Annotated in this window: 96 protein-coding genes, 13 tRNA genes and 1 other RNA gene (1 of these 110 running past the window's edge); 50 read left to right on the top strand and 60 right to left on the bottom strand. The window is 72.2% G+C overall.

The annotated features are described in order from the left end of the window. On the top strand, nt 1–27 hold the final stretch of the coding sequence (locus ACZ60B_RS03125) for an SGM_3592 family protein (protein ID WP_469383712.1). Its footprint begins 222 nt before the window's first position; the window shows 27 of its 249 coding nt (coding positions 223–249); its start codon lies beyond the left edge, outside the window; it ends in the stop codon at nt 25–27. A 262-nt stretch (nt 28–289) separates the two neighbouring features. Next, a tRNA-Ser gene (locus ACZ60B_RS03120) sits at nt 290–374 on the top strand. A gap of 83 nt (nt 375–457) precedes the next feature. On the opposite strand, the gene ACZ60B_RS03115 is transcribed toward ACZ60B_RS03120, so the two are convergent. The 9 genes from ACZ60B_RS03115 to ACZ60B_RS03075 all read right to left on the bottom strand — a co-directional run bounded on the left by ACZ60B_RS03115 (nt 458) and on the right by ACZ60B_RS03075 (nt 10,487). Then, nucleotides 458–1,267, bottom strand: a complete 810-nt coding sequence (locus tag ACZ60B_RS03115) for an HAD family hydrolase (protein WP_469383711.1) — start codon at nt 1,265–1,267, stop codon at nt 458–460. Further along, complete coding sequence (serS, locus tag ACZ60B_RS03110) at nt 1,264–2,541, bottom strand: serine--tRNA ligase (RefSeq protein WP_469383709.1); 1,278 nt, start codon at nt 2,539–2,541, stop codon at nt 1,264–1,266. The genes ACZ60B_RS03115 and serS overlap by 4 nt, the downstream gene beginning before the upstream one ends. Nucleotides 2,542–3,073: 532 nt before the next feature. Beyond that, entirely contained in the window at nt 3,074–4,006 is a 933-nt protein-coding gene (pheA, locus tag ACZ60B_RS03105; RefSeq protein ID WP_469383708.1) for a prephenate dehydratase, read from the bottom strand. A 61-nt stretch (nt 4,007–4,067) separates the two neighbouring features. Next, nucleotides 4,068–5,375 (bottom strand): iron uptake transporter deferrochelatase/peroxidase subunit, encoded by a 1,308-nt coding sequence (efeB, locus tag ACZ60B_RS03100; protein WP_469383707.1) that lies wholly within the window; start codon nt 5,373–5,375, stop codon nt 4,068–4,070. A gap of 8 nt (nt 5,376–5,383) precedes the next feature. Beyond that, nucleotides 5,384–7,450: a copper resistance CopC/CopD family protein gene (locus ACZ60B_RS03095; protein ID WP_469383706.1), complete on the bottom strand. Its 2,067-nt coding sequence runs from the start codon at nt 7,448–7,450 to the stop codon at nt 5,384–5,386. 13 nt (nt 7,451–7,463) lie between these two features. Next, nucleotides 7,464–7,931, bottom strand: a complete 468-nt coding sequence (locus ACZ60B_RS03090) for a copper chaperone PCu(A)C (protein WP_469383705.1) — start codon at nt 7,929–7,931, stop codon at nt 7,464–7,466. Continuing rightward, nucleotides 7,928–8,578: an SCO family protein gene (locus ACZ60B_RS03085; protein WP_469383703.1), complete on the bottom strand. Its 651-nt coding sequence runs from the start codon at nt 8,576–8,578 to the stop codon at nt 7,928–7,930. Before ACZ60B_RS03085 ends, ACZ60B_RS03090 begins: the two co-directional genes overlap by 4 nt. Before the next feature lie 74 nt (nt 8,579–8,652). Beyond that, on the bottom strand, nt 8,653–9,417 hold the full coding sequence (locus tag ACZ60B_RS03080; RefSeq protein ID WP_469383701.1) for a YcnI family copper-binding membrane protein: 765 nt from the start codon (nt 9,415–9,417) through the stop codon (nt 8,653–8,655). Between the two features lie 173 nt (nt 9,418–9,590). Continuing rightward, complete coding sequence (locus ACZ60B_RS03075; RefSeq protein ID WP_469383699.1) at nt 9,591–10,487, bottom strand: hypothetical protein; 897 nt, start codon at nt 10,485–10,487, stop codon at nt 9,591–9,593. A 240-nt stretch (nt 10,488–10,727) separates the two neighbouring features. Here ACZ60B_RS03075 and ACZ60B_RS03070 point away from each other — a divergent pair, with 240 nt between their 5' ends. Further along, nucleotides 10,728–11,258 carry an ATP-binding protein gene (locus tag ACZ60B_RS03070; RefSeq protein WP_469383698.1) on the top strand — a complete coding sequence of 177 codons (531 nt, stop codon included), beginning with the start codon at nt 10,728–10,730 and terminating at the stop codon, nt 11,256–11,258. Between the two features lie 106 nt (nt 11,259–11,364). Further along, complete coding sequence (locus ACZ60B_RS03065) at nt 11,365–12,219, top strand: triphosphoribosyl-dephospho-CoA synthase (protein WP_469383697.1); 855 nt, start codon at nt 11,365–11,367, stop codon at nt 12,217–12,219. A 127-nt stretch (nt 12,220–12,346) separates the two neighbouring features. Here ACZ60B_RS03065 and ACZ60B_RS03060 read toward each other — a convergent pair whose 3' ends face one another. After that, nucleotides 12,347–13,813, bottom strand: coding sequence for an aminopeptidase P family protein (locus ACZ60B_RS03060; protein WP_469383695.1), 1,467 nt, complete (start codon nt 13,811–13,813; stop codon nt 12,347–12,349). 159 nt (nt 13,814–13,972) lie between these two features. After that, nucleotides 13,973–15,505, bottom strand: coding sequence for a PP2C family protein-serine/threonine phosphatase (locus ACZ60B_RS03055; protein WP_469383694.1), 1,533 nt, complete (start codon nt 15,503–15,505; stop codon nt 13,973–13,975). A gap of 515 nt (nt 15,506–16,020) precedes the next feature. Here ACZ60B_RS03055 and ACZ60B_RS03050 point away from each other — a divergent pair. Beyond that, a complete protein-coding gene (locus tag ACZ60B_RS03050) occupies nt 16,021–16,686 on the top strand; it encodes a bifunctional DNA primase/polymerase (RefSeq protein WP_469383692.1) in 666 nt (221 codons plus the stop codon). Nucleotides 16,687–16,742: 56 nt separating this feature from the next. Further along, complete coding sequence (locus ACZ60B_RS03045) at nt 16,743–17,417, top strand: hypothetical protein (RefSeq protein ID WP_469383690.1); 675 nt, start codon at nt 16,743–16,745, stop codon at nt 17,415–17,417. 320 nt (nt 17,418–17,737) lie between these two features. Here the strand turns inward: ACZ60B_RS03045 and ACZ60B_RS03040 are convergent, their stop codons facing one another. The 3 genes from ACZ60B_RS03040 to ACZ60B_RS03030 form a co-directional block, all read right to left on the bottom strand. Beyond that, nucleotides 17,738–18,703: a DUF5926 family protein gene (locus tag ACZ60B_RS03040; protein ID WP_469383688.1), complete on the bottom strand. Its 966-nt coding sequence runs from the start codon at nt 18,701–18,703 to the stop codon at nt 17,738–17,740. Nucleotides 18,704–18,859: 156 nt separating this feature from the next. After that, entirely contained in the window at nt 18,860–19,498 is a 639-nt protein-coding gene (locus ACZ60B_RS03035) for an ATP-binding protein (protein ID WP_469383687.1), read from the bottom strand. A 136-nt stretch (nt 19,499–19,634) separates the two neighbouring features. After that, nucleotides 19,635–20,462 (bottom strand): glycerophosphodiester phosphodiesterase family protein, encoded by an 828-nt coding sequence (locus tag ACZ60B_RS03030; protein WP_469383685.1) that lies wholly within the window; start codon nt 20,460–20,462, stop codon nt 19,635–19,637. Nucleotides 20,463–20,722: 260 nt separating this feature from the next. Between ACZ60B_RS03030 and ACZ60B_RS03025 the strand changes: the two genes are divergently transcribed. The 3 genes from ACZ60B_RS03025 (at nt 20,723) to ACZ60B_RS03015 (ending at nt 22,646) form a co-directional block, all read left to right on the top strand. Beyond that, nucleotides 20,723–22,192: a S1C family serine protease gene (locus tag ACZ60B_RS03025; RefSeq protein WP_469383684.1), complete on the top strand. Its 1,470-nt coding sequence runs from the start codon at nt 20,723–20,725 to the stop codon at nt 22,190–22,192. A 75-nt stretch (nt 22,193–22,267) separates the two neighbouring features. Beyond that, nucleotides 22,268–22,354, top strand: a tRNA-Ser gene (locus ACZ60B_RS03020). 151 nt (nt 22,355–22,505) lie between these two features. Continuing rightward, on the top strand, nt 22,506–22,646 hold the full coding sequence (locus ACZ60B_RS03015) for a hypothetical protein (protein WP_469383683.1): 141 nt from the start codon (nt 22,506–22,508) through the stop codon (nt 22,644–22,646). Between the two features lie 30 nt (nt 22,647–22,676). On the opposite strand, the gene ACZ60B_RS03010 is transcribed toward ACZ60B_RS03015, so the two are convergent. Both ACZ60B_RS03010 and ACZ60B_RS03005 read right to left on the bottom strand, forming a co-directional pair. Continuing rightward, nucleotides 22,677–24,797: a SpoIIE family protein phosphatase gene (locus tag ACZ60B_RS03010; protein WP_469383681.1), complete on the bottom strand. Its 2,121-nt coding sequence runs from the start codon at nt 24,795–24,797 to the stop codon at nt 22,677–22,679. A 121-nt stretch (nt 24,798–24,918) separates the two neighbouring features. Beyond that, nucleotides 24,919–27,015 carry a SpoIIE family protein phosphatase gene (locus ACZ60B_RS03005; protein WP_469383679.1) on the bottom strand — a complete coding sequence of 699 codons (2,097 nt, stop codon included), beginning with the start codon at nt 27,013–27,015 and terminating at the stop codon, nt 24,919–24,921. Between the two features lie 399 nt (nt 27,016–27,414). Between ACZ60B_RS03005 and ACZ60B_RS03000 the strand changes: the two genes are divergently transcribed. Further along, nucleotides 27,415–28,476 carry a hypothetical protein gene (locus ACZ60B_RS03000; protein WP_469383678.1) on the top strand — a complete coding sequence of 354 codons (1,062 nt, stop codon included), beginning with the start codon at nt 27,415–27,417 and terminating at the stop codon, nt 28,474–28,476. 87 nt (nt 28,477–28,563) lie between these two features. Here the strand turns inward: ACZ60B_RS03000 and ACZ60B_RS02995 are convergent, their stop codons facing one another. Beyond that, a complete protein-coding gene (locus tag ACZ60B_RS02995) occupies nt 28,564–29,439 on the bottom strand; it encodes a bifunctional DNA primase/polymerase (RefSeq protein ID WP_469383677.1) in 876 nt (291 codons plus the stop codon). A 370-nt stretch (nt 29,440–29,809) separates the two neighbouring features. On the opposite strand from ACZ60B_RS02995, the gene ACZ60B_RS02990 reads away from it, so the two are divergent. From ACZ60B_RS02990 to ACZ60B_RS02965, 6 genes are all read left to right on the top strand, one after another. Next, nucleotides 29,810–30,124, top strand: coding sequence for a hypothetical protein (locus tag ACZ60B_RS02990; protein ID WP_469383675.1), 315 nt, complete (start codon nt 29,810–29,812; stop codon nt 30,122–30,124). Between the two features lie 282 nt (nt 30,125–30,406). Beyond that, the gene (locus ACZ60B_RS02985) at nt 30,407–31,384 is read left to right on the top strand and encodes a bifunctional MaoC family dehydratase N-terminal/OB-fold nucleic acid binding domain-containing protein (RefSeq protein WP_469383674.1); all 978 of its coding nucleotides are present in this window, start codon (nt 30,407–30,409) and stop codon (nt 31,382–31,384) included. A gap of 29 nt (nt 31,385–31,413) precedes the next feature. Beyond that, nucleotides 31,414–31,851 (top strand): MaoC/PaaZ C-terminal domain-containing protein, encoded by a 438-nt coding sequence (locus tag ACZ60B_RS02980; protein ID WP_469384080.1) that lies wholly within the window; start codon nt 31,414–31,416, stop codon nt 31,849–31,851. After that, nucleotides 31,848–33,014, top strand: a complete 1,167-nt coding sequence (locus ACZ60B_RS02975; protein ID WP_469383672.1) for a lipid-transfer protein — start codon at nt 31,848–31,850, stop codon at nt 33,012–33,014. The genes ACZ60B_RS02980 and ACZ60B_RS02975 overlap by 4 nt, the downstream gene beginning before the upstream one ends. Nucleotides 33,015–33,161: 147 nt before the next feature. Next, nucleotides 33,162–33,758, top strand: coding sequence for a SigE family RNA polymerase sigma factor (locus ACZ60B_RS02970; protein WP_469383671.1), 597 nt, complete (start codon nt 33,162–33,164; stop codon nt 33,756–33,758). A gap of 191 nt (nt 33,759–33,949) precedes the next feature. Further along, complete coding sequence (locus tag ACZ60B_RS02965) at nt 33,950–35,608, top strand: long-chain fatty acid--CoA ligase (protein WP_469383669.1); 1,659 nt, start codon at nt 33,950–33,952, stop codon at nt 35,606–35,608. A 373-nt stretch (nt 35,609–35,981) separates the two neighbouring features. Here the strand turns inward: ACZ60B_RS02965 and ACZ60B_RS02960 are convergent, their stop codons facing one another. Next, nucleotides 35,982–40,139: a PAS domain-containing protein gene (locus ACZ60B_RS02960; RefSeq protein WP_469383668.1), complete on the bottom strand. Its 4,158-nt coding sequence runs from the start codon at nt 40,137–40,139 to the stop codon at nt 35,982–35,984. Between the two features lie 266 nt (nt 40,140–40,405). Then, nucleotides 40,406–40,918, bottom strand: coding sequence for an SSI family serine proteinase inhibitor (locus tag ACZ60B_RS02955; protein ID WP_469383667.1), 513 nt, complete (start codon nt 40,916–40,918; stop codon nt 40,406–40,408). A 169-nt stretch (nt 40,919–41,087) separates the two neighbouring features. Between ACZ60B_RS02955 and ACZ60B_RS02950 the strand changes: the two genes are divergently transcribed. Together ACZ60B_RS02950 and ACZ60B_RS02945 are read left to right on the top strand one after the other, a co-directional pair. Then, nucleotides 41,088–41,178: transfer RNA gene (locus ACZ60B_RS02950), tRNA-Ser, on the top strand. Between the two features lie 205 nt (nt 41,179–41,383). Further along, a tRNA-Arg gene (locus ACZ60B_RS02945) sits at nt 41,384–41,456 on the top strand. Between the two features lie 375 nt (nt 41,457–41,831). On the opposite strand, the gene ACZ60B_RS02940 is transcribed toward ACZ60B_RS02945, so the two are convergent. Further along, on the bottom strand, nt 41,832–43,127 hold the full coding sequence (locus ACZ60B_RS02940) for a hypothetical protein (RefSeq protein WP_469383666.1): 1,296 nt from the start codon (nt 43,125–43,127) through the stop codon (nt 41,832–41,834). Nucleotides 43,128–43,777: 650 nt separating this feature from the next. Here ACZ60B_RS02940 and ACZ60B_RS02935 point away from each other — a divergent pair. The 10 genes from ACZ60B_RS02935 to ACZ60B_RS02890 all read left to right on the top strand — a co-directional run bounded on the left by ACZ60B_RS02935 (nt 43,778) and on the right by ACZ60B_RS02890 (nt 55,470). Next, nucleotides 43,778–44,467: a TNT domain-containing protein gene (locus tag ACZ60B_RS02935; protein ID WP_469384079.1), complete on the top strand. Its 690-nt coding sequence runs from the start codon at nt 43,778–43,780 to the stop codon at nt 44,465–44,467. 70 nt (nt 44,468–44,537) lie between these two features. Then, on the top strand, nt 44,538–44,891 hold the full coding sequence (locus tag ACZ60B_RS02930; RefSeq protein WP_469383664.1) for a hypothetical protein: 354 nt from the start codon (nt 44,538–44,540) through the stop codon (nt 44,889–44,891). Between the two features lie 52 nt (nt 44,892–44,943). Next, nucleotides 44,944–45,831 (top strand): DUF2797 domain-containing protein, encoded by an 888-nt coding sequence (locus ACZ60B_RS02925; protein WP_469383663.1) that lies wholly within the window; start codon nt 44,944–44,946, stop codon nt 45,829–45,831. 108 nt (nt 45,832–45,939) lie between these two features. Continuing rightward, nucleotides 45,940–46,380, top strand: coding sequence for an antibiotic biosynthesis monooxygenase family protein (locus ACZ60B_RS02920; RefSeq protein ID WP_469383661.1), 441 nt, complete (start codon nt 45,940–45,942; stop codon nt 46,378–46,380). Nucleotides 46,381–46,546: 166 nt separating this feature from the next. Further along, a complete protein-coding gene (locus ACZ60B_RS02915; RefSeq protein ID WP_351603491.1) occupies nt 46,547–47,284 on the top strand; it encodes a response regulator transcription factor in 738 nt (245 codons plus the stop codon). A gap of 143 nt (nt 47,285–47,427) precedes the next feature. Next, a complete protein-coding gene (locus ACZ60B_RS02910; RefSeq protein ID WP_469383659.1) occupies nt 47,428–49,059 on the top strand; it encodes an ATP-binding protein in 1,632 nt (543 codons plus the stop codon). 14 nt (nt 49,060–49,073) lie between these two features. Beyond that, a complete protein-coding gene (locus ACZ60B_RS02905; RefSeq protein WP_469383657.1) occupies nt 49,074–50,588 on the top strand; it encodes a bifunctional glycosyltransferase family 2/GtrA family protein in 1,515 nt (504 codons plus the stop codon). Next, nucleotides 50,585–52,903, top strand: a complete 2,319-nt coding sequence (locus tag ACZ60B_RS02900) for a glycosyltransferase family 39 protein (protein ID WP_469383655.1) — start codon at nt 50,585–50,587, stop codon at nt 52,901–52,903. Before ACZ60B_RS02905 ends, ACZ60B_RS02900 begins: the two co-directional genes overlap by 4 nt. Nucleotides 52,904–53,010: 107 nt before the next feature. Continuing rightward, nucleotides 53,011–54,486, top strand: coding sequence for an MFS transporter (locus tag ACZ60B_RS02895; RefSeq protein ID WP_469383654.1), 1,476 nt, complete (start codon nt 53,011–53,013; stop codon nt 54,484–54,486). A gap of 255 nt (nt 54,487–54,741) precedes the next feature. After that, the gene (locus ACZ60B_RS02890; RefSeq protein ID WP_469384078.1) at nt 54,742–55,470 is read left to right on the top strand and encodes a TetR/AcrR family transcriptional regulator; all 729 of its coding nucleotides are present in this window, start codon (nt 54,742–54,744) and stop codon (nt 55,468–55,470) included. A 44-nt stretch (nt 55,471–55,514) separates the two neighbouring features. Here ACZ60B_RS02890 and ACZ60B_RS02885 read toward each other — a convergent pair whose 3' ends face one another. Both ACZ60B_RS02885 and ACZ60B_RS02880 read right to left on the bottom strand, forming a co-directional pair. Next, nucleotides 55,515–55,985, bottom strand: a complete 471-nt coding sequence (locus ACZ60B_RS02885; RefSeq protein WP_469383652.1) for a PPOX class F420-dependent oxidoreductase — start codon at nt 55,983–55,985, stop codon at nt 55,515–55,517. A gap of 22 nt (nt 55,986–56,007) precedes the next feature. Then, a complete protein-coding gene (locus ACZ60B_RS02880; protein WP_469383650.1) occupies nt 56,008–56,361 on the bottom strand; it encodes an STAS domain-containing protein in 354 nt (117 codons plus the stop codon). Nucleotides 56,362–56,585: 224 nt separating this feature from the next. Between ACZ60B_RS02880 and ACZ60B_RS02875 the strand changes: the two genes are divergently transcribed. After that, nucleotides 56,586–57,320, top strand: a complete 735-nt coding sequence (locus ACZ60B_RS02875) for a GAF and ANTAR domain-containing protein (protein WP_469383649.1) — start codon at nt 56,586–56,588, stop codon at nt 57,318–57,320. 34 nt (nt 57,321–57,354) lie between these two features. Here the strand turns inward: ACZ60B_RS02875 and ACZ60B_RS02870 are convergent, their stop codons facing one another. From ACZ60B_RS02870 to ACZ60B_RS02860, 3 genes are all read right to left on the bottom strand, one after another. Next, the gene (locus tag ACZ60B_RS02870; RefSeq protein WP_469383647.1) at nt 57,355–58,176 is read right to left on the bottom strand and encodes a YceI family protein; all 822 of its coding nucleotides are present in this window, start codon (nt 58,174–58,176) and stop codon (nt 57,355–57,357) included. A gap of 106 nt (nt 58,177–58,282) precedes the next feature. Next, nucleotides 58,283–60,721, bottom strand: coding sequence for an MFS transporter (locus ACZ60B_RS02865; RefSeq protein WP_469384076.1), 2,439 nt, complete (start codon nt 60,719–60,721; stop codon nt 58,283–58,285). An 82-nt stretch (nt 60,722–60,803) separates the two neighbouring features. Continuing rightward, complete coding sequence (locus tag ACZ60B_RS02860) at nt 60,804–61,295, bottom strand: MarR family winged helix-turn-helix transcriptional regulator (RefSeq protein ID WP_469383646.1); 492 nt, start codon at nt 61,293–61,295, stop codon at nt 60,804–60,806. A gap of 205 nt (nt 61,296–61,500) precedes the next feature. Here ACZ60B_RS02860 and ACZ60B_RS02855 point away from each other — a divergent pair, with 205 nt between their 5' ends. Further along, on the top strand, nt 61,501–61,701 hold the full coding sequence (locus tag ACZ60B_RS02855) for a hypothetical protein (RefSeq protein WP_469383645.1): 201 nt from the start codon (nt 61,501–61,503) through the stop codon (nt 61,699–61,701). A 69-nt stretch (nt 61,702–61,770) separates the two neighbouring features. Here the strand turns inward: ACZ60B_RS02855 and ACZ60B_RS02850 are convergent, their stop codons facing one another. The 9 genes from ACZ60B_RS02850 to ACZ60B_RS02810 form a co-directional block, all read right to left on the bottom strand. Next, complete coding sequence (locus ACZ60B_RS02850) at nt 61,771–62,352, bottom strand: hypothetical protein (RefSeq protein WP_469383643.1); 582 nt, start codon at nt 62,350–62,352, stop codon at nt 61,771–61,773. A 298-nt stretch (nt 62,353–62,650) separates the two neighbouring features. After that, complete coding sequence (locus tag ACZ60B_RS02845; protein ID WP_469383642.1) at nt 62,651–63,544, bottom strand: RNA polymerase sigma factor SigF; 894 nt, start codon at nt 63,542–63,544, stop codon at nt 62,651–62,653. 267 nt (nt 63,545–63,811) lie between these two features. Continuing rightward, entirely contained in the window at nt 63,812–64,651 is an 840-nt protein-coding gene (locus tag ACZ60B_RS02840) for an RNA polymerase sigma factor SigF (RefSeq protein ID WP_469384075.1), read from the bottom strand. Nucleotides 64,652–64,987: 336 nt separating this feature from the next. After that, a complete protein-coding gene (locus tag ACZ60B_RS02835; RefSeq protein ID WP_469383640.1) occupies nt 64,988–65,281 on the bottom strand; it encodes a Dabb family protein in 294 nt (97 codons plus the stop codon). Between the two features lie 95 nt (nt 65,282–65,376). Further along, nucleotides 65,377–65,556, bottom strand: a complete 180-nt coding sequence (locus ACZ60B_RS02830; protein ID WP_385775389.1) for a hypothetical protein — start codon at nt 65,554–65,556, stop codon at nt 65,377–65,379. Between the two features lie 162 nt (nt 65,557–65,718). Further along, a tRNA-Ser gene (locus ACZ60B_RS02825) sits at nt 65,719–65,803 on the bottom strand. Between the two features lie 81 nt (nt 65,804–65,884). Next, nucleotides 65,885–66,316, bottom strand: coding sequence for a tRNA adenosine(34) deaminase TadA (tadA, locus tag ACZ60B_RS02820; RefSeq protein ID WP_469383638.1), 432 nt, complete (start codon nt 66,314–66,316; stop codon nt 65,885–65,887). 74 nt (nt 66,317–66,390) lie between these two features. Further along, nucleotides 66,391–66,936, bottom strand: coding sequence for a tRNA adenosine deaminase-associated protein (locus ACZ60B_RS02815; RefSeq protein WP_469384074.1), 546 nt, complete (start codon nt 66,934–66,936; stop codon nt 66,391–66,393). A gap of 300 nt (nt 66,937–67,236) precedes the next feature. Further along, nucleotides 67,237–67,431 (bottom strand): hypothetical protein, encoded by a 195-nt coding sequence (locus ACZ60B_RS02810; protein WP_469383637.1) that lies wholly within the window; start codon nt 67,429–67,431, stop codon nt 67,237–67,239. 138 nt (nt 67,432–67,569) lie between these two features. On the opposite strand from ACZ60B_RS02810, the gene upp reads away from it, so the two are divergent. Then, a complete protein-coding gene (gene upp, locus ACZ60B_RS02805) occupies nt 67,570–68,205 on the top strand; it encodes a uracil phosphoribosyltransferase (protein WP_469383636.1) in 636 nt (211 codons plus the stop codon). Between the two features lie 328 nt (nt 68,206–68,533). On the opposite strand, the gene ACZ60B_RS02800 is transcribed toward upp, so the two are convergent. From ACZ60B_RS02800 to ACZ60B_RS02780, 5 genes are all read right to left on the bottom strand, one after another. Continuing rightward, nucleotides 68,534–69,181 (bottom strand): LytR C-terminal domain-containing protein, encoded by a 648-nt coding sequence (locus ACZ60B_RS02800; RefSeq protein WP_469383634.1) that lies wholly within the window; start codon nt 69,179–69,181, stop codon nt 68,534–68,536. Nucleotides 69,182–69,279: 98 nt separating this feature from the next. Next, entirely contained in the window at nt 69,280–69,576 is a 297-nt protein-coding gene (locus ACZ60B_RS02795; protein WP_004943146.1) for a type II toxin-antitoxin system VapB family antitoxin, read from the bottom strand. Between the two features lie 596 nt (nt 69,577–70,172). Then, complete coding sequence (locus ACZ60B_RS02790; RefSeq protein ID WP_469383633.1) at nt 70,173–70,328, bottom strand: hypothetical protein; 156 nt, start codon at nt 70,326–70,328, stop codon at nt 70,173–70,175. Between the two features lie 58 nt (nt 70,329–70,386). After that, on the bottom strand, nt 70,387–70,728 hold the full coding sequence (locus tag ACZ60B_RS02785) for a hypothetical protein (protein ID WP_469383631.1): 342 nt from the start codon (nt 70,726–70,728) through the stop codon (nt 70,387–70,389). 90 nt (nt 70,729–70,818) lie between these two features. Continuing rightward, nucleotides 70,819–71,490, bottom strand: a complete 672-nt coding sequence (locus ACZ60B_RS02780) for an HdeD family acid-resistance protein (RefSeq protein ID WP_469383630.1) — start codon at nt 71,488–71,490, stop codon at nt 70,819–70,821. A gap of 342 nt (nt 71,491–71,832) precedes the next feature. Between ACZ60B_RS02780 and ACZ60B_RS02775 the strand changes: the two genes are divergently transcribed. The 4 genes from ACZ60B_RS02775 (at nt 71,833) to ACZ60B_RS02760 (ending at nt 77,994) form a co-directional block, all read left to right on the top strand. Continuing rightward, nucleotides 71,833–73,932 carry a penicillin acylase family protein gene (locus ACZ60B_RS02775; protein ID WP_469383628.1) on the top strand — a complete coding sequence of 700 codons (2,100 nt, stop codon included), beginning with the start codon at nt 71,833–71,835 and terminating at the stop codon, nt 73,930–73,932. After that, nucleotides 73,925–74,539, top strand: a complete 615-nt coding sequence (locus ACZ60B_RS02770; RefSeq protein ID WP_469383627.1) for a GNAT family N-acetyltransferase — start codon at nt 73,925–73,927, stop codon at nt 74,537–74,539. Before ACZ60B_RS02775 ends, ACZ60B_RS02770 begins: the two co-directional genes overlap by 8 nt. A 288-nt stretch (nt 74,540–74,827) precedes the next feature. Further along, nucleotides 74,828–76,669, top strand: coding sequence for a copper resistance CopC/CopD family protein (locus ACZ60B_RS02765; protein ID WP_469384073.1), 1,842 nt, complete (start codon nt 74,828–74,830; stop codon nt 76,667–76,669). Between the two features lie 377 nt (nt 76,670–77,046). Beyond that, nucleotides 77,047–77,994: a lamin tail domain-containing protein gene (locus ACZ60B_RS02760; protein WP_469383626.1), complete on the top strand. Its 948-nt coding sequence runs from the start codon at nt 77,047–77,049 to the stop codon at nt 77,992–77,994. Between the two features lie 118 nt (nt 77,995–78,112). Here ACZ60B_RS02760 and ACZ60B_RS02755 read toward each other — a convergent pair. Further along, nucleotides 78,113–78,200, bottom strand: a tRNA-Ser gene (locus tag ACZ60B_RS02755). 72 nt (nt 78,201–78,272) lie between these two features. On the opposite strand from ACZ60B_RS02755, the gene ffs reads away from it, so the two are divergent. From ffs to ACZ60B_RS02725, 6 genes are all read left to right on the top strand, one after another. Next, nucleotides 78,273–78,371: signal recognition particle sRNA small type (gene ffs / locus ACZ60B_RS02750), an RNA gene on the top strand. A 45-nt stretch (nt 78,372–78,416) separates the two neighbouring features. Then, entirely contained in the window at nt 78,417–80,696 is a 2,280-nt protein-coding gene (locus ACZ60B_RS02745; protein ID WP_469383625.1) for a DNA polymerase III subunit gamma and tau, read from the top strand. A 128-nt stretch (nt 80,697–80,824) separates the two neighbouring features. Continuing rightward, nucleotides 80,825–82,078, top strand: a complete 1,254-nt coding sequence (gene purD, locus ACZ60B_RS02740) for a phosphoribosylamine--glycine ligase (protein ID WP_469383624.1) — start codon at nt 80,825–80,827, stop codon at nt 82,076–82,078. A 289-nt stretch (nt 82,079–82,367) separates the two neighbouring features. Beyond that, nucleotides 82,368–84,152: a M48 family metalloprotease gene (locus ACZ60B_RS02735; protein ID WP_469384072.1), complete on the top strand. Its 1,785-nt coding sequence runs from the start codon at nt 82,368–82,370 to the stop codon at nt 84,150–84,152. 300 nt (nt 84,153–84,452) lie between these two features. Then, complete coding sequence (locus ACZ60B_RS02730) at nt 84,453–85,955, top strand: N,N-dimethylformamidase beta subunit family domain-containing protein (RefSeq protein ID WP_469383623.1); 1,503 nt, start codon at nt 84,453–84,455, stop codon at nt 85,953–85,955. 68 nt (nt 85,956–86,023) lie between these two features. Continuing rightward, on the top strand, nt 86,024–86,920 hold the full coding sequence (locus ACZ60B_RS02725) for a phosphoribosylaminoimidazolesuccinocarboxamide synthase (protein ID WP_469383622.1): 897 nt from the start codon (nt 86,024–86,026) through the stop codon (nt 86,918–86,920). A 53-nt stretch (nt 86,921–86,973) separates the two neighbouring features. Here ACZ60B_RS02725 and ACZ60B_RS02720 read toward each other — a convergent pair. From ACZ60B_RS02720 to ACZ60B_RS02685, 8 genes are all read right to left on the bottom strand, one after another. Next, nucleotides 86,974–87,049, bottom strand: a tRNA-Gly gene (locus tag ACZ60B_RS02720). A 23-nt stretch (nt 87,050–87,072) separates the two neighbouring features. Next, nucleotides 87,073–87,687 (bottom strand): response regulator, encoded by a 615-nt coding sequence (locus ACZ60B_RS02715; RefSeq protein ID WP_469383620.1) that lies wholly within the window; start codon nt 87,685–87,687, stop codon nt 87,073–87,075. Next, nucleotides 87,684–88,931 carry a sensor histidine kinase gene (locus tag ACZ60B_RS02710; RefSeq protein WP_469383619.1) on the bottom strand — a complete coding sequence of 416 codons (1,248 nt, stop codon included), beginning with the start codon at nt 88,929–88,931 and terminating at the stop codon, nt 87,684–87,686. The genes ACZ60B_RS02715 and ACZ60B_RS02710 overlap by 4 nt, the downstream gene beginning before the upstream one ends. 16 nt (nt 88,932–88,947) lie before the next feature. Continuing rightward, nucleotides 88,948–89,745: an ABC transporter permease gene (locus ACZ60B_RS02705; protein ID WP_469383617.1), complete on the bottom strand. Its 798-nt coding sequence runs from the start codon at nt 89,743–89,745 to the stop codon at nt 88,948–88,950. After that, entirely contained in the window at nt 89,742–90,692 is a 951-nt protein-coding gene (locus tag ACZ60B_RS02700; protein ID WP_469383616.1) for an ABC transporter ATP-binding protein, read from the bottom strand. Before ACZ60B_RS02700 ends, ACZ60B_RS02705 begins: the two co-directional genes overlap by 4 nt. A 145-nt stretch (nt 90,693–90,837) precedes the next feature. After that, a tRNA-Gly gene (locus tag ACZ60B_RS02695) sits at nt 90,838–90,913 on the bottom strand. Nucleotides 90,914–90,998: 85 nt separating this feature from the next. Next, nucleotides 90,999–91,070, bottom strand: a tRNA-Gly gene (locus ACZ60B_RS02690). A 125-nt stretch (nt 91,071–91,195) separates the two neighbouring features. Next, nucleotides 91,196–91,513, bottom strand: a complete 318-nt coding sequence (locus tag ACZ60B_RS02685) for an Lsr2 dimerization domain-containing protein (RefSeq protein ID WP_162469301.1) — start codon at nt 91,511–91,513, stop codon at nt 91,196–91,198. Nucleotides 91,514–91,852: 339 nt separating this feature from the next. Between ACZ60B_RS02685 and purS the strand changes: the two genes are divergently transcribed. The 6 genes from purS (at nt 91,853) to purM (ending at nt 98,963) form a co-directional block, all read left to right on the top strand. Continuing rightward, nucleotides 91,853–92,116 carry a phosphoribosylformylglycinamidine synthase subunit PurS gene (purS, locus tag ACZ60B_RS02680; RefSeq protein WP_015659417.1) on the top strand — a complete coding sequence of 88 codons (264 nt, stop codon included), beginning with the start codon at nt 91,853–91,855 and terminating at the stop codon, nt 92,114–92,116. After that, nucleotides 92,113–92,817, top strand: coding sequence for a phosphoribosylformylglycinamidine synthase subunit PurQ (gene purQ, locus ACZ60B_RS02675; protein WP_469383614.1), 705 nt, complete (start codon nt 92,113–92,115; stop codon nt 92,815–92,817). Before purS ends, purQ begins: the two co-directional genes overlap by 4 nt. Next, nucleotides 92,814–95,072: a phosphoribosylformylglycinamidine synthase subunit PurL gene (gene purL, locus ACZ60B_RS02670; RefSeq protein WP_469383613.1), complete on the top strand. Its 2,259-nt coding sequence runs from the start codon at nt 92,814–92,816 to the stop codon at nt 95,070–95,072. Before purQ ends, purL begins: the two co-directional genes overlap by 4 nt. Nucleotides 95,073–95,254: 182 nt before the next feature. Next, nucleotides 95,255–96,052, top strand: coding sequence for a maleylpyruvate isomerase family mycothiol-dependent enzyme (locus ACZ60B_RS02665; protein WP_469383612.1), 798 nt, complete (start codon nt 95,255–95,257; stop codon nt 96,050–96,052). Between the two features lie 270 nt (nt 96,053–96,322). Next, on the top strand, nt 96,323–97,852 hold the full coding sequence (gene purF, locus ACZ60B_RS02660; RefSeq protein WP_469383611.1) for an amidophosphoribosyltransferase: 1,530 nt from the start codon (nt 96,323–96,325) through the stop codon (nt 97,850–97,852). A 43-nt stretch (nt 97,853–97,895) separates the two neighbouring features. Beyond that, entirely contained in the window at nt 97,896–98,963 is a 1,068-nt protein-coding gene (purM, locus tag ACZ60B_RS02655) for a phosphoribosylformylglycinamidine cyclo-ligase (RefSeq protein ID WP_469383609.1), read from the top strand. Nucleotides 98,964–99,075: 112 nt separating this feature from the next. Here purM and ACZ60B_RS02650 read toward each other — a convergent pair whose 3' ends face one another. Both ACZ60B_RS02650 and ACZ60B_RS02645 read right to left on the bottom strand, forming a co-directional pair. Continuing rightward, nucleotides 99,076–99,333 (bottom strand): DUF3073 domain-containing protein, encoded by a 258-nt coding sequence (locus ACZ60B_RS02650; protein ID WP_152893018.1) that lies wholly within the window; start codon nt 99,331–99,333, stop codon nt 99,076–99,078. Nucleotides 99,334–99,642: 309 nt separating this feature from the next. After that, a complete protein-coding gene (locus ACZ60B_RS02645; protein ID WP_469383608.1) occupies nt 99,643–100,740 on the bottom strand; it encodes a Leu/Phe/Val dehydrogenase in 1,098 nt (365 codons plus the stop codon). A 247-nt stretch (nt 100,741–100,987) separates the two neighbouring features. On the opposite strand from ACZ60B_RS02645, the gene ACZ60B_RS02640 reads away from it, so the two are divergent. Together ACZ60B_RS02640 and bldC are read left to right on the top strand one after the other, a co-directional pair. Beyond that, nucleotides 100,988–101,836 (top strand): DUF8083 family protein, encoded by an 849-nt coding sequence (locus ACZ60B_RS02640; RefSeq protein ID WP_469383607.1) that lies wholly within the window; start codon nt 100,988–100,990, stop codon nt 101,834–101,836. A 541-nt stretch (nt 101,837–102,377) separates the two neighbouring features. Beyond that, complete coding sequence (gene bldC / locus ACZ60B_RS02635) at nt 102,378–102,584, top strand: developmental transcriptional regulator BldC (protein WP_003949541.1); 207 nt, start codon at nt 102,378–102,380, stop codon at nt 102,582–102,584. Between the two features lie 523 nt (nt 102,585–103,107). Here bldC and ACZ60B_RS02630 read toward each other — a convergent pair. The 10 genes from ACZ60B_RS02630 to ACZ60B_RS02585 all read right to left on the bottom strand — a co-directional run bounded on the left by ACZ60B_RS02630 (nt 103,108) and on the right by ACZ60B_RS02585 (nt 111,700). Then, nucleotides 103,108–103,299: a DUF6274 family protein gene (locus ACZ60B_RS02630; protein WP_469383606.1), complete on the bottom strand. Its 192-nt coding sequence runs from the start codon at nt 103,297–103,299 to the stop codon at nt 103,108–103,110. Between the two features lie 430 nt (nt 103,300–103,729). Beyond that, nucleotides 103,730–103,804, bottom strand: a tRNA-Asp gene (locus ACZ60B_RS02625). A gap of 92 nt (nt 103,805–103,896) precedes the next feature. Next, nucleotides 103,897–107,865 carry an ATP-dependent RNA helicase HrpA gene (gene hrpA / locus ACZ60B_RS02620; protein WP_469383604.1) on the bottom strand — a complete coding sequence of 1,323 codons (3,969 nt, stop codon included), beginning with the start codon at nt 107,863–107,865 and terminating at the stop codon, nt 103,897–103,899. Nucleotides 107,866–107,932: 67 nt separating this feature from the next. Further along, nucleotides 107,933–108,382, bottom strand: coding sequence for a hypothetical protein (locus ACZ60B_RS02615; protein ID WP_469383602.1), 450 nt, complete (start codon nt 108,380–108,382; stop codon nt 107,933–107,935). Between the two features lie 135 nt (nt 108,383–108,517). After that, nucleotides 108,518–108,591: transfer RNA gene (locus ACZ60B_RS02610), tRNA-Phe, on the bottom strand. A 24-nt stretch (nt 108,592–108,615) separates the two neighbouring features. Further along, a tRNA-Asp gene (locus ACZ60B_RS02605) sits at nt 108,616–108,690 on the bottom strand. Between the two features lie 50 nt (nt 108,691–108,740). After that, a tRNA-Glu gene (locus tag ACZ60B_RS02600) sits at nt 108,741–108,813 on the bottom strand. 80 nt (nt 108,814–108,893) lie between these two features. Continuing rightward, entirely contained in the window at nt 108,894–110,606 is a 1,713-nt protein-coding gene (locus tag ACZ60B_RS02595) for a metallophosphoesterase family protein (RefSeq protein ID WP_469383601.1), read from the bottom strand. Nucleotides 110,607–110,658: 52 nt separating this feature from the next. Beyond that, on the bottom strand, nt 110,659–111,009 hold the full coding sequence (locus tag ACZ60B_RS02590) for a metallopeptidase family protein (protein ID WP_469383599.1): 351 nt from the start codon (nt 111,007–111,009) through the stop codon (nt 110,659–110,661). Nucleotides 111,010–111,337: 328 nt separating this feature from the next. After that, a complete protein-coding gene (locus tag ACZ60B_RS02585; RefSeq protein WP_469383598.1) occupies nt 111,338–111,700 on the bottom strand; it encodes a hypothetical protein in 363 nt (120 codons plus the stop codon). Nucleotides 111,701–111,937: 237 nt separating this feature from the next. On the opposite strand from ACZ60B_RS02585, the gene ACZ60B_RS02580 reads away from it, so the two are divergent. Next, nucleotides 111,938–114,005: DEAD/DEAH box helicase (locus ACZ60B_RS02580; RefSeq protein ID WP_469383596.1), on the top strand; the 2,068-nt coding region annotated here is incomplete at its 3' end.

Genomic DNA, 114,005 nt, shown 5'->3' with positions numbered 1-114,005 from the left:
CGGCGTCGCAGATGGCGGCGCCGGTAGCGGCCGCACCGCCCCCGATATTCGGTGGCGTCCGGTTCGGGGGCCGGGCACAGTGGTGGTGTTCACGCGGCCGGCCGGAGCCGGCGCCACGATCTGGGAGAGGAGCGGGACGATGTCCGAGTACGACAGTACGTCCAGCTCCCGACAGGGCAGCGTGCGGCGGTAACCGGAGTAGTCACCTCCGTCGATCCCGCCCTGCTGGTGAGCTGCCCGGGGCGGCCGCTTCGAGCACGCGAATCGCACTCGCGTGGGCCGCCCACCCGGAGGATTGGCCGAGAGGCAAGGCACCGGCTTGCTAAGCCGAGGTCGGGGTCTTCCCCGCGCACGTTCGATCCGTGCATCCTCCGCAGGACCCGAACACCGGATCCCCGAACCCGAACCGCAGTGCTGCCGCCCGGCGGGCCGTCCGCCCGGCCGCGAGGCCGGGGGCTCAGCCCAGCAACCGCTCCAGCACCACCGCGATCCCGTCCTCCTCGCTGGAGGCCGTCACCTCGTCGGCGACCGCCTTCAGCTCCACGTGGGCGTTGGCCATCGCCACGCCCCGCGAGGACCAGGCGAACATCGGGATGTCGTTGGGCATGTCGCCGAAGGCGATCGTGTCCGCGGCCTTCAGACCGAGCCGACGGGCCGCCAGCGACAGACCGGTCGCCTTGGACAGCCCCAGCGGGAGCAGTTCGACAATGCCCTGCCCCGCCATCGCCACCGACACGAAACCGCCCGCGGCCTGGCGCGACGCCTCGGCGAGCTCGTCGTCCGTGAGCGTCGGATGCTGTATGTAGATCTTGTTCAGCGGGGCGCTCCAGAGGTCGGAGACGTCCGTGAACGGGGTGGCCGGCAGCCTGCCCGTGACCGCGTAACCGGGGCCCACCAGCACCTCGCCGTCCAGGCCGTCGCGGCTCGCCGCCAGGAACAGCGGGCCCACCTCGGCCTCGATCTTGGCCAGGGCCAGTGCCGCGAGCTGCCGGTCCAGGGTCACCGACGTCAGCAGCCGGTGCGCGCCGGCGTCGTACACCTGAGCGCCCTGGGCGCAGACCGCGAGGCCGCGGTAGCCGAGGTCGTCGAGGATGTGCCGGGTCCAGGGGGCCGCCCGCCCCGTCACCACGATGTGCGCGGCGCCCGCCGCGGTGGCCGCGGTGAGCGCGTCACGGGTGCGCCGCGACACCGACTCGTCGGAACGCAGGAGCGTTCCGTCGAGGTCGGTCGCGATCAGCCGGTACGGGAAGTCCGGGGCGGTGCTCACTTGGCGACCGGCTCCAGGACCTCACGGCCGCCCAGGTAGGGCCGCAGCACCTCGGGCACGCGCACCGAGCCGTCGGCCAGCTGGTGGTTCTCCAGGATCGCCACGATCGTGCGCGGTACGGCGCACAGCGTGCCGTTGAGCGTCGCGAGCGGCTGGACCTTCTTGCCGTCGCGCATACGGACGGAGAGGCGGCGGGCCTGGAAGCCGTCGCAGTTGGACGCCGACGTCAGCTCGCGGTACTTGCCCTGGGTCGGGATCCACGCCTCGCAGTCGAACTTGCGGGACGCGGAGGAACCGAGGTCGCCGGAGGCCACGTCGATGACCTGGAAGGGCAGTTCGAGGCCGGTCAGCCACTGCTTCTCCCACTCCAGGAGCCGCCGGTGCTCGTTCTCGGCGTCCTCGGGGGCCACGTACGAGAACATCTCGACCTTGTCGAACTGGTGCACGCGGAAGATGCCGCGGGTGTCCTTGCCGTAGGTGCCGGCCTCCCGGCGGAAGCACGGCGAGAAGCCGGCGTACCGCAGCGGGAGCTTGTCGGCGTCGAGGATCTCGTCCATGTGGTAGGCGGCGAGGGGGACCTCGGAGGTGCCGACCAGGTAGTAGTCGTCCTTCTCCAGGTGGTACACGTTCTCCGCGGCCTGGCCGAGGAAGCCGGTGCCCTCCATGGCGCGCGGGCGGACCAGCGCCGGGGTCAGCATCGGGATGAAGCCGGCCTCGGTGGCCTGCGCGATCGCCGCGTTGACGAGGGCGAGCTCCAGGAGCGCGCCGACGCCGGTCAGGTAGTAGAAGCGCGAGCCGGACACCTTGGCGCCGCGCTCGACGTCGATGGCGCCGAGCGCCTCGCCGAGCTCCAGGTGGTCCTTGGGCTCGAAGCCCTCGGCGCCGAAGTCGCGGATCGTGCCGTGCGTCTCCAGGACGACGAAGTCCTCCTCGCCGCCGACCGGGACGTCCGGGTGCACGAGGTTGCCGAGCTGGAGCAGGAGGCTCTTGGTCTGCTCGTCCGCCTCGTTCTGCTCGGCGTCCGCCGCCTTGACGTCGGCGGCCAGCCGGCCCGCCTTGGCCAGCAGCTCGGCCTTCTCGTCGCCGGAGGCCCTGGGGATCAGCTTGCCGAGCACCTTCTGCTCGGAGCGGAGCTCGTCGAAGCGGACGCCAGACGACCTGCGCCGCTCGTCGGCAGACAGGAGAGCGTCGACGAGCGCGACGTCCTCTCCACGGGCACGCTGGGAAGCGCGCACACGGTCGGGGTCCTCACGGAGCAGGCGAAGGTCAATCACGTGCTCAAGGCTACCGGTGCGCGGTTGCCGGATACGACTCACATTCCCACAGCTGCGATTCGCCGCTCACCTTCACATATGGGCGAAATGCCTTACGTGTCAATAAAAAGTGACCCGCTGCCGGGGCGGTTCAGGTCCCGGGCGCGCGGTTGACCGGATTCCCTTGCCGAGGGCGGGACTTGGATCGCGACTGTCCACAGGTATCCACACCCTCGAAGGGTTATCCACAGGCTGTGAGGATGATCTGTGGATGCTGGAATTGATCACTCCGGCTCGCCCGGCGGGACTCCGGTTTCCCGGCGGAAACCCCCTTTGCCCACACTTTCGAGTGGAAAGAGTTCGCCCTAAAGGGTTGATCGAAGGAAAAGAGGGGACGAAGGGTGGTCCATCGGAGTGAGGGCGCACTCGGGCCCTGTGGACCGATTTGTCGACTGAATGGTGCTTCACTGTCGACTTGTCCCCAGGTCGAGATGGGAACCTGTGGATAACGCCTGTGGATAACCAAAATGCGACGGAGAACGAACCGGCCTGACTAGAAACGGCCGTCCTGGCAGCGCGCCACCCAGTCCGCCGCCTCCACGAACTCCGCGTCCGAGGTCCCCCGGGGCAGCGCTCGTACGTCCTCGACACCGATGTCCGCGCGCGGGTAGGAACCGAGGAACCGCACTTCCAGGCAGATCCGCTTCAGCCCCATCAGCGCCTCCGCCACCCGCCGGTCGGAGATGTGTCCCTCGGCGTCGACGCAGAAGCAGTAGTTGCCGATGCCGGCGCCGGTCGGACGGGACTGGAGCAGCATGAGGTTGATGCCGCGCGTGGCGAACTCGCCCAGCAGGTCGCGCAGTCCACCGGGGTGGTCGTCGCGCTGCCGGAGCACGACGGAGGTCTTGTCCGCGCCGGTGGGCGCCGCGGGCCGGGCGGGCCGGCCGACCAGCACGAACCGGGTCTGGGCGTTCTCGGCGTCGTGGATGCCGGTCTCCAGCGGTTCCAGGCCGTAGCGGGCGGCCGCGAACTCGCCCGCGAAAGCCGCGTCGTAGCGGCCCTCCTGGACCAGGCGGGCACCGTCCGCGTTCGAGGCGGCCGACTCCCAGACCGCGTTCGGGAGGTTGGCCCTCAGCCAGTTGCGCACCTGCGGCTGGGCGGCCGGGTGGGCGGTCACCGTCTTGATGTCGGACAACTGGGTGCCGGGCTTGACCAGCAGCGCGAAGGTGATGGACAGCAGCACCTCGCGGTAGATCATCAACGGCGCGCCCGCGACCAGCTCGTCCAGGGTGGTGGTGATGCCGCCCTCGACGGAGTTCTCGATCGGCACGAACGCGGCTTCGGCCTCGCCGGTGCGCACCGCGTCGAGCGCGGACTGCACGGACACGTACGGGATCAGCTCCCGGGTCGCCGCTTCCGGGAGGGTCCGCAGGGCCACTTCGGTGAAGGTGCCTTCGGGGCCGAGATACGCATAGCTGGCTGGCATGGCCTCACCCTAGTGGGCCGTGCGGGCAACCGGCGCGGCCGTCTCGACCGGCGGCCCGGGCTCAGCCCTCCAGCAGCCGCTGCCCCACGTACTCCCCCTCGGCCGCGCCGCCCGGCACCGCGAACAGTCCGCTGGCCTCGTGGCGGATGTACGTCGACAGCGCGTCGCCCCGGTCGAGCTTGCGCTGCACCGGTACGAAGCCGCGCAGCGGGTCGGCCTGCCAGCAGACGAAGAGCAGCCCCGCGTCCGGGGTGCCGTCCGGGTCGATGCCGTCGTGGTACGAGAAGGGGCGCCGGAGCATGGCCGCGCCGCCGTTGGCGTCGGGCCGGGTGATCCGGGCGTGCGCGTCGAGGGGGACGACCAGATCGCCCGCGGAGTCCCGCTTCTCCAGGTCCATCGCGGTCGTCTCGCCGCCCCCGGACAGCGGCGCGCCGCTGTCCTTGCGCCGCCCGATCACCTGCTCCTGGGCCGCGACCGAGAGCCGCTCCCAGTCGTCGAGGAGCATGCGGATACGGCGTACGACGGCGTAGGAGCCGCCGGACATCCAGGCCGGGTCCTTCGAGCCGGACGCGGGCACGAAGATCCGCCGGTCGAAGTCGGACTCGGCGGGCTTGGGGTTGCGGGTGCCGTCCAGCTGGCCCATGAGGTTGCGGGCGGTCATGGGGTGGGCGGTGGCGCCGGGCGAGCGGTTGAAGCCGTTCATCTGCCAGCGGACCCGGGCCGCGCTGCCCGCGTCCTTCTGGACGGCGCGCAGGGCGTGGAAGGCGACCAGGGCGTCGTCGGCACCGATCTGCACCCACAGGTCGCCGTCGCTGCGGGACTTGTCGAGGTGGTCGGAGGAGAAGTCGGGCAGCGGGTCGAGGGAGACCGGGCGCTGCTTCTCCAGCCCGGTCCGGGTGAAGAAGCTGTGGCCGAATCCGAAGGTCAGCGTCAGCGAGGACGGACCGGCGTCCCGGGCCACGCCGGTGTCGTCGTGCGCGGCGGTCGCGCCGGACATCAGCCGCTCGGCGGTGACCGACCAGCGGCGCAGCAGCGCGGCCGCCTCCTTGCGGCCCGCGCCGGCCGTCAGGTCGAAGGCGACGAGATGGCCGCGGGCCTGGAGGCCCTCGGTGATGCCGGGCTGGTGTTTCCCGTGAAACATCGCCCGGCCGCTGCCGAGCGCGGTGAGCGGGGTGGCCTGGGCGGGCACGGCGGCGTGGCCCGCGGCCGCGCCCGCCGCGCCGAGGACGAGTCCGGTGGCGCCGGCGGTGCCGAGCAGCTTGCGCCGGGTGAGCCCCTCGGCGGGGGTCCGCGCGGAGCCGTCCGCTTCGGGGACGGCCTCGCGGACGGCCTCGGGGGTACGGGTCTGCGGGAGGGACGGGTCAGCCATGGTGCGGTTCAGCCGATCTGCGCGTTCTTGGAGACGGTCACCTGGTCGACGTCGGAGGTCCGCACGGTCACGGCGATCTTCCAGTCGCCGGCCATGGGGAGCTGTACCCCGCTCGCCGCCCAGTGCCCGGTGGTGATGTGGTCGGGGACGACGGGCAGCGGGCCGATGCTCTTGGCGGCGAGGGTGAAGGCGACCTTCACCTCGGGGACGTCGAAGCCGCGGCCGTTGGGCCGTTCCACGTAGACGTGCATCTCGTTGGCGCCGACCCGCGCGGGGTCGAGGTCGACGCTCACCACGCCCTTGCCGTCCTTGCCGCCGGTGTCGAAGGACATGTCGAGGGTCACCGCACCCGAGGCGGACGGGTTGGAGGAGGCCGACGACGAGGAGCCGGTGGCGGCCTTGGCGTCCTGCTCGGTACGGCCGGGTTCGGTCTGGGTCAGCACGGTGGTGACGGCCAGCAGGACGACGGCGACGCCCGCTTCGGCGAGCACCGACCGGCGCAGCCCGTGGCGTTCGGGGTCGGCGTCGCGCAGCCGCTTCTGCCGGGCGGCCTCGACCGCGGCACGCTGCCGGACGAGCTGGGCGGCGCGTTCGGGGGCGCCCGCCGCCGACGGCTCCGCGCCGCCGGCCGTCCCGGCGGACGCGGCGGTGGCCGTGTCGGTGGTCCCGGCGGACGGGGCAGCGGTCGTCCCGGCGGTACCGGTGGACGCGACGGCGGTCGTGTCGGTGGTCCCGGCCGACGCGGCGGTGGCCGTGGACCCGGAACTCTTCCGCGCCCCCGCGGGCTCCTTGGCCTTCTCGACCTTCTCGGCCTTCTCGGCCCGGATCCCGGCCTCGGCCGCGACCCCGTCGGACAGCCGTGCCGTCCACCGGCGCGAGAGCCAGGCGATGCCGACGAGCAGCGCCACCAGACCGATCTTGACGAGGAGCAGCCGGCCGTAGGCGGTGTCGGTGAAGGCCGACCAGGAGCCGAGCTGACGCCACGACTGGTAGACGCCGGTCGCCACGAGGGCGAGGACGCTGCCGAAGGCGACCGCCGAGAAGCGGCGTACGGCTCGGCTGTCGACGGGCGTGTGCGCGGGGGCCCGGTAGAGCGCGACGAGCAGGGTCGCCAGCCCGCCGAGCCAGGTGGCGACGGCCAGCAGGTGGACGACGTCGACCGGCATGGCGATGCCCGGCTGGAGTCCGGTCGAGGCGTGCTCGGCCATCGCCCAGCTCGCGGCGAGCCCGGCGGCCACGACGGTTCCGCCGAGCGCGAGCCCGAAGGTCAGGTCCCGCTTCTCGTCGTCCCGGCGCTTGTCGTAGGCCCCGAACAGCACGGCGATGAACAGCGCGGCCGCGGCGAGCAGCAGCAGCCGGGAGACCAGCGCGGCGCCGGTCTTGGTCTGGAGGACGGTGCCGAGCAGGTTCAGGTCGAAGACGTCCCCGACCTTGCCGGAGCCGGTGTAGGAGCCGCGCAGGAGCAGCAGGGCGAGGGTGGCCGCGGTGAGCGTGACCCAGCCGGAGACGACGAGCCGCTGCACGGCCCGCACCCCGGCGCCGCGCTGCCAGCAGGCGAGCACGAAGGCGGCGCCGCCGGTCAGCACGATGAAACCGGCGTACGACAGATACCGCCCGAAGCCGTACAGCCAGCCGACCACCCCGCCGCCGACGGTCGGCCCGTCCGCGGAGACGGCGGTCCGCGAGGGCGCGCCGACGGAGAACGTGTAGGCGCCGGCGACGGGGTGGCTGTCCGCCGACACGACCTGGTAGGTGACGGTGTAGGTGCCGTCGGGCAGTCCGCCGTGCAGACCCACGGCGTACGTGGTGCCGCTGGTGTTGGCCGGCTTGCCGGTGTCGACGCGCTTGCCCTTGGGGTCGAGTACGCGCAGCGCGTCGTCGGACAGGGCGACCTGCTCGGAGAAGGTGAGCGAGATCTGCGTCGGCGCCTTGTCGACCACCACCCCCTGCGCGGGGTCGCTGCCGGTCAGTGCGGCGTGCGCGGAGGCCGGACCGGCGGCGAGGAGGCTCGCGCCGATGACGGCCAGGAACAGCAGCACCAGGGTGCGCACACGTGGGGCGATGGTCTGTGACAAGGGGGTTCCTCCCTCAGTGCCCGGTCTTGGGGTTGTACGTAGCCGACTCCACCGGTATCTCGACCGTGACGGGGCCGGATTCGGCGAAGTGCAGCACGACGGCCACCTTCTGGCCCTGCGTGGGCCTGTGCTTCAGCTTCTCGAACATCAGGTGGTTCCCGCCGCTCTCGAAGACGAGTCGGCCGTGCGCGGGTACGTCCAGGGAGGTCACCTCCTGCATCGAGGTGCCGACGGTCTCGTGGACGGTGACGCTGCCCGCGATGTCGCTGGTGACGGAGGTCAGTTCGTCCTTCGCCGCGCCCGTGTTGGCGATGGTCAGGAAGCCCGCCGCCATCGAGGCGGAGACCGGCTGCGGCATGTAGGCGGAGCTGACGGACAGTTCGGCCCCCGCGGCACCGGAGCCCGGCCCTCCGCAGCCCGTCAGGGCCAGCGTCCCGAAGATCACCCCGGCCGCCGCCGCGACCGCGCCCGGACGCCTCACGGGTTCTGCCCCTTCACGATCTTGGGGAGGTCCTCGGTGTAGTCGTCGACGGTGGCCTGGTCGCTGTAGACCAGGTAGCCCGCGTCCGTCTTCGGCGAGAAGGCGATGACCTGGGTGCCGTGCGTGGAGACGGTCTTGCCGTTCGTGCCCTTGTGCGGCGCCTCGACGGTGATGCCGACGCTGCGGGCACCGGCCTGGATGGTGGCGAAGTCGCCCGTCAGGCCGACGACCTGGGGGTCGATGCCCTTGAGCCAGGCGCCGAGCGCGGCCGGGGTGTCCCGCTCCGGGTCGGTGGTGACGAACACGATCCGCAGCTTGTCCTGGTCGGTCTTGGACAGCTGCTTCTTGGCGACGGCGAGGTTGTTCATCGTCAGCGGACAGATGTCGGGGCAGTTGGTGTAGCCGAAGTAGATCAGTGTGGGCCGGCCGGCGGTCTCCTTGCGGAGGTCGTACGACTTGCCCCGGGTGTCGGTGAGGACCAGGTCCGGCTTTTCGAAGGGCTGGTCGAGGACGGTGGCCGCCTGCTGCGTCGTCTCCTCGGAGACGACGGTGACGGGGCCCTCGGCCGAGTCTCCGCTGCCGCAGGCGGAGAGCGTCAGCGTGGCGGCGGCGAGCAGCGCGGCCGCTGCGAACGTCTTCTTGCGCATAGAGAAATGTCCCAGATGTGAGAACCGTGCTGTGCACCGGGGGCCGTACGGCCCCCGGTGCACAGCAGGAGGAGTCAGGCTCGGGCGTTGCTGTCGGTGCCGCGTCGGCGGCCTGCGGTCACGCCGTACGCGACCCCGGCCACGCCGACGGCGATGCCGACCACACCCAGTACGCGGGCGGTGGTGTCGGAGCTGTCGGTGGCGGCCGCGGCCTCGGCGCCGCCGCTCGCGGCGGCCTTGGAGTCGTCGTGCTCGGCGGAGGCGTCCTCGGCGGAGGCCGATCCGTGGGAGTGGCCGTCCTCGGTGGCGGCGGACAGCTGAAGCACCGGAGCCGGGTTCTCGGGCTCCTCCGCGCCGTCCTCCTGCACCTCGATCCAGCGCACGACCTCGTTGTTGGAGTACGTCTGGATCGCCTTGAAGACGAGTTCGTCGGTGTTCTCGGGGAGCGTGCCGACGGAGAGCGGGAACTTCTGGAAGTAGCCGGGCTCGATGCCCTTGCCGTCCGCGGTCCAGATGACCTTGGTGACGGCCTCGGCGATCTTCTTGCCGTGCAGCTCCAGCGGCTTGGCCAGCTTGGACTTGGTGACCTGGACCTTCCAGCCGGCGATCGGCTGCGGCATCACCGAGGCCAGCGGGTGGTCGGCGGGGAAGGTGACCTCGAGCTTGGTGGTCGAGGCGTTGTCGCGCTCGTTGGGGACCTTGAAGTCGACGACGGCGTAGCCGCCCTTGGCGGCCGTGCCCTCCGGCTGCACGCTGACGTGCGCGAAGGCCGGGGCGGACAGGGCGAGAACGGCCGAACCGGCGACGGCGACGGCGGCGGCGATACGAGAAGCCTGCATGGGAGAAGGCACTCCACTCATGTGGTTCCGGCGATGACGATGACGAGGGGGGCGCGTACGGGTGGGTGATCTCCGGGCCGGACATCACGGGCGCACGCGCGCGACTGCCGCACGACGACGGCAGTCCTCGCCTCGCGGAACTCCCGCGGAGCGGCTCGGCTGGTCGTGTCGTGTCAGGCGGCGAGGGCGAATGCCGTCGCGGCCGGCGGCCCGCGCCTGATCACCGAGTGCTGGAGGGCGGCGGTGCGTGGTTCGGGCCGGGCGGGCGCGTCGGTACGGGGCGGGCGCGGGCCCGCCTCCGGCGCGACCGGCAGTCCGGCGAACAGGGCGCGCGCCAGCGCGAACGCGTTGCCCAGCGAACGTACGAGCGCCCCCTCGGTGACTCCATGCGCCGACAGCTCGACGAGCCGCAGCACGGCGGAGTCGCCCCGGCGCAGCAGCCAGCCGACGGCGAGCGCCGCGAGGGCGTGGCCGAGCAGCATCGGCAGCGAGGGCAGCAGCGAGGCGAGGGAGCCGGCGGCGGTCGACAGGGCGTCCGCCGGGTCGTGCACGACGGCGGTGCCGGCTGCCGTGCCGGTCCCCGTTCCCGGGTAGATCCGCGCGTCGGCGAGGATCCGCTGGGCCTGGGCGGGGCTGAGCGCCGAGGCGGTGCCTCCGCACAGGATGTGCGCGGCCCGCTGGATCAGCTCGGTGTCGGACAGCGAGCCGGCCGCGGACCCCGTCGACCCCATGGACATCATGGAGTTCATGCTCATGGTGCCGGATGCCGACGCGGACGCCGAGCCCATGGCGCCGTGCTGCCCCAGGCCGAACAGCATGTGCAGCACGGTCTGGCCGACGGCGAGCAGGGCGGTGATCCCGGCCAGCGAGCGCTCCCGCCCGGCGAGGGGCGCGACGACCGCCAACGCGCACAGGAACCCCGCACCCAGCGTCCACAGCGGCACCGTCGCGCAGGAGGCGAGGGCGTGGCCGCACGCGGCCAGCACGACGCAGACCGCGGCGAACACCGCGGCCCGCAGCAGCCGGAGACCGCTTCCGGAGCGCGCGGTGCGTGGGTGGGGGGCAGACATGGCGGCCCCATCATCGCACTGACCGCGTCGGTCCCCCGCGGCAGGGCGGCGGGAGAGCCGGGATCCGGGGAACCGGAAGATCACCTTCTGTTATGGCTGTTGCGCATGGGTCCCGCATACACCGGTTGATCCCTTCGGCGCATCCCCCGGATGGGCGGCATCACATGAAAAGCGCGCTTACTCAACGGCACTCGGGGCAATACGTAACGGTATGTCGAGGCGCAGCCAGGAGGCTGGAGCATGAGCATCTGGTGGTCACTCCATCTGCGGTGCGAAGCTGCGAGCGTTCCGCTCGCGAGGCGCCTGCTGCTCGGCACGATGGAGACGGCGGGCGTCGATCCCGACATCTCCTACGACCTCTCGGTCGCTCTCAGCGAGGCCTGCGCCAACGCCGTGGAGCACGGCGGCGCCCCGCACGGCGGCTGTCCCGAGGCGTACCGGGTCACCGCCTACCTCGACGGCGAGAAGTGCCGTATCGAGGTCGCCGACTCGGGGCCGGGCTTCGCGGGCGACGACTGCGGCGGTCACCGTGTCCACGACGCCCACGACGCCCACGACGCCCACGGCGCCCACGACGGCCACGGCGCCCGTGCCGTGCGCTCCGACCCGGTGTGCGCCGACGTCGACGCCGAACAGGGCCGCGGGCTGCATCTCATCCATGAGCTCGCCGACCACGTCCACTTCGGCAACCGGCCGGGGCGGGGCGGGGCGGTGGTCAGGTTCGACAAGATCCTCAAGTGGAAGAAGGGCGCGCCGCTGATGGCGGTGTAGCGGGCCGGGCAACCGGGGCCGGGCGGTCCGGGTCTCCCGGGATTCACAGCCAGTTCCTGGCTTGGTCCCATGTCCCTGCCGGTCCGCGTCCCCTACGTTCACGTCCATGACGGGAAACCACGGCACCCGATCCCTCACCCGACGCCGCGAGGACGAGGCGCTGGCGCAGGCCGCGGTGGACGCGCTGACCGGGCAACTGGCGCTGGTCCCCAAGCCCGGGCTGCCCGATCCGCGTGATCTCGCCGCCCGCGCCACCCGCCGGGACCACCGTCTGCTGCGCTGGTCGGCCAAGGCGCTGGCCCCCGGGCTCACGGCGATGGCGGCGGCCGCCCGCCGCACCGGTGGGCCCACCTCGCAGCTGCGCGCCGAACTGGGCGCGATAGGGCGGTGCACCGAGCACTCGGTGGGCCTGGCCGGCGGCGGTCACCGGGGCGCGCTGTGGGCGCTCGGCCTGCTGGTCGCGGCGGCCGCGCTCGACCCCGGCGCGGGAGCCCGCGAGGTGGCGGGGACCGCCAAACGGATCGCCGCGCACAGGGACCGTGGTGCCCCGCGGCGGCCGTCGCGGGGTTCGGCGGTGTCGGCGAAGTACGGCGCGGCCGGCGCCCGTGGCGAGGCGAAGGCCGGGTTCCCGCACGTACGGCGGGCGTTGGACGCGCTCGATGCCGCGCGCACGGCCGGTGCCGACGAGGAACAGGCGCGGCTCGACGCCCTGTTGACGGTGATGTCCACCCTTCAGGACACCGAACTGCTGCACACCGCGGGTCCGCTGGGCCTGCGGCACGTCCAGGCCGGCGCCCGTGAGGTCCTGGCGGCGGGCGGTACGGCGACACGGGCGGGCCGGGACGCCCTGGCCGCCCTCGACACCGACCTGCACGCGCGCGGGTGGAGCCCGCGGGGCAGCGCCGGGCTGCTGGCGGGGGCCCTGTTCCTGGACGCGCTGCCGGTCGGCCCGCGCGGCTGAGACCGCGGCCCGGCAGTCGTCCACGGGCCCGCCCGGGCACGCGGGACCCGTGTCTCCGGGCACGCGAACGGCCGGGCACGCGAACGGCCGGGCACCGCAGCGGTGCCCGGCCGTTCGTCGCCGTGGGTCAGCCCTTGAGCGAGGCCATCCAGGACTCGACCTCGTCGGAGCGGCGCGGCAGGCCGGCCGACAGGTTCCGGTTGCCGTCCTCGGTGACCAGGATGTCGTCCTCGATGCGCACGCCGATGCCGCGGTACTCCTCGGGCACCGTCAGGTCGTCGGCCTGGAAGTACAGACCGGGCTCGACGGTGAGGACCATGCCGGACTCCAGCGTGCCGTCCACGTACGACTCGACCCGGGCGGCCGCGCAGTCGTGGACGTCCATGCCGAGCATGTGGCCGGTGCCGTGCAGCGTCCAGCGGCGCTGGAGACCGAGTTCGAGCACCCGCTCGACCGGGCCCTCGATGAGACCCCACTCGACGAGCTTCTCGGTCAGCACGCGCTGGGCTGCGTCGTGGAAGTCGCGGTACTTGGCGCCGGGCCGGACCGCCTCGATACCGGCCTCCTGGGCCTCGTACACGGCGTCGTAGATCTTCTTCTGGATCTCGCTGAAGCGGCCGTTGACCGGCAGCGTGCGCGTGACGTCGGCGGTGTAGAGCGTGTGCGTCTCCACGCCCGCGTCCAGCAGGAGCAGGTCGCCGGAGCGGACCGGGCCGTCGTTGCGCACCCAGTGCAGGGTGCAGGCGTGCGGGCCGGCGGCGGCGATGGTGCCGTAGCCGACGTCGTTGCCCTCCACGCGGGCGCGCAGGAAGAAGGTGCCCTCGATGTAGCGCTCGCTGGTCGCCTCGGCCTTGTCGAGGACCTTCACGACGTCCTCGAAGCCGCGCACGGTCGAGTCGACGGCCTTCTGCAGCTCGCCGACCTCGAAGGCGTCCTTGACCAGGCGGGCCTCGGAGAGGAAGACGCGCAGCTCCTCGTCGCGCTCGGCGGTGACCTTGTCGGTCAGGGCCGCCTCGACGCCGGAGTCGTGGCCGCGCACCACGCGCACCGGGCCGGTGGCCTCGCGCAGCTTCTCGGTCAGCTCGCGCACGTCGGCGGCGGGGATGCCGTACAGCGCCTCGGACTCGGTGAGGGAGTGCCGGCGGCCGACCCACAGCTCGCCCTGCCCGGAGAGCCAGAACTCGCCGTTCTCACGGTCGGAGCGGGGCAGGAGGTAGATCGTCTCCTGGTGGCCGTCCGCGGTCGGCTCCAGGACCAGGACGCCGTCCTCGGTCTGGTTGCCGGTCAGGTACGCGTACTCGGTCGACGCCCGGAAGGCGTACTCGGTGTCGTTCGAGCGGGTCTTCAGATTGCCCGCGGGAACGACCAGGCGCTCGCCGGGGAAACGCGCGGACAGCGCGGCGCGGCGGGCGGCGGTCTCGGCGGCCTGCGCGATCGGCTCCAGGCCGCGCAGCTCCGTGTCGGCCCAGCCGGACTTCATGCTCTCGGCCAGCTCGTCGGACACGCCCGGGTACAGGCCGTTCTTGCGCTGCTTGATCGGCTCTTCCGACTCAGTCTCCGGGGTCTCCGGGGTGAGCTCGTCGGCCACGGTCATCCTCCTTGATACGGCACTGGACCGTGTCCATCGTACGGTCGTACGCCCAGGAGCCCAGGGCCGAAGGACCTTCGTCCTCGCCCGGCGACCCGTGTCCGGGCCCGGGAGAGCCGCACCGGGCGCCGGGGAGCGGCCGCCGGAGGGATCCGCCGCGGGGCGTCACTCGAAGCGGGCCGCCAGCAGCACCACGTCCTCCGCGCCGTCCGCCGCGTCCAGTCCGTCCGGCAGCACGGTGCGCAGCACATGCTCCACGATCTTGTCCGGGTCGGTCCGCAGCGCCCTGGGGACGCTCGCCGCCGCCGCGTGCAGCCGGGTGAAGGCCCGGTCCCCGCAGTCGCCGGTACGGTGCAGCAGCCCGTCGGTGTAGAGCAGGACCGTCTCTCCCGGTTCCGTCTCGAACTCCACGCTGGGCGCCTCCCAGCAGGCGAGCATCCCGAGCGGCGCCGACACGGAGGTCTCCACGAACTCCGTGCGCCCGTCGCCGACCAGCAGCGGCGGGCAGTGTCCGGCGCCGGCCAGGGTGACCTTGCGCAGGGCGGGTTCGCAGTAGGCGAACAGGGCGGTGGCGGAGCGGGCGGGCTCGGTGAGCCGCAGCAGCAGCTCCAGGTCGGACAGGACGGCGACGGGATCCTCGCCCTCCATCACCGCGTACGCCCGCAGGGAGGCGCGCAGCCGGCCCATCGCGGCGACGGCGCTCGGCCCGGACCCGCTGACGGAACCGACCGCCAGGCCCAGCGCGGCGTCGGGCAGCGGCAGCGTGTCGTACCAGTCGCCGCCGCCGCGCGGCCCGGTGCGGTGCCGGACGGCGAGCCGGACCCCGCAGACCCGGGGCAGTCGTGAGGGCAGCAGTTCCTCGGACATGGTCGCCATGCACGCGCGCGTGCGCTCCACCTCGACCAGTCGCGCGAGGTGTTCGGTGGCGTAGCGGATGTACAGACCGACCAGGTGGCGTCGGCGCTCGCCCGGTTCGGCGGGCTCGTCGTAGAGCCACACGGCGGCGCCGAGGCGGCCCGCGGCCTCGGTGGACAGGGGCAGCGCGTAGCTGGCGGCGTAGCCGAGACGGGCGGCCACCTCGCGGTGGCGGGGGTCGAGCCCGTCCTCGGCGAACAGGTCGGGGCGTACGATCTCGCCCGCGCCGCCGGGCAGTCCGGCGTCGGTGTCCAGAAGCGTGCCCTGGGGCAGGGCGCTGCGCGGCACGGTCTCGATGTGGCCGAGATCGGCGCGGCCGAGACCCAGACCGACGGTGGTGTCGGGGCCGGACCCGTCGTCGGGTTCCAGGACGACGAGTCCGCGCCGGGCGCCGACCAGGGCGGAGCCGGCCCGCAGCAGCTCCTGGAGCGCGTCGGACAGGGTGTCCGTGCGGATCAGGCGTTCGGTGAGTTCGTGCAGCGTCGTGAGGTCCGAGACCCAGCCGGCGAGCCGGTCCTGGAGCACGGTGCCGGGCGGTGTGCGGCAGGCGATGTCGGGAGGGACGAGCGAGCTGTCAGGTGCGGCAGGCGCGGGCGCGACAGTGTGTGCGGGTGCGGGAACCGTTGAATCGATTCCAGCCACTTTCGGAGGGTGAGGGGCGTTCATGTTGTCCGGCTTTCCGACCGGTGCGTATTGCTCAAAAGCATCGCAAACCCCCATGTCATTCTGCGCCGCTAGCAGTGTCTCCACATGTACACGCACTCGTGAGGAGATGTCCAGCATTGTCCTGCTGGGATTCCTGGTGTCCGAGAGGTTTCCGGGAACTTTTCACGAGTCCCTCCTCCAGCCCTTGCGAGAAAGCAAAGTTGGCCTAAAACTGACTCGGGTAACGGGCGATTGCGGTCGACTGGCCTTGCTCGACGGAGCGTCACAGCGGTCGTGATGGGTACGTACTCGGTAAGGGCCAGGGGCGGTTGGAGACCACCCGGAACCTGGTGACCGACCCGGGCGTCATAGCCACCGACGACCTAACCCCATCCTCCCGTGGCGGAGGCGGAGAGAAGTACGCGGAACGGCAAACGCCAGACTTCGCCACCCCCACGCCACGCCCCATGCTTTTGTCAGACGCAGTGTGGACGGAACGGCCGCGGACGCAGCCAACGTTCGGCCCGGCGGGGTTCCCCTTGTCTCGCACAGGGGTGTGATGCGCCAACAGGTACGCACAGTGAAGTGATCGACACATGGTGTGATGTGGTCCTCGGTGTTGCCAGGCGTGCAACGGAAAGGAACGAGCGCTCATGCGCGAGATCCTCGGAAGGCGACGCAGGCTCCTGTCCCAGCGCAATGACGGGGGGCCTGAGTTGATCAGCGCGGCCCTGAGTTTCGCGGCGGAATGGCAGTGGCCGGTGCTCCCGGGAGTGGCGGCGGATCCGCAGGGGCGCGCCCGCTGCGGCTGCCCGGACCCGGAGTGCACGGTGCCCGGTGCGCATCCGTTCGACCCCGGCCTCCTCGCGGCCACCACCGACGCGCGCATGGTGCGCTGGTGGTGGACCAACCGGCCGACGGCACCGATCATCCTCGCCACCGGCGGCCGGGCGCCCTGCGCGGTCAGCCTGCCCGCCCTCGCGGCCGCGCACGCGCTCGCCGCGCTCGACCGCAAGGGGATGCGCCTCGGTCCGGTGGTGGCCTCGCCCACCCGTTGGGCGCTGCTGGTGCGGCCCTACTCGATGGAGCAGCTGGGCGAACTGCTGTACGCCCAGGACTTCGTCCCCGGCTCCCTCCGCTTCCACGGCGAGGGCGGCTATCTCGCCCTGCCGCCGTCGGAGACCGGACCGGGTGCCATCCGCTGGGAGCGTGCGCCGCTGCCCGGCTCCGCGGCACCGTGGGTGCCCGACGTCGAGGCCGTGGTGGACGCGGTCGTCGAGGCCCTCACTCGTACGGGTGTGAGCGCGCCCGAGTTGTAGGGGTGTAGGGCGTGCGCCGTGCGGGGCGCATGCCGGGGGTCGTTATCTTCCGGTTCATGAACGTTCGTCTTCTCGCCCTCGCGGGCGTCGTGGCAGGCGCGGTGGCGCTGCCACTGGCCATGGCGTCCGCGGGGCAGGTGGGCGTCTCGGGTGCTTTCGGGAGGCCGGGGGCGATGGACTCGACGGAGTCCACGGACTCCGCGGACTCGGGCGGGTCGGCCGAGTCCGCCGGGCCGGCCGGCTCCACGGGGGACGGGAAGGCGCCGTCGCCGGATCCCGGCCGTTCTCCGCTGCTGCTCGGCCTGGGCCTGGCCACCGCCGCCCACTGCGGCCCCGAACTCACCTCGCCGGACGGCATCGAGGCGCAGACCTGTGTCATGACACAGGGCGAGGACACCTGGGCGCGTACCTACTACCGCAACGCGACCGGCGGCGATCTGGACGCCGCGCTGAGCCTCATGGGGCCCGGCGGGCGCGCGGTGCAGATCGGCTGCGCGGTGGGCGCGGAGGACGAGCCGGGGATCTGCGAGACGCCCCGCGAGCCCACCCGGGACGTGTCGGACGCCTATACGGCGGTGGCGGAATTCGCGGGCCCGTCCGGGCGCGGTCCGCTGCTGCTGCGCTCCGGGAGCAGTACGGAGGGTTCCGCCGGGACTGCCGGCGGGAGCGCCACGAAGAGTGGTCCCGGGCCGGACGCGGGCGGGAACTCGGGCTTCCGTCGGGCCGGTTGAGCGGCCTGAGCGGTACGTCGGCGTGCGCGGCCCGCAGGCGCGGGGCGCACCGGTCGGCGCCGGGCGTGGAAAGACCCGGTTGCTGGCGACGGGGGATGCACCAGCAACCGGGCTACTGGAACGGTAACAAGAGATCTGCCCCACGCAAATTCGATCTCCTGTTTCCCTTGGCTATTCGGACACCGTCCGGCAGTCCATGACAGGGCTATTCGGACACCGACTGGCTTTTGCCCGGCGGGAGTTGTGGCTGGAGTCACGCCAGCCGGACGATTCCCCGGGCTGACCGACCGGTCAGCCCGGGGGGACACGGCACCGATACGTCAGCTGAGCGTCACCTGTCGGTTGGTGAGCCCGCCGCGCGCGCGACGCTCGTCGGGGGTGAGCGGGGCGTCCGAGGCCAGGGCCGCGGCGAGACGCTCGGCGAACTCGGCCGCCGGCTTCTCGATCTCGTCCGCGCCGACACCGCTCGGCAGGTCCCAGACCGGCACGGTCAGGCCGTGCGCGCGGAAGGACCCCACCAGACGGGTGCCCTCGCCGAGGCTGGAGCGGCCCGCGGCGTGCAGTCGCGCCAGAGCGTCCAGAAGGTGCTCCTCGGCGTGCGGCATGACCCACCGCAGATGGTTCTTCTCCGGGGTCTCGCACCAGTAGGCGGAGTCCACGCCGGTCAGCTTCACGGTCGGGATGGCCGCGTCGTTGGCCCGCTCCAGGGAGGCGGTCACCTCGGGGGAGGCGTTCTCCGCGTCCGGGACCCAGAACTCGAAGCCCTCGTGCACAACTGGCTCGAAGGCGCCTTCGGGGTCGAGGAGGTCCTGGAGGCGGGGACCGTCCGCCGGGGCGCGGCGGCCCTGGACCGGGGTGCCGGGCTGGACCTCCAGCGCGCGCAGCAGCGTGTCGGCGAGGTCGCGGCTGATGTCACCCGACGGCGTGTCGTTCTGCAGACCGAGCAGCACCGAACCGTCCTCGCGGCGCAGTGCGGGCCAGGCCATCGGCAGGACCGTGGCCAGGGTGACCGAGGGGACGCCCTCGGGCAGGCCGTCCTTGAGGGTCAGCTCGACCGTGGCCGCGGGCACCAGTTCGCGCAGCGCGACCCAGTCGCACTCGCCGGCGATCCCCTCGAAGGGGCGGTGCACCAGCTCGGCCGCGGCCTGGGCGGCGGCCCGGCCGTGGCACGCCTTGTAGCGGCGGCCGCTGCCGCAGGGGCAGGGTTCGCGGGCGCCGACGACCGGGATCTCCGCATCACTGGGCTGCGGCCGCCTGGCCGTCGTCTGGGGTCGCTTCTTGGCCATCGTGGGTGTCTCCCGGTTACGGCTCGTCTGTACGGGCGGGAGCCTAGCCGCTCGTACGAGAACCCACGGGACCTGTGGACGACGCGGGCAGCGGTGTCCCGCCACGGCCGACCCGTACGGCGGGCACCGGTACCCCACGGGGCGGCCGCCCGGGGCTCAGCCCAGGTCGTCGAACGCGTCCGCGAAGGAGAGGTCGCGCATCGCCGGCACGGTCGGCGCCGTGACCCGGGCGCCGAGACCGGCCTGTCCGTACCCGGCGTCGGGATCGTGGACGTCGTCGTGGACGACGACCCACACCGTGACCTCGCCCCGGGCGTCGTCCCGGACGCCCCAGTCGTCGGCCAGCGCCGTGATGATGTTCAGCCCGCGGCCGCCGTGCGCGGTGACCGAGGGGGTGGCCGGGGCCGGGCGGGTCGGCCCGCCGCCGTCCGTCACCTCGACGATCAGCCGGCCGCTCTGGTCGACGCGCCACGCGGCCCGGACGTCGCCGTCCCCGGCGAGTGCGTCCCCCAAGGGCCTGCCGTGCTTGCACGCATTGCTCAAAAGTTCGGAAAGGATCAGTACGGCATCGTCGATGACCGATTCCGCCACGCCGCCGTTGCGCAACTGATCGCGCATCCGATGTCTTGCGGCCCCTACGCCCGCAGGGCCATGGGGTACGGCCATGCTCGACGACGTGGGCACCTCCTGTGCCACCACCAACGCCACCCCCGAGACCTCCTTCGCCCCACGCCACGGTGTGGATGCCCCATCGGCCTGTACCGGAAACCGGCTGATCCACGTGTCGTGACGCACTCGAGGCGATCGAACACGGAGCGAACGCGCCGGAGCACTTCCGACAGGGAGTGGCTGGATTTCGTCGGTATGGCCGAGATCGGAGGATGCTTCACCGAAACGCCTGGGTCAAGGGTTGTTTCATGGGACAGCCGAGTCAGCGACCCAATTGTTGGAGAACCGCGCGCGGCCGGTTGGTGATGATGGCGTCGACGCCCAGGCCGACGCAGAGATCGACGTCCTCGGGCTCGTTCACGGTCCACACGTGAACCTGGTGGCCGGCGCCCTTCAGGCGCTCGATGTATCCCGGGTTGCTGCGCACGATCCGGATCGAGGGACCGGCGATCCGGACGCCGGCCGGCAGCCGTCCGTCGCGCAGCCGCGGCGAGACGAACTGCATGAGGGACACCGTGGGAAGTGTCGGCGAGGCGGCCCGTACACGGTGCAGCGAGCGCGCCGAGAAGCTCATGACGCGCACGGCCGACTCCTCGGGCGAGGACGGGGTGTCCAGGCCGAACCGTCTCAGGAGCAGCAGCAGCCGGTCCTCGACCTGCCCGGCCCAGCGGGTGGGGTGCTTGGTCTCGATGGCCAGCTCCACCCGGCGTCCCGAGTCGGCGACGAGTCCGAGCAGCCGCTCCAGGGTGAGGACGGAGGTGTCCTCGGGGTCCTCGGGGCGGACCTCCCAGTCGGGCTCCTCGTCGCGCAGGTGCCACAGGTCCCGCTTCTTCCAGGAGCCGAAGTCCAGCGCCGCGAGCTCGGCGAGCTCCAGGGCGGACACCGCCCCGCGGCCGTTGGACGTACGGTTGACGCGGCGGTCGTGCACACAGACGAGATGGCCGTCGGCGGTCAGCCGGACATCGCACTCGAGGGCGTCCGCGCCGTCCTCGATCGCCTTCCTGTACGCGGCAAGGGTGTGCTCGGGAGCATCCTCGGAGGCTCCGCGATGGGCGACGACTTGAATGTGGTGCTGCCGTGCTTGGGTCACCGCGTCATGGTGTCACCGGCGCGGGGCGGGCGTCGGGCCGGAGGCATCCGAAAAAGTGTCCCGCCTCATAGCAGAATGTCGCATATAAAGGATGGTCCTGTTCCCACAGCCACCGCTTATGGTGCTCTGACGGCCCGTGGGAAAAGCTGTCCGCATACACATGCACATGCACAGCCGCAGCGCGCCGGGTCGACGACAAGCGCGACCGAGCGCGACCGAGCGCGACCGAGAACAACAGCCGTGGATCGAGGAGAAGAGCTGTGAGCACCGAGAACGAGGGCACCGAGGTTCCCCAGGCCCCGTCAGCACCTCCTGTGCCGGTGGAATCTCCCGTGGCTTCCCCGCAGGCCACCACGCCCGACAGCGCGCCCACGACTCCGGTCCCGCCGGTGGCGTCGGCCGCCCCGGGAACGCCGGAGCACGCCGGGCACGCGCCCGCGTACGCCTCGGCCGGCTCGTACGACGGAGTCCAGAACAACGGAGTCCAGAACGCCGGCTCCGCGCCCGAGGGCGGCTGGCCGCCCCCGCCGCCGGTCACGCCCGCGTACGCCGACGGCGGCGGTGCGGGATCCGGCTGGGGTGCCTCGTACCAGCCGCCCGCGCCCAAGCCCGGCGGCGGTCGCGGCGGTCTCGTCGCGGCGGTCCTGGTGGCCGCGCTGGTCGCTGGCGGCCTCGGCGGCGGGCTCGGCTACACGCTGGCGAAGAACGACGACAACAGCGGCTCCACGACCGTCTCCGCCTCCACCAGCGGCGGCGCGGTCAAGCGCGACCCGGGCACCATCGCGGCGGTGGCCTCCAAGGCGCTGCCGAGCACCGTCACCATCGAGGCCGAGTCCACCAACGGCGAGGGCGGCACCGGTACCGGCTTCGTGTTCGACACCCAGGGCCACATCGTCACCAACAACCACGTCGTCGCGGACGCGGTCGACGGCGGCAAGCTCACGGCCACCTTCCCCGACGGCAAGAAGTACAACGCCGAGGTGGTCGGTCACGCGCAGGGTTACGACGTGGCGGTCGTCAAGCTCAAGAACGCCCCCTCGGACCTGAAGCCGCTGACCCTCGGCAACTCCGACGACGTGGCGGTCGGCGACTCCACCATCGCCATCGGCGCCCCCTTCGGCCTGTCCAACACGGTGACGACGGGCATCATCAGCGCCAAGAACCGCCCGGTGGCCTCCAGCGACGGCACCGGCAGCCAGGCGTCCTACATGAGCGCCCTCCAGACGGACGCCTCGATCAACCCGGGCAACTCCGGCGGTCCGCTGCTCGACGCCCAGGGCAACGTCATCGGCATCAACTCCGCGATCCAGTCCACCGGCAGCGGCGGCCTGGGCGGCACCAGCCAGTCCGGCTCGATCGGCCTCGGCTTCGCCATCCCGATCAACCAGGCCAAGTACGTCGCCCAGCAGCTGATCAAGACCGGGAAGCCGGTCTACGCGAAGATCGGCGCCTCCGTCTCCCTCCAGGACTCGGCGAACGGCGCGAAGATCACCGACACGGGCGCCGGCGGTGCCTCCTCCGTCGAGTCCGGCGGCCCCGCCGACAAGGCGGGCCTGAAGTCGGGCGACGTCATCACCAAGCTCGACGACCACGTGATCGACAGCGGTCCCACCCTGATCGGCGAGATCTGGACCCACAAGCCGGGCGACCAGGTGACGATCACCTACGAGCGCGACGGCAAGACCCACACCACCGAGGTCACCCTGGGATCCCGTACCGGCGACAGCTGACCGCGCCGGGGCGACTCGCGCGCGCGTGCCAACCCGTTACTCTTGTCCCCGCGTCGCCGGTGAACGGCGACGCGGGGAGGTGTGCCCGAGCGGCCGAAGGGAACGGTCTTGAAAACCGTCGTGGCAGCGATGTCACCGTGGGTTCAAATCCCACCACCTCCGCGCAACTAGAAGCGTTGCGGACCAGAAGGGGTGCCTCTCGACGAGAGGCACCCCTTCTGCATGTCCCGGTCCCGCCCCGTGCTCCGCCGGCCTGATCTGCCATGTCCGCGACATGACTGGGATGGGTCGACACCGGGGCTGGAGGGCGGCGTTGGTCGAGCACTCCGGCACCACCTGGCAGGCGTCCGTCCGCAACCCGGCCGCCGGCGCCGTCGCCCGGCGCCCCGAGGTGACCGACTCCGCCGGTGACCGCTCGGTGGAGACGGCGTACCGGGCGTACGCCATCGGCTGAGAGGCGTACGCCCGGACGCGGGCAGCCGTTCTACCGGTCGGTGGCCGGGTCGGTGGCCGGGTCGGGACCGGGAAGGGCCTGCTCGGCCCAGATGGTCTTGCCGCGGGCGGTGGGACGCACGCCCCAGCGGGTGGTGAGCTGGGAGGTCAGGAACAGACCCCGGCCGCCCTCGTCGTCGTCCTCGGCGTGGCGCAGTTGCGGGCTGGTGCTGCTGTCGTCCGTGATCTCACAGGTGAGGGCGTCGTCGGTGCGGACCAGGCGCACCTGGAAGGGGCCTTCGGCGTGCCGGACGGCGTTGGTGGCCAGTTCGCTGGCGATCAGTGTGGTGGTGTCCTGGAGGTCGGGGAGGTTCCAGGCGGCGAGTTGACGGGCGACGGCGGTGCGGACGTCGCCGATGGCGGCGGCGTCGTGGGGCCAGGTCCAGGTGGCGGCGCGGTCGGGGCCCAGGACGCGGGTGCGGACGAGGACCAGGGCGGCGTCGGAGTCCGGTGTCCGTGGGGCCAGGGTGGCGAAGACGGCGTCGCAGAGTTCCTGGAGGGGCAGGTCGGGAGCGATGGCCAGGGCATCGCGCAGCCACTGCGGGTCCGGCTCGGGGCGTCGGGGTTCGCCGGTGGGCGGCGGGGCGGTGTTGTACAGGGCGAACACGGTGCCCTCGGGCAGGCCGAGGTCGAGGGTCCGGAACCGGGGGATGCCGTGGCCCAGGGCGGGGCCGACGGGCAGGGCGGCGACGGTGGTGGTGCCGTCGGGGAACGCGAGGACGGGTGGCGGGTGTCCGGCGCTGCTCAGGACGCAGTGCCCGGACGCGGGGTCGTAGACGGCGTACAGACAGGTGGTGAGTCCTGGCCGGGAGGCGCCGGTGTCGGTACCTGCGGCGGCGGCCTGCGCGGAGGGGCGGTCGTCCTGGAGGCGGGTGACAAGGGCGTGCAGGCGTTCCAGGACCTCGTCGGGGGGCAGGTCCAGGGCGGCGAGCGCGCTCAGTGCCGCCCTGAGCTCGGACATGGCGGCCGCCGCGTGCAGGCCCTGGTCGGCGGTGTTTCCGGCGGTCAGGGCGATCCGGCCGCCGGAGAGGGGGATGAGGTCGAACCAGTCGTCGCCGCGGTCGGTGTTCGGGTGGCTGCGGGCGGTCTCCGCGGCCAGGTGCGCTCCCAGGTGCAGCGGGCGCACGGTGAGCTGGAGCAGCCGGGCGGCGGAGAGTTCACGGGTGTACAGGCGGGCGTTGTCGAGATGGACCGCGCTGCGGGCGCCGAGTTCGGTGGCCAGCGCCAGGTCCTGCGTGTCGAACGGCCTCCGATTGGCGGCGCGCCAGAAGGAGACCACGCCCAGGACGGTGCCCCGGGCGACCAGCGGCACCACGATCGCCGAGTGCACGCCCGTGTCCTTCAGCCCCTCCTGCCGCGCCATGGGCAGCAGCAGCCACCCCGGGTCCTGCCGCAGTTCGGGCACCAGCCGGGGCCGCAGATCCGCCAGGCATTGGATGTAGGGGCTCCCGGCGGCGAACACGCTGAACCGCCCCACTCCGCTCCAGCCGCCTTCGCGCGCGCTCGGCTTCCCCTCGTAGGCGACCCGGCGCATCGGCAGGTCGACGTCCACCGGCCCCGGGGCGGGGGTCTGACCGCGCAGTACCGCGTCCAGTACGTCGACGATCGTCACGTCCGCGAAGTCCGGTACGGCCAGACGGGCCAGTTCGGCGGCGGTGTGCTCGATGTCCAGGGTGGTGCCCAGCGAGGCGTTGGCCCGCCGCATCATCTCCAGATGCCGTCGGGTCCGGTACTGCTCGGTGACGTCGGTCATGGAGACCGCCGCCCCCAGCACCCGGCCGTCCTCGGCGGTCAGCCGGTAGGCGGAGACCTGCACCAGTTTTTCCGGGCAGGAGGCGACGGGCGGGTGCCACCGCAGCCGGACGCCGAGTGCCGGATCGCCGCTGTCCAGCACCCCTCGTAGCAGCGGCTCCATCTCCTCGGCGGCGAACCCCACGGTCACGTCGGAGACGGGCCGGCCCGCCCAGGGCCCCGGGGGGAAGCCCGGGTACCTCGCGGCCGCCTCGCTCACCGCCACCACCCGGGTCTCCGGGTCGAGCAGCAGGAGTCCCGCCATGGACTGGGTGAACCAGGCCCGCAGTACCGCCGACTCCATCACGTCCTCCTTCCCCACCGCCTCTTCCTATTTGTCCATGATTGAGCATGTCTGTTCATGTGCCTCGCCGGAGGCGGGCGGCCCGTCAGTCGATATGAGGCGGCGGTGGGAACGCGCCGCACCCCGGGGTGCGGACGGGTCAGGACCGCGGAGGGTCGGGAGGCCGTGCGGGCGTGGTCCGGGCGACGAGCATGGTGACGTCGTCGTCGGGGGCGGGCGAGATGGCGGACAGCAGGGCGGGGCACAGGTCGACGGGATCGAGCCCGGAGTGCCGGCCGAGCTCGCCCCGCAGCCTCTCCAGCCCTTCGTCGATGGACCGGTCCCGGGTCTCCACCAGGCCGTCGGTGTAGAGGGTGAGAAGGCTGCCGGGCGGCAGGGAGAGCGTGGTGGTGACGAAGTCGACGCCACCGGTGCCCAGGGGAGCGCCGGCCGGGAGATCGACGAAGCGGGCGGTGCCGTCGGGCAGGAGCAGGGCGGGCGGGGGATGGCCCGCCCGGGACAGCCGGCAGACACCGGCCGCCGGATCGACCACGGCGTACAGACAGGTGGCCAGCATCGGCTCGTCCATGTCGTCCAGGACCGCCTCCAGATGCCGCAGCACCTGGTCCGGGGGAAGGTCGAGCCGGGCGAGGGTGTGCGTGGCGCCGGACAGCCGCCCCATGACCGCCGCCGCCGCGATGCCGTGCCCCATCACGTCCCCGACGACCAGGGCCGCCTTGCCCGCGGGCAGGGCGATCACGTCGTACCAGTCGCCACCGACCTCGTGGGCGTCGTCTCCCGCCGGCCGGTATGCGTGCGCGATCTGCAGACCGGGCAGGTCACGGGCGCGCTGCGGCAGCAGACTGCGCTGAAGCGTCAGCGACGCGGCCTGTTCACGGCCGAACAGCAGGGCGTTGTCGAGGGCCGCCGCGGCCCGGGCCGCGAGGTCGCGGGCGAAGGTCACGTCCTCGCCGGCGAAGGGCCGGGCGGTGGTGCGGCGCAGGAACGCCGCCACGCCCAGCGCTGTGCCGCCCACCAGCAGGGGGACCAGGATCACCGAGTGCACGCCGCGCCCGAACAACTGCTGGGGGGCCTGCGTGTACTGGATCTCGGGGACTTTCACCACGGTGTCCAGGCGCGGAATCAGATAGGGGCGGCCCTCGGAGAGGCACCGCTGGTAGACCGCCTCCGCGGGCTGCCGCACCGTCTCGCCCAGTGGCACCAGTACGTCACCCAGCGAGGAGAAGTCGCCGGCCAGCCCCACCCGGCGCAGCACCCGCGGACCGGATCGGTCGGCGGTCCGGCCGGGTTCCCCGTCACCGAGCCTGGTCTGCAGCACGTCGACGAGCGCCAGGTCCGCGAAGCCCGCCACCGCGACGTCGGCCAGTTGCTGCGCGGTGCGCCGCACATCCAGGCTGGTGCCGAGCCGCGTGATCGCGTCGTTGAGCAGGGCGAGCCGGGTACGGCCCGCCGCGGACCCCAGGTAGTCCTGTTCGTGTGCGGTGATGTCGATGACGACCGAGGCGACTCCCAAGGGACGCCCCCGCGCGTCCTCCAGCCGGAAGTAGGACTCCGACCACACCCGGTCGTGATCGGGGTTGCCCCCGGTACGGCCGATGCTGCGGAAGTCCAGCAGGGGTTCGCCGGTCTCCAGCACCCTGCGCAGGGCCCTGTCCATCTGCTCGACGTTCAGCCCCGGGACCACTTCCGCCACGCTGCGGTCCAGGTGGCGGTGCTCGGGCAGACCGTCCATCGCCGCCAGGACCGGGTTGACCCGCCGGAACCGCAGTTCGGTGTCGAGAACCGCCAGACCGATCGGCGCCTGGCCGAAGAAGGTGTCCAGGACGGTGAAGTCCCCGCGGGTCTGCCGCAGTTCCCGTGAATCCGACAGCAGCGCGCGCACCCCCGTCCGGCCTTCCGGGGTCCGCGTCGCCGCCAGCCACGCCTCGACCTCCAGCAGATGTCCGTCACGGTGACGGGCGCTCAACACCCCGGTCACCGCACGTCCATCCGACGCCGCCTGCCGCAGCGCCTCGGCCCAGGCTTCCTCCTTCGTCGGGGCCAGCAGCTCGGCCGCGCGGCGCCCCAGTGCCTCCTGCTCCTCGTGGCCCAGCAACATGGAGGCCGCGGGCCCCCATTCGACGATCCGCCCGGTGTGGTCCGTCCCGAAGGCCGCGACCTCGCGCACGCCGGACCACCGGTCGGCCCTTTGCCAGGGTTCCGGGGCGCCTGCCCGCTCCTCTGCCCGCTCGCCCATCAGCCGTGACCCCTCGCAAGTTGTCGGCCGAGTCTGTTCGGATGATTCGGCGACGCAGCGCTGGTCCGATCCTTGCCCCGCTGTCCGGCGGGGGCGAGCGGAGGAGGGCCGGGCGGGTGCCCGACCGGGTGTTCTGGCCGGTGTTTGCGCAGGCTGCGACTGGTTTGCCCACCTTGTGAAATGGCCTTTCAGGCCTACCTCTTGCGAAGTCGATCACAACATGATCACGAAGACTTCATAATTTCTTCACTTCTGACACACTCACGTTTCACCGACTGACCCTGCGGCGTGGCGCGCTGATTACCTCGCGCAGCCAGCGTCCGGAGAAGAAGCGTTCGGGGGGCCGCAACGCGCGTCAGTGACGGCACACAGACGACAGCACGAAGAAAAGACCACTACATGCGTATACGCAGCATCCTCATCAGCGGCGTCGCGGCTTCGGCGGCGGTTGCTCTCGGCGCGACCTCGGCGTACGCGGCCAGCTTCGACGCGGCCACGGGCAAGGGCTTCGCCAGCAAGGGCGAGGTCCAGGATGCCCTCAACGGTTCCAAGAACTTCGAGGCCGCCCTCGCGGCTGGCCTCAACTTCACGGCCACGCGGGCCGCGTCCGTGCAGGAAACGCAGGACGCGACCCGTCCGGGCACGCTGACCATCTCGCAGAGCGGCATCCAGCGCGAGACCCAGGCGGGCACCGAGACGGCCACGCAGACGGTGACGCAGACCCTGTCCTGCAACGTCACCACCGGCAACAAGACGAAGTACCTTGCCGGCAAGCGCACGGCGGTCCGTACCGGCACCCAGAACGTCACGGGCACCCGCTCCTTCGCGGTGGACCGGAGCGTCGAGCTGGACGGTACGCAGAGCGGAAGCCGTACTCGCGTCAACACGGGTTCTGTCTCCGGCACCCTCAGCTTCACCCCGGACGTGAAGTCGAACGGCACGCTCAACGGCTTCAACCTCGCCGATGCCGCCTGGGGGTCGTACGCGGAGTCCGAGACCGGTGTGTGGTCTTCCGTGGACTGGCGCGAGGACTCGTGGGACTTCCCCACGTCGTACAAGTTCTCCGACTGGCAGGCCACTGACGCCCAGGTGGGCGACATGAGCTGGACGTCCGTCGATGACACCTTCGTGTCTGCTGAGTCCGGCACCGACGGCTTGGTGTGGAGCGCTTGGACCCTGCTTGATGGCAGTGCCGGTGTCCCGGACAGCTGCCTGAAGGCTGACCCGAAGAAGGACAAGGTCGAGGGCCTCAAGAACCTTTCCGCCTATGGCGCGGCCACCTCGGTCGCGGGCACCGTGGTCCCGCTCGAGACCCCCGCCATCGACGTCGAGATTCTTGGTACCGACCCCGGCACCCCCGTGCCCGGCGACGACGACACCATCGTGCCCGGCGGGATCGGCCACGGCGAGCCGTCCGTCGCAGGCCCGGTCAAGCTGTTCGTCAACGGCAAGGCTCTCTGAGTAACCCGTAGCGCACCACCCCAGCAGCCCCCGGCGACACCCAGTCGCCGGGGGCTGCTGCCGTAGGCCTCCAGCCGAGAACTGCCCTTACAACGCAGGGCGATGGGAGGTCAGCCGGGCCGCCGAGGCGATCGTCGCTCGCGCCTCCCGTTCGGTCAGGCCGGTGGCCGTCGCCGCGTCGACCAGGGCGGCGGCGAGGCCGGGGCCGATGCCGCTCTCGTAGGCGCGGCAAGCCGCCCAGAACAGGCGGGTGTTGCGCTGGCCCTGGTGCGCGGCGAGGACGAACTGGACCAGGCCCTGGCCGTGGCGGTCGCCGGCGGCGGACGTCGTGGGGTGGTGGGCGCGGGGCGGTGGGAGCAGCAGGCGCAGCAGCGCGGGCGGGCAGGCGGCCGGGGCGAGGTGGGCGCAGCCCGGGGCGATGCCGTAGACGCCGTGGGCGGTGCGGGAACCCGGGCCGACCAGGTAGCCGCCGGCGCCGCGGATGTCGATGCCGGGGGCGAGGCGGCCGGCGGAGTTGGGGACGACGGCGTGCGGCGGCCCGGTCAGCCAGAGGTGGCGGCCGCCGCTGGGGGTCAGGACGACGACGGTGGCGGGGATCGTGAACAGATGGCGCCGGGCCAGTTCGCCCAGGGCCGCGGGGGCGTCCGTGCCGGACTTGGTGTCCAGGTCGACGCCGACCAGGTGGTGCGGGGGCAGGCCGCAGGCGATGCCGTAGCCGGTCGTCCAGGGGGCGGCGGCGAACATCGCGCGGATGCGTGCCGGGTCGGTCGAGGCGTCGTACACGCCGTGACCGAAGCGGCCGCACTCGCCGTGGCAGGGCGGGACCGCCGGGTCGAGGCGGTGGGGGGATCGCAGGGCCGGGAGCTTCGTCCGGGACAAGGGTAGGACGGCCAGGCCGCGTTCGGCGGCCGACAGGGCGTGTGCGAGGGCCAGCGTCGTGGCCTGCCGGTGGGTGGTGGCCATGCATCCATGCTCGTACTCATGTTCGAAAAAAGAAAGAGGGGGAGAGGTCCGACGCGCCGAGGTCGGGAGAAAAGGCTGGAAATGTGCCGGAACGCTTCACCCCTTGCGCCGCTTGAGTGTGGGATGCCGGTAACGCCCTGAGCTGGGATGTCGAGGCGCGGAAAGCGACGAAAGGGGTTTATCGACTTGTCCTCACGCTTGAGGGCGAATCGCGTCTTCCGGGCTGGTTCGGCGGGGATCCGATGGGCAACCCTGGTCTCGCGACGTCGTGCACCACGCCGAGGCGGTCGGCCAACTGCCTGGTGAGAAGCCTTGTTTCACACATTCCCGGGCCTCGGTCCGGACGTGTAACCAGTTCTGGAGGAACAACATGGCAAGCATCCGTACCGCCCGTGTCCTCGCCGCCGTTTCCGCCCTTCCGCTCGCGGCCGTCCTGTTCACCGGTGTCGCGGCGGCCGACGACGGCTCCTTCGCGAACGACGGATCGAACGCGGGCGCCGCGAGCGTCACCGGCAGCGGGGTCGGTCGCGACAACAGCGGCAACTCGTCCACCACACAACAGCAGGCGGTCGGCGCCGGCGCTTCGAACCAGAGCAATACCGCCCAGGTCAGGGGGTCGGCGTTCACGGCCGTCAATCAGGGCAACTCGAACGTCCTCGTCAACTTCGGACCGCTGTGGCGGTGACCCGCGACGGCGGGTGACCGGTGCGCCGGCTCCGGCCCCCCGCCCCTCGGGTTCCCTTGCGGGGTGCGTTCCATGGGTGTGACACGACCGTGCGGCGGTGCTTCGGCGTCGCCGCACGGCCGTTCCCGGCAGCCCTTCGCGGCGGCCGGGGCGGGCTCGTCGCGGTGCCGACGCCTTGACAGGCAAAGAGATCTGACAGACAGTCAGAAATCTTCCCGGAGGTCGGGGCGGCACGCCACGGCACGGATCGGCGAGGGCCGGCGAGGGGGGCGGTGGTGCGCGGTGAGCGACGAGTTGGACGTGCGGCTGAAGGCGTACGAGGGGCGAACCGCCGTGGTCGGCGGGGTCGGCAAGGACCCCGTCAACGCGCCGATGATCCGGCACTGGTGCGAGGCCATGGGCGACACCAACCCGGCCTACCGGGGGCCCGACGCCGTCGCACCGGCCACCATGCTCCAGGTGTGGACCATGGGCGGCCTGACCGGACACGCGGATCACGCGGATCGCCCGGCTCGGTCGGATCACGCCGATCGGGCCGCGCGCGGTGGGCGGACGGAGGCGTACGACGAGCTGCTCGCGCTGCTCGACGAGGCGGGCTGCACCTCGGTGGTCGCCACCGACAGCGAACAGGAGTATTCGCGTCCGCTGCGCCCGGGTGACGAGATCACCTTCGAGGTGGTGATCGAGTCGGTGTCGGCACGCAAGACGACCAGGCTGGGCGCCGGGTACTTCGTCACGACGCGGATGGACGTGCGGGTGGGCGACGAGCTCGCCGGGACGCACCGCTTCCGCATCCTCAAGTACGCGCCCGTACGTCAGCAGCCGAAGCCGCCCCGCCCCCGCCCGGTCGTCAACCGCGACAACGCCGGCTTCTGGGAGGGGGTGGCGCGGAAACAACTGCTCATCCAGCGCTGTACCGGCTGCGCCACCCTGCGCCATCCGTGGCTGCCGGGCTGCAACGCCTGCGGCTGCCCGGACTGGGACACCGTCGAGGCGGGCGGCGCGGGCACGGTGTACTCGTACGTCGTCATGCACCACCCCCGCTTCCCCGCCTTCTCGCCGGCCGAGGGCGGTCCCGGTCCGGCGGGTCCCTACGCGGTCGGGCTGATCGAACTGGCCGAGGGGGTGCGGATGGTCAGCAACGTGATCGGGGTGCCGTACGACAAGGTGCGGATCGGGATGCCGGTGCGGCTCGAGTTCCACACGTACGACGAGGAGTTGGTGCTCCCCGTCTTCAGGGCCCGGGAGGAGGCCTCATGAGCGCGACGGACGTGACGAGTGGGATGAGTGTGACGGCCGGGGATCGGCTGCCGCCGCTGGAGATCGAGATCACCCGCACGCTGATCGTCGCCGGGGCCGTCGCCTCCCGCGACTACCAGGACGTGCACCACGATCCCGGACTGGCCCGGGACAAGGGCTCCCCCGACATCTTCATGAACATCCTCACCACCAACGGCCTGGTCGGCAGGTACATCACGGACCACTTCGGCCCCTCGGCCGTGCTCCGTGGGGTGTCCATCCGGCTCGGTGCGCCCAACTACCCCGGGGACACCATGGTGTTGACCGGCAGGGTGGAGGAGGCCGACGGCGGCACCGTCAGGGTCCGGGTGACCGGGACGAACGGCATCGGCCGCCATGTCACCGGCACGGTCACCCTCACCGTCCCGTCCTCGGGAGGCGTGGCCGTCGGTGCGGCGGACGGCCGACCCGCGGGAGGCCCGGCATGAGCGTGCGCGGGCGGGACGCCCTCGGCGGGCGCGCGGCGATCGTCGGCATCGGGGCCACCGAGTTCTCCAAGGACTCGGGCCGCAGCGAACTGCGGCTGGCGGCGGAGGCGGTGCGGGCGGCGCTGGCGGACGCGGGGCTGACGCCGGCCGACGTGGACGGACTGGTCACCTTCACGATGGACACCAGCCCGGAGATCACGGTGGCCCAGGCCTGCGGGATGGGCGAGCTGTCCTTCTTCTCCCGGGTGCACTACGGCGGCGGAGCGGCCTGCGCGACCGTCCAGCAGGCGGCGCTCGCCGTGGCGGCGGGGGTCGCGGAGGTGGTCGTCTGCTACCGGGCCTTCAACGAGCGGTCGGGCCGCCGCTTCGGCTCGGGGGTCCAGCACCGGGAGCCGTCGGCGGAGGGCGCGGCGCTCGGCTGGTCGCTGCCGTTCGGGCTGCTCACGCCCGCCTCCTGGGTGGCGATGGCGGCCCAGCGCTATCTGCACACGTACGGGCTGACCCCGGAGGCCTTCGGGCAGGTGGCCGTGGTGGACCGCGAGCACGCCGCGACCAACCCGGCGGCGTACTTCCACGGCAGACCCATCACCCTCGCCGACCACGCCGCCTCCCGGTGGATCGTCGAGCCGCTGCGCCTGCTGGACTGCTGCCAGGAGACGGACGGCGGGCAGGCCCTCGTCGTCACCTCGGTGGAGCGGGCCCGTGAGCTGCCGCACCCGCCGGCCGTCGTCGCGGCGGCCGCGCAGGGCGCAGGCCGCGCCCAGGAACAGATGACCAGCTTCTACCGCGACGACCTGACGGGGCTGCCGGAGATGGGCGTGGTGGCCCGCCAGCTCTGGCGGACGTCCGGGCTCGGTCCCGCCGACATCGACGTGGGCATCCTGTACGACCACTTCACCCCGTTCGTGCTCATGCAGCTGGAGGAGTTCGGCTTCTGCGCGCGGGGGGAGGCCGCGGACTTCGTGGCCGAGCGGCGGCTGCCGCTCAACACCCACGGCGGGCAGCTCGGGGAGGCCTACCTCCACGGGATGAACGGCATCGCGGAGGCCGTACGACAGCTGCGCGGCACGGCCGTGAACCGGGTACCCGGCGCCCGCCGGGCCCTGGTGACCGCGGGGACCGGGGTACCGACGTCGGGGCTGGTCCTGGCCGCGGACGGCTGAGCCCCCAGGGGTCAACCCGCAGTGGACCCCGGCCGCGACTCCACCTTCAGGAGGTGGGGCCGGCCCCACCCCTACAACCTGAGGCGGACTCCCCTTCGGGACCTGCGGCCGATCCGCCCGGGCGCGGGTCGCTCATAGCGTGGAGCCATGACCACACCCGTCTGCACCAGCGCCTCCGCCGCCGCTGTTCCGGCGAGGCAGACCCGCCCGCAGCCCCGGCTCCGGCCGGCCGTCGGGGCCCCGGTCTACCCGTCGTTCTCGTCGTACGTACGGGCCCGGCAGCCGGTGCTGCTGCGGACCGCCCGCTCGCTGACCGCGAACCCGAGCGACGCCGAGGACCTGCTGCAGACCGCGCTCACCAAGACGTACGCCGCCTGGGAGCGGATCGAGGACCACCGGGCGCTCGACGGCTATGTGCGCCGGGCGCTGGTGAACACCCGTACCTCGCAGTGGCGCAAGCGCAAGGTCGACGAGTTCTCGTGCGAGGAACTGCCCGAGCCGGAGCCCGTGTCCGGCGGGCAGGACGACCCGGCCGAGCGGCAGGCGCTGCGCGACGCGATGTGGCGGGCGATCATGAAGCTGCCCGACCGGCAGCGGGCGATGGTCGTCCTGCGGTACTACGAGGACCTGAGCGAGGTCCAGACGGCCGAGGTGCTCGGGGTCTCGGTCGGCACGGTGAAGTCGGCGGTGTCGCGGGCCCTCGGCAAGCTGCGCGAGGATCCCGAACTCGGGCTCGTCCGATAGCGACCCGCTGTGTGGAGATCCGAGGGGGGTCCGGCGGAGGTCCGGGAGAGGTCCGGCGCCTGCCGGGGGGCGGCGTCAGGGCACGGAGTCGCGTGATCGATCACCCGGGCCTAGTGACATACCGCGTGGTATGTGCGCAGAATCAGCGCAACCTTTTACCACCGCCAGGCAATGTCGCCCAGGAGGACGCCGTGCTGAGCACCATGCAGGACGTACCGCTGCTGATCTCGAGGATCCTGACCCATGGGTCGACGATCCACGGCTCCTCACAGGTGATCACCTGGACCGGCGAGGAGCAGCCCGAGCGCCGCTCCTACGCAGAGATCGGCGCCCGCGCGGCCCGGCTGGCGCACGCCCTGCGCGACGACCTCGGCGTGGCGGACGACGACCGTGTGGCCACGCTCATGTGGAACAACGCCGACCACGTCGAGGCGTACTTCGCGATCCCCTCCATGGGCGCCGTCCTGCACACCCTCAACCTCCGGCTGCCCGCCGAGCAGCTGGTCTGGATCGTGAACCACGCGGCCGACAAGGTCGTGATCGTCAACGGTTCGCTGCTGCCGCTGCTGGCGCCGCTCCTGCCGCACCTCGGGACGGTCGAGCACGTCGTCGTCTCCGGACCGGGCGACCGCACCCTGCTCGCGGGCGCGACCTCCGTCCAGGTGCACGAGTACGAGGACCTGATCGCCGGGAAGCCGACCACGTACGACTGGCCGGAACTGGACGAACGCCGGGCGGCCGCCATGTGCTACACCTCGGGCACCACCGGCGATCCCAAGGGCGTGGTGTACAGCCACCGCTCGATCTACCTGCACTCCATGCAGGTCAACATGGCCCAGTCCATGGGCCTGACCGACCAGGACATCTCGCTGGTCGTGGTCCCGCAGTTCCACGTCAACGCCTGGGGTCTGCCGCACGCGACCTTCATGACCGGCGTCAACATGCTGATGCCGGACCGGTTCCTCCAGCCCGCGCCGCTCGCCGAGATGATCGAGTCCGAGCGTCCGACCCACGCCGCCGCGGTGCCCACCATCTGGCAGGGCCTGCTCGGCGAGCTGACCGCCAGGCCCCGTGACGTCGGCTCCCTCACCCAGGTGACCATCGGCGGCGCCGCCTGTCCGCCCTCCCTCATGAAGGCCTTCGACGAGCTGGGCATGCGGGTCTGCCACGCGTGGGGCATGACGGAGACCTCCCCGCTCGGCACGATCGCCCGTCCCCCGGCCCACGCGGTCGGCACGCCGCAGGAGTTCGCCTACCGGATCACGCAGGGCCGGTTCCCGGCGAGCGTCGAGGCCCGGCTGACCGGCCCCGCCGGCGAGCACCTCCCCTGGGACGGGGAGTCCGCGGGCGAGCTGGAGGTACGCGGTCCCTGGATCGCCGGCGCCTACTACAACGGCCCCGACGCCGAAGCCCTGCGCCCCGACGACAAGTTCAGCGCGGACGGCTGGCTGAAGACGGGCGACGTCGGCACCATCAGCCCGGACGGCTTCCTCACCCTCACCGACCGGGCCAAGGACGTCATCAAGTCCGGCGGCGAGTGGATCTCCTCGGTCGACCTGGAGAACGCCCTGATGTCCCACCCGGACGTCGCCGAGGCGGCCGTCGTCGCCGTCCCGGACGACAAGTGGGGCGAGCGCCCGCTGGCCACCGTGGTGCTGAAGGCGGGCTCGGCCGTCGGCTTCGACACCCTGCGCGGCTTCCTCGCCGCCGAGGCCGGGATCGCCAAGTGGCAGCTTCCCGAGCGCTGGACGCTGATCGAGGCGGTGCCCAAGACCAGCGTGGGCAAGTTCGACAAGAAGGTGCTGCGTCGGCAGTACGCGGACGGCGAGCTGGACGTCACCAGGCTCTGAACCCCGGCCGCCGCGGCGTCACCTGGTCCGTCGCGCAGCCTCGAGCCCCGCCCCGCGGCACCGGTGTGCGCGGGGCGGGGTCTCACACGTGCGGCGCCCTGACAGGTCCGCACCACCGCGTCGCCCTGCCGCACGGACGCGACCGGCCGTGTCCCGGCCCGCCTCGGACGGCACCGGCCGACCGGCGACGGCGAGTCGGCGGGTCACGTCGTCCGGCGGCAGCGGGCCCACAGTGGACCACGGCGGGCCGGACCGGCCGTCCGGCCGCGACGGATCACACGGGCCGTCCGACGGCGGCGGACCCGCCGTGGATCACACGGGTCGTCCGCCCGCGACGGACCCGCCGTGGATCACACCCGCCGTCCGGCGGAGTTCAGTTGGTGCCGATGCGGGCGAGCAGGTCCACGATCCGGCCCTGAACCTCGTCGCTGGTGGACCGCTCCGCGAGGAACAGCACCGTCTCGCCCGACGCGAGGCGCGGCAGGTCGGCCTGGCCCACGGCGGCCGTGTAGACCACGAGCGGGGTGCGGTTGAGCTGCCCGTTCGCGCGCAGCCAGTCCACGATCCCGGCCTGGCGCCGGTGCACCTGGAGCAGGTCCATCACGACCAGGTTCGGCCGGAAGTGCCCCGCCAGCGCCACCGCGTCCGCGTCGCTCGCCGCCCGCGCGACCTGCATCCCGCGCCGCTCCAGCGTCGAGGTCAGCGCCAGCGCGATCTCCGCGTGCTCCTCGACGAGCAGGACGCGCGGCGGGTGCTGCTCACTGTCCCGGGGCGCGAGCGCCTTCAGCAGTACGGCGGGATCGGCGCCGTACGCCTCCTCGCGCGTCGCCTGCCCGAGTCCCGCGGTGACCAGCACCGGCACCTCGGCGGCCACGGCCGCCTGCCGCAGCGACTGCAGGGCCGTACGGGTGATCGGTCCGGTCAGCGGGTCGACGAACAGCGCCGCGGGGAACGCGGCGATCTGCGCGTCCACCTCCTCGCGCGAGTTCACGATCACGGGCCGGTAGCCGCGGTCGCTCAGCGCCTGCTGGGTGGCGGCGTCCGGGGCCGGCCAGACGAGCAGCCGACGCGGGTTGTCCAGCGGCTCCGGCGGCAGCTCGTCGTCCATCGGCTGCGGCCGCGGCATGTCCGCGACCTCCACCGCCCCGCCCGGACCGTCCAGCGGCTCGGGTCCTTCGGCGGCGTTCTCGTCCGGTGCTCCTATGGCGTACGACCGTCCGGCGCCCTCGGTGTTCGGCGCGAGCCGGGACTGCCCCGCGAGCGACGGCTGCGCGACCGCGGGCTGCGGCGCGGCGGCCTTGGGCGCGGGAGCCTGCGGCGCGGCCGCCCGGGTCACGGCGGGCTGCTCGGCGCCCGGGTGCGGCCGGGCCGTCTGCTCCGGACGCGTGGCCGGGTCGGGCGGGGTGCCCAGCTTGCGGCGCCGGCCGGAGGCGTTCGGCCCGTGCGGGGGCGGCGTGGCGGGCGACGGCTGCTGCACCTGCGCGGCCTGCCGGGTGAACGGCACGCCCTGCCCCAGCGTCCGCACGCTGATCGCGCGTCCCTGGGTGGAGTTCGGGTCCACGGGCGCCGCCGCCTGCGCGGCCTCGGCCGGCAACGGCTGTGCCGCGCGCGGCTGCACGGGCGCGTTCTCGGGCGGCAGCGGGGTGCCGGTCGCCGGAGTGACGGATGCCACGGGCTGCTGGACGGCCGGAACCTGAGCCGGGATCTGGGCCGGGATCTGAGCCGGGATCTGGGGCGCGGGGGCACCGGCGGCCGGTGCGGGCCGGCCGGAAGGCGTCTCCGCGGGCAGCGGCTGGGCGGGAACGCCCTGCGCCGGAACCGGCTGCGGCGGAGCCGACTGCTGGGGAACCTGCGGAACCAGCTGCGGCACGCCACCCGTCGCCGCGGCAGCCTCCGCCGACTGGCCGACGGCCCGGCGACGGCGTCCGGTCGGCGCGCTCGTGGGGTGCGGCTGAGGCGGGGTGTGGTCCCCGGCGTGGTCGTGGGGCGCGGCGTCGGGCCGGCCGTGGTCGAGGGACCCCTCCCCCGGGGGAACCGGCCCCGCGGGGAGCGGCAGGGGCCCCGCCGACGGCACGGGCACGGGCGCCTGGGCGAGCGCCGGCACCGGCCCCGCCTCGTCGGTGGCGCGGTCCGCCTCGGCGGGCGGGAGCGCGAAGACCGCACGCGGGGCGGCTTCCTGCTGGGCGGCGCGTTCCGCCGCGGCGGCCAGGGCACGGCGGCGCCGTCCGCCGGGCTCCTCGTCGCCGTCCGCGCCGTCCTCGTGGTCCGGGGCGCCGACCGCGGGCAGGGCGGGCGGCAGTGCCTGCTGTCCGTCGGCGCCGCGCCGGGCACGTCGTCCGGCGGGCACGGGCACCCCCTGCGGCGGAACGGTCTCACCGACGGGCACGCCCTGCGGCGGGACGGTCCCGCCCAGTCCGGTGCCCGAGGCAGCGGTCCCCGCGGCGTTCTCGCCGGCCATGACGACGGCACCCTCGGCCGCGTCCTGGCCCGCGGGCGCGATCTCGGCGGGCCGTCCGCGCCGCCGTCCCGTCCCGCCGGAGACCTCCCCGGCGTCGGCGGCCGCGGCCACCGGCTCCTCGGCGGCGGCGGCCGCCGCCCGCCTGCGCCTGCGCCCGGTCGGCGACACGGCCTCCGCGTCGCCGGCACCGGACTCGCCCGGCACCTCGCTCTCCAGGAAGGCGTCCACGGAGGACCGGCGGGCCCGCCGCCCGCGCCCGCCGCCGGGGCCCTGGGCGGACCCGTCGCCGTCGTCGCCGGGGCCGGCGCCGGCCGGCGCCTCCAGGGCGTAGGAGGTCGGCCCGGCCGGGGCTTCCACGGCATAGGGGGCCGGCGCCGGGGCGAGCTCCAGCGCCTGGGAGGGCACGGTCCCCGCGCCGCCGCCGAGCGGCACCTCCAGGACGTACGCGCTGCCGCTCATGCCCGGCACCTCGTGCGTCTGGAGCACACCGCCGTGGGCGCGCACGATCCCGCGCACGATCGGCTCGTGCACCGGGTCGCCCCCGGCGTACGGGCCGCGCACCTCGATCCGTACGACCTCACCGCGCTGCGCCGCCGCCACGACGACGGTGTTGTCCATGTAACCGCCCGCCGACACCGGCGCGTTGCCGGTGGCGTCGACACCGGCGACGTCCGCGACGAGATGCGCGAGCGCGGTCGCCAGCAGCCGGGCGTCGACCTCGGCCTCGATGGGCGGCGCGTGCACGGCGAACTGCACCCGGCCGGGCCCGATCAGCTCGACGGCCCCGTCGACACCGGCGGTGACGACGGCGTCGAGCATGGCGTTCGTACGGTTGACGGCCTGGGTGCCGGCGTCGAGCAGCTGGTAGCCGAGGACGTTGTCGATGAGCGTGGTGATACGCGAGTAGCCCGCCGACAGATGGTGGAGCACCTGGTTGGCCTCGGGCCACAGCTGTCCGGCGTCGTCCGCGGCGAGCGCGGCCAGTTCCCGGCGCAGCTCGTCCAGCGGCCCGCGCAGCGACCGGCCCAGCAGGGTGAGCAGCTGGTCGTGGCGGGCGGCGAGCGCCTCGTAGCGGTCCTTCTCCCGTTCGCCGAGCGCGGCGTAGCGGTCCTCGCCCGCCGCGAGCTCCTCCTCGTGCCGCTCGGCCAGCTCCTCCAGCTCGGCGACGTGCTTCTGGCGCAGGGCGGTCAGGTCGGAGGCGTGTTCCTCGGAGAGCCGCTCCAGTTCCGCGGCGTGCTCCTTGTCGGCGGTGTCCTTCTCCTCGGCGAGGGTGTCGTACTGCCGCCGGTCGTTGAAGGTCATCACCGCGCCGACGAGCTGGTCGCCGTCGCGCACCGGCGCCGTGGTCAGGTCGACCGACACCTTGTCGTCGGTCTTGGACCACAGCACCTGCCCGCGCACCCGGTGCTTGCGCCCGGAACGCAGGGTGTCGGCGAGCGGCGACTCGTCGTACGCGAAGTGCGAGCCGTCGGCGCGCGAGTGCAGCACGAGGTCGTGCAGCTTCTTGCCGCCGAGGTCACTGGCCCGGTAGCCCAGGATCTGGGCGGCCGCCGGGTTGACGAGGACGATCCGTCCGTCGGTGTCCGTGCCCACCACGCCCTCGGACGCGGCGCGCAGGATCATCTCGGTCTGCCGCTGCGAGCGGGCCAGCTCGGCCTCGGTGTCGACGGTGCCGGACAGATCGCGCACGACGAGCATCAGCAGTTCGTCGCCGGTGTAGCCCTGGCCGTCGTAGGCCTGCTGCCCGTTCTCCAGGTTGGCGCTGGTGACCTCGACGGGGAACTCGGCCCCGTCCGTCCGCCGGGCGATCATGCGGGTCGGCTTGGTCCGCCCGGCCGGGTCCATGTGGTCGGGCCGCCGCATGGAGCCCGGGATCAGCTTGGAGTCGAACTCCGGCAGCAGGTCGAGCAGCCCGCGCCCGACGAGGGCGGTGCCCGGCGACTCGAAGGCCTCCAGGGCGATGGTGTTCGCGTTGACGACCGTCCCGTTCGCGTTGACCAGCACCAACGCATCGGGCAGTGCGTCCAGTATGGCTGCGAGGCGAGCAGCGCCTCGGGATGGCCTGCTGCTCACGAGACGCTTCCCTTCTGTTACCGCACCTTGCCGACCGCCCGGGCCATCTTGCCAACCTGCCCGCGACGTGTCACGCGAGGGATTCTAAGGGCTCGGATCGCTCCCGCGGCCCCGGATGAGAGGGAGCTCGCACGACCAGGTGACACGGAGGGCGGGATCGGCCGCCCCGGCTGCGCGGGACCTTCGCGGGACCTCTACGGGTCCGTTGCCTCCGCCAGGAGGCCCCTGTGCGGGACCTTCCCCGCCCCCGACCGCCCCCTGGGACGTTATCGGCGCAGGTCGGGAAGCAACGGTACGAACCGGTTCCAGCGGGCGATCCGGCACCCGTCGCCGCGGTCGAACGTCGTGTCGACGGGCCGTCCGGCCCAGGTCCCGGTGACCCGGGCGGTGGCCGGGCCGCCGTACTGCAGGGTGCAGACGCTGTCCTCGGACACGGGCGCGAAGGTCTCGACGCCCCAGCGGGTGTCGCGCTCCACCGCCCGGCAGGCGCCCGCCGGGTCCGGATGACTGCCGCCGTCCGGGTGGCAGCGCAGTTCGTACGTACCGTCCGCGGCGCCGCCCGTGCCGTGGACGGTGACGGTGAGGCGGTCGCCGTCCGCCCGGTCCTCGTCCCGCGCGGGCGGCGGCATGAGACGGGCGCCGCCGACCGCGGCCGGGGCGCTCCCGGCGTACGCGGCCGTGGGCACGGCGGACAGCGAGCCGACCGCGGCGAGGCACGCGGTGGCGAGGGAGGCGGTAGCGGCGAGCCGGCGCAGAGGGCCGGAGGTGACCTGTGACATGACCTGACTAACGCGGTACGACGCGCCACGTTGCGCGTCCGCCGCACCGGGGGGTGAGCCTTTGCCCTACGGCGTCCCCGCCTAGTACCGTGGAGGCCGATTGGTGACGCGGGCGTCGTCTGTGTCATCATCTGCACGCACCACTCGCGCTCGCGTGAGCGGTTGTGCTGGAGGCGTCGCCTAGTCCGGTCTATGGCGCCGCACTGCTAATGCGGTTTGGGCCTTAAAGCCCATCGAGGGTTCAAATCCCTCCGCCTCCGCGCGATGACGAAGCCCCGGTCCACTGGACCGGGGCTTCGTCGTTCCCCCATGTGGCCGCGGGATCGCCTCCAAAAGACGTTTTCGCAGGTCACAAGGGGTGTGGCTAACGGATTTCACATGTCGGCGGCAGTCATGTAATGTTCTTCCTGTCGCCGCGAGCGGGCCGGAAGGGCCGGGAGCGAAGGCAAGAACAACAAAAGACAAGCACTCGTAGCTTAACGGATAGAGCATCTGACTACGGATCAGAAGGTTGCAGGTTCGAATCCTGCCGAGTGCACAACAAGCCAGAGGCCCCGTGGATCTTTCCACGCGGCCTCTGGCTTTTGCTTTGACAGCCGTGTTTGACGGTTTGTCGGCAGCCACCCGCGGGGGCGGGGCGGAGGGCTACGGGGACGCCGTCCAGGCCGTCGTCATCGTTCGGCTTCCTGCCGTCACTCGTGCCTCCCTGAGCGTGTCCCCGACGCAGTCGAAGGCCGAACGCCGGGAGTCAGCCGGACCAAGGGGTGAATGTCCGTTTCGCGTCCGCTCCCCGCGAGCGCACCGAGCCGGCTCGTGACGGCCGTGACGGGAACGGCTGCCTCGGCACTGGCCCCTGGCCGGTACCGGCCCGTGGTCGGCCGCGATGAGGAGCTCGCGTCCGACCGTCCGTGGGTCAGGAGCGCTCTCGGGCGGCTGGGGGGTTCAGGCAGAGCGCGATGTTCCTGACCGCGGCGGTGAGTTCCTCGATCACCCGGGCTGCCTGCTCCGCGTTGTGGAAGCCCGGGCGCACGGCCTGGGACAGGTCCAGTTCCCTCACCGTCTGGAGAGCCAGCTCGGCGCCCACTGCGGAGGGGGGCGCGGCATCGGGCGCGGGCGCCTCGGCCACGGGAGGGGACACGGGTGCGGCGGGCCGGGCCGGCACGGCCGGGTCCGCCGTGGGTGCGCCGTAGGCCGAGGGTGCCATCCGGCGCGTCGGCTCGGAGAAGGCCGAGGATGACCGGTCGGCCTCGGCCTTCTCCGAGGCCGAGGCCGGCTGGCCGGCCGGCTTCTCGCCGTTCTCCGGTTCCCCGCGGTACTCGTCGAACGAGGGGTGGAAGGCGCCGGAGCCGTCGGCAGCGCGGGCGCGTTCCTTCACGGCCGGTCGCATCGGCGCGAGCTGTGGGGCGGGCGGGCTCTGGGAGGTCTGCTGGGCGTGCGGGACCTGGTCCGGCGCGTGACGGGTCCGGGGCACGAAGTGCTCGAAGTCCGGGAACGTCAGGGGCGTGGAATGCGTGGAGGGGCGTGGGTTGTACTCGGCCTGCCACTGCATGCGGTAGCAGTCGACCTGGTCGGCGCAGGCGGTGCGGGCGTGGAAGACCGCGGTGTCCTCGTCCAGGTCCGGGTACCAGAGGTTGGGGCCGGGGAAGCGCACGGTCCGCACCCGGGGCCTGATCGGCTCGGCGCAGCCCATGCAGCAGTCCTCCGGCACGATGAGCGGGATGCCACCGTTCTGCTCGGGCCAGCGCGGACCGCCGTCCCAGCGGTACTGTCCGTGGTGGCAGGGCGGCAGTTCGCCGCAGGCGCGGCAGACGGCGTAATGTTCCGGGAGGACCTGCCAGTCGTGGCTGGCGGGGGCGCACCAGTGCTTGGGCGTGGACCGGGGCAGGTTCTCGTTGCGCAGTACCAGGACCACCGGGCGCTTGTAGAACTCGGAGCGCTCCGGTGCCGGCTTGACCACCTGGTTGTTGGCTCGCCACAGTTCGTTGGCGTGCCACCACAGTTCCAGGTGGTCGCGCCAAGCCTTCTCGTAGGACTTCGGCCACGAGTCGCCCGTATAACCGTTGATCTCCAGGAGCCGCCAGGCCTGCCGGTCGAGTACCACGATGGAGCCGACCCGCAGCCGCAGATGTGTTCCGTTGTCGTCCTCGGCCGGCCAGTCGTGCCGGCCGATACGGGTGGGCTGGTCTGGGAGCCACCTGCGAGCCTGCATGTCACGCTCCTCGGCAACGAAACTTCATAGTTTCAACTGGGGCAGTGGGCAACATTCTGAACATCCGGTCGTTCGCTTCGGTGTAGACACGCGCACGCTGTTGACCGATGGCGACCGGAAACACTTGCGTGCCACCGCTTTCTCCAGAAACGCCTGTGCCACCGGGCATTTTCGCCACCATGGCCGTCACCGGATCCCGCCCTTCGGGGTGGGGCGGGGCAGGGGGCGGCGGCCCTGTCGTCGTCGCGGTGGGCATCAAGTCGCCCGCCCCGCTCGCGGGCCTGGCGAACGCCCGGCACGGCCGCCATGTGCTCGCCGCCCGCGTGAGCTTCCCGCGCCGGGGACCGGAGTGGGCCGACCGTGTCGAGGCGAACCGGGCCGGGGCCTGCCGCGACCACGCACCGGATGCGTGCCGCCCGGACACGGAGCGAACGCGGGCAGCCGGAACGCCCGATGCCGTCGGCGGTCTTCGGCTGATCGGGCTTGTCCTTTCATCTGTGCGGGTGACCGGCCGGGGGGCCTCCGCCCTTCCTGCCGCCGGCGCGCGTCAACTGGGTCCCGTCACACGACGAGGCCGGCGGCCGGTCACCACGACCGGCGGCCCGCCCCCGGGCGGCGCCTGGCCGGCGCCGGAAGAGAAGGGACACCGGATGCGCGTACTGCGCGCCTTCCTGGGGAGCGCCATCGCGTCGCTCCTCCTGCTGATCGGCATCTCGCCGGCCACGGTCTACGCGGACACCTCCCGCGTGGGGAACCAGGCCCACTGCCCGACCGAGCACCGCAGCCGCGGCACCAACTCCGCACCCACCACGCAGTTCGGGCCCTACTTCCGCGACGACTGGCGGCTGGGACCGACGGTTCTGCCGCGGACGGGTGCGCTCGGCCAGATGCTGAGGGGTTACCGCCGCACGGACCACGTCTCCTCCTACTGGTTCCTCGGGTGCTACTGGCAGACGGATCCGCAGACCGGGAAGTCCGGCTGGTGGTACCCGGACAACAACGGCTTCGTGCTGAGGAACGGCAAGCCCGTCGAGCATCTGACGACGCTCCGCAAGGGCCAGCTGGTCGACATCTTCGGGAGCGGTTTCGGCAACTTCCTCGCTCCCGCCGGCACGCCGTACGCCAAGCGCGCGATCCCGCCGAGCAATCTCGACACCTATGTCGCGGCCTATCCGTTCAGCTATCACCTCTACCGGGTCGTCGATCCGTTCAAGGTCCACGCGGGCCCGATCCGGCCCTGGTTCGGACAGCCCGGTCTCGGCCTCCAGTACGTCTCGGACGTGACGATCCCCAAGCTCATCGAAGCGAAGAAACTGGAAGAAGTGAACGTGCGCCGATGACACCCCCCGCGGGCCGGCCCCCGACCTGTCCGGTCGGCGGCCACCCGGGGCAGACGACGGGACGGACCCGATGGACCGTGCGGACCTCGTCGGAAGGCTTCGCGAGGCGGGCGTCCCGGACGCGTACTACGACATCCCCGGCGTCCACGAGGTGTCCGTCCAGCCGGACGCCTACTACTTCCTGGAGCACGAGGCCGACGCCTGGACCGTAGGGCTGCGCCAGCGCTCCCGGGACAGCGTGATGGAGCGTTTCGCCACCGAGGCGGAGGCGTGCGCGTACCTCTACGACACCCTCCTCCGGGCCCTCGCGCCCCCGCCGGGGCCGGAGGAGTCCCTGGACGAGCTCCTCGCCGACCCCGAGGAGATCCAGCGGCAGGCCTGGGCGGATCTCGACCGCCGGGACGGGGCGTCCGGCGGCGGCTGAGACCGGGGCGCGGCTCGGACGCTGTCAGTGGCTGCGCCTACGCTCGAAGGTGATGGCACAGGCATGGAAGTGCTCGGGACTGCGGTGGTCGGCCGACGGTCCCGTGCTGCGATGGGACGGCGGGCGGCGCAGTGCGCTGTCGTGGGGGAAACAGGTCGCCTTCCGGGTCGTGGACGGGGGTGTGCGGACGTGTGTGGGGGCGCGCGGGCATCCGTGCGCGACACGGGCGGTCGTGCCGGGGCGAAGTACGGGAGCCCGGTGCGAGGAGTGCGCGCGGATGGACCGGGCGCACTCCGTGGCCGCCGACACCGTCGCGGACGACCCGCGGCCGTACCACGTGTATCTGGCGTGGTTCGGGCCCGGCATGGTCAAGGTCGGCATCACCGCCCTGGAGCGGGGACCGGCCCGGCTGCTGGAGCAGGGCGCCGTCTGTTTCAGCTGGCTCGGCGCCGGGCCGTTGATGGCCGCGCGACGGGCCGAGGAGCTGCTGCGCGCAGCGCTCCAGGTGCCCGACCGGATCCCGTACGCCGACAAGCGCGCGGTGCGCTCCGAGCTGCCCGGCACGAAGGACGAGCGGGCGGCCGAGATCGCGGCGCTGCACGCGCGGGCGGTGGCTCTCGACGGGTGGCCCGAGTCGCTGACGCGCGAGCCCCTGTGCCCCGTCGACCATGTCCGTGTCTTCGGGCTCGCCGGGCTGCCCGCCGCCGGTGCGGCGGTGCGGGAGCTGGTCGCCGGGGGTGTGGTGCGAGGGGAGCTGGTCGCCGCTGCCGGGCCCGATCTGCATCTGGCGGGCGCGGCCGGCGACGGGGCCCTGGTGGTGCTCGACACCCGGCTGATGACCGGGTGGGAGCTCCTCCCGGCGGAGGGTTCCGCACCCGAGTTCACCGTGCCGGTACGGAGGTTCCGTCGGGAGCCGGGAGTGCAGGACGGCCTCTTCTGACCGGGGCGCGGCGAAGTGGGCGGCATAGGCAAAGAGTTGGATCCCTCCGGGATCCCTTTCGGTAAGGGTCCTGGATGGGGTGCGGCGCCGCGGGCGATCGTGGACGGCATGAGCGATCACACTGCCGTGCCCGTCGTCACGCCCGAGTCCGCGCCCACGTCCCTGTCCGTCCCCGCACCCGTGCCGCTCCCGGCACCCGCCGTCGTCCCCGTCCCCGTCCACCAACCCCCTTACTACGCAGTCGTCTTCACCTCGGTCCGCACCCACGGCGACGCGGACGGATACGCCGCCGCCGCCGAGCGGCTCGGGGAACTGGTCGAGGAGATACCGGGATTCCTCGGCGAGGACTCGGCCCGTACGCCCGGCGGTCTCTCCGTCACCGTCGCCTACTTCCGGGATCTGGCCGGCATCGAGCGGTGGCGCACCCATGCGGAGCACCGGGCGGCCAAGGAGTACGGACGGGCGCACTGGTACGAGCGGTACTCCCTGCACATCGCCAGGGTCGAGCACAGCCATGGGTTCGAACGGCCAGAGGGGCCTCCGCTGTAAGCGCTCTCTGCTTCGCCGCGACCGTCCGGCACCCGTCCGGCACCGTGGGGCGGCCGGTCAGGCAAGGAATCACCCAAGGCTTCCCTGAGAGGCTCCTGTGAGTTTCTTAGGGAAATCACAGATTAGTGAAAGCGTGCTCTCAGAGGACCCCGACATGGTGTCCACCATGACCACGACCTCGCCCCAGGGGCGCACCGAACTGCTGAGGCCGGACGGGAGCCCCGTCCGCGTGCTTGTGGTGGACGACGAGTTGTCGATCACCGAACTCCTGTCCATGGCCCTGCGATACGAGGGCTGGCAGATCCGCAGCGCGGGTGACGGGACGGGCGCGATCCAGACCGCCCGCGAGTTCCGGCCGGACGCGGTGGTCCTGGACATGATGCTCCCGGACATGGACGGACTGACCGTCCTCGGGCGCCTGCGCCGTGAACTGCCCGACGTGCCGGTGCTGTTCCTCACCGCCAAGGACGCGGTGGAGGACCGGATCGCCGGGCTCACCGCCGGTGGCGACGACTACGTCACCAAGCCCTTCAGCCTCGAAGAGGTCGTGGCGCGGCTGCGCGGACTGATCCGCCGCTCCGGTGCCGCCGACCGGCGCTCGGACTCCGTGCTCGTCGTCGGCGATCTCACCCTCGACGAGGACAGCCACGAGGTGTCGCGGGCCGGGGACGGCATCCACCTGACCGCCACCGAGTTCGAGCTGCTGCGCTTCCTCATGCGCAATCCCCGCCGGGTGCTCAGCAAGGCCCAGATCCTGGACCGCGTGTGGTCGTACGACTTCGGCGGCCAGGCCAACGTGGTCGAGCTCTACATCTCGTACCTCCGACGCAAGATCGACGCCGGCCGGGAGCCCATGATCCACACCCGGCGCGGAGCCGGGTACCTGATCAAGCCGGCCGGCTGAGGTCCGGTGACCGGCAGGCCGTCGGTCCTCGTGCCTGCCGCCCGTGTCATGGAGGAGCGTCCCCCGGTCGCTCCTCCATCCGGTCGTGAGCCCCGGCGCAACGACCCCGAGACCCTTGCGGACGCTTCGGTGAAGGCAGCGCGATGAGCAGGCAGAGACAGCGACAGAAGCAGAAGAGGCAGCGCACCCCGCGGACCCTGCGGTCACGGCTGGTGATCTCGGCGGTGGCCCTCATCGCCGTGGTGTGCACCGTGATCGGCACGGTGACCACCCTGGCGCTGCGCTCGCACCTGTACGAGCAGCTGGACGGCAAGCTGCACGACACCACCATGCGCTTGGTGGGTGGGCCGAAGAATGGCAAGAATCCCGGCGGCCCGACGGATCCGGGGGGTCTCTCGGTCCTCGACATCTCCGGAAGCGACAAGGTCGAGAACTTCGTCAAGCAGGGCCCCACCCAGGCGGAGACCATCGCCGCCTATGTGGAGAACGGCAAGATCACCACCACGGCCATCTCCAAGCAGAAGAACGACAGCAGCGGCTTCACCATGAAGGCCGGCGACCTCAGCGCGGCGCAGAAGGACGCCCTGGCCAAGGCACCCAGGGACGAGGAGCGGGCGCACTCCGTGGACATCCCGGGGCTCGGCGAGTACCGGGTCCAGTACATCACCAGCATGGACGGCGACACGTTCTACGTCGCGCTGCCGACCACCGACGTCAGCAACACCATCAACACCCTCGTGCTGGTCGAGGTGAGCATCACCGCCGCCGGTCTCTTCGCCGCCGCCATCGCCGGTTACGTCCTCGTCGGCCTGGCCACCCGCCCGCTGCGCAAGGTCGCCGCCACCGCCACCCGGGTCTCCGAACTCCCCCTGCACACCGGCGAGGTCAACCTCAGCGAGCGCGTCGCCGAGTCCGAGACCGATCCGCACACCGAGGTCGGACAGGTCGGCGCCGCGCTGAACCGGATGCTGAACCATGTGCACGGCGCCCTGCACGCCCGTCAGCAGAGCGAGATGCGGGTACGGCAGTTCGTCGCGGACGCCAGCCACGAGCTGCGCACCCCGCTGGCCTCCATCCGCGGCTACGCCGAGCTCACCCGGCGCGGCCGCGAGCAGGTCGGGCCCGACACCCGGCACGCGCTGCACCGCATCGAGTCCGAGGCGGGCCGGATGACGCTGCTGGTCGAGGACCTGCTGCTGCTCGCCCGCCTGGACGCTGGCCGGCCGCTCCAGTTCGAGCAGACCGACCTCGTACCGCTCGTGGTCGACACCGTCAGCGACGCCCGCGCCGCGGGCCGGGACCACGTCTGGCGGCTGGAGCTGCCCGACGAGCCCGCGCTGGTGTCCGCGGACGCCGCCCGGCTGCAACAGGTGCTGGTCAACCTGCTGGCGAACGCGCGCACCCACACCCCGCCCGGCACGACCGTCACCGCACGGGTGCAGCGGCGCGGACCGTGGCTGTGCGTGGACGTCCAGGACAACGGCCAGGGCATCCCGCCGGACCTGCTCCCGCACGTCTTCGAACGGTTCGCGCGCGGCGACTCGGCGCGCTCCCGCGCCACCGGGTCGACCGGTCTGGGCCTGGCCATCGTGCAGGCCGTGGCGACCGCGCACGGCGGTGCCGTGACCGTCGACAGCGTGCCCGGCCGGACGGTGTTCACCGTGCATCTGCCCGCTCTCGGCCCCGCCGTCCCGCACCCCGCCCCCGAAACGAACTGGCAACTCGACTCACAGGTTCAGCACAGTGCCAGCACATGGGTGCAACAGGGCGCTTGACAACAGTCGTTGTCATGCGAACCGATTCTTCTCCCGGCAACCTGCCGGCGCGGGAACACCTCCCGGCCGCGGCCGCCGGTACGCCGGTCCTGGACGTAGTGATCCCCGTCTACAACGAGGAGAAGGACCTCCAGCCGTGCGTCGTCAGACTGCACGAACACCTCAAGCGCACGTTCCCGTACCCGTTCCGCATCACCATCGCGGACAACGCGTCGACGGACACGACCGCGCAGGTGTCCTCGCGGCTGGCGGCGCAGCTGCCGGAGGTGAAGGCCTTCCGGCTGGAGCAGAAGGGTCGCGGCCGGGCGCTGCGGACCGTCTGGTCGGCCTCGGACGCGCCGATCCTCGCCTACATGGACGTGGACCTGTCCACCGACCTGAACGCGCTGCTGCCGCTGGTGGCCCCGCTGATCTCGGGCCACTCGGACCTCGCGATCGGCTCGCGGCTGGCCCGCAGCTCGCGGGTGGTGCGCGGCGCCAAGCGCGAGTTCATCAGCCGCTCGTACAACCTGATCCTGCGCGGTTCGCTCCAGGCCCGCTTCTCGGACGCGCAGTGCGGTTTCAAGGCGATCCGCCGCGATGTCGCCCAGGTGCTGCTGCCGCTGGTGGAGGACACCGGCTGGTTCTTCGACACCGAGATGCTGGTGCTCGCCGAGCGTGCCGGGCTGCGGATCCACGAGGTGCCCGTCGACTGGGTCGACGACCCCGACTCCACGGTGCACATCGTGAAGACGGCGACCGACGACCTGAAGGGCGTGTGGCGGGTGGGCAAGGCCCTGGCCACCGGCTCGCTCCCGCTGGACCGGCTGGCCCGGCCCTTCGGCGACGACCCGCGCGACCGTGACATCGAGGACGTGCCCAGGGGACTGGCCCGCCAGCTCGTCGGGTTCTGTGTCGTCGGCGGCCTGTCGACCCTGTTCTACCTGCTGCTCTACACCGCCTTCCGCGGCTTCGGCGGTTCGCAGACCGCCAACGCGCTCGCGCTGCTGGTCTCGGCGATCGCCAACACGGCCGCCAACCGGCGCCTGACCTTCGGGGTGCGCGGCCGCGGCGGCGCCGTCCGGCACCAGGCGCAGGGCCTGGTCGTCTTCGGCATCGGCCTCGCGCTGACCAGTGGCTCGCTGGCCGCCCTGGGCGCGGCGACGTCCGACCCGGCGCACTCCACCGAACTCGCGGTGCTGATCGCCGCCAACCTCGCGGCGACCGTGCTGCGCTTCCTGCTCTTCCGCGCCTGGGTGTTCCCGGACCGGCGCGAGGCCGACGCCCGCTCGACGGTCGTCGCCTCGCACACCCCGTCCGAGCCGGTGTACGCCACGGCACAGGCCGGGCAGCAGTCCGGTGGCCCGTACGCCCCGCTGCCCCAGCGCCGGCCGGAACAGCAGCAGCCGTACCCGGCACCGTACGACCAGACCCCGTACGACCCGACCCTGTTCCGCGCCGGTGAGGCCGCGGACGGCACCTGGCGGGACGCGACCATGCGGCTCCAGCCGACGCGCCCCTACGACACCGACCCGGGGGACTCCCGATGACCACCGACTACGACCGGACGGCCGACCCGACGGCCGACCCGACGGCCGACCGCACGACCGACCGGGAAGGCGCTCCCCCTGTCTGTGGGCCGCCCCCGACCGATCCGCCCGTGGACCCTGCCGCCGCCTCGCCGATGGCCCCGACCGACGCCCTGCCCGTGGCCCCGGCCGCCGGGCCGGCGCCCGCCCCCGGGGGCGGCGAGCCGAAGCAGCCCTTCGTACGGAGACTGTGGCGCGGCCGCCCCGAGGACCCCCGCTGGGCGCGCCCGGCCTTCCTCGGCCTGCTGCTGGCGACCGGGCTGCTCTACCTGTACAACCTGAGCGCCTCCGGCTACGCCAACTCCTTCTATTCCGCGGCCGTCCAGGCCGGCAGCAAGAGCTGGAAGGCGTTCTTCTTCGGCTCGCTGGACGCGGGCAACGCCATCACCGTCGACAAGCCCCCGGCCTCGCTGTGGCCGATGGAGCTGGCGGTGCGGATCTTCGGCCTGAACTCGTGGGCGGTCCTCGTCCCCGAGGTGCTGATGGGCGTCGCCACCGTCGCCGTCGTGTACGCGTCCGTGCGCCGCCGGTCCGGCCCCGGGGCCGGACTGCTGGCGGGTGCCGTGCTCGCGCTCACCCCGGTCGCGGCGCTGATGTTCCGGTTCAACAACCCGGACGCCATGCTGGCGCTGCTGATGGCCGTCGCCTGTCACCTCGTCGTCCGCGCCCTGGAGGACGGCCGCACGAAGTGGCTGCTGTGGGCCGGCGCGGCGATCGGTCTCGCCTTTCTCGCCAAGACCCTCCAGGCCTTCCTGATCCTGCCGCCGCTGGCGATCGTGTACGCCGTCTGCGCGCCGGTGCCGCTGAAGAAGCGGCTCGGGCAGCTGGCCCTGGCGACCGGCGCGCTGATCGTCTCCGGCGGCTGGTGGGTGGCGATCGTCGAGCTGTGGCCGGCGTCATCCCGCCCGTACATCGGCGGTTCGCAGAACAACAGCTTCCTGGAGCTGACCTTCGGCTACAACGGCCTGGGCCGCCTCAGCGGCGACGAGACCGGCAGTGTCGGCGGCGGCGGTGGCGGTGGCGGCACCGGGCAGTGGGGCGAGACCGGCTGGGACCGGATGTTCAACTCCGAGATCGGCGGCCAGATCTCCTGGCTGCTGCCGGCCGCGCTGGTCCTGCTGGTCGCGGGCCTGGTGGCCACGCGCGGGTTCCCGCGGACGTCCGTGACCCGTGGGTCGTTCCTGGTCTGGGGCGGCTCGCTGCTGATGACCGTGGCCGTCTTCAGCTACATGGCGGGCATCTTCCACCAGTACTACACGGTGGCCCTCGCCCCCTACCTCGCGGCCGTGATCGGCATGGGCGCGGGCCTGCTGTGGGAGCGGCGCGAGCGGACCTGGGTGTCGATCACCCTCGCGGCCTCGGGGGTGGCGGCCGCGGTGTGGGGCTACGTCCTGCTCAACCGCACCTCGGACTATCTGCCGTGGCTGAAGTGGCTGGTCCTGGTCGGCGGCCTGGCCGGCGCGCTCGGTCTGGTGTTCGCGGGCCGCGTGCCGCGCCGGACGGCCCTCGCGGCGGCGGCCGTGAGCGTCGTGGCGGCGCTGGCCGGCCCGACGGCGTACACCCTCAGCACGCTCCAGGAGGGACACACCGGCTCCATCGTCACCGCCGGTCCGGCCGGCGCGAGCATGATGGGCGGCGGTCCGGGCGGTGGCGGTGGCCGGGGCGGCTTCGGCGGCTTCCCCGGCGGCGGCAACGCGCAGGGGCAGCAGGGGCAGGGTTCCCGGGGCAACGGCACCAACCAGAACGGCAACGGCTTCCCGGGCGGCGGCACCGGCGGCTTCCCCGGCGGAGGCATGCCGGGTCAGGGCCAAGGCCAGGGTCAGGGCCAGCAGAACGGCAACGGCTTCCCCGGTGGCGGCGGGACGTTCGAGGGCGGCGGCATGGGCGGCGGCGGTGGCGTCGGCGGCCTGCTGAACGGCGCGAGCGTCTCCTCCGAGGCGAAGGCGCTGCTGGAGAAGGACGCCGGCTCGTACACCTGGGTCGCCGCGTCCGTCGGCTCCCAGAACGCCGCGAGCTACCAGCTCGCCACCGGCGAGCCGGTGATGGCGATCGGCGGCTTCAACGGCACCGACCCGTCCCCGACGCCGGCGCAGTTCAAGAAGTACGTGGCGGACGGAAAGATCCACTACTTCATCTCCGGCGGCTCCGGCGGTGGCATGGGTGGCAGCAGCGACGGCACCGCCTCGCAGATCTCCTCGTGGGTCGAGAGCAACTTCAAGAAGGTGACGGTCGGTTCGGCCACCTTCTACGACCTGACGAAGAAGACGAGCGGCTGACGCCCGGGCGGGACAGGAGTGGGGCGGTGGCCGTAGGCCACCGCCCCTTCCCGTGCTCGTCCGATACTCGCTGTACGCCGTATGGGAGCTGTTCTACGGTGTATAGCATGCCCACTCCGCAGAGCCATCCCCAGCGCTGGCTGATACTCGGTGTCATATGTCTGGCGCAGCTCACCGTGCTGCTCGACAACACCGTGCTGAACGTCGCGATCCCCTCGCTCACCCGTGAACTGGGCGCGAGCACCTCCGACATCCAGTGGATGATCAACGCCTACTCGCTCGTGCAGTCGGGACTGCTGCTCACCGCGGGCAGCGCGGCCGACCGCTACGGCCGCAAGAAGATGCTGGTCACCGGGCTCGTCCTGTTCGGCACGGGCTCGCTGGTGGCCGGACTCGCGGACTCCACCGGACAGTTGATCGCCGCGCGGGCCGGCATGGGCGTCGGCGGCGCGCTGCTGCTGACCACCACGCTGGCCGTGGTGATGCAGATCTTCGCCCCCGAGGAGCACGCCAGGGCGATCGGCATCTGGGCCGCGGTCAACGCCCTCGGCTTCGCCGCCGGGCCGCTCATCGGCGGCTTCGTGCTGAACCACTTCCGGTGGGGCGCCGTCTTCCTGATCAACCTGCCGGTCGCGGCGCTCGGCCTGGCCGCGGCCGTGGCCCTCGTCCCCGAGTCCAGGAACCCCCGGGGCGAGCGCCCGGACCTGCTCGGCGCCCTGCTGTCCACGGTCGGGATGACCTCGCTGGTGTTCGCGATCATCTCCGGCCCGTCGCACGGCTGGACCTCGGCCCGGGTGCTGGTGAGCGCGGCCGTCGCGGCGGCCGTCCTCGCCCTGTTCGCCCACTGGGAGAGCCGGGTCCAGGACCCGATGCTCGACCTGGAGTTCTTCCGCGACCGCCGCTTCAGCGGCGCGGTGGCCGGCGCGGTCCTGATCACGTTCGGCATGGGCGGCGCGCTGTTCCTGCTGACCCAGCACCTCCAGTTCGTCCTCGGGTACGGCCCCCTGGAGGCGGGGCTGCGCACCGCGCCGCTCGCGCTGTCCGTCGTCGCCCTGAACTTCTCCGGCCTGTCGGCGAAGTGGACGAAGCGGCTCGGCACGCCGGTGTCGATCGCGCTGGGCATGGCGCTGATGTCCGGCGGCCTGGTGTCGATCGCCACGCTCGCCGCCCACGGGTACGCGGGGACGCTGCTGGGCCTGCTGCTCATCGGCGCGGGCTGCGCGGTCGCCAACCCCGCCATGGCGCACGCCATCATGAGCGCGATACCGCCGGAGAAGGCCGGCGTCGGTGCGGGGATCAACGGCACGCTCGCCGAGTTCGGCAACGGACTGGGGGTCGCCGTCCTGGGCGCGGTGCTCAACTCCCGGTTCGCGGCGCTGGTCCCGGTGGCGGCGAGTTCGCTGCCCGCGGCGCTGGCGGCCGCCGACGGGGAGCGGGAGCGGGCCCGGGTCACCGACGCGTTCTCGTCCGGACTTCAGGCCAGCCAGCTGGTGGGCGCGGTGGCCGTGCTGCTCGGCGGGTTCCTGGCCGCGGCGTTGTTGCACCGGGCGGAGCGGGCAGACTCGGAGGTGGTGACGGCGTAGGCCCTGGTCCGGGCCTTTGGCAGGGTCCCGGTCCGGGTCCCGGACCGGGGGCGGCCGAGGTGCCCGACCTGGCATCGTGACCGGGCCGCGGGAGTGTCGAGGAAGGTGCGCATGGAGCAGGCGGAACAGAGCGAGCCGGGCGAGCGGACGGAGCAGGGCGAGAAGGGCGAGAAGGACGAGAAGGGCGAGAAGGGCGAGCGGACGGAGCAGGGCGAGAAGGGCGAGCAGGCGGCCGGGCGGCCCGCGCGCAGCAGTGTGTGGCTGGCGGGCAAGGCGCGCCGGGGCGGACGCGGGAGCGGCCAGCCGTCGGGTCTCGACCGTGACCGGATCACCGAGGCCACGGTCCGCCTCCTGGACGCCGAGGGGCTGGCCAGGTTCTCCATGCGGCGGCTGGCCGCCGAGCTCAACGTGACCGCGATGTCCGTCTACTGGTACGTCGACACCAAGGACGACCTCCTCGAGCTCGCCCTGGACGCGGCCTTCGGCGAGCTGCGCCTGCCCGATCCGGACGCCGGGGACGCGAAGGACTGGCGCGACGGGCTGCGGACGCTGGCCGCCGAGTACCGGGCGCTGCTGGTGCGGCACCCCTGGCTGTCGCCGCTCGCCGGGCGGTACCTCAACATCGGCCCCAACTCGATGGCGTTCTCCCGCCAGGTGCAGCGCGTGGTGCGCCGCACGGGGCTGCCCGCGCACCGCGTCACGGGCGCGATCTCCGCCGTCTTCCAGTTCGTGTACGGCTACGGCACGATCGAGGGACACTTCCTCGCCCGCGTCGCCGACGCCGGTGTCGGCCCGGACGACTACTTCCGGCAGGCCATGAGCGCGGCGGTCGAGGCCCCGGACACCGCCGACGTGATCCAGGAGTCCCGGGACCTGATGGCCGCACGCGGCGGCGACACGGTCGCGGAGATGCTGGACCGCGACTTCGCCTTCGCCCTGGACCTGCTGGTGGCGGGCATCGAGGCGATGGTGGAACGCGGCTGACCGGGCTCCCGAGGCCCGCTCTCCCGGCCCGCTCTCCCGGCCCGCTACCCCTCGGGCGCGAGCCGTGCCGGGAAGCCGCCGGTCGCCACCGGGCCCCAGCGCTCCGGGGTGATCCGGATGATCGACTTGCCCTGCTTGACCATCGCGGCCCGGTACTCGTCCCAGTCGGGGTGCTCGCCGGCGATGTTGCGGTAGTACTCGACCAGGGGCTCCACGGAGTCGGGGCTGTCGACGACCTCGGCCGTGCCGTCGACCTGGACCCAGGGGCCGTTCCAGTCGTCGCTGAGCACGATCACGCTGACCCGGGCGTCCCGCCGGGCGTTACGGGTCTTGGCGCGCTCCGGGTAGGTGGAGACCACGATCCGGCCCGAGTCGTCGACCCCGCAGGTCAGCGGCGACCCCTGGGGGCCGCCGTCGGCCCGCCGGGTCAGCAGGAGGGCGCGATGGCGGGGGCGTACGAAGTCGAGCAACTCGTCCAGCGTCACGGCGGTGTTGGTCGCGATGTTCGGTGCCATGGAGCCAGCCTAGGCCAGCCGCTCAGGCCGACCGGGCCTGCGACGCGTCGTCGTACACGGGCACGTCGCGACGTACCCCGGTCAGCTCCAGGACGCGGCGCGGCACTCCTGAGGGTGAGGCGGCGACCCGTAGCGGGACCCGCGGACCCAGCAGCCGGCGTACGTCGTCGACCAGGCGGGCGCCCTGGGAGTCCATGAAACGGGTGCCCGTGAGGTCCAGGATCAGCATCGCCAGTCGGTCGCCGCGGGCGTGCACGGCGCCGGCGACGGCGTCGAACACCGCGGTCGCGTTGGAGAGGTCTATTTCCGGGGGGAGGGTGAACAAGGTGCAGCCGGGCAGGTCGCGCACCCGGCAGGGTGTCGGGAGGTAGGTCACGTCACTCACCTGGCAGAAGGCGTACTCGTCCGGACTCCGGGGAGGCCACTTCCTGACCTGCCGCCCATTCCACCATGCCCACGGCCCGCTGTGAAAGGGCGGCCGGACGGTCCGTCAGCCGGGCGTCACCTCCATCCGACAGAGCGGTTAAAGTGCTCTTCGTCCTTTGCTCGCAGTCGGGAATGTGCTGCGGAGCTCTCCTGCGCACGGCCGGTCGGCCGTGCATGCCGAAGAGGTTCGTGGTGACTGCGTCCGAGTTTTCTGAATTGCCCCGATTTCCGGTCGGGTTCGAGCTGGCCGAAGCCCTGACGTCGGCGGCTCGGCAACTGCACGACACGGACACCCCGCACAGCACCCTGCGCACCGCGGTCCGGCTGGCCGTGCACCTGCTGCCCGGGGCCGAGCACGCCGGGATCTCGGTGCTCGACGGCGCCGACCGTCGGCACGCGGTCGCCTGGTCCGACGACGTCGTCCGCGCCGCCGAGTCCCCGGCGCGGGCCGGTGCCGAGCGACCGTACTGGCACGGGTTGTGGAACACACCGGTCGTACGCCTCGACGACAGCGAATCCGTGGACGGCGAGGGCGAGGGCGACGCGGAGCTGGCCGGTCTCGGGCTGCGTTCGGCGCTGGCGCTGCGGCTGCGGGCCGACCGGCAGCGCCTGACCGTGCTGACCGTGTACGCCCGCAAGCCGCGCACCTTCGACGAGGCCGCCACCCGCGTCGGCCGGCTGTTCACCGCGCACGTCGGCCTGGCCCTCGACTCGGCGACCGTGCGCGAGCAGCTCACCGAGGCCATGCGCACCAGGGACCTGATCGGCCAGGCCACCGGCATCCTGATGGAGCGTCTGAACATCGACGCGGCGGAGGCGTTCGACAGTCTGGTGCGCGCCTCGCAGCGCGAGAACATCAAGCTGCGCGACCTGGCCCGCACGGTCGTGAACGCCAACACCCACTCCTAGGCGTGTTCCGAAAGTCCCGTCCGCCCGGCCGGGATCAGGTCTGCGGCAGCGACTCGCCCTGCACCGCCTGGATGTCCAGCTCGACCCTGAGGGTCGTGCCGATGGCCGCGATGCCGGCCTGGACGACCTGGTTGTAGTTCATGGCGAAGTCCTCGCGGTGCAGCTCCGTGGTCGCCCGGAAGGCGGCCCGGGTGCCGCCCCACGGGTCGGAGCCGGTGCCGAGGTAGGAGAGGTCCAGGTCGACGGGCCGGACGACCCCGCGCATGGCCAGCTCGCCGTGGACGGTCCAGCGGTCGGAGCCCGCCGCCGTCAGGCCGGTGGAGCGGAAGGTGATCTCGGGGTGGACCTCGGCGTCCAGGAAGTCCGCGGAGCGCAGGTGGGTGTCGCGCGTCCCGTTGCCGGTGTCGATGGAGGCGGCGCGGATCACCGCCTCGACCCGGGACTTGGTGACGTCGTCCGGGGCGATCTCCACCGTGCCCGCGAACTCCGTGAACCTGCCGCGCACGCTGGAGATGCCCAGGTGCTGGGCGATCGCGCCCACCGTGGAGTGCGCCGGGTCGATGGTCCACGGCCCCGGCGGCGGCAGCTCGGTGCCGCCCTGCCGGGCCAGCGTCACCGTCCCGACCTCGGCCCGCCCGCTCGCGGTGACGATCGCGCTCGCGGCGGCCGGCGCGTACCCGACGGCCGTGACGATCACCGTGTACGCCCCCGGCGCCAGCGGGTTCGCGTCCCGTACCGCGCCCTCGGCGTCCGCCTCGGCCCGCAGCACCTGGCTGCCGGTCGTGTCGGTCACCGTGACGACCGCGTGCGACACGGCCCATCCGTCCCGGGTGCGGATCCTCGCGGTCAGTCCCATCCCGTTTTCTCCCTGCAAAGCATCAGAAATTGGTCGTGATGAAACCGGCCCGTGGCGGGGCGCGCCGCCGCTCCGGGCGCGCCGGCCGCCACGGGCCGGGGTGTGACTACTCGCCGGGGTGGGCGAGCCGGATGTCGTGTCCGTCGACGCCGGGTCCGGCGACCGTCAGCGCGGTGGCCACCGGCGGGTAGCCCGTCGCGATCACGGTGTACTCGCCGCCGTCCAGGTCGGTGAAGGCGTACGCGCCGTCCGTCCCGGTGGTGGCCGTGCCGACCACGTTGCCCGCCGCGTCCACCAGCGTGACGCGGGCGTCGGCCAGCGGACCGTGCGGGGCCCGCACCACGCCCTGGAGCCGGGCGCCCGGGGCGAGGTCGATCTCGATCCGGGTGACGCCGGTGCCGCCCACCTCGACGGGCAGGGCGCGGGGCCGGTGGCCGTCGGCGTTGACGGCGAGGGTCACCGTGCCGGGCACCAGCTCGGCGAAGGCGAACTCGCCCTGCTCACCGGTGGTGGCGGTGGCCAGCAGGTCCCCGCGCACATCGGTGACGATCACCATCGCGTCCTTGACCGGCAGCGCGCTCTCGGCCTCGCGGACGACACCGGTCAGCCCGCTGGTGCCGCTGAGCAGGATGTCGTACGCCACCGGCTCGCCGTCCACGACGATCGTGGAGGCCTGCGGCTGGTAGCCGTCGGCGGAGGCGATCAGGACGTACGAGCCCGTGCCGGGCGCGTCCACCGCGTAGGAGCCGTCGGACTGCGCGACCGACCGGCCCAGCTGCTGTCCCGCCAGGGAGATCAGCGTGACCGCGGCCCGCGGGACGGGCGTGCTCTCGGCGCCGCGCACGAAGCCGCGCACCGGGGTGCCGCCGTCCGTGGCCTCGCCGACGGCCACCGTGGCGACCGCGGCCGGGCGCCGCGTGCCCTCGGGACCGGCCTGCGCGAGGGCGGGCTCGGGAGCAGTGGCCGGAGCGGGGGCGCTCTCCGCGGCCCGATCCGCGTCCGCGACCGGGGTCTCGGCCGCGGAGTCCTCCGAGGCGGCCTGCGCCAGGGAGCCCTTGCTGCGCAGCGGGACCTCCTTGATGAACAGCGTGATGAGGAAGGCGAGCAGCGCCAGGACGGACGCGATCATGAAGACGTCCGCGATGCCGTGGCCGTACGCGCTCTCGATGACCGTGCGCAGCGGCGCGGGCAGCGTGTCCATGTCGGGGATGCTGCCGCTGGAGTCGGACGCGGCGGCGGCGTACTTCGGGTCGAGGCCGGCCAGGCCGTCCTTGACGTAGTCGGTGATGCGGTGGGCCATGACCGCGCCGAGCGCGGAGACGCCGATCGCACCGCCGAGGGAACGGAAGAAGGTGACCGTGGAGCTCGCCGCGCCGATGTCGGAGGGCGCCACCTGGTTCTGCGTGGCCAGGACCAGGTTCTGCATCATCATGCCGATGCCGAGGCCCAGCAGGGCCATGAAGACGGCCATCTTCCAGTAGTCCGTGTCGTACCGGATGGTGCCCAGCAGACCGAGACCGGCCGTCACCAGCACACCGCCGCTGACCAGCCAGATCTTCCACTTGCCGGTCCGGGTGATGAACTGGCCGGACACGGTGGAGGAGACGAACAGACCGCCGATCATCGGGATGGTCAGCACGCCGGACATCGTCGGGGACTTGTCGCGGGCCAGCTGGAAGTACTGGCTGAAGAAGACCGTGCCGGTGAACATCGCGACGCCGACGAAGAGCGAGGCGAGCGACGACAGGGTGATGGTGCGGTTGCGGAACAGCCGCAGCGGGATGATCGGCTCGCTGGCCTTCGACTCGACCAGGACGAACAGCAGTCCGAGGACGATCGAGCCGCCGACCATCGTCCACGTCTGCCACGAGATCCAGTCGTACTTGTCACCGGCGAAGGTGACCCAGACCAGCAGCAGCGAGACCGCCGCGGAGATGAAGAACGCGCCGCTCCAGTCCACCTTCACCTGGCGCTTGACGACGGGCAGGTGCAGGGTCTTCTGCAGCACGATCAGCGCGATGACCGCGAAGGGCACGCCGACGTAGAAGCACCAGCGCCAGCCGAGCCACTCGGTGTCGGTGATCACGCCGCCGAGCAGCGGACCGCCGACGGTCGCGACCGCGAACGTGGCACCCAGGTAGCCGGAGTAACGCCCGCGCTCACGCGGGGAGATCATCGCGGCCATGACGATCTGGGCGAGGGCGGACAGACCGCCGACACCGACGCCCTGGACGACACGGCAGGCGATGAGCATGCCGGGGTTCTGCGACAGACCGGCGGCGGCCGATCCCAGCACGTAGATGATCAGCGCTATCTGGACGAGCGCCTTCTTGCTGTACAGGTCGGACAGCTTGCCCCACAGGGGGGTGGTCGCGGTCATCGCCAGCAGCGAGGCGGTGACGACCCAGGTGTAGGCGGACTGGCCGCCGCCCAGGTCGCCGATGATCTTGGGCAGGGCGTTGGAGACGATCGTGGACGACAGGATCGCCACGAACATGCCGAGCAGCAGCCCGGAGAGCGCCTCCATGATCTGCCGATGGGTCATCGGGGCGTCGGAGGAGCCTCCCCCGTGCTTGGCGTGAGCCCGCACACCGGCTGGTGTGGTCGTTGCCATGGGCTTCCTTCTCTTACGTGCTTGCGGGTGTACGGGTGGTCGTCTCGAGTGCGGGAGGCGGCAGCCGGGGCGAGGAACGGCAGTCGCCGAAGCTCGCTCTCAGGCGTGTCATCAGCCCTATGAGCTGTCCGACCTCGTCGTCGGTCCAGTCGCTCAGCCGGTCGGCGAGCAGCTGGGTGCTCCGCCGGTACAGCGTGTCGAGCTGGTCGCGGCCCGTGTCCGTGAGGTGCAGGATGCGCGAGCGCTTGTCCGCCGGGTCGGGGGACCGTTCGATCCAGCCCCGTTCGGCGACGTGCGCGACATGACGGCTGGTGACCGACATGTCCACGGCGAGCAGCTCGGCGAGCTTGCTCATGCGCATGTCCCCATGGCGGCCGAGCAGCGTCAGCACGGCCGCCGAGCCGGCCGGGCAGTCGTGCGGAAGGATCCGCCCGAGGTCCCGTTTCACGGCCCCGACGGCGCTGAGCTGATGGGCCAGCTCCTGGAACTGCGCCTGCTCGGCCATCACACCTCCGGTATTCGTTGCTTAGGGCAACCATGGAGATGTTGGTTGCTACAGGCAAATAAAACGGGGCGCGTGGGCTCCAAAACTTGGCAAAGGCAAGTATTGCGAACGTAAATCCGCAGGTGGGCCCGGGTGGGGCGGGGCGGACCCGGGACCGGAGCCCCCACTTGGGCCGGACCCGCCGAATTCGCTAGTGTCCTGGCCCATGGCTAACTCCCAGAACCCGCAGGGCAACCACGACCCCGCCGGCAGCACCCAGATGTTCCGCGCGTTCGTCGACGAGGCCCCCCAGGGCCGTCAGCAGCAGGCGGTGGCGTCGTCGAGCGGTCCCCGTATCGGCCTGATCGTGGGCGTCGTCGTCGCCGTCGCGATCGTCGCCGCGGTGGCCTGGCTCGCCCTCAAGTAGGCCGGGCCGCCGCCTCCGCCCCCGTCACGTCCACCGCATCCGTTCCGTCTGTCACGTCCGTCGTGTCCGTCACTTCCACTGGACGGACACGTCCCGCGTCTCCACGTGCATCCCGAGCGGCACGCGCCACGCGTCGACGCACACCGTCCAGGTCCGCTCCTGACGGGCGCCGGCCTCGATCGGGACCGGAAGCCCCACGGTCGACCCGACCGTGGCCCAGTCGACGCCCAGCGCGCCGATGATGTGCGTCCCGAAGGTCACCGTGCCCGAACGCACCTCGGTCCCGCCGGTGTTGCGCAGCGCGAGGCTCACCTTCTCGCACCACCGCTCGTCCGCCGCCGTACGCACCGGCTCGCCCACGCTCAGGGCGGCCGGCGCGGCGGACGCGGTCGGCGTGGAGGGTGCCGGCGGGGGGTGGGAGCCCGTACCGGATCCGGCCGGGACGGACGGGGGCGCCCCGGGGCCCGTACCGCCGGAGGACCCCGCGCCACCGGCCACGCCGCCGCCCGCGGAGGAGCCGTCGGGTGCGGAGCCCGGTCTTCCGGCCGTGGCGCCCGGCCCGGAGCCGACCGCGCGGCCGGCCCTCGAACCGTCACCGGCACTCGGCGAGCCGTCCCGGCCGCCGGCCCCGTCGAGGGGCACCAGCGTCACCTCTCCCGTCGGCCGTACCGCCCCGCCGGGCGCCGGTGACGGGCCCCCGCCCGCGCCGACCGCGGCGTAACCCCCGCCGCCCCCGCCGCTCCCGCAGGAGCCCAGCACCGCGCCCAGACAGACGACGACGGCCGCCGACGCGCCCAGTGCGGCGCCCCGACGGCCGGATGCCGATGTCGTCCGGACCTTCCGTACGGCCCGTACAGCTCGTTCAACCCGTGCAGCCCGTGTCGCTCGAAGCATCGCGCCATGGTGACCGACGCTCCGACAAAGAGGAAGCCTCGCGACCCGTGCGGAGTCAGTCCGAGATGAGCCCCTCGCGCAGCTGCGCGAGCGTCCGGGTGAGCAGCCGGGAGACGTGCATCTGGGAGATGCCGACCTCCTCGCCGATCTGCGACTGGGTCATGTTGGCGAAGAAGCGCAGCATGATGATGCGCCGCTCCCGGGAGGGGAGCTTGGCCAGCAGCGGCTTCAGGGACTCCCGGTACTCCACGCCCTCCAGCGCGCTGTCCTCGTAGCCGAGACGGTCGGCCAGGGAGCCCTCGCCGCCGTCGTCCTCGGGGGCCGGGGAGTCCAGCGACGACGCCGTGTACGCGTTGCCCACCGCGAGGCCGTCGACGACGTCCTCCTCCGACACGCCCAGGACGGCGGCGAGTTCGGCGACGGTGGGGGAACGGTCCAGCTTCTGGGAGAGCTCGTCGCTGGCCTTGGTGAGGGCCAGCCGCAGCTCCTGGAGGCGGCGCGGCACCCGCACCGACCACGAGGTGTCGCGGAAGAACCGCTTGATCTCGCCGACGACCGTCGGCATCGCGAAGGTCGGGAACTCCACCCCGCGTTCGCAGTCGAACCGGTCGATCGCCTTGATCAGGCCGATGGTGCCGACCTGGACGATGTCCTCCATCGGCTCGTTGCGGGAGCGGAAGCGGGCGGCCGCGTAGCGCACCAGCGGGAGGTTGAGCTCGATCAGGGTGTCCCGGACGTACGCGCGCTCGGGGCTCTCCTCGTCGAGAGCGGCGAGCCGCAGGAAGAGGGAGCGGGAGAGGGTGCGGGTGTCGATGGCTCCCGAGGTGGGGATAGCCGGGGCCGGCACTGCCTCGAGGGCCGTAACGGCGTCGAGCACGTCGGGCACGACGGGCGCCTCAGCACTCTTCGTGAGTGTGAGCACCTTCGAGCTGCCCTGGTCTTCGGACATGCCACCCCCTTTGGGTCGCGGGACGGTCGCGGCGGAAGTTCCGGCGAGGAACATCAGCTTTCACCTGAATACCGGAGCCGGAGCCACGGCAAACGCTCTTCCCGCAGAATGTCACATGTCGGCAACGCGCTGTAGTGACATGTCGACATGTGAGTAACGAATCAGCCCTGGAAAGACGGGGTCTGACGATCTTTCACCGCACAACTGTCGGGAACGCCCCTGGTGGGCGATTCGCTCTCGACGGTGACCATTCGATCCCGTGTGCGGTTATGCCTCGATGCGGTTCGCGGAGCGCAGCCGCTGGAAGCTGCGCGCCAGCAGCCGTGAGACGTGCATCTGGGAGACGCCGAGTTCCGCGCTGATCTGCGACTGGGTCAGATTGCTGTAGTAGCGCAGCAGCAGGATTCGCTGTTCGCGTTCGGGTAGCTGGACCAGGAGGTGGCGGACCAGGTCGCGGTGCTCGACGCCGTCCAGCGCCGGATCCTCGTAGCCGAGCCGGTCGAGCAGTCCGGGCAGCCCGTCGCCCTCCTGCGCGGCCTCCAGCGAGGTGGCGTGGTACGACCGTCCGGCCTCGATGCAGGACAGCACCTCGTCCTCGCCGATGCGCAGCCGCTCGGCGATCTCGGCGGTGGTCGGGATGCGGCCGAAGGCGGTGGTCAGGTCCTCGGTCGCGCTGTTGACCTGTACCCACAGCTCGTGCAGCCGGCGCGGTACGTGGACCGTGCGAACGTTGTCACGGAAGTATCGTTTGATCTCGCCGACGACCGTCGGCATCGCGAACGTCGGGAACTGCACGCCCCGCTCCGGGTCGAAGCGGTCGATGGCGTTGATGAGCCCGATGGTGCCGACCTGGACGACGTCCTCCATCGGCTCGTTGCGGCTGCGGAAGCGGGCGGCCGCGTAGCGCACCAGCGGGAGGTTGGCCTCGATGAGCGCCCCGCGCACCCGGTCGTGCTCCGGAGTGCCCGGCTGGAGGTCCTTCAACTGGGAGAAGAGCACCTGGGTGAGCGCCCGGGTGTCGGCACCGCGACGCTTCTCCGGGGCCGGGACGGGGGCTTCCGGGCTCCCGGGGGCCTCGGCACCCTCGGGGCCCGCGGGTGCCCCCAGTGCCCCCGGCGCTCCCGGTGCTCCCGGTGCGGAAGAGGTTCCTGGGGCCGGGGAGGCCACGAAGGTCGTCGCGAAGGTCGTCACGGAGGTCGTCTCCCGGATGGCGGTCTCCTCCTGGGGCGGCGCAGTACTGGCCGACACGGTCAACGCCACCTCTTCATCGGTCAATCATCCGTCAAAAGCGGTCATAGCATCACAAGACATGTGCACAGTGTGCAAGCACTGCATAATGCCGTGTTGAGGGCGAGTTGACACAGATGGCACAGGAAAGCCCCGCAACGTTCGCTCCGATGCGGGGCTTCGCGGGGCTGTTCGTGTGTGCGTGGGACCGGCGGCTCAGAACGTGTAGTCCGCGATCACCCAGGTGGCGAACTCCCGCCAGAGGGCGACGCCGGCCTGGTGCGCCGGGTGCTCCAGGTAGCGCTTGAGGGCGTCCGCGTCCTCGACCGCCGAGTTGATCGCGAAGTCGTAGGCGATGGGCCGGTCGCTGGTGTTCCAGCCGAGCTCCCAGAAGCGCAGCTCGTCGATCCGGCCGTCGAGCGCGCGGAAGGCGGCGACGCCCTCCACGACGCGCGGGTCGTCGCGTTCCACGCCCTCGTCGAGCTTGAAGAGGACCAGGTGGCGGATCACGGGCACTCCCTAGGGTCGTTCGTACGGATCGGGCCGGCCGAGGCCGTCCTGGCTGCGGGGAGGACGCGGCGCCGGGCTGCTCCGAGCGGTCGGCCCTAGTTCTTGGCCCCGTTGGCGACCCAGGTCATGAAGTCACCGATGGCCTGGGCGGCGTCCGATATGCCCTCGAAGGCTATCTGGACGTAGTCCGCCGCCTTGGCCGGGTCCGTGATGATCACGTACAGCGCGAAGACCACGAGCACATAGACGGCGATCTTCTTCGCATTCACCGCCACCGCGGCCTCCCCTGTGACTGGCGTGCCCCTGGAGCCCTGGCAACGGGCCCTGTTACCGGCGGCGAGTTTAACTTCACGGCGTGTTGAAGGACCAACGATCTTCCGCGACTTTCCGTCCGGGACGCACGAAGGGCCCCGTCTTTCGACGGGGCCCTTCTTCGGCGGTAGCGGAGGGATTTGAACCCTCGGTGACTTGCGCCACACTCGCTTTCGAGGCGAGCTCCTTCGGCCGCTCGGACACGCTACCGAGGGAGACACTACCCCAAGGTGGGCCGTGCTCTGAAATCCGTTTCCCGGGGACCCCCGGCTCGGGGCGTCCGGGCGGGTTTCAGCGGTCCCGGAAGAACTCGGTGAGCAGCCGTGCGCAGTCCTCGGCCAGCACGCCCTGGACGACCTCCGGGCGATGGTTGAGCCGCCGGTCGCGTACGACGTCCCACAGGGAGCCGGCCGCGCCCGCCTTGTCGTCCCGGGCGCCGTAGACGACCCGGTCCACGCGGGACTGCACGAGCGCGCCCGCGCACATCGTGCACGGCTCCAGCGTGACGACGAGCGTGCAGCCGGTCAGCCGCCACTCGCCGAGCACGGCGGCCGCCCGCCGGACGGCGAGCACCTCCGCGTGCGCGGTCGGGTCGCCGACCGCCTCGCGTTCGTTGTGCCCGGCCGCGAGCACGGTCGTGCCGTCCGGGGCCAGTACGACGGCGCCGACGGGGACGTCCCCGCCCTGGACGGCCCGGCCGGCCTCGGCCAGGGCGAGCCGCATCGCGGCCCGCCAGCGGTCGCGTACCGGGTCCGGTGCCCGTGCCGGGTCCGGTGCCCGTGCCGGGTCCGGTGCGGTCAGCGGACCGTCTCCAGGACGTCGGCGGCGCCGAGGGCCTCGGCGATCTCGGTCAGCGCGTCGTCCGACAGCAGCTTCAGCTCCTTCTCGCTGATGCCGAGGTCGTCGAGGATGCCGGGGTCGCCGACCGGGCCGTGGGGCACGATCTCGCCGGAGCCGCCGTCACCGGCGGTCCCGTCCTCGTCATCGTCGTCGGCCTGGCGGTCGCCGTCCTCGGTGCCGTCGAGGTCGAGCGAGTCCAGCTCGTCGTCCGGGTCACCCGGATCGCGGCCGAGCAGTTCGTCGGTGAGCAGGATCTCGCCGTAGCTGCTGCGGGCAGCGGCGGCGGCGTCGGAGACATAGATACGAGGGTCGTCCTCGCCGTCCACCCGGACGACACCGAACCACCCGTCCTCCTGCTCGATGAGTACGAGCACCGTGTCGTCGTCGGGAGAGGCCTCCCGGGCCAGGTCGGCCAGATCCGACAGGGTCTCCACATCGTCGAGCTCCGTGTCGCTCGCTTCCCACCCGTCTTCGGTGCGCGCGAGCAGTGCGGCGAAGTACACCGTGACTCTCCCACTGGTCATAGGCGTGCCGGTTGGGGGTCCCCCCGGCGGAGGTTGCGGGCGGGGAGAGCTGTGCTCCGAGCCCACCCACTCGGAATCGTGGCAGAAACAAGGCCTCCAGGGGACGTCTTCGGCTCCCTGTGTCTGGCAGTTTTGATCGCACGGAGGCAAGTACGTCCGAACAGGACTCACCAGCACACTCGTTGCCGCCACCTGCGGATCGTACGCGGCTTCCACCCCGCCCACGCACGGCCGCCGCAAGATCGCCTCCGTCCGGTCGTGCCCGCGGCGTGCCGCGCGCTACCAGCGGAAGGTCCGCATGCGCATGGCGTGCCGCAGCCGGGCGGTCCTGGCACGGCGCGGCTGGACGCGGTCGCGCAGCTCCCGGGCCTCGGCGAGGTCGCGCAGGAACTGGGCGCGTCGCCGACGTCGCTCGGCGGCCGTCTCCGGCGCGTCGCGGTCGGGCGGGTCACGCTGCTCTGGAGGCTCAGGCACGGCACCACCCCATCCCGGTCGTCATCACCACCTTCCCCCTGGCGGGCGGTTCGACGCCAGGGATCGTCCCGGGTCCGCGACGGGGGCCCGCCGAGTGCGCGAGCGCCGGGCGGGTCCGGCCCGGCTAGGGTTGGGGTCATGCGTCTCCACGTCGTCGACCACCCCCTGGTCGCCCACAAGCTCACCACCCTGCGCGACCGCCGCACCGACTCCGCGACCTTCCGCCGTCTCGCCGACGAGCTGGTCACCCTGCTCGCGTACGAGGCCACGCGTGACGTGCGCACCGAACAGGTCGACATCGCCACGCCGGTCGCCGAGACCACCGGCGTGAAGCTGTCCCACCCGCGCCCGCTGGTCGTGCCGATCCTGCGGGCGGGCCTGGGCATGCTGGACGGCATGGTCCGGCTGCTGCCGACCGCCGAGGTGGGCTTCCTGGGCATGGTGCGCGACGAGGAGACCCTGAAGGCCTCCACGTACGCCTCGCGCATGCCGGAGGACCTCTCCGGCCGTCAGGTCTACGTCCTGGACCCGATGCTCGCCACCGGCGGCACGCTGGTCGCGGCGATCCAGGAGCTGATCGCCCGCGGCGCCGACGACGTCACCGCGGTGGTGCTGCTCGCCGCCCCCGAGGGCGTGGAGATCGTGGAGCGCGAGCTGGCCGGCACCCCGGTCACGGTGGTCACGGCGGCCGTCGACGACCACCTCAACGAGCACGGCTACATCGTCCCGGGCCTGGGCGACGCGGGCGACCGGCTCTACGGCGCCGCGGAGTAGGCGTACGACCCGGCCGTACGCGGCCGGGAGGGGCCCTGGGCGGCCGCCGCGCGGCCTGTGTGCCTCTCGGGCGTCCCGCGGGCCCCGGGTCCCCTGTACGGCCCTGTCCGAACGCGCCCTGCGCGGACTGTCCCCGGGGCCCGCGCGGGGGTGTGCCGCCGTCCCCGCGCGGATTTCCCGGCGGCCCCGGGACGGCGGTGTTCTCACGCGGTGCCGCGCGGGTGGTGTTCCTCGGCAGGGCCGCGCGAACGGCGTTCTCCGGGGTCGCCCGAGACCCCGCGGACGTCCGCGGGGTCGCGTTCGGATGTTCGGACCGGCCGTACGGCCGTCAGCAGCCGTCCTTCTTCGTTGCGGCGGCCGACTGGGGCGTGTTCAGCACGGCCAGTGCCTTGTCGGCGTCCGTCTTCGCGGTCAGCTGCTTGAAGGCGGTGCCGATGACGAGGTCCACGTCGGCCCCCTTGCGGGCGGCGTCGGTGCGGAGCTCGGCGGCGGTCAGCTGGGTGCCGAGCACCGGCAGCGAGGTCTTCAGCGAGGACGCGGGGCCGAGCAGCAGTCCGGTGCCCGCGACCTTCTTGTCGAACTCCTTGGACGCGTTGCCCACTTCGCCGATGTGGAAGCCGCGCTTGGCGAGCTCGTCCGCGGTCTGCTTGGCGAGCCCGCTGCGGGGCGTGGCGTTGAAGACGTTGACGGTGATCTGGGCGGGCTTGGGCAGCACCACCACGGCGGCGGCCGTCGAGGGCTTCACCTTGATCCCCTGCGCGCAGGCCGCCTTGGTGTTGGCCGCTGCCTGGTCGCCGTTGCCGGTGAAGACGTCCACGAGCTGGAGTGTTCCCCAGCCCACCACGCCCAGCACGGCGACGGAGACGATGCCCACGACGACGAGCCTGCCGCGCCGCCGGGGAGGGCGCATACGCGGGTATTTGTCCCCCGTGATCCGGTACTGTCCGCCCATCCCGGGGGGAGTCAGCATGCTCATGGGCGCAGCGTAGTGCTCGAGGGCTGCCCTGCCTAATAGATGATCATCCGACTTGGTCGAGGAGTACCCGAAAGGGGCAAGCGTGACCTGAGCGGGGGTCAGTCCAGTTCGAGGACGCGGGCGTGCAGCACCTGACGCTGCTGGAGGGCCGCCCGCACCGCACGGTGCAGTCCGTCCTCCAGGTACAGGTCGCCCTGCCACTTCACGACGTGCGCGAAGAGGTCGCCGTAGAAGGTCGAGTCCTCCGCGAGGAGGGTCTCCAGGTCGAGTTGCTGCTTGGTGGTCACCAACTGATCGAGGCGGACCGGGCGCGGCGCGACGTCCGCCCACTGCCGGGTGCTTTCCCGGCCGTGGTCGGGGTACGGCCGGCCGTTTCCGATGCGCTTGAAGATCACACGGAAAGCCTACCGGCCCAGACGTTCCGGGCGCAGCCATGGAGACGGAGTGCGACGCCGGAAAAGACGGTCCAAAGCGGGGCGTTCGGGAACGGGGGCCCGGGGCGAACGGCAACGAGACGGTGCCGCGGGCTGTCGCCCCCGGGGCTTCCGGGCGGTCGTCGCTTCCTCGCCTCCGGCCGGGAAAGAGCGAACCCGGGGGAATCGGCGGCCCGTCCGCGGCTTTGGTCGCGGTCGTCCGTACGCGGTCCCTTCGTCTCATTCGCTCGAAAGTGGTCGGCGTCCTCCTTGTCACGCGGACACCGGGGGATGCGCCCGGCGACGTCGGCGGGGCGATGCGTTCCACCGCCGCCGCGCGGGTGTTGTGCACAGGCTGTGGACCGCGGACCGGACCGGCCGGACCGGACGCCCGCGGCGCCCGGTCCGGCTCCGGACTGAACCTCCGGCTCCGACCGCCGGATCGAACCTCCTGATCAGGCTTCCTGATCAGGCTTCCTGATCAGGCTTCCTGATCAGGCTTCCGGATCAGAGCGTCGCAGCGACAGCCGGATCGAACCGCGGGGCCGATCCCCGGATCTGCCGCGGCTCCGCTTCCCTCACGGGCAAGGCTGCGGGGGCTCCCCTTCGCTCACCCTTCGCGCCTTGCTCGTCCTTCGTGCCTCGCCCGCCTTCTCGGCTTCGGGCTTGGGCGTGTTGCGGGCGGCCTCGGCGCGCAGCAGGGCGCGCAGGACCGCGTACGGGTCATTGGGCATGGCTGTTCGTGTTCCTTGCGTCGTACGGGACCGAGTGGACCGGGAGAACCCGGTCCCGTCAGCAGCGCAGAACCACCGAGCGTGCGGCGGCGCGCGGGGCGTACGCGCGGTACGGCGTCGTGAGTCGGCCGCGGCCCGCTCCGGCCGCCGGGTCCGGCAGGGGCGCGGGACGCAGGGCCTCGGCGGGGCGCACGGTGGCCCGGCCGGGCGGTCGCGGAGCGGTGTCGAGGGCGTCGTACTCGACCGTCTCGCCGGACCCGCAGGCGGCCACCGCCGGTGCCGTGTGGAGCGCCGCGTGGGCGCCCTGCACCGGCAGGGCCAGCAGCAGGAGGAGCAGCAGGACGAGCACCCGCGGCCGGACCCGGCCGGACGGGTGAAGGTGGGGTGCGCCGCTGCTCACGAAGGTTCATCTCCCCGGGTGGCGTACGGCGTCCATCGCGCCGGACGTGAGATCCGCCCGCTCGGCCCAGCGTCGTGTGGCGGGAGCGGGTCAGATGGTGAGTGGGGTCCGGTGGGCCAGGCCGCGCATCCGGAGCGAGGTGACGATCTCGACGATGCCGACCACGATCAGCCAGATCCCGCCCAGCAGCGTGAGGATGGCGACGGACTCCAGCGGTGCGTCGATCAGGACGATCCCGGCGACGAAGGTGACGATCCCGAGGAAGATCTGCCAGCCGCGCGCGGGCATGGCGGAGTCCTGTACGGCGGCCAGCGTCTGGGTGATGCCGCGGATCAGCCAGCCGATGCCGATCCACAGGGCGAGCAGCAGGGTCGACTGCATGACGCCGCGGAAGCAGAACAGGCCCAGCACGATCGACAGGGCGCCGCTGATGAAGGCCAGCACGCGCAGCGAGGTCCGGCGGTGGGTGCCGAACGCGGAGATCAGCTGGAGCACACCGCTGATCAGCAGATAGATGCCGAAGAGGAAACCGGCGATCTTCACCGAGGCGTGCGGCCAGATCAGGACCAGGACGCCCAGGACGAGGGAGGCGACACCGGTGAGCAGGACGACCTGCCAGGCGGCCTGGGAGAGGGCGTGCAGCAGTCCGTCGAACGGCGGCTCCGGCTCGTGGCCGTCACGCGGGTCGGACGCGCGCTCGGCGTGCACCTTGCGGTCGTCGAACTCCGGCCCCCAGGAGGGACCGGTCGGTGGCTCGGTCATGATCCATGCTCGGACCGGGATCCGGCGTACCGCCACCCGGGACGGTCCGGGTGGCTGACGGTCACCGGTCGGCCGTCCTCGCGGCCTTCGCCGTGGCCTCCATCTCCTGCTTGTGCGCCCGGTGCCGGCCGACGCCCGGGTCCCCGCGGACGTACGACGACAGCGCCCGGTCGCGCGTCCCCGCCGCGGCGCCGTGCGGTCGAGGTCCTCGGCGCGCGACGGCCCGAGGGCCGCCCACCCGTTCCCGCCCCTGCCTCGTGGCACTTCTTCGCGCCTCGCGTACGATTCCCCATCTGACCGAACGGTTAGGCAAGGCTAACCTAAAGCGCAAAGGGGCCAGGGGTGACCACCGAGATCTACCGGGACACATGGGGAATCCCGCACCTGCGCGCCGGCGACGCCCGTGAACTGGCCCGCGCCCAGGGCCGGGTCACCGCCCGCGACCGCGCCTGGCAGCTGGAGGTCGAGCGACACCGCGCCCGGGGCACCTCCGCGTCCTTCCTCGGCCCCGAGGCCCTGCCCTGGGACCTCTTCGCGCGCCGCGCCCGCCTGGAGGACACGGCCCAGCGCTGCTACGCCCTGCTCGAGGACACCGACCCCGAGACCGCCGAGTGGACACGGGCCTACGCCGACGGCGTCACCGAGGAACTGACGACGGCCGACGCCCCGGAGTTCGCCGGGGTGGACCTCGTCCCCGGCCGCTGGGAACCCTGGACCCCGCTCGCGGTCTGGCTCTCCACCCACATCCTGTTCGCCGGCTTCCCCGCCAAGCTGTGGCGGGAGGAGGCCGTACGCCACCTCGGCCCGGAGGCGGTCGGCCTGTTCGCCGCCGACGGCCCCGGCACCTCCGGCAGCAACGGCTGGCTGGTCGGCGGCGAGCGCACCACCACCGGACAGGCCGTCATCGCCGGAGACCCGCACCGCTTCATCGAGAACCCCGGCGTCTACCAGCAGGTCCGCCTCGCCTGCCCCGAGTTCGACGTGGTCGGCCTCGCCGTCCCCGGCGTCCCCGGCATCGCCCACTTCGGCCACACCGGCACGGTCGCCTGGGCCATCACCAACGCCATGGCCGACTACCAGGACCTCTACCGCGAACGGCTGCGCCGCACCGGCGCCGGCGTCGAGGCCCTCGGCCCGGACGGCCGCTGGCACCGCGCCACCCGCCACACCGAACTGATCCGCGTGGCCGGCGCGGAACCGGTCGAGGTCGAGGTGATCGAGACCGACCGCGGACCCGTCATCGCCGGCGGTCCCGAGGGCCTCGACGACGGCATCCCGCTCGCCCTCAGCCTGCGCTACCCGCCCCGCGTCACCGCCGACCTCGGCTTCGGCGCGCTCCTGCCGCTGCTGCGCGCCCGCCGGGTCGCCGACGTCGACCGCGCCCTCGACGCCTGGGCCGAACCCGTCAACGTCGTCCAGGCCGCCGACACCGAGGGCGGAGTGCTGCACCGGGTCGCGGGCCGGGTGCCGGTGCGGGCCGAGGCCAACCGGGTCCGGCTGGTCCCCGCCTGGGAGCCCGGCCACGAGTGGACCGGCTGGCACCCCGCCCCCCGCGCCGGCCTGACCGACGGCATCGCGGTGATGGCCAACCAGCGCGGCCTCGCGGCCCCCCTCGGGGTCGAGTTCGCGCCCCCGCACCGGGCCGACCGCATCCGGACCCTGCTCGACCGGCACCGCACCCTGTCCGCGGCCGACATGCCCGCCGTCCACACCGACACCCATCTCGCCTCCGCCGGGCCCCTGTTGGAGGCGGTGGCGGCCCTCGACGGGCTCACCCCGCGGGCCGCCGACCTGCGCGACCGCCTCCTGGGCTGGAACCGCCGGATGGACGCCGACAGCACGGACGCGGCCCGGTACGCGGCCCTGCGCGGCGCGGTCGTCCGCCGGATCGCCGCCCACCCCGCGCTCGCGGCCCTGACCGGTTCGCCCGCCTACCCCGAGGTGCTGCTCCCCTGGCTCGCCCTCACCCCCCGCGTCGGCTTCGCCCTGGAACACCTGCTGCGGGCCGAGAAGCTGTACGGCATCGACCGCCCCGCCGTCGTGCGCGCCGCCCTGGAGGAGACGGCCGTCGAACAGACGGGATCCGCCGGACAGTCGACTCCCGCCCCGGCCGACCCGGTCTGGGGCGACACCCATCGCCTCGCGCCCTGGCAGGCGCTGCCCGACCCGTCGTACACCGGGCCCGCGCTCTCCGGCGACCACGACTGCGTGCTGTGCACCTCCAGCGTGCCCGGCCTCACCGACCTGAGCGCTCGCGGCCCGGCCGCCCGCTACGTGTGGGACCTGGCCCGCCGCGAGGACAGCCGCTGGGTGGTGCCGTTCGGCGCCGACGGCGTCCCCGGCAGCCCGCACCACCGTGACCAGCTCCCGCGGTGGCTCGCGGGAGACCTCGTCCCGGTCGTCACCGACTGGGACCGGCTGGAGAAGGAGACCGATGTCTGACCCGTACGCCGCCCCCGCCCGCGAGGCCGTCCACGAGGAGGTGACCGACGGCTTCGGCACCGTCCGCATCCTCCCGCTGGACGCGGCCGCCGACGCCGAGGTCGTCCATCGCTGGGTGAGCCAGGAGCGGGCCGTCTTCTGGGGCATGAACGGCCTGACCCGGGACCAGGTGGCGGAGGTCTACGCCCACCTGGACACCCTCGACACCCATCACGCCTTCCTCGCCGTCCTGGACGGCGAACCGGCGGCTCTGTTCCAGACCTACGAGCCCGAGGCCGACCGGGTCTCCGAGTGCTACGAGGTCCGGCCCGGCGACATCGGCGTACACGTGCTGCTCGCGCCCGCCGGGGACGGCGGAGCGCGCCCCGGCTGGTCGTCCGCCCTGATGGGCGCCTTCGTCTCGTACACGCTGCTGGGCCTGGACCGGCGCCGGATCGTGGTCGACCCCGACGTGCGCAACGAGCGGGCGATCAGCCGCTTCCTGCGCCAGGGCTTCGAGGCGGGCCCGGCCGTCGTCCTGCCGGAGATCGACGTCCCGGACGTGTACCTGCCCGAGAAGAACGCCCGACTGGCCTTCCTGCGCCGGGAGGTGGCCTTCCCCGGATGACCCCGGGCCCGCCCCGGGACGACGGAACTTCGCGGGGGCCGTGCGGGGCTCGCGGCGGCCGCGCGGGCCCTCGTGGCGGCCGTGCGGGGGGCCGTGCCCGCCCGCACGCGCCCGGTGTGCACGATGGTGCCCGTGCCCGCCCGTCGGCCGGTGGTGAGCACGGCGCCGCTCCCGCCCGTACCTATCCAGGAGCACACGAGTGCGAAGGCGGAGCGTGACGTGGGCGAAGGGCGCGATGGCGGACGACGGTACGGCGCACGGCGCGGAGACCGGCGACTTCAGGGGCTGGTGCTGCTGGGCACCGTGCTGGTCCTGCTCCTCTTCGGCGGCGCGGGGCCGGCCTCGGCCCACGCCGCCCTCCGTGCCACCGACCCCGCCGACGGAGCCGTCCTCGGCTCCGCCCCCCGCGCCCTCACCCTGACCTTCACGGAGTCCGTCGGCCTGCTCGACGACTCCTTCCGCGTCTTCGACCCCGACAACCGCCGGGTGCGCACGGGCGAGCCGCAGCACGCGGCGGACCGCTCGGACACGGCCCGGGTCACCCTGCCCGCGAAGCTGGGCCGGGGCACCTTCACCGTGGCCTGGCGGGTGGTCTCGGCGGACAGCCACCCGGTCTCCGGCGCGTTCACCTTCTCGGTCGGCGCACCCACCCCGACCACCGCCGCGGTGAACGCCGGCCCCACCGAGGACCCGGTCACCGCCCGCCTCTACGACACGGCCCGCTACGTCGCCTATCTCGCCGCGGCCCTGCTCATCGGCGCGGCCGCGTTCGTCCTGCTGTGCCGTCCGACCGACACCGCCCCGCTGCGCACCCCGCTCGAGGCGGGCTGGTGGGCCCTCCTGGCGTCCACCGTCGTCCTGCTGGTCCTGCGTGCTCCGTACGAGGCGGGCACGGGCCCGGCCGGAGCCCTCGACCCGTCCGCCCTGGTCCACACCCTGAACACCCGGCCGGGCCTGGCGCTGACGGCCCGTCTCGCCCTGCTGGGCCCGACGGCCGCGCTCCTGATACGTGCCCGCAGGCGCCCCCTCGCGCCCGTGCCGATCGCGCCTGCCGTCGCCGTCGCGGTCGGACTGGCCCTGACCTGGGCGGCCGCCGAGCACGCCTCGGCCGGCCTCCAGGTCCCGCTGGCCATCACGTCCTCGGTCCTGCACCTGCTGGCGATGGCGGTCTGGCTGGGCGGTCTGGCGGCGCTGCTGATCCTGCTCCACCGCGCCACGCCCCCGGCCGCTGCGGTCGCCCGCTTCTCCCGGGTCGCGTTCACCGCCGTCACCGTGCTGGTGGTGACCGGTCTCTACCAGTCCTGGCGCGGTCTCGGTTCCTGGGCCGCGCTCACCGGGACGGAGTACGGCCACCTCCTGCTGGCCAAACTGGCCGGGGTGACGCTGCTGCTGACGGCGGCGTCCTTCTCCCGCAACTGGACGGCACGGCCCGCGTCGGCCAAGGCCCCCACCGAGGTACGGGTGCCGACGACGGCGGGCGGACCACCGCTCCCGGCCCGGGAACCCGAGCCGGAGCCGGCTACCGGGACTGCTGAGGGAACGGAAGCGGAGACCGTCCCGGCACCCGAGGCGGAGACGGTGGCGGGACCCGAGGCGGAGACGGTGGCGGGGGCGGAGCCGGCGGCCGCCGTCGACACCGTGCGCGGCCTGCGCCGTTCCGTCCTGGCCGAGGTCGCCGTCGCGACGGTGGTGCTGATGGCCACGACGGCCTTGACGGGCACCACGCCCGGCCGGGCCGAGACCGAGGCGGCAGACGCGCGGGCGGGCGTGTCGGCCACCGGGATCGCCACCGCGTCCGTGACCCTGGTCCCGTTCAACGTCGGCACCCCCGCGGTCCACGGCACGGTGCAGGTCACGCTCGACCCCGGCCGGGTGGGCGACAACTCGGTCGAGGCCGTTGTCTTCGGCCCCGACGGCGGCCTGTCCTCGGTGCCCGAACTGCGCCTGACCTTCACCCTCGACGGCGAGAAGATCGGCCCGCTCGACACCAAGGTGACCGACAGGGGCGGCTATTGGGCGGCCGACGCCTTCAACCTTCCGCTGCCCGGAACCTGGACGATGAAGGCGACGGTCCGGGTCTCGGACGTGGACCAGGTGAGCGAGACCCGCCCGGTACGGATCGAGCGCTAGCGACCCGGCCCCACCCGGGAACGCCCGTTCGCACGGGGTGGCCGGAACCGCTCGAAATTGTTACCCACTTTCGGGTGATGGGGGTGGTTCCGCCCCATTCGCCATCCTGGGGGCGGGGGGGCACAGCCCAGTCGCCGCAAGGGTTGGCGCGGCGGTGAAGCGTCAACATCCGCATACCGCGCATAGATGGACATTGCATCCGAGAGTAACGGCAATGTGATCACTTGGTCACACCGTGCGCGTATCGCCTTCACGTCGACGCCGGGCGGCCAGAGTGTGAATGCGCGGCCAGCCGGTCGTCGCAAGCACACCGCACCACGCCCGACCGGGCATGTCGCCACGGCCGGGAAGGTGCCTGCACCATGCAAGGGGACCCCGTGTCCGTTTTCGTTAGCCCCCGTCGTCTGGCCGCCGCGACGCTCGCGGCCGGCGCCCTCGTCGGAGCGGTGGCCCTGCCGGCGTCCGCCACCGACCACGTCCGCGCGGACCGGTCGCGGGTCGAGATCAGCGACGTGCACCGCGACGCCCTGAACCGCCACGACCGCTTCTACGGCTCGAACTTCTCGCTCAACAGGGAGTGGGTGCAGCTCAGCAACTACAGCGGCCGCAGCGTCGACCTCAACGGCTGGACCCTCCGGGACGAGGACGGTCACAGGTACACCTTCCGGCACGTCCGTCTGTACGCCCGGTCCACGGTCCGTGTCCACACGGGCATCGGCCGTGACACGCGCACCGACCTCTACCAGGACCGCCGCGGCTACGTGCTGGACGACCGGTCCGACACGATCACCCTGCGCAACGACCGCAACCGCTTCGTGGACTCCTACTCGTGGCGCGACCGTGACGACCGGAACTGGAACGGGCGGCACGACCGGCACGACCGGAACTGGAACGGCCGTGACGACCGCCACGACCGGAACTGGAACGACCGCCACGACCGGCACGACCGGAACTGGAACGGCCGCGACGACCGCCACGACCGCAACACGCACGACCGCGGCGACCGTAACGGCCTGCCCCGCAACCACCCGGGCCAGCTCCCCGGTCAGCACTCGGGCCAGGGCAACCACGGGAACCAGGGCAACCAGGGGAACCAGGGGAACCACGGGAACCAGGGGAACCAGGGGAACCAGGGCAACCAGGGCAACCAGGGCAACCAGGGCAACCAGGGCAACCAGGGGAACCAGGGGAACCAGGGCAACCAGGGCAACCAGGGCAACCACGGGAACGGAAACCAGGGGAACGGAAACCAGGGGAACGGGAACCAGGGGAACGGGAACCAGGGCAACCACGGGAACCAGGGGAACCACGGCAACCACGGCTGACCGACCGCGGACGTGACCTCTGAGGGCCCCGTCGGCAGCTAGGAAAAAATTCCCGGACAACGTAGAAGGGCCCCACCGCAAGCGGTGGGGCCCTTCTACAACGTGCCCGGTGAGGCACTGGCGGAGGATACGAGATTCGAACTCGTGAGGGGTTGCCCCCAACACGCTTTCCAAGCGTGCGCCCTAGGCCTCTAGGCGAATCCTCCGGTGGGAACATTACATGACCGAGAGGAGTGCTCGCGAACTCGATCCGGACCCCCGTCATCAGGTACTGTTTGCGCAGCCCCTCACGTGGCGCTATCTGACTGAACTCCCCCAGGGCCGGAAGGCAGCAAGGGTAGGTCGGCTCTGGCGGGTGCGTGGGGGGCGCTTGCGTTTGCGGGCGGGGCCGGTTGTCAGCGGGCGCCTATAACCTCGTAGATGTGTCGTCTCTCGCGCTGTACCGCCGCTATCGCCCGGAGTCTTTCGCCGAGGTCATCGGGCAGGAGCATGTCACCGACCCGTTGCAGCAGGCGCTGCGGAACAACCGGGTCAATCACGCGTACCTGTTCAGCGGGCCCCGCGGCTGCGGCAAGACGACCAGCGCGCGCATTCTCGCCCGGTGCCTGAACTGTGAGCAGGGACCCACGCCGACCCCGTGCGGGGAGTGCGACTCCTGCCGCGACCTGGCGCGCAACGGCCCCGGATCCATCGACGTCATCGAGATCGACGCCGCTTCGCACGGTGGTGTGGACGACGCCCGCGACCTGCGGGAGAAGGCCTTCTTCGGGCCCGCCCGCAGCCGGTACAAGATCTACATCATCGACGAGGCCCACATGGTCACGCCGGCCGGCTTCAACGCGCTGCTGAAGGTCGTCGAGGAACCTCCGGAGCATCTGAAGTTCATCTTCGCGACCACCGAGCCCGAGAAGGTCATCGGGACGATCCGGTCGCGGACCCATCACTACCCCTTCCGGCTCGTGCCGCCCGGGACCCTTCGGGAGTACCTCGGCGAGGTGTGCCAGAAGGAGGCCATCCCCGTGGAGGACGGCGTTCTGCCGCTCGTCGTGCGGTCCGGCGCCGGATCCGTGCGTGACTCCATGTCCGTCATGGACCAGCTGCTGGCCGGTGCCGCGGCGGACGGTGTGACGTACGCCATGGCCACCTCCCTGCTCGGCTACACCGACAGCTCGCTGCTCGACTCCGTCGTCGAGGCCTTCGCCACCGGTGACGGCGCCGCCGCTTTCGAGGTCGTCGACCGCATCATCGAGGGCGGCAACGACCCGCGGCGGTTCGTCGCCGACCTGCTGGAGCGGCTGCGGGACCTGGTGATCCTGGCGGCCCTGCCGGACGCGGCCGAGAAGGGGCTGATCGACGCCCCCGTCGACGTCGTCGAGCGGATGCAGGCCCAGGCCGGGATCTTCGGCGCCGCCGAGCTCAGCCGGGCCGCCGACCTCGTCAACGAGGGCCTGACGGAGATGCGCGGCGCCAACTCGCCCCGCCTCCAGCTCGAACTCATCTGCGCCCGGGTGCTGCTGCCCGCCGCGTACGGCGACGAGCGCTCCGTGATGGCCCGCCTGGACCGCATCGAGCGGGGCGTGAACTTCTCCGCGGGCGGCGGCGCGCCCGCGGTGGCGTACGTCCCCGGGCCCGAGGCGCACGGGGCGATGGCGACGGGTGGTGCTCCGGTCCGGCAGCAGCCCGCCGACGCCGCGCCGATCCCGCCCGGCGGCGGGGCCGCGGCGGCCCGTGCCGCGGTGCGAGGTCCCGGAGCCCCGGGCGTCCCGGCGCCGGGCGCGGGGCACCCCCAGGCCGTCCCGCAGGCACCGGCCGCCCCGCAGCCGCCGGTCGCCCAGCCCCCGGCGCCCGTCGCGGCACAGGACGCCCCGGCCGCCGCTCCCGCCGAGGTGAGCGCGCCCGCGCCGGGCGCCTGGCCCACCGCGGCTCCCGCCGGCGGCCGCCGACCGGGCGGCTGGCCCACCGCGGCCCCCGCCGGCGGCGGTGCCCGTCCGCCGGCCACGCCCGCTCCCGCGCCTGCCGCCCCCGCCCCCGCCCCCGCGGCGGCGGCCCCCGGCGCGGCCGCCTACGCGCCCCCCGCCGGTGGCCTCGACCCGCGCATGCTCTGGCCGAACATCCTGGAGGCGGTCAAGAACCGCCGCCGGTTCACCTGGATCCTGCTCAGCCAGAACGCCCACGTGTCCGGCTTCGACGGCACCACGCTCCAGGTCGGCTTCGTCAACGCCGGGGCCCGTGACAACTTCACGAGCAGCGGCAGCGAGGACGTGCTGCGGCAGGCGCTGCTCGAACAGTTCGGCGTGCAGTGGAAGGTCGACGCGGTCGTCGATCCGTCGGGCGGCGGCTCGGCTGCCTCCGCGGCGGGCGCCCCGTCCGGCTACGGCGGCGGGTACGGCCCGGGCGCTGGTGGCGGTGGGTTCGGCGGTGCCGGTGGGTACGGCGGCGCGGCCGCCCCCGCCGCGCAGCGCCCGGCGTCCCCGCAGCCCGCCCCGGCCCCCGCCGGCCCGGCGGCCCACTCCCCGTCGGCCCCCCTGGCGCAGGCCCCGGTGTCCCGGCCCGCCGCCCCCGAGCCGCCGCCCCCGGTGGCCCCCGAGGACGACATCCCCGAGGACGACGACCCCGACCTCGACGAGTCGGCCCTCTCCGGGCACGAACTGATCGTGCGGGAACTCGGAGCGACGGTCATGGAGGAGATCACCAACGAGTAGGACCAGGTCAGGGCCGTGACGGGCGGAGGATCGAGGGCCCCGGTTCGGAGGAAGCCACAAGCGCCGCGCGCCCTCCGCCTCGGAAGCCCGCACAAAGTGCCCGCTCCCGCGCCGGTTAGGCTGACCCCGTGAAGGTCCTTGTCATCGGCAGCGGCGCCCGCGAACACGCCCTGTGCCGCTCCCTGTCCCTCGACCCCGACGTCACCGCGCTGTACTGCGCCCCCGGCAACGCCGGCATCGCCGAGGTCGCCGAGCTGCACCAGGTCGACGCCCTGGACGGCGCGGCCGTGACCGCGCTGGCCGACGAACTCGGCGCCGAACTGGTGGTGGTGGGCCCGGAGGCCCCGCTGGTGGCCGGCGTCGCGGACGCCGTCCGCGCGGCCGGCATCCCGGTCTTCGGCCCGTCCGGGGAGGCCGCGCAGCTGGAGGGCTCGAAGGCCTTCGCCAAGGACGTGATGGCCTGCGCCGGCGTCCCCACCGCGCGGTCCTACGTCTGCACGACCGCCGACGAGGTCGCCGAGGCCCTCGACGCCTTCGGCGCCCCCTACGTGGTCAAGGACGACGGCCTCGCCGCGGGCAAGGGCGTCGTGGTGACCTCCGACCTGGAGACGGCCAAGGCGCACGCGGCCGCCTGCGACCGGGTGGTCATCGAGGAGTTCCTCGACGGCCCCGAGGTGTCCCTCTTCGCGATCACCGACGGCGAGACGGTCGTCCCGCTCCAGCCCGCCCAGGACTTCAAGCGCGCGCTGGACGGCGACGAGGGCCCGAACACCGGCGGCATGGGCGCGTACTCCCCGCTGCCGTGGGCCGACCCGAAGCTGGTGGAGGAGGTGCTGGAGACCGTCCTCAGGCCCACCGTCGACGAGATGCGCCGCCGCGGCACGCCGTTCTCCGGCCTGCTCTACGCCGGACTCGCGATCACCGGCCGGGGCGTCCGGGTCATCGAGTTCAACGCCCGGTTCGGCGACCCCGAGACCCAGGTGGTGCTGGCCCGGCTGCGGACCCCGCTGGCCGGTGTCCTGCTGGCCTCCGCGAACGGCACCCTCGACGACCTCGCCCCGCTGCGCTGGAGCGACGACGCCGCGGTCACCGTGGTCGTCGCCTCGCACAACTACCCCGACACCCCGCGCACCGGCGACCCGATCACGGGTCTCGACGAGGTGGCGGCCCAGGACGCGCCGCACGCGTACGTCCTGCACGCGGGCACCAGGCACGACGGCGACGCCGTGGTCAGCGCGGGCGGCCGGGTGCTCTCGGTGACCGCGACCGGCACCGACCTCTCCGAGGCCCGCGACCGCGCCTATCAGGCGGTCTCGCGCATCGGACTCGACGGTTCCCAGCACCGTACGGACATCGCGGCGAAGGCGGCCCAGGGCGCCTGAGCATCCCGCTGACCTCGTGTTCCGCAGAGATCGGGCCCCGGAGAGATCCGAGGCCCGATCTCTGCTTTCCGTTGCTCACCTCTGACCAAAGCCATTCCATCGAGTGACCGATGCCCTATCCGGCTGACGGGGGCCGGAGCCCCAACTATGGTGCGGCGCAAGCGTTCCGGCACTTGGCCCACCGGCATTGCGATGTCGGCGGCGGGTGCCACAGTGGGGGAGTGAGCTTCGCCAGGACAGCCGGGACCACCGGGACAGCCAGGTCGGCAGGGAGGGGGTGAGTTCGGACGTGACCGGGATCGGTGTGGAGGTGGGCGCGCAGGCCGCGCGGACCAGGGCCCTTGCCGTGCTGCGCGTCAGGAGCCGGGCGCTGGCGATCGCCCTGCTGCCCGCGGCCGTGGCGGTGGTGCTGCTGGCCGGCGGGTCCACCGGGCATTTGGTGGGGCGGGGCTGGGACCTCGCCCGCTGGATCGTGACGGTGGTCACGGTGCTCGTGCTGCTCGCCGCCGCCGGGATCGGCCTGGTGGTGGCCAGAGCCCGCCCCGCCGTGAGCCCGACGGTCCCGATCGCCGAGGAGTCCGCCCCCGACCTGTACCGGCTGGTGCGCGACCTCGCCGACCGTCTGGACGTCCCCGCGCCCTCGGCCATAGCGCTCACCCCGGACTGCGACAGCTGGCTGGAGGACCGCGCCCACGCGGCGCACGACCCCTCCCCGCCGGACGGCCACGGCCACGACGAGATGACCGGCCTGGGCCGGCCGCCGCGCCGCGTCGCCGCCACCGTGCTCGTCATCGGCTCCCCGTTCCTGTGGTGGATGCGGGTGGGCGAACTGCGGGCCGTCCTCGCCCCGGTCGTCGCCGGTACGGGACCGTCTGCGCACCCGGACATAGCCGCCGCCCGCCGTTTCGTACGCGGCCTGGACGCGGCGGTGGCCGTCGCCTCCACGCCGGGCCGGGCTCTGCCCCTGCGGGCGGTGTGCGCGGTCCTCGGCTGGGTGGCCAGAGCGCTGCTGCGCGGCTGCCGGGAGCATGCGACGTTGATGGAGCGGGGTGTGGCGTCGGCCGCGGCCGAACGCGCACAGGCTGTGGACTACGGGCTCAGGATCGTCGCCCAGGAGCAGGTGGGTCTGGCCTACGCGGGCTGGGACCGGCTGCTGACCCGGGTCGCGCTGCCCGCCTGGCGGATGGGCCGCTGGCCCTCCCGGCTGGACGCGGGGGTGGTGGCCGCCCTCACCGAACTGTCCCGCCGGGACCGGCTGGCCGAGGGCTTCACCTCCAGGCTGGGCGAGCGCCCCGCCTGCGACCTGCTCGAGGAGCCCGGCCTGGTGGACGAGGCCGCCTCGCTGCTGGCCGCCCGGCTCTTCCACGGCGGTCCCGCCGAGCCCGGTCCGGACTGGGCCCCGGTGGACTGGCAGGAGTATCCGGACGAGGTCGTCGACCGCAAGTGGCGGGCGGACGCCGCCCGGCTGCACCGGGTCCTGGACACGCTGGGCGTGCGCCGTGTCACCGACCGCACCGCGTCCCATCCCGGCGGGCCCACCCTGGCCCGTGTGCTCGACCATCTGACGGCCCCGGACCGGGAGGGTGCGGCGGACCTGCCGAAACCCCTGCCCCAGCCCTACGCGGCGATGGCCGCCGACGCCGACGAGGACGCGCTGGAGGGCGGTACCGAGCGCAGCATGGCGCTGGCCTGCGGGCTGACCGCGGAGCTGGCCCGCGAGGAGGCCGCGGCCCCGGCGGTCCGCAGGCCGGCCGCAGGCGCGGCCCAGGGCCCCGACGCGGCCTTCTGGGACGGCGACGCCCTCCCGCTCTTCCCCCTCCAGCCTCCCCGCACCTCCCGGGAGCTCCTCGCCGACCATGTCACCGCGATGGTCTGCTGCGCCGCGATGGACACCGCGGGCGCCGCCCCCGGTCTCGACTGGCTGGACGGTCCGTCCCTGCTGATCGACGGCATCCGTACGACCGACCTGACCCCGAAGGTCCTGAGCCTCATAGAGGACGGGGACCCGGTACCGCTGCGGACCTGGCTGATCGAGTGCGGGATAAGGCCGGAGAAGCCGGTACGGCTCGTCTGACGGACCGCGGGACGGCAAGATCCCTGCCGGAGCACCCGATTCCACTTTCGGCCAATTCGCAACGAATAGTGACAGCATCGGTGCGTAATGTGATGTGCTGGGACTGAACGCGCTCTTGGCATGCGCGCCCGACATACGACAGGCGACACAGTCGTACGGCTGTGCACTCGTGCAGCCGTACGCGACCGCGGTCGGACCGCGCACCCGCCGCGTGTCCGGCCGGGCCCCCCACCGCGCCGGCCACCGCACGACGCACAGCGCACAGCACGACGTACATCGCAGCGAGGGAGGGGAGCGAGCATGGGGTCGGAGCAGATCCGTCGCTGGGAGTCGGGAGCACTGGCGCACGCGGTGACGGACCCCTTCGGTCAGGGCCCGGTCCCCTGGCTGCGCGGCAGCGAGACGTACTTCGACGACACCGGCCAGGTCGTCCCCTGGTACGTGGACCCCGCTCCCGGCCACACCGGCCGGCGGGGCACCCCCAGGGTCCCCGCCCCCCGTCCCGCCCCGGTCGGCGGCCCGCGCGCCGCCGACGACGTGCGTCGCCAGATCAAGGGCTTCATCTCCACCGGCGCGGTCGCCCCCGGCGAGGCCGTCGACTTCCATGTCACGGTCGACCCGCCGCAGGAGTTCGCGGTCGACATCTACCGCATCGGCCACTACGGCGGCGACGGCGCCGCCAAGATCACGACCAGTCCCCGGCTGTCCGGCATCGTCCAGCCGCCCCCGCTCACGGCCGACCGGACGGTCTCCTGCCACCACTGGTGGCTGTCCTGGCGGCTCCAGATCCCGCCCCACTGGAGCACGGGCGCGTACGTGGCCGTCCTCACCACCGCCGACGGCTACCGCTCGCACATCCCGTTCACGGTCCGCGACGACCACCCCAGGGACCTGCTCCTGGTCCTGCCCGACATCACCTGGCAGGCGTACAACCTCTATCCGGAGGACGGCCGCACCGGCGCCAGCCTCTACCACGCCTGGGACGAGCAGGGCCGGCTGCTCGGCGAGGCCGACGCCGCCACGACCGTCTCCTTCGACCGCCCGTACGCCGGCGCCGGTCTGCCGCTGCACGTCGGCCACGCCTACGACTTCATCCGCTGGGCCGAGCGCTACGGCTACGACCTCGCCTATGCCGACGCCCGCGACCTGCACGCCGGCCGGGTCGACCCCACCCGCTACCGGGGCCTGGTCTTCCCCGGCCACGACGAGTACTGGTCCTCGGCCATGCGCCGCAATGCCGAGCTCGCCCGGGAACAGGGCACCTCCCTCGTCTTCCTCTCCGCCAACTCCATGTACTGGCAGGTGGAGCTGGGCCCCTCCCCGTCCGCCGTCCCCGACCGACTGCTGACCTGCCGCAAGCGCAAGGGCCCCGGCAAGGCCGTGCTGTGGCGCGAGATCGACCGGCCCGAACAGCAGCTGGTCGGCATCCAGTACGCGGGCCGGGTCCCCGACCCCCACCCCCTGATCGTCCGCAACGCCGACCACTGGCTGTGGGACGCCACCGGCGCGCGCGAGGGCGACGAACTCGACGGCCTGGTCGCGGGCGAGGCCGACCGCTACTTCCCGCGCACCCCGCTCCCCGAGCACGACGAGCGCATCCTGCTCGCCCACTCCCCGTACACCGACCACGACGGCGTCCGGCGCCATCAGGAGACGTCCCTGTACCGTGCCCCGTCCGGCGCGCTGGTCTTCGCCTCGGGGACATTCGCCTGGTCACCGGCCCTGGACCGACCGGGCCACGTCGACACCCGGATCCAGCGGGCCACCGCGAACCTCCTGGACCGCATCTGCAAGCACGGCTGACCCGCTGTCCTGGCCCGTCCTGGCATACGGGACAATCGAGCCATTGGACAGAACCACGGGGAGGAACCGTGTCCGGATTCGTAGAAAAGCCCGAACCGATCGAGGTTCCGGGCCTGGTGCACCTGCACACCGGCAAGGTGCGCGATCTGTACCAGAACGAGGCGGGCGACCTCGTGATGGTCGCCAGCGACCGTATGTCCGCCTATGACTGGGTGCTGCCCACCGCGATCCCGGACAAGGGCCGCATCCTCACCCAGCTCTCCCTGTGGTGGTTCGACCAGCTCGCCGACCTGGCCCCCAACCACGTGCTGAGCACCGAGCTGCCCGCGGGCGCCCCCGCCGACTGGCGCGGCCGCACCCTGGTCTGCAAGTCCCTGCGGATGGTCCCGGTGGAGTGCGTGGCCCGCGGCTACCTCACCGGCTCGGGCCTCGCCGAGTACCAGGAGTCCCGCACGGTCTGCGGCCTCGCCCTGCCCGAGGGCCTGACCGACGGCTCCGAGCTGCCCGCCCCGATCTTCACCCCGGCCACCAAGGCGGCGGTCGGCGAGCACGACGAGAACGTGTCGTACGAGGAGGTCGCCCGTCAGGTCGGCGCCGAGACCGCCGCCCTGCTGCGCCAGGCGACCCTCGCGGTGTACGGACGCGCCCGCGACATCGCCCGGGACCGCGGGATCATCCTGGCGGACACGAAGTTCGAGTTCGGCTTCGAGGGCGAGACGCTGGTCCTCGCGGACGAGGTGCTCACCCCGGACTCCTCCCGCTTCTGGCCGGCCGACCAGTGGCAGCCGGGCCGCGCGCAGGCTTCGTACGACAAGCAGTTCGTGCGGGACTGGCTGACCTCCGCCGAGTCCGGCTGGGACCGCCGCGGCGAGCAGCCCCCGCCGCCGCTGCCGCAGCAGGTGGTGGACGCCACCCGCGCCAAGTACGTGGAGGCGTACGAGCGGCTGACGGGCGTCGGCTGGTGAACGGCGCCCGATGAACGAAGAAGCCCCCCGGCCGGAGCCGGGGGGCTTCTTTCTGGAGCGGACGACGAGGCTCGAACTCGCGACCTCAACCTTGGCAAGGTTGCGCTCTACCAACTGAGCTACGTCCGCACTGCGCCGTGGCGCGAGGCCAACTATACCCAACCTCGCTCCCGGGCGAGACGCACCGCCGCGTGCCGGTTTTCCGCCCCGAGTTTCGTCACGGCCGACGAGAGGTAGTTCCGCACCGTCCCCGGTGACAGCGCGGCCCGCTCGGCGATCTCCGAGACGGGTGCCCCGTCGGCGGCCAGTTCCAGGACCTCGGCCTCGCGCGCGGTGAGCGGCGAGTCCCCGGCGGAGATCGCGTCGGCGGCCAACTCCGGGTCCACATAACGGTTTCCGGCATGCACGGTGCGGATGATCTCGCCGAGCCGCTGGGCACTGACCGTCTTCGGGACGAACCCGCGCACGCCGGCCGAAAGGGCCCGTTTCAGATGGCCCGGCCGCCCGTGACCGGTGACGATCAGTACCTGGCAGCCCGGCAGTTCGGCCCGCAGGGATGTGGCGACCTTCACACCGTCGGCGCCGGGCATCTGAAGATCCAGGACGGCCACATCGGGTTGGTGGGCCCGCGCCATGGCGAGCGCCTCGGGCCCGGTCGCCGCCTCGGCGACCACGACGAGGTCGTCCTCCAGGGAGAGCAGCGCGGCCAGTGCCCCGCGGATCAGATGCTCGTCGTCGGCGAGCAACAGCCGTACCGGGGGCTTCATGACGTCACTCCGCTCACGTCCGCCAACGGTACTTCCGCCACCAGGCGGAACCCGTCCCCGCCCATGGCCCCCGCCGACAGCGTGCCGTCCACCACGGCCAGCCGCTCGCGCAGCCCCGCGATCCCGGAGCCTCCGCCCCCGTCGGCGGCGCCGGACGCCCTGTCGGGAGCGCCGGACGCCCCGTCGTTCTCCACCGTCAGCACCACACGTCCCTCCAGCATCCGCAGACTCACGGCACACCGCGCGGCGTCCCCGTGCCGCAGCACATTGGTGGTGGCCTCCCGCACCACCCAGCCGAGCGCGGACTGCACTTCACCCGGGAGCACGGCCGCCCGGTTCTCGCCGCTCATCTCGCAGTCGATTCCGGCAGCCTTCAACACCCCCTGCGCGCCCCTGAGTTCGATACCGAGATCGGCCTCCCGGTATCCGCGTACGACATCCCGCACCTCGCGCTGCGACTCCTGTGCGACGCGCTGCACCTCGGTCATCTGGTCCACGGCCTCCGGCCGCCCGCGCCGGGCGAGCTGTACGGCCAGCTCGCTCTTGAGCGCGATCACGGCCAGGTTCCGGCCCAGGACGTCGTGCAGATCGCGCCCGAAGCGCAGCCGCTCCTCGGCGACGGCCAGCCGGGCGCGGGTCTCCCGGGCCGCGTCGAGTTCGTAGACGGCGTCGAGCAGCCACACGGAGAACATGGAGGTGAAGGCGAGGAACGCGCCGCCGGCCAGGACCGCGATCGTGGCCGCCGACGCCGCGGGCCCGGGGACGCCCAGCAGGAGGGACAACGCGCCCGCCCCGGCCGCGAACCCCGCCACCAGGACGAACACCCGTCGCCGGGCGCGGACTCCGAGGGCGGCGGTGCCCGCGCCGAAGATCATCACGCCTCCGAAGACCGTGCCCGTGGCCGTGGCGACGCCGTCGCCCTTTGGGCCGTACTCCTGGATCACCAGCGTGGCGACGGCGAGCCCGTAGCTGACCGCGCCGAGTGCCCACCGCAGCCGCACGGGCTGATCGCGCCGGCCGCGGGTCCAGTCGAGCGCCCGCGAGGCGGTGACCGCGCAGAGTGCCGCGTGCCCGGTCACCATGGCCGTCAGCCAGCCCGCGAGGCCCGGTCCCACCTGCCCGAACACCGGCAGGGCGAGCGTCGCGACCTCGATCACCGCGAAGAAGTGGAACGACCAGCGGGTGTACGTCTCGACCTTGGCCGGCGTGCTCTTGCCCCGCCACCAGCCGCGCGCAGCGCTCATCGCCTTGTGCCCCCCGTCAGCGCCGGGGTTCCCACCGGAACCACCGCCGTACAGCAAACACCGCCACCACGGTCCAGGCCAGCGCGGTCGCCGTGGCCCCCAGCGCCTCGGACGTGCTCAGGCTGCCGGTCCAGCCGGCGCCGACCAGCCGGATCGCGGGCGAGAGCGGGAGAAATTCGCACAGGGCCGCGAACCGGTCGGGCAGGATCTGGGCGGGGACGGCGATGCCCGAGCCGATCATCGAGACGAACACCAGGGGCAGCGCGGTGACCTGGGCGCTCTCCGTGGCCCTGGTGAAGGCCGAGGTGAGCGCGGCGAGCGCGGCGCACAGGACGAGGCCGGTCAGCAGCCCGAGGGCGGTCAGGTACGGCGCCTCGGGCGCCCCCGCGTCGAGGAGCGCCACGCAGCCCGCGGACAGCACCAGCGCCTGGACGAGACCGATGCACACGGCGGGCAGCGAGGTGCCGACGAGGATCTCCGGGTCGCCGAGCTCACCGGTGCGCAGCCGCTTGAGGACCAGTTCCTCGCGGCGGGCGACGAACGCGCTCACCAGGGAGGTGTAGACGGCGAAGAGGAGGGAGAAGCCGATCGCGGACGTCAGCGTCACCGTGCCGAGGGTCAGGCCCATGGCCCGGAGGTCGATCCGGTCGACCGCGGGCCGCACGGTGAACGGCAGCGCGAGCGGTACGAGCAGCGCGGTCAGCACCGCGCTGCGATTGCGGCCGAGCAGGGTGAGTTCGGCGCGGGCGAGGGCGCGCAGGCGCCGGACCCTGGGGGCGGACGCCGGTGCGGCCCGCCGGGTGAGGGCGCTCATGCCGCTGCTCCCGCCGCGGGCCGCTGTTCCCGCGCGATGCTCAGGAACGCCTCTTCCAGCGAGGCCGACCGCATGTCGAGGCCGCGCAGTTCGACCCCGGCCCGTCCGGCCCACACCAGCAGACCGGTGGCCGCGCGCTGGAGCTCCCGGGTGTGCAGGCGTACGGTCCTGCCCGCGACCTCGTGGCCGCACACCCCGAGTTCGGCGAGCGGCGGCAGGTCGCCGGGGAAGCAGCCGTCGGGCAGTTCGAAGGAGATGCGGGACGGCCGGTCCGCGGTCACCTCGGCGGGGGTGCCGGATGCGGCGATGCGTCCCTCGTGCAGGATCGCGAGCCGGTCGGCGAGGCCTTCCGCCTCCTCCAAGTAGTGAGTGGTCAGCAGCACGGTGGTGCCGCTGTCGCGCAGTGCGCGCACCAACTCCCAGGTGTCCCGCCGCCCTTCGGCGTCGAGACCGGTCGTCGGCTCGTCCAGGAACAGCACCTCGGGCTCGCCGAGCAGGGCGAGCGCCAGGTCCAGGCGCCGGCGCTCGCCCCCGGAGAGCTGCTTCACCCGCACGCCGGCCTTCCCGGCCAGTCCGACCAGGGCGAGCGCCTCCGCTTCGGGCCGGGCTCCGCCGGTACACCCCGCCCACATCCGGGCGGTCTCGCCGACGGTCAGCTCCGAGGGGAATCCACCCTCCTGGAGCATCACGCCGGTGCGCGGCCGTACGGCGGCCCGCTCGCGAAAGGGGTCGTGGCCGAGGACCCGCACCCGGCCGCCGGACGGAGACGCGAGCCCCTCCAGCAGTTCGACGGTCGACGTCTTGCCCGCGCCGTTGGTGCCCAGCAGCGCGAAGACCTCGCCGCGGGCCACGGAGAAGGAGACGCCGCGCACCGCCTCGAACCCGCCCCCGTAGCCCCGCCGGAGGTCGGTGACCTCGATCACGTGCTCGTGTTCGTTGGTGTCCATGACCTCAGCGTCCCGGCGGGCGGGGCCGGACAGCAGTGCGCGGTGTCATCACTCGGCATGACAAATGTCAGGCGGAGGGCCGGGGCGAACGGGCAGAGGATCGTGGGAACGAAAAAACCCCGGTCGTGATGACCGGGGCTTTCCGTGGAGCGGACGACGAGGCTCGAACTCGCGACCTCAACCTTGGCAAGGTTGCGCTCTACCAACTGAGCTACGTCCGCATTGCCTCCGACCGGCTTTCACCGATCGGCGCGAGCACCAGCCTACCTGATTCACCAGAGTGGTCCGGCAAGGCCGCGCAAGCAGAGCGGGTGACAGGAATTGCACACTGCGCCTTCCCCCTGGAAGGGGGATGTTCTGCTACTGAACTACACCCGCATGTACTCCGTGAGGTGGGCTTTTCGGCCTGGCCCCTCGGCGTGCTCCAGACTCTAGCTGACCAGGAGGGGTGCAGCGCAAGTCGGTTCTTCCGAGGGGTGCGTGACCGGCTGTCGGCCGAGGCCTCACTGGGCCGCGGTGAACGCCTCGTAGACCTTCTTGGGGATGCGTCCGCGAGCGGGGACGTCCATCTTGTTCGCCTGGGCCCAGGCCCGCACGGCCGCCGGGTCGGGGGCGACCTCCGTCTGCCGGAAGGCCTTGCCCGACTTCGACCGCTTGCGGCCGGCGTCCACGTAGGGGGCGAGCGCCTCGCGCAGTTCCCTGGCGTTGACTTCATTCAGATCGATCTCGTACGACTTGCCGTCGAGTCCGAAGGCGATCGTTTCCGCCGCTTCCGAGCCGTCGATGTCGTCAAAGAGAGTGACCACGACCTTCTGCGCCACGAATATCGGTCCCTTCGTGCGACATCTCCGCGATGACGTGCCATGACGTCTGTGAGATGCCGACTGTCCGCTTGTTATTGGACAAACCATCGGCTAATGCCAATTTATTTGTACCGTGCCCGGCATTGCAATGTGAAGCCCGACTAAATCTCTCCGCGTGTCCGGACGCAATAGCTGCCGGGTGTGGATCCCGGATCTTTCCCGGAAATTTTCGCGAGCGCACCCCTCCGATGCCGGATCGTGATGGCCGTCACGTACGTTCCTACAACTCTACTCGCGTAGAAATTTTGTGCGGGTAGTCTGAAGGAACCTGCTCAGCACCACACATCGGGAGTGCCAGTGGCACGCGTCGTAGTCGACGTCATGCTCAAGCCGGAGATCCTCGACCCCCAGGGCCAGGCGGTCCAGCGCGCGCTGCCGCGACTGGGATTCGAAGGCATCTCCGACGTCCGTCAGGGAAAGCGATTCGAACTGGAAGTTGACGGGCCGGTCGACGAGGCCGCCCTCGCCCGCATCCACGATCTCGCGGAATCCTTCCTCGCCAACACCGTGATCGAGGACTTCACCGTCAAGGTGGAGGAAGTCGCGGAGGCCGCGAAGTGACCGCTCGTATTGGCGTCGTCACTTTCCCCGGCAGCCTCGACGACCGGGACACCCAGCGCGCGATCCGCCTCGCGGGCGCAGAACCGGTAGCGCTCTGGCACAAGGACAAGAACCTCCACCAGGTCGACGCGGTCGTCCTCCCCGGCGGTTTCTCCTACGGCGACTATCTGCGCGCCGGCGCCATCTCGCGCTTCTCGCCGGTGATGGAGACCGTCATCGCGCAGGCGAAGTCCGGAATGCCGGTCCTCGGCATCTGCAACGGCTTCCAGATCCTCACCGAGGCGCACCTGCTCCCGGGCGGGATGCTCGGCAACGACCACCTCCACTTCATCTGCCGCGACCAGAAGCTGCGGGTGGAGAACGCGGACACCGCCTGGACCGCCGACTACACGGCCGGCCAGGAGATCCACATTCCGCTGAAGAACATGGACGGCCGGTACGTCGCCGACGAGTACACGCTCGACAAGCTGGAGGCGGAGGGCCGGGTCGTGTTCCGCTACGTGGTCCGCGGCGCAGCCGCTGATGGATACGGCAACCCGAACGGCTCGCTGCGGGACATCGCCGGCATCACCAACGAGGCGGGCAACGTCGTCGGCCTCATGCCGCACCCGGAGCACGCCGTCGAGCCGCTCATCGGGTCCGGCCGCACCGACGGTCTGCCGTTCTTCACCTCGATCCTCAAGAAGCTGGTCAACGCATGAGCCGGACGCCTCTGGACACGGTCGAGCACGCGGCCGAGACCCCCGACGTCGAGCTGCCCTGGGCCGAACTCGGTCTGAAGAAGGACGAGTACGAGCGGGTCGTGGAGATCCTCGGCCGCCGCCCGACCGGCGCCGAGCTCGCCATGTACTCGGTCATGTGGTCCGAGCACTGCTCGTACAAGTCCTCCAAGGTCCACCTGCGCCAGTTCGGCGAGAAGGCCCCGCAGTCCGACGCGCTGCTCGTCGGCATCGGCGAGAACGCCGGTGTCGTCGACGTCGGCCAGGGCTACGCGGTCACCTTCAAGGTCGAGTCGCACAACCACCCGTCGTACGTGGAGCCCTACCAGGGCGCGGCGACCGGCGTCGGCGGCATCGTGCGCGACATCATCGCCATGGGCGCCCGCCCGGTCGCGGTCGTCGACCCGCTGCGCTTCGGCGCGGCCGACCACCCCGACACCAAGCGCGTGCTGCCCGGCGTCGTCGCCGGCATCGGCGGCTACGGCAACTGCCTGGGCCTGCCCAACATCGGCGGCGAGGTCGTCTTCGACGCCTGCTACCAGGGCAACCCGCTGGTCAACGCCGGCGCCATCGGTGTGATGCGGCACGAGGACATCCACCTCGCGAAGGCGTCCGGCGCGGGCAACAAGGTCATCCTGTACGGGGCCCGCACGGGCGGCGACGGCATCGGCGGCGCGTCGATCCTCGCCTCCGAGACCTTCGACGACGCCAAGCCGTCGAAGCGCCCGGCCGTCCAGGTCGGCGACCCCTTCCAGGAGAAGCTCCTCATCGAGTGCACCCTGGAGGCCTTCAAGGAGAAGCTGGTCGTCGGCATCCAGGACCTCGGCGCGGCCGGTCTGTCCTGCGCCACCTCCGAGCTCGCCTCCAACGGCTCCGGCGGTATGCGGGTCACCCTGGACGACGTGCCGCTGCGCGACTCCACGCTCTCGCCCGAGGAGATCCTCATGAGCGAGTCGCAGGAACGCATGTGCGCGGTCGTCGAGCCGGAGAAGGTCGACCGGTTCCTCGAGATCTGCGACAAGTGGGACGTCATCGCCACCGTCATCGGCGAGGTCACCGACGGCGACCGGCTGGAGATCTTCTGGCACGGCGGCAAGATCGTCGACGTCGACCCGCGCACGGTCGCGCACGACGGCCCGGTCTACGAGCGCCCGTACGCCCGTCCGGACTGGCAGGACGTCCTCCAGGCCGATTCCGCGGGCAAGCTGCCCCGACCGGCGACCGGAGAGGAGCTGAAGGACCAGGTCCTGAAGCTGGTCTCCTCCCCGAACCAGGCCTCCAAGTCCTGGATCACCTCCCAGTACGACCACTTCGTGCAGGGCAACACGGTGCTGGCCCAGCCCGAGGACTCCGGGATGATCCGCATCGACGAGGAGACCGGGCTCGGCGTCGCCATCGCGACCGACGGCAACGGCCGCTACGCCAAGCTCGACCCGTACACCGGCGCGCAGCTGGCCCTCGCGGAGGCGTACCGCAACGTCGCCACCACCGGTGCCAAGCCCCTCGCGGTCTCCGACTGCCTGAACTTCGGCTCGCCCGAGGACCCGGCCGTCATGTGGCAGTTCGCCGAGGCCGTCCGCGGTCTCGCCGACGCCTGCCTCCAGCTCGGCACCCCGGTGACCGGCGGCAACGTCTCGCTCTACAACCAGACGGGCGAGGCGGCCATCCATCCGACCCCGGTCGTGGCCGTGCTGGGCGTCATCGACGACGTCGCCCGCCGCACCCCGGTCGCCTTCCAGGAGGACGGCCAGCTGCTCTACCTCCTCGGCGACACCCGCGAGGAGTTCGACGGTTCGGCCTGGTCGCAGGTGATCCACGACCACCTCGGCGGGCTGCCGCCGAAGGTCGACCTGGAGCGCGAGCGGCTGCTCGGCGAGATCCTGATCTCCGCCTCCCGCGACGGCATGATCGACTCCGCGCACGACCTGTCCGACGGCGGTCTGATCCAGGCCGTGGTCGAGTCGGCGCTGCTCGGCGGCAAGGGCGCGCGACTGGTCGTACCGGACGGGCTCGACGCGTTCACCTTCCTGTTCTCGGAGTCGGCGGGCCGTGCGGTCGTCGCCGTCCCGCGCTCGGAGGAGGTCCGCTTCAACGACATGTGCGGCGCCCGGGGTCTGCCCGTCGCCCGCATCGGCGTGGTCGACGGCGACACGGTCGAGCTCCAGGGCGAGTTCGCACTGCCCCTGGAGCAGCTGCGCGAGGCCCACGAGGCCACCATCCCGGCGCTGCTCGCCTAGGACGTCTCCAGCCGCGCGGACACTCCGCTCGTGCGCCGCGGTCCGGCGATACGACGGCGAAGGCCCCGCCCGTTCCCACGGGCGGGGCCTTCGCCGTGCCCCAGGGCCTGTCTGACGATTCCCGCCTGCCCCGCCCCCGGGCGGACGACGGGAATTGCCAGACAGGCCCTAGGCTCACCGCCATGCCCCCGGCGAAGAAGCGCACCCGGACCTACGACCCCGTGAAGACCCGTGCGGCGGTTCTCGCCCAGTTCGGGAACGTACGGGCGGCCGTCCGTACCCTCACGCCCGAGCAGCTCGCGCTGCCCACCCGGCTCGGGGAGTGGACCGTACGGGACCTGGTCGCGCACACCGGGGCGGCCCTCGCGGCCGTCGGCCGGTTCCTCGACGCGCCGGAGCCGGCGCGGCAGGACGCCACGGTGCTCGACTGGCCGTCCGGGACCTCGGCCCGCGCCGGGGCCGTCGCCGACCTGGCCCGGCAGCTCGCGGAGCGGAACCCGGACCTCGGCGCCTTCCTCGCCGAGGTCGAACGGCGCTTCGAGGAGGGGCTCGCAGGGCACCCCGGCACCCGGCTGCTGGCCACGAACGCGGGCGCCATGCCGCTGGCGGACTACCTGGTCACCCGCACCGTCGAACTCGTCGTCCACACCGACGACCTGAACGCCGCCGTGCCGGGCCTGGACGTCCCCCAGGACCGGCAGGCCCTGGCCGCCTGTACCCGCCTGCTCGCCGACGCGCTCGCGCTGAAGGCTCCCGGCGGCTCCACGGAGGTGCGGATCCCGCCGTACGCCGTGGTGCAGTGCGTCGAGGGGCCCCGGCACACCCGTGGCACCCCGCCCAACGTCGTCGAGACCGACCCGCTGACCTGGATCCGGCTGGCGACCGGGCGGCTGGCCTGGAAGGACGCGCTCGACGCGGCCCGGGTCAGCGCGAGCGGGGAGCGGGCGGACCTCGGCGGACTGCTGCCGCTGCTGGCGTAGGGGGACGGTCCGGTCCGTCGTACCGGGTCCGGTCTGTCGCACCGAGTCGGGTTCCGGCCACGCGAAGGGTGTGCGAAGCCTCACTCGTGCCTACGGAACAAGAAATTCCGGATCGCCCCGCCGCACCGTCCGACCGTTCGCCCGATCGGGATGGCAGCGCGCTGACCTGCGAGAACGCCAGGTTCATCCAGTCGGCCGCCGGCGAGCGGTCAGTTACTGTCGAGTATCGCCAATTCGGACCAGTGGTCGATCTCGCCTACACTCGGTGGCGTGCCACGTGGTGACGGTCGACTCAGTCATGATCTGCTCCCCGGTGAGAAAGGCCCCCAGGACGCTTGCGGCGTCTTCGGTGTCTGGGCTCCCGGCGAAGAGGTCGCCAAGCTCACTTACTTCGGGCTCTACGCCCTCCAGCATCGGGGTCAGGAATCCGCGGGAATCGCGGTCAGCAACGGCTCCCAGATCCTCGTCTTCAAGGACATGGGCCTCGTCTCCCAGGTCTTCGACGAGACCTCGCTCGGTTCGCTCCAGGGTCATATCGCGGTCGGACACGCCCGCTACTCGACCACCGGAGCCTCCGTGTGGGAGAACGCCCAGCCGACGTTCCGTGCCACGGCGCACGGCTCCATCGCGCTCGGTCACAACGGCAACCTGGTGAACACGGCGCGGCTCGCCGAGATGGTCGCCGAGCTGCCGAAGGACACCAACGGCCGCTCCACCCGGGTGGCCGCCACCAACGACACCGACCTCCTCACCGCCCTGCTGGCGGCGCAGGTCGACGCCGACGGCAAGCCGCTGACCATCGAAGATGGCGCGCACGCGATCCTTCCGCAGGTCAAGGGCGCCTTCAGCCTCGTCTTCATGGACGAGCACACCCTCTACGCCGCCCGTGACCCGCAGGGCATCCGCCCGCTGGTCCTCGGTCGCCTGGAGCGCGGCTGGGTCGTCGCCTCCGAGTCCGCCGCCCTCGACATCTGCGGCGCCAGCTTCGTCCGCGAGATCGAGCCCGGCGAGTTCGTGGCGATCGACGAGAACGGTCTGCGCACCTCTCGATTCGCAGAAGCGAAGCCCAAGGGCTGTGTCTTCGAGTACGTGTACCTGGCTCGCCCCGACACCGACATCGCCGGCCGCAACGTGTACCTCTCCCGGGTGGAGATGGGCCGCCGCCTGGCGAAGGAGGCCCCGGCCGAGGCGGATCTCGTCATAGCGACCCCGGAGTCCGGCACCCCGGCCGCGATCGGTTACGCGGAGGCGTCCGGCATCCCCTTCGGCGCCGGACTGGTCAAGAACGCCTACGTCGGCCGGACCTTCATCCAGCCCTCGCAGACCATCCGGCAGCTCGGCATCCGCCTGAAGCTGAACCCGCTCAAGGAAGTCATCAAGGGCAAGCGCCTGGTCGTCGTCGACGACTCGATCGTGCGCGGCAACACCCAGCGGGCCCTGGTCCGCATGCTCCGCGAGGCGGGCGCGGCCGAGGTCCACATCCGGATCTCCTCGCCGCCGGTGAAGTGGCCCTGCTTCTTCGGCATCGACTTCGCCACCCGCGCCGAGCTCATCGCGAACGGCATGACGATCGACGAGATCGGCACCTCGCTGGGCGCCGACTCCCTGGCGTACATCTCCATCGACGGCATGATCGAGGCGACCGCCATCGACAAGCCGAACCTCTGCCGTGCCTGCTTCGACGGCGAGTACCCGATGGAGCTGCCGGACCCCGAACTGCTCGGCAAGCAGCTCCTGGAGACCGAGCTGGCCGCCGGGCCGGCCGCCACGGCCGCGACCGACGCGATCCGTCGCCCGTAGCGACCCGCCATACCTGCCGTACGACACGAAAGTTCTCACCGTCATGTCTGAGACAACTGGTGCCAGCTACGCAGCCGCGGGCGTCGACATCGAAGCGGGCGACCGCGCCGTCGAGCTGATGAAGGAGTGGGTGAAGAAGACCCGGCGCCCCGAGGTCCTCGGCGGCCTCGGCGGTTTCGCCGGACTCTTCGACGCCTCCGCCCTCAAGCGTTACGAGCGCCCCCTGCTCGCCTCCGCCACGGACGGCGTCGGCACGAAGGTCGACATCGCCCGGCAGCTGGGCGTGTACGACACCATCGGCCACGACCTGGTCGCGATGGTCATGGACGACATCGTGGTGTGCGGTGCCGAGCCGCTGTTCATGACCGACTACATCTGCGTCGGAAAGGTCCACCCCGAGCGGGTCGCCGCGATCGTCAAGGGCATCGCCGAGGGCTGTGTGCTGGCGGGATGCGCCCTGGTGGGCGGCGAGACGGCCGAACACCCCGGCCTGCTGGGGGCGGACGACTTCGACGTCGCGGGCGCCGGTACGGGCGTCGTGGAGGCCGACCGGCTGCTGGGCGCGGACCGGATCCGCGAGGGTGACGCGGTGATCGCCATGGCGGCGTCCGGGCTTCACTCCAACGGGTACTCCCTGGTCCGGCACGTCCTGCTGAACCAGGCCGGGCTGTCCCTGGACGCGCGGATCGAGGAGCTCGGCCGCACGCTGGGCGAGGAGCTCCTGGAGCCCACCAAGATCTACTCGCTGGACTGCCTGGCCCTGACCCGCACGGCCGACGTGCACGCCTTCTCGCACATCACCGGCGGCGGACTCGCGGCCAACCTGGCCCGGGTGATCCCGGACGGCCTGCACGCCGTCGTCGACCGCTCCACCTGGACCCCGGCGCCGATCTTCGACCTCGTCGGCCGGACCGGCGACGTGGCGCGGCTGGAGCTGGAGAAGACCCTGAACATGGGGGTCGGCATGATCGCGATCGTGCCCGAGGAGTCGGCCGACGTGACGCTGGCGACGCTGGCGGACCGCGGGGTCGAGGCCTGGGTGGCCGGCGAGATCACCGGTCGTGGCGAGCACACGACGGGCGCCGAGCTGGTCGGCGACTACGCGGTCTGAGACAGACCGATCCCGTGGACGACAGCACGAAACCCGGTCCGGCGCTGATGCCCCGGACCGGGTGAAGTGCAGTTGCTACGAGAGCCGCGGAAACTGCCGAGTCGCTACTGCGTCAAGCGCCGCGACGATGTTGCGACGAAGGACCGGACTCGTCGTCCTCGTCCTCGTCGTCATCGTTGTACAGATCCGCGTACTGCGCGTACGGGTCGTCTTCTTCGTCGTCGTCCTCGAACGGCTCGCCGTTCGGCGGCTGGCTCGAAGTCGATGCGCCCAGCTCGCTGGCCAGACGCGACAGGTCAGTCCCACCGCTGTTGTACTTCAGCTGGCGGGCGACCTTCGTCTGCTTGGCCTTGGCCCGGCCGCGCCCCATGGCTCGACCCCCTCGGTGACGGGGCTCGACGGCCCCAGAGTCTGACACGCGTTCATGATCCGGAACGGACTCTCCGTAGAGAGGCCGGTCCGTAGGGCTTCCACGGTACCTGAGCCCGCGCCCATACGGTACGTCGCCCGCAGGACGCGCGTGTGCGCAGGGCCTTCGAGGCGCCCTGTCCTCGCTGGTCAGTGGCGATTTTAACCACTTATCCGGGCACGACCCGCCGGTGGACGTGAGAGTTCTCTCGAAGTTCCCGCCGGCGGGTACCGCCCGAAGCCGCGAGCACACCTGGCGTGTGCTCGTGGATCAGTGTGCCGCGCGCGCCTCGGCCATCCGCTGCTCGGCGATCCGGTCGGCCGCCGCGGCCGGCGGAATCCCGTCTTCCTTCGCACGTGCGAAGATGGCCAGCGTGGTGTCGAAGATCTTCGCGGCCTTGGCCTTGCACCGGTCGAAGTCGAAGCCGTGCAGCTCGTCGGCCACCTGGATGACCCCGCCCGCGTTCACCACGTAGTCCGGGGCGTAGAGGATCCCGCGGTCGGCGAGGTCCTTCTCCACACCCGGGTGGGCGAGCTGGTTGTTCGCCGCGCCGCAGACGACCTTGGCGGTCAGCACCGGCACGCTGTCGTCGTTCAGCGCACCGCCGAGCGCGCACGGGGCGTAGATGTCGAGGCCCTCGGTCCGGATGAGCGCGTCGGTGCCGGAGACCGCGGTGACGCCCTCCGGGTGCCGGTCGAGGATCCGCCGCACGGCGTCCTCCCGCACGTCCGTGATCACGACCTGGGCGCCCTCCGCCCGCAGGTGCTCCACCAGGTGGTGGCCGACCTTGCCGACGCCCGCGATGCCGACCGTGCGGCCGCGCAGCGAGGGGTCGCCCCACAGGTGCTGGGCGCTGGCCCGCATGCCCTGGTAGACGCCGAAGGAGGTCAGCACCGAGGAGTCGCCGGCGCCGCCGTTCTCGGGCGAACGCCCGGTGGTCCAGCGGCACTCGCGGGCGACGACGTCCATGTCGGCGACATAGGTGCCGACATCGCAGGCCGTGACGTACCGGCCGCCCAGCGAGGCGACGAAACGGCCGTAGGCGAGGAGCAGTTCCTCGGTCTTGATCAGGTCGGGATCACCGATGATCACGGCCTTGCCGCCGCCGTGGTCGAGACCGGCCATGGCGTTCTTGTACGACATCCCGCGCGCGAGGTTCAGGGCGTCGGCGACGGCCTCCGCCTCGGAGGCGTACGGGTAGAAGCGCGTACCGCCGAGGGCCGGGCCCAGAGCGGTGGAGTGGACGGCGATGACGGCCTTGAGGCCACTGGCGCGGTCCTGGCAGAGCACGACTTGCTCATGACCCCCCTGGTCCGAGTGGAACAGGGTGTGCAGTACATCAGCGTGCGCGCCGGTTACGTCGGTCACTGTGGTGACTCCTGGGTAAGTAGCGGCTTGGTGACCAGCTCCCACGGGTTCCCCCCGAGCTTTTGGCAGTGGGGGAGGAGGAGGGGGCTGTGGCACGAGGGTAGAGCCTGCCTCGGCCCGCCGACCTCCCGGTGCTCAGGATCACCTCCTCCCGGAGTACTGCCGTGCGACGATTTGCATGTTTTTCCCACGTGCCCGGGTGCGGTCCGGCCGTTTTCCGGGTCGATCCGCGGGGGAGGGAGCAGGCGTGCCCAAGGTGTCCTCGGTGATCGTCCCGTACGCGACCTATCTGCGCGTCTACGAACCGCTGGCCGCCTTCCCGGAACCGGAGCGAAGCCACTGGGCGCGCTACGCCCGGCGCGAGACGCGCCCCTCGTACCAGGACGAACTGCGCCGCTCGCTGGCCGATCTGCTGCCCACCCCGCCGGTCCCGGTGCCGGTGCACGAGAGCGGCGACGCGTTCGTGCTGGATGTGGAGGGGGTGCTGTGCGTCTGCCCCTGGCGCACCCGGCTGCGCGGCTGGCAGGCACTGGAGGGACTGCCCGGTGAACTGCCGCGGACGGTCCTGGACGCCGTGCTCCCGCCGCTCGTACGCGGCCAGGCCGCCCAGGACTACGAGCGCTGGCTGGCCCGCAATCCCGACGCCCGCCCCTGGATCCGCACGGCGACCTGGCAGGTGCCGCTGAACTGGTTCGTGCTCGTGTCCGACGAGGAGCGGGAGTGCACGAAGGGGGCCGCCGCCGAGGGCGAGCCGCCCGTGCTGCGCTACCGCACTCCGATGGTGCAGGCGCGGCGCCGGGTCGCGCGGGCGCTGCGCACGCTGCGGGACGCGATGGACGAAGGGCCGCTCATCGACGGCCTGGTGGACGTGGGGCGTTGGCTGGAGGAGTTCCATCCGCGTTCGCTGGTGGAACTGGACTACGGCGGTCTGGTACACACGCTGCCGGCCGACGCGCTGGAGGACGACCACTCCGCCGCGGACGTGGCCGAGGGGATCGACGCGCTGCGCCGCGGTGACGGTTCCGCGGCGGGCGAGGCGTACGCCCGCCTGGTGGAGCGGTGGCGCTCGGTACGGGACCGGCGTTCGGCGAACTGACGGGCCGACAGCACCCAGCGGGTGACGTAGATCACGATCGAAAAATGCTGCGAACGTCGTACGGTCTACCGAACTTGGGGAAGGTGACGGGACGTAGGTCCCGATCCGGGCTTTCACGTCAAGCGTGACAGACCACACTTTCCAGTCTCTTGCGCCCCTTGCCCCTCCTCATGCCAAAATAGGACAAGGGGCCCGGGGAGGGCTCCGTCTGTCCAACTATGTTCCACCGTGGGCGGAATCTCGGCATCACGCAGTTTGGGATGTCTGGTGACTCCTGATCGCCCTGTGACTGATCGTCACAGTGGCGTGACTGTCCGCTATGGCATGGTCCATCGGCTTCCGTCGCTGATGGACACCTGGGAGGGCAATTCCATCGGTTTGGCCGACGCGGCTGGACAGATGGTGTAGTTGTAGTGCCGAGGACAAGCCGTTCGTCCTATAACCGACTCGACTCGCGTCCGCCATTTCGGGCAACGCGGGTCAAGGTGCAGAATTTAGAGGAAAGAACCGAGAAGGTTCGGTTCTCCCGAGGAGGCCGCTCATGACCGCTCGCACCCCTGATGCCGAGCCGCTGCTGACCCCGGCTGAGGTCGCCACCATGTTCCGTGTCGACCCCAAGACGGTCACGCGGTGGGCGAAGGCCGGCAAGCTGACATCCATCCGCACGCTCGGCGGTCACCGCCGTTACCGCGAGGCTGAGGTCCGCGCTCTGCTCGCGGGTATCCCGCAGCAGCGCAGCGAGGCCTGATCAGCCCGAACAACTGAATAACGGGCACGACGACAGGTCCCCAACCCGTCGAGCGGCCCGAACCCACAGCTCCAAGCGACGCGGGTCCTGCCCCAACAGGCCCCCCGCCCAAGCGTTCAGGCAACAGAACCGGGTGCGTCGTGGATCGCGCTGGACTCCGCCGGGTCCAGCGCGATCTTTTTTTGTGCCCGAAAGGCACCCCCGGACGCGTCGCGGAACCGCTCCGGCAGCGCTCGGGGGACGGCCTTGTGATGTCCCTGTGGTGGACCTGTGGTGCCTTCTTGACGACCCGTCCGGCCCTCGGCGGCCGGCCTGTGAGTGGCCTTGTCGGAGTCTGGGGAGGGCTGTCGGATCTGCTGTGCGTGACCGTCGGGACCGGTGCAATGGCACATATTAAATTGACTGGTTGTATGACTCGGGTAAGTACCGTGCTTTTAAAAAATCATGCGGTGACACCCGTCACATGCCATAGGCCTTGTTGCCTCTGGCTCGTGTGCGCTAGTGAAACGGGTCACGGCGCCGGTCACGTCGTCGCGGGACGCTCGTCCGCGGCGGCCCCCGAGGAGCCCTCCGCGTCCGGGGGAGCGGTGTCCATCGCCAGCCGCAGCAGCCGGTGGCAGACGGGGCAGTGCCGGGTCAGATGCCGGTAGGACGAAGCGGCCGCCAGATGCGCGCGGAGCAACGCCCGCGTCTCGTGCCTGACCGACGCCGCCATACGCCACCTCCGGGATCCGTACGGGAAGGTGCCCTGCTCTCTGGGTACTGGTCGCGGGTGGCGGCGTCAAGACGGCATGGGCGGGTGCGAGACGGCGGCCGCGCCGACCCCGGGAGCCCGGACTGCCGTTCCCGGCCCGGGTGGTGGCCGCGGGGGGCTCGCCACGGTGAACGGGGCGAGAGGTCCGCGCAGGTCACGGGCTGACGGGGTGTGACCGGCCGGCGCGGGTCACGGGCGAACGGGGCGCCAGGTCGGCGCAGGGCGCGGCGACGGGTCGGTGCGGGTCACGGCGTACCGGTCGTCGGCGGGCCGACGGGTGCGGGCTCCGGCGGGCGGTCGATGTGGACCCCGGTCCCGCTGGGACGGCCCGCACGGGAAAACAACCGAGGCCCGCTTCCCTCGGAAGGGAACGGGCCTCGGTCGATCAATGCGGTCCTGACGGGATTTGAACCCGCGGCCTCCACCTTGACAGGGTGGCGAGCACTCCAAACTGCTCCACAGGACCAGGTTGTGCTGCGCTTTTCCTCGTTGCGCTGCGAGACAGACTGTACAGGAGGGTGAGCCCCCTGGTCGAACTCACCCAGCGTGCGGATCCCGTCACGGGGCGGCCGCGTCGATCGCCTTCACGATCCGCTTGTCCGAGACGGGGTACGCCGTGCCCAGCGCGTGGGCGAAATAGCTGACCCGCAGCTCCTCGATCATCCAGCGGATGTCCAGGACGGCGGAGGGCACGGGGCGGCCCTGGGGCAGCTGCTCCAGCAGCCAGGCGTACTCGTCCTGCATCTCGTGGACCTTCTCCATGCGGGTGGTGTCCCGCTGGACGTTGGTCGGCATCTGCTGCAGGCGCCGGTCGACGGCCACCAGATAGCGCATCAGGTCGGGCAGGCGCCGCAACCCGGTCTCCGTGACGAAGCCGGGCCGCACGAGGGCGTCCACCTGCTTGCGCACGTCCTGGAGGTTCGCCAGCAGCACGGCGCTGCGTACGCCCTTCAGACGGCGCTCACAGGCCTGCCAGGCGGCCAGCACCTGCTGCACCTGGCCGACCGTGCGGACCGTGGTGTCGACGATCTCCGCGCGCACCTTGTCGTACAGCTTGCGGTGCGACTCCTGGTCCCAGGCCGGGCCCCCGAAGTCGGCGATCAGCCTGTCCGCCGCCGCCATCGCGCAGTCGTCGAACAGGGCCTGGATCGAGCCGTGCGGGTTCGCCGACAGGGCGAGCTTCTGGGCGTTCGTCAGTTTCTCGGAGGCGAACTTGGCCGGGTTCACCGGGATGTTGCGCAGGATCAGCCGCCGCGCGCCCTTCCACATGGCCTCGGCCTGCTCCGCCTCCGTGTCGAAGAGGCGTACGGAGACCGTGTCGCCGTCGTCGACCAGCGCCGGGTACGCCTTGACCGGCTGGCCGGCCCGGCGGGTCTCGAAGACCCGGGTGAGCGTGCCGATGCTCCAGTCCGTCAGCCCCTTGCGCTCCAGGGACTCGCCGCCCTGCCGCTCCGCGGTGGCCGCGGCGGCCTGGGAGAGGGCCTGGCGGGCCTTGGGCCTGAGCCGGAGCTTCAGGGCTTCCAGGTCCTTGTCCTCGGCCAGCTTGCGGCGCCGCTCGTCGACGATCCGGAACGTGACCTTCAGGTGGTCCGGGAGCCGTCCCCAGTCGAAGTCGTCGGCCTCGAAGGGCACCCCGACCATCCGCTTGAGCTCACGCGCCATGGTGGTGGTCAGCGGCTCCTGCAAGGGCACGGCCCGCTCCAGGAAGGCCTTCGCGTAGTTCGGCGCGGGCACGTAGTGGCGGCGGATCGGCTTCGGCAGGGAGCGGATCAGCTCGGTGACCACCTCCTCGCGCAGGCCCGGGATCTGCCAGTCGAAGCCCTCGTCCGTGACCTGGTTGAGGACCTGGAGCGGGACGTGCACGGTCACACCGTCCGCGTCCGCGCCCGGCTCGAACTGGTACGTCACCCGGAACTTCAGCGGCCCCTGCCGCCAGGAGTCCGGGTAGTCGGCCTTGGTGACCGCCTCCGCCGACTCCCGGATGAGCATCTCCCGCTCGAAGTCCAGGAAGTCGGGCTGCTCATGGCGCTTGCGCTTCCACCAGGAGTCGAAGTGGGCGCCCGACACGACGTGTTCGGGGACCCGCTGCTCGTAGAAGTCGAAGAGGGTGTCGTCGTCGACCACGATGTCCCGGCGCCGGGCGCGGTGCTCCAGCTCCTCGACCTCGCTGAGGAGTTTCCGGTTGTCGGCGAAGAACTTGTGGTGGGTCCGCCAGTCGCCCTCGACCAGCGCGTTGCGAATGAAAAGTTCGCGGGACGTCTCCGGGTCGATCCGCCCGTAGTTGACCTTCCGCTGGGCGATGATCGGCACGCCGTACAGCGTGACCTTCTCGTACGCCATCACCGCCGCCTGGTCCTTCTCCCAGTGCGGCTCGCTGTAGGTGCGCTTGAGCAGGTGCCCGGCGAGCGGCTCGATCCACTCCGGCTCGATCTTCGCGTTGACGCGGGCCCACAGACGGCTGGTCTCCACCAGCTCCGCCGACATCACGAAACGCGGGGGCTTCTTGAAGAGGGCCGAGCCGGGGAAGATCGCGAACTTGGCGTTGCGGGCGCCGAGGTACTCGTTCCTGCCCCCGCCCCGGCCGCTCTCGCCGCCGGCCTCCTTCACGTCCTTCATCCCGATGTGGGAGAGCAGACCGGCCAGCAGCGAGACGTGCACGCTCTGCTCGGCGGCGTCGTCCTCGTTGGGGTGGATCCCCAGCTGCCGGGCGACCGTGCGCAGCTGGGTGTAGATGTCCTGCCACTCCCGGATGCGCAGGAAGTTCAGGTACTCCTGCTTGCACATCCGGCGGAAGGAGGAGGAACCCCGCTCCTTCTGCTGCTCACGGACGTAGCGCCAGAGGTTGAGATAGGCGAGGAAGTCGCTCGTCTCGTCCTTGAAGCGGGCGTGCTGCTGGTCGGCCTGGGTCTGCTTGTCGGCCGGGCGCTCGCGCGGGTCCTGGATGGAGAGCGCGGCCGCTATGACCATGACCTCGCGGACACAGCCGTTCTTGTCGGCCTCCAGGACCATCCGGGCCAGCCGCGGGTCGACGGGCAGCTGGGCGAGCTTGCGGCCGGTGTCGGTGAGCCGCTTGCGCACGTCCTGCTGCGCCGGGTCGAGCGCGCCGAGCTCCTGGAGGAGCTGGACGCCGTCGCGGATGTTGCGGTGGTCCGGCGGGTCGATGAAGGGGAACTTCTCGATGTCGCCGAGGCCGGCCGCGGTCATCTGGAGGATGACGGAGGCGAGGTTCGTGCGCAGGATCTCCGCGTCCGTGAACTCCGGCCGGGCCAGGAAGTCGTCCTCGGAGTACAGCCGGATGCAGACGCCGTCGGACGTACGGCCGCAGCGGCCCTTGCGCTGGTTGGCGCTGGCCTGGGAGACCGCCTCGATGGGCAGCCGCTGGACCTTGGTGCGGTGGCTGTAGCGGGAGATGCGGGCGAAGCCGGGGTCGATGACGTACTTGATGCCCGGCACGGTCAGCGAGGTCTCGGCGACGTTGGTCGCCAGAACGATCCTGCGGCCGGTGTGCGGCTGGAAGACGCGGTGCTGCTCGGCGTGCGAGAGCCGGGCGTAGAGCGGCAGCACCTCGGTGAACCGGTAGTTCTTCTTGACCAGCGCGTCCGCGGTGTCGCGGATCTCGCGCTCGCCGGAGAGGAAGACCAGGATGTCGCCCTTGCCCTCGCCCTGGAGCTCCTCGACGGCGTCGCAGATCGCGGTGATCTGGTCGCGGTCGGCGTCCTCGGAGTCCTCCTCCAGGAGCGGGCGGTAGCGCACCTCGACCGGGTAGGTGCGCCCGCTGACCTCGACGATCGGGGCGTCGCCGAAGTGCCGGGAGAAGCGCTCCGGGTCGATCGTCGCGGAGGTGATGACCACCTTGAGGTCCGGCCGCTTGGGCAGCAGCTGGGCGAGGTAGCCGAGCAGGAAGTCGATGTTGAGGGACCGCTCGTGGGCCTCGTCGATGATGATCGTGTCGTAGGCGCGCAGCTCGCGGTCGGTCTGGATCTCGGCGAGCAGGATGCCGTCCGTCATCAGCTTCACGAAGGTGGCGTCCGGGTTCACCTGGTCGGTGAACCGCACCTTCCAGCCGACGGTCTCCCCGAGCGGGGTGTCCAGCTCCTCGGCGACCCGCTCGGCGACGGTCCGGGCGGCGATCCGACGGGGCTGGGTGTGCCCGATCATCCCGCGCACGCCACGCCCCAGCTCCATACAGATCTTGGGGATCTGCGTGGTCTTCCCGGACCCGGTCTCACCGGCGACGATGACGACCTGGTGATCGCGGATGGCGGCCGCGATCTCGTCCTTCTTCTGGCTGACCGGCAGCTGCTCGGGATAGGTGACGGCCGGCACGCGGGCGCGTCGCGCGGCCATCCGCTCCTCGGCCCTGGCGACCTCCGCCTCTATCTCGGCGAGGACGGCGGCGCGCGCCTCCGGGTTACGGATCTTGCGCGCGCCCTCGAGCCTGCGCCCGAGCCGGTGCGCGTCGCGCAGGGTCAGCTCGGTCAGGCGGGGGGCGAGGGCGCCGAGGGCGGGGGCAGGGTGCGTAGACATACGCGATCCAGGATCTCATCCCGGCCAAATCCGTGGCGAACCCTTTTGCCCCCGGCGTGGGGCCGGGTCAGGGGGCGCGCTGGGCCGGGGGTGCGGGCGGGGGCGCGGCGGATGTCGCGTCCGGCGTGGCGGTCGGTGCGGCGGCGGGCGCGGTGGCCGGCGTGGGGGCGGCGGGGGCGGTGGCCGGCGTGGGGGCGGCGGCGGGTGCGTCGGCAGGTGCCGGGGCGGTCGGTGCCGACGCGGGCGTGGCGGGTGCGGCCGGTGCGGGTTCCCGGCGGGAGCCGTCTCCCAGTGCGATGGAGCGGGCGGTGTTGGAGACGGCCTTGATGCCCAGGTAGGCGGTGGTCATCCCGCTGATCGCGGTGAACGCGGCGGTCAGCACACCGACGATCACGGCCCGGTCGCCGTCGAGCCGCCAGACGCCGAAGACCGCGACGCACGAGATCGCGACGATGCTGATGACGACGGCCATCAGTCCGTAGCGGGCCCGGTCCTTCTCCAACTCGGTGTCCCGCATGTCTGCGGCCCCGCTCCGCACCATCGTCCCCGCCCCCTCAGCACCGCGCCGACCGGATGTGACGCCGACCAGGCGTACAGCAACCAGGCGTACGACGAAAGGAGCCTCATCCGAACGGATGAGGCTCCTGACTTGTGGCTGGGGCCGGGGTCGAACCGGCGACCTATCGCTTTTCAGGCGATCGCTCGTACCAACTGAGCTACCCAGCCACGAGATTTCCGAGGAAATCTCAGCGGTCCTGACGGGATTTGAACCCGCGGCCTCCACCTTGACAGGGTGGCGAGCACTCCAAACTGCTCCACAGGACCATGCTGTTGTGTGCGAACCGACGCATGTAAGTGTCGCACACCGTACTACGTGCCCCCAACGGGATTCGAACCCGTGCTACCGCCTTGAAAGGGCGGCGTCCTAGGCCGCTAGACGATGAGGGCTATCGGCCCGCCTGCGCGCTTCTCAGCGCGTCGGGGACGTCCTGAGCATATGGGATGGCGGCGGGTATCGCCAAAACGGTTTACGGGGAGGTGCCGGAGGGAGTCGCGGAGGGGCTGGGGGAGCCGCCCTGGGCAGGGGCCCGGGAGCCGGTCGGCGACGGCTTCGGGGAGGGTGCCGGGGACGCCGTCGGGGCGGGGGCCGGGGAGGGCGCCGCCCCCGGCTGGTTCTCCTCCGGAAGGTGGCGGCTGACCTCGGCCGTGGTCAGTCCCAGGCCGCCCAGCCGGATCTCGTCCCAGGCCTGGAGGCGCCGGGTGTCGCGGTCGAAGTAGAGGATCGACGCCTCGATCGGGTCCGGGTACTTGCCCTCGACGGCGCGCAGTCCGCTGCCGCCCGTGGAGCCCTCCACCCGCAGCCGGGTGCCGTTCTTCATGACCTCCGTCTCCTCGTGGTGCACATGGCCGGCCAGCACGAGCGGCACCTCGCCGTCCGTGACGCGCGCCGCGAACGGCTCGTGGACGACGGCCACGTCGGCCGGGGTCCCGGCGGCCTTCTGGTCGCGCAGGGCCGAGGCCAGCCGGGCGCCCGCCAGGTACTCGGCCGGGTCGCCGCCGGGCCGGGCCGAGCGGTCGGGCGTGAACTGCGGGTCGCCGATGCCCGCGAAGCGCAGGCCCGCGACGGTCTCGGCCCGGCCGTCGTCGAGGACGTGCACGTTCTTCAGGTGCTCCAGGTAGCGCTGGGTGAGCGGGGAGTCGTGGTTGCCGCGGACCCAGACGTAGGGGGCGCCGAGGTCGGCTATCGGGTCCAGGAAGGCGTTCTCCGCCGCCGTGCCGTGGTCCATCGTGTCGCCGGAGTCGACGATCACGTCGACCTTGTACTGCTCCACCAGCGACGCGACGATCTTCCAGCTCGCCGGGTTGAGATGGATGTCCGAGACGTGCAGGACCCGGATCGTGCTCGGGTCCGGCGAGTAGGCGGGCAGCGTCGACGTGACGTCGTAGAGCTTCGTCACGTTCGTCACCAGACGGGCCAACTCCTGCTGGTAGACGTCGAACTCGGTGACGATGTTCCGGGCGTTGCCCACCAGGGAGGGCGCGGAGGACAGCAGGCCCGAGAACCTCGGCTCCAGGACCGACTCGGGGTTCCAGGTGGCGTACGCCGTCCCGCCGCAGGCCGCGAGCAGGGTCAGGGCCAGCCCGCCGGCCGCGAGGGCGCGCCGGGGGCGGCGGTAGACCGCGAGGCCGAGGGCGGTGGCGCCGGAGACGACGGCGACGCAGGAGCGCGCGGCCAGGTCGAGCGTGCCGTGCTCCACGTCCCGGGTGACCTCCTCCTGGAGGCCCGTGATCCGCTCGGGGTGGTCGACCAGGGCCCGGGAGCGGACCGGGTCGAGCTGGTCGACGTTCACGTCCAGCCGGACCGGGGCGGCATGGCTGTCCAGGCTCAGCGCGCCCAGCGGGGAGACGTTGATCTTGGTGCCGCCGGTGAGGGAGGGGCGCAGGGCCATCGTGGTGTCCATGGGGCCCACCGGGACCCGTACGTTCCCGACGACCAGCAGGCCCAGCCAGGCCCCGGCCAGGACCACGGTGACCAGGCCCAGGGCGCGGGCCCAGGGGCGCGGCTGCGGGACGAGCTCGACGGAGAGCCGGGGCAGGGGCCGGGGGCGCCGCTCGGCCCGGCGGCGGGTGAGGGCGCGGGGCCTCCCGGGTATGCGAGACCTTCCGGATGTGCGGGACCTGCCGGGTATGCGGTTCAGGGCGGCGGTGACGCCGTGTGCACGGGCGGGGACGCGGACCATTGGGCCCGTATGCCCGGGTGTGCGGACGGGTATGCGGGCGGCTGCGCGGGTGTCAGCCCCAGCCCAGTTCGTGCAGCCGCGCGTCGTCGATGCCGAAGTGGTGCGCCACCTCGTGCACGACGGTGACGGACACCTCCTCCACCACGTCCTCGGCCGTATCGCAGTGGCGCAGGGTCGGGCCCCGGTAGATCGTGATGCGGTCCGGCAGGACGCCCGCGTACCACTCCCCGCGCTCCGTGAGGGGGGTGCCCTCGTACAGGCCGAGGAGCTCGGGGTCGTCGGACGGCGGCTCGTCCTCGACGAACACCGCCACGTTGTCCATGACCCGCGTCAGCTCCGGCGGGATCCGGTCCAGGGCCTCGCTCACCAGTTCTTCGAACCTGTCGGGCGTCATCTCCAGCACACGGCCATTGTCGGGGACGACCGGGCGGAACGGGCGGTTCGGGCGCGGTCCGTTCGGTCCGTGGCCGGGTGCGGCGGGCGGGTGCGTGTCCTACGGCGGCGACGGGAGTTGAACACGTCGACTTCCTCGTCCACCCGGAGGTGGCTTCCGTGCGCCCCTTGAACGTATCCGTACGCCTGGCCGTGACGGTCATGGTCGTGGCCGGCGCGGCCGGCTGTGTGAGCGTGGGCGACGACGAGGGGAGCCAGGCCAGACCGACGCACTCGGCGGGGCGGCACGGCGGCGGCGCGGGGGACGGCGACCAGGCCGGCGGCGGTGGCGTGGTCGGCTACGGGGACGGGCCCGGACGCGGCGGACGCGACCGGGACGGGCGCGGCGGGCGGGAGAGCGGGAAGCCGGAGTCCCCGTCGGCCTCGCCGTCGGCGGGCCCCGGCGCGAGTGCGAGCGCGTCGGCGTCCGTGCGGCCGGGGCGGAGCGTGCCGCCGGGCGTGCCCTCGCCGACCGGGGTGCCGCCGGCGCCGACGGGGAGCGACCCGGCGCAGGAGCCGTCCGTGGACCCGGTGACGACGGCTCCGCAGTCGCCGGAGCCGTCGGCCGCGGAGCCGTCGTCGTCGGCGCACGGGGAGAGCCTGCCCCAGCTGGTGCGGCGCGAGCCCGCGCCCAGGGCGGGTATGCCCGCGCTGTGAGCCATGCTTTCCAAGGCGAGGAAGCCCTCGTGACCTGCGGTTATGAGGACGGATTTGCCTAAGGGGGGTGAGGGTGCGTATGGTGGTAGATCGTTTGATCCCATTTGCCCGGCGCCAATGCAGAGCGCGCCGTGTGGCGCGTACTCTCCCCAGCCGTGGCGGACCGCATCGAGGCGGTCGTAATGCGACTCACGGAGTTGACGGGCGCGTGCCGACGAGACTCCGGAAGGTTTCGCATTCGCATGTCCATTTCCAGTACTGATCACGCCGTCGTGCCCTCGAACGGGCAGAACGACGACCAGGTCGACACCGTCGAGGCGACGGTCGAGACGGCCGTCGAGACGGCGTCCGAGGCCCCGCAGGTGACCTTCGCGGACCTCGGCCTGCCCGAGGGCGTCGTGCGCAAGCTCGCCCAGAACGGCGTGACCACCCCCTTCCCGATCCAGGCCGCGACCATCCCGGACGCCCTGGCCGGCAAGGACATCCTCGGCCGTGGCCGCACCGGCTCCGGCAAGACCCTCTCCTTCGGTCTGCCGACCCTGGCCACGCTGGCCGGCGGTCGCACCCAGAAGCACAAGCCCCGCGCGATCATCCTCACCCCGACCCGTGAGCTGGCCATGCAGGTCGCCGACGCCCTCCAGCCGTACGGCGACGTCCTCGGCCTGAAGATGAAGGTCGTCTGCGGCGGCACGTCGATGGGCAACCAGATCTACGCCCTGGAGCGCGGCGTCGACATCCTCGTCGCCACCCCGGGCCGTCTGCGCGACATCATCAACCGCGGCGCCTGCTCCCTGGAGGACGTGCAGATCGCCGTCCTCGACGAGGCCGACCAGATGTCCGACCTGGGCTTCATGCCCGAGGTCACCGAACTGCTCGACCAGGTCCCGGCCGGCGGTCAGCGCATGCTCTTCTCCGCGACGATGGAGAACGAGATCAAGACCCTCGTCGACCGGTACCTCAACGCCCCGGTCAGCCACGAGGTCGACGCCGCCCAGGGCGCGGTCACCACGATGAGCCACCACATCCTCATCGTGAAGCCCAAGGACAAGGCGCCGGTCACGGCCGCGATCGCCTCCCGCAAGGGCCGCACCATCATCTTCGTCCGCACCCAGCTGGGTGCGGACCGCGTCGCCGAGCAGCTGCGCGACGCCGGGGTGAAGGCCGACGCGCTGCACGGCGGCATGACCCAGGGCGCCCGTACCCGGACGCTGGCGGACTTCAAGGACGGTTACGTCAACGTCCTGGTCGCCACCGACGTCGCCGCGCGAGGCATCCACGTCGACGGCATCGACCTGGTCCTCAACGTCGACCCGGCAGGCGACCACAAGGACTACCTGCACCGGGCCGGCCGTACCGCGCGTGCGGGCCGCACGGGCACCGTGGTCTCCCTCTCCCTGCCGCACCAGCGCCGCCAGATCTTCCGCCTCATGGAGGACGCGGGCGTCGACGCCGGGCGCCACATCATCCAGGGCGGCGCCGCCTTCGAGCCGGAGGTCGCCGAGATCACCGGCGCCCGCTCGATGACCGAGGTCCAGGCCGAGTCCGCGGGCAACGCCGCGCAGCAGGCCGAGCGCGAGGTCGCCCAGCTCACCAAGGAGCTGGAGCGCGCCCAGCGCCGCGCGAGCGAGCTGCGCGAGGAGTCCGACCGCCTCGTCGCCCGGGTCGCCCGCGAGCGCGGCGAGGACCCGCAGGCCGCGGTGGCCGAGGCGCAGTCCGAGGCGGCGCAGGCCGTCGCCGAGGTCTCCGTGCCGGAGCAGCCGGCCGCGCAGGACGTCGACCGCGTCGAGCGCGAGGAGCGCACGGCGGCCTCGTCCTCGTCGTCCTCCTCGTACGAGCGTCGTGACGACCGGGGCGGTTTCAACCGTGACCGTCGTGACGAGCGCGGTGGCGACCGTGGCGGCTTCCGCCGTGACGACCGCCGTGACGACCGGGGCGGCGACCGTGGCGGTCGTTCCTTCGAGCGTCGTGACGACCGGGGCGGTTTCAACCGCGACCGCCGTGACGAGCGCGGTGGCGACCGTGGCGGCTTCCGCCGTGACGACCGCCGTGACGACCGTGGCGGCCGTTCCTTCGGCGGTGACCGTGACCGTGGTTTCGAGCGTCGTGACGACCGTGGTGGCCGTTCCTTCGAGCGTCGTGACGACCGGGGCGGCTTCAACCGCGACCGCCGTGACGACCGTGGCGGCGACCGTGGCGGCCGTTCCTTCGGTGGCGACCGTGACCGTGGTTTCGAGCGTCGTGACGACCGTGGTGGCCGTTCCTTCGAGCGTCGTGACGACCGGGGCGGCTTCAACCGCGACCGCCGTGACG

The organism is Streptomyces sp. NPDC104096, assembly GCF_055584385.1.
Note: the sequence above shows the minus strand (reverse complement) of the source record. Positions and strands in the feature narration are given on the sequence as shown.

Excerpts from the sequence above, each read along its gene's own strand:
- pheA (WP_469383708.1), bottom strand. The coding sequence starts at position 4,006 with ATGCCAGCCAGCTATGCGTATCTCGGCCCCGAAGGCACCTTCACCGAA.
- efeB (WP_469383707.1), bottom strand. The coding sequence starts at position 5,375 with ATGGCTGACCCGTCCCTCCCGCAGACCCGTACCCCCGAGGCCGTCCGC.
- ACZ60B_RS03085 (WP_469383703.1), bottom strand. The coding sequence starts at position 8,578 with ATGCGCAAGAAGACGTTCGCAGCGGCCGCGCTGCTCGCCGCCGCCACG.
- ACZ60B_RS03080 (WP_469383701.1), bottom strand. The coding sequence starts at position 9,417 with ATGCAGGCTTCTCGTATCGCCGCCGCCGTCGCCGTCGCCGGTTCGGCC.
- ACZ60B_RS03075 (WP_469383699.1), bottom strand. The coding sequence starts at position 10,487 with ATGTCTGCCCCCCACCCACGCACCGCGCGCTCCGGAAGCGGTCTCCGG.
- ACZ60B_RS03070 (WP_469383698.1), top strand. The coding sequence starts at position 10,728 with ATGAGCATCTGGTGGTCACTCCATCTGCGGTGCGAAGCTGCGAGCGTT.
- ACZ60B_RS03065 (WP_469383697.1), top strand. The coding sequence starts at position 11,365 with ATGACGGGAAACCACGGCACCCGATCCCTCACCCGACGCCGCGAGGAC.
- ACZ60B_RS03060 (WP_469383695.1), bottom strand. The coding sequence starts at position 13,813 with ATGACCGTGGCCGACGAGCTCACCCCGGAGACCCCGGAGACTGAGTCG.
- ACZ60B_RS03055 (WP_469383694.1), bottom strand. The coding sequence starts at position 15,505 with ATGCTGGACATCTCCTCACGAGTGCGTGTACATGTGGAGACACTGCTA.
- ACZ60B_RS03050 (WP_469383692.1), top strand. The coding sequence starts at position 16,021 with ATGCGCGAGATCCTCGGAAGGCGACGCAGGCTCCTGTCCCAGCGCAAT.
- ACZ60B_RS03045 (WP_469383690.1), top strand. The coding sequence starts at position 16,743 with ATGAACGTTCGTCTTCTCGCCCTCGCGGGCGTCGTGGCAGGCGCGGTG.
- ACZ60B_RS03040 (WP_469383688.1), bottom strand. The coding sequence starts at position 18,703 with ATGGCCAAGAAGCGACCCCAGACGACGGCCAGGCGGCCGCAGCCCAGT.
- ACZ60B_RS03005 (WP_469383679.1), bottom strand. The coding sequence starts at position 27,015 with ATGGGCGAGCGGGCAGAGGAGCGGGCAGGCGCCCCGGAACCCTGGCAA.
- ACZ60B_RS03000 (WP_469383678.1), top strand. The coding sequence starts at position 27,415 with ATGCGTATACGCAGCATCCTCATCAGCGGCGTCGCGGCTTCGGCGGCG.
- ACZ60B_RS02995 (WP_469383677.1), bottom strand. The coding sequence starts at position 29,439 with ATGGCCACCACCCACCGGCAGGCCACGACGCTGGCCCTCGCACACGCC.
- ACZ60B_RS02990 (WP_469383675.1), top strand. The coding sequence starts at position 29,810 with ATGGCAAGCATCCGTACCGCCCGTGTCCTCGCCGCCGTTTCCGCCCTT.
- ACZ60B_RS02975 (WP_469383672.1), top strand. The coding sequence starts at position 31,848 with ATGAGCGTGCGCGGGCGGGACGCCCTCGGCGGGCGCGCGGCGATCGTC.
- ACZ60B_RS02970 (WP_469383671.1), top strand. The coding sequence starts at position 33,162 with ATGACCACACCCGTCTGCACCAGCGCCTCCGCCGCCGCTGTTCCGGCG.
- ACZ60B_RS02955 (WP_469383667.1), bottom strand. The coding sequence starts at position 40,918 with ATGTCACAGGTCACCTCCGGCCCTCTGCGCCGGCTCGCCGCTACCGCC.
- ACZ60B_RS02940 (WP_469383666.1), bottom strand. The coding sequence starts at position 43,127 with ATGCAGGCTCGCAGGTGGCTCCCAGACCAGCCCACCCGTATCGGCCGG.
- ACZ60B_RS02935 (WP_469384079.1), top strand. The coding sequence starts at position 43,778 with ATGCGCGTACTGCGCGCCTTCCTGGGGAGCGCCATCGCGTCGCTCCTC.
- ACZ60B_RS02930 (WP_469383664.1), top strand. The coding sequence starts at position 44,538 with ATGGACCGTGCGGACCTCGTCGGAAGGCTTCGCGAGGCGGGCGTCCCG.
- ACZ60B_RS02925 (WP_469383663.1), top strand. The coding sequence starts at position 44,944 with ATGGCACAGGCATGGAAGTGCTCGGGACTGCGGTGGTCGGCCGACGGT.
- ACZ60B_RS02920 (WP_469383661.1), top strand. The coding sequence starts at position 45,940 with ATGAGCGATCACACTGCCGTGCCCGTCGTCACGCCCGAGTCCGCGCCC.
- ACZ60B_RS02915 (WP_351603491.1), top strand. The coding sequence starts at position 46,547 with ATGACCACGACCTCGCCCCAGGGGCGCACCGAACTGCTGAGGCCGGAC.
- ACZ60B_RS02910 (WP_469383659.1), top strand. The coding sequence starts at position 47,428 with ATGAGCAGGCAGAGACAGCGACAGAAGCAGAAGAGGCAGCGCACCCCG.
- ACZ60B_RS02905 (WP_469383657.1), top strand. The coding sequence starts at position 49,074 with ATGCGAACCGATTCTTCTCCCGGCAACCTGCCGGCGCGGGAACACCTC.
- ACZ60B_RS02900 (WP_469383655.1), top strand. The coding sequence starts at position 50,585 with ATGACCACCGACTACGACCGGACGGCCGACCCGACGGCCGACCCGACG.
- ACZ60B_RS02895 (WP_469383654.1), top strand. The coding sequence starts at position 53,011 with ATGCCCACTCCGCAGAGCCATCCCCAGCGCTGGCTGATACTCGGTGTC.
- ACZ60B_RS02885 (WP_469383652.1), bottom strand. The coding sequence starts at position 55,985 with ATGGCACCGAACATCGCGACCAACACCGCCGTGACGCTGGACGAGTTG.
- ACZ60B_RS02875 (WP_469383649.1), top strand. The coding sequence starts at position 56,586 with ATGCCGAAGAGGTTCGTGGTGACTGCGTCCGAGTTTTCTGAATTGCCC.
- ACZ60B_RS02870 (WP_469383647.1), bottom strand. The coding sequence starts at position 58,176 with ATGGGACTGACCGCGAGGATCCGCACCCGGGACGGATGGGCCGTGTCG.
- ACZ60B_RS02865 (WP_469384076.1), bottom strand. The coding sequence starts at position 60,721 with ATGACCCATCGGCAGATCATGGAGGCGCTCTCCGGGCTGCTGCTCGGC.
- ACZ60B_RS02860 (WP_469383646.1), bottom strand. The coding sequence starts at position 61,295 with ATGGCCGAGCAGGCGCAGTTCCAGGAGCTGGCCCATCAGCTCAGCGCC.
- ACZ60B_RS02855 (WP_469383645.1), top strand. The coding sequence starts at position 61,501 with ATGGCTAACTCCCAGAACCCGCAGGGCAACCACGACCCCGCCGGCAGC.
- ACZ60B_RS02845 (WP_469383642.1), bottom strand. The coding sequence starts at position 63,544 with ATGTCCGAAGACCAGGGCAGCTCGAAGGTGCTCACACTCACGAAGAGT.
- tadA (WP_469383638.1), bottom strand. The coding sequence starts at position 66,316 with ATGCGGCTCGCCCTGGCCGAGGCCGGCCGGGCCGTCCAGGGCGGGGAC.
- upp (WP_469383636.1), top strand. The coding sequence starts at position 67,570 with ATGCGTCTCCACGTCGTCGACCACCCCCTGGTCGCCCACAAGCTCACC.
- ACZ60B_RS02800 (WP_469383634.1), bottom strand. The coding sequence starts at position 69,181 with ATGAGCATGCTGACTCCCCCCGGGATGGGCGGACAGTACCGGATCACG.
- ACZ60B_RS02790 (WP_469383633.1), bottom strand. The coding sequence starts at position 70,328 with ATGCCCAATGACCCGTACGCGGTCCTGCGCGCCCTGCTGCGCGCCGAG.
- ACZ60B_RS02780 (WP_469383630.1), bottom strand. The coding sequence starts at position 71,490 with ATGACCGAGCCACCGACCGGTCCCTCCTGGGGGCCGGAGTTCGACGAC.
- ACZ60B_RS02770 (WP_469383627.1), top strand. The coding sequence starts at position 73,925 with ATGTCTGACCCGTACGCCGCCCCCGCCCGCGAGGCCGTCCACGAGGAG.
- ACZ60B_RS02730 (WP_469383623.1), top strand. The coding sequence starts at position 84,453 with ATGGGGTCGGAGCAGATCCGTCGCTGGGAGTCGGGAGCACTGGCGCAC.
- ACZ60B_RS02715 (WP_469383620.1), bottom strand. The coding sequence starts at position 87,687 with ATGAAGCCCCCGGTACGGCTGTTGCTCGCCGACGACGAGCATCTGATC.
- ACZ60B_RS02710 (WP_469383619.1), bottom strand. The coding sequence starts at position 88,931 with ATGAGCGCTGCGCGCGGCTGGTGGCGGGGCAAGAGCACGCCGGCCAAG.
- ACZ60B_RS02705 (WP_469383617.1), bottom strand. The coding sequence starts at position 89,745 with ATGAGCGCCCTCACCCGGCGGGCCGCACCGGCGTCCGCCCCCAGGGTC.
- ACZ60B_RS02700 (WP_469383616.1), bottom strand. The coding sequence starts at position 90,692 with ATGGACACCAACGAACACGAGCACGTGATCGAGGTCACCGACCTCCGG.
- purL (WP_469383613.1), top strand. The coding sequence starts at position 92,814 with ATGAGCCGGACGCCTCTGGACACGGTCGAGCACGCGGCCGAGACCCCC.
- ACZ60B_RS02665 (WP_469383612.1), top strand. The coding sequence starts at position 95,255 with ATGCCCCCGGCGAAGAAGCGCACCCGGACCTACGACCCCGTGAAGACC.
- purM (WP_469383609.1), top strand. The coding sequence starts at position 97,896 with ATGTCTGAGACAACTGGTGCCAGCTACGCAGCCGCGGGCGTCGACATC.
- ACZ60B_RS02650 (WP_152893018.1), bottom strand. The coding sequence starts at position 99,333 with ATGGGGCGCGGCCGGGCCAAGGCCAAGCAGACGAAGGTCGCCCGCCAG.
- bldC (WP_003949541.1), top strand. The coding sequence starts at position 102,378 with ATGACCGCTCGCACCCCTGATGCCGAGCCGCTGCTGACCCCGGCTGAG.
- ACZ60B_RS02630 (WP_469383606.1), bottom strand. The coding sequence starts at position 103,299 with ATGGCGGCGTCGGTCAGGCACGAGACGCGGGCGTTGCTCCGCGCGCAT.
- hrpA (WP_469383604.1), bottom strand. The coding sequence starts at position 107,865 with ATGTCTACGCACCCTGCCCCCGCCCTCGGCGCCCTCGCCCCCCGCCTG.
- ACZ60B_RS02615 (WP_469383602.1), bottom strand. The coding sequence starts at position 108,382 with ATGCGGGACACCGAGTTGGAGAAGGACCGGGCCCGCTACGGACTGATG.
- ACZ60B_RS02595 (WP_469383601.1), bottom strand. The coding sequence starts at position 110,606 with ATGGTCCGCGTCCCCGCCCGTGCACACGGCGTCACCGCCGCCCTGAAC.
- ACZ60B_RS02585 (WP_469383598.1), bottom strand. The coding sequence starts at position 111,700 with ATGGCTCACAGCGCGGGCATACCCGCCCTGGGCGCGGGCTCGCGCCGC.